This window comes from Rhizobium binae, from assembly GCF_017357225.1.
GTDB classification, from domain to species: Bacteria; Pseudomonadota; Alphaproteobacteria; order Rhizobiales; family Rhizobiaceae; genus Rhizobium; species Rhizobium binae.
Window position 1 is genome coordinate 57672 of record NZ_CP071609.1, and the last position, 115343, is coordinate 173014.

The 115343-nt window shown below is 58.7% G+C and carries 103 protein-coding genes and 8 pseudogenes (1 of these 111 only partly in view); 45 read left to right on the forward strand and 66 right to left on the reverse strand.

Translation table 11 applies throughout. The annotated features are described in order from the left end of the window. Positions 1-1390: the 3' portion of an IS66 family transposase gene (tnpC, locus tag J2J99_RS30905; protein ID WP_168302449.1), read on the forward strand. 209 nt of this gene lie to the left of the window's left edge; only the last 1390 of its 1599 coding nucleotides appear in the window; its start codon lies beyond the left edge, outside the window; it ends in the stop codon at positions 1388-1390. Positions 1391-1770: 380 nt separating this feature from the next. Here tnpC and J2J99_RS30910 read toward each other — a convergent pair whose 3' ends face one another. The 12 genes from J2J99_RS30910 to J2J99_RS30965 form a co-directional block, all read right to left on the reverse strand. Next, entirely contained in the window at positions 1771-2235 is a 465-nt protein-coding gene (locus J2J99_RS30910) for an Lrp/AsnC family transcriptional regulator (protein WP_168300895.1), read from the reverse strand. 202 nt (positions 2236-2437) lie between these two features. Further along, the gene (locus J2J99_RS30915) at positions 2438-3181 is read right to left on the reverse strand and encodes an aspartate/glutamate racemase family protein (protein ID WP_205919134.1); all 744 of its coding nucleotides are present in this window, start codon (positions 3179-3181) and stop codon (positions 2438-2440) included. Between the two features lie 251 nt (positions 3182-3432). Beyond that, positions 3433-4512 carry a tartrate dehydrogenase gene (locus J2J99_RS30920; RefSeq protein WP_168300902.1) on the reverse strand — a complete coding sequence of 360 codons (1080 nt, stop codon included), beginning with the start codon at positions 4510-4512 and terminating at the stop codon, positions 3433-3435. 25 nt (positions 4513-4537) lie between these two features. Beyond that, on the reverse strand, positions 4538-5779 hold the full coding sequence (locus tag J2J99_RS30925; RefSeq protein WP_168300904.1) for an NAD-dependent succinate-semialdehyde dehydrogenase: 1242 nt from the start codon (positions 5777-5779) through the stop codon (positions 4538-4540). A gap of 84 nt (positions 5780-5863) precedes the next feature. Further along, the gene (locus tag J2J99_RS30930) at positions 5864-7237 is read right to left on the reverse strand and encodes an aminotransferase class III-fold pyridoxal phosphate-dependent enzyme (protein ID WP_168300907.1); all 1374 of its coding nucleotides are present in this window, start codon (positions 7235-7237) and stop codon (positions 5864-5866) included. 18 nt (positions 7238-7255) lie between these two features. Continuing rightward, positions 7256-8038 carry a gamma-glutamyl-gamma-aminobutyrate hydrolase family protein gene (locus tag J2J99_RS30935; RefSeq protein WP_168300908.1) on the reverse strand — a complete coding sequence of 261 codons (783 nt, stop codon included), beginning with the start codon at positions 8036-8038 and terminating at the stop codon, positions 7256-7258. A gap of 1 nt (position 8039) precedes the next feature. Further along, positions 8040-9056 carry a D-2-hydroxyacid dehydrogenase gene (locus J2J99_RS30940; protein ID WP_168300910.1) on the reverse strand — a complete coding sequence of 339 codons (1017 nt, stop codon included), beginning with the start codon at positions 9054-9056 and terminating at the stop codon, positions 8040-8042. Continuing rightward, positions 9053-10186, reverse strand: a complete 1134-nt coding sequence (locus J2J99_RS30945) for a M24 family metallopeptidase (protein WP_168300911.1) — start codon at positions 10184-10186, stop codon at positions 9053-9055. Before J2J99_RS30945 ends, J2J99_RS30940 begins: the two co-directional genes overlap by 4 nt. A gap of 34 nt (positions 10187-10220) precedes the next feature. Continuing rightward, the gene (locus J2J99_RS30950; protein ID WP_168300913.1) at positions 10221-11993 is read right to left on the reverse strand and encodes an ABC transporter permease subunit; all 1773 of its coding nucleotides are present in this window, start codon (positions 11991-11993) and stop codon (positions 10221-10223) included. 11 nt (positions 11994-12004) lie between these two features. Continuing rightward, positions 12005-13087, reverse strand: a complete 1083-nt coding sequence (locus J2J99_RS30955) for an ABC transporter substrate-binding protein (protein WP_168300915.1) — start codon at positions 13085-13087, stop codon at positions 12005-12007. Between the two features lie 21 nt (positions 13088-13108). Continuing rightward, positions 13109-14158, reverse strand: coding sequence for an ABC transporter ATP-binding protein (locus J2J99_RS30960; protein ID WP_205919135.1), 1050 nt, complete (start codon positions 14156-14158; stop codon positions 13109-13111). A 127-nt stretch (positions 14159-14285) separates the two neighbouring features. Next, positions 14286-15032 (reverse strand): GntR family transcriptional regulator, encoded by a 747-nt coding sequence (locus J2J99_RS30965; protein WP_168300921.1) that lies wholly within the window; start codon positions 15030-15032, stop codon positions 14286-14288. A 274-nt stretch (positions 15033-15306) separates the two neighbouring features. Here J2J99_RS30965 and J2J99_RS30970 point away from each other — a divergent pair, with 274 nt between their 5' ends. After that, positions 15307-16023, forward strand: coding sequence for a GntR family transcriptional regulator (locus J2J99_RS30970; RefSeq protein ID WP_168300924.1), 717 nt, complete (start codon positions 15307-15309; stop codon positions 16021-16023). A 535-nt stretch (positions 16024-16558) separates the two neighbouring features. Here J2J99_RS30970 and J2J99_RS30975 read toward each other — a convergent pair. The 3 genes and pseudogenes from J2J99_RS30975 to J2J99_RS30985 all read right to left on the reverse strand — a co-directional run. Beyond that, entirely contained in the window at positions 16559-17470 is a 912-nt protein-coding gene (locus J2J99_RS30975) for a nucleotidyltransferase family protein (RefSeq protein WP_168300926.1), read from the reverse strand. Next, positions 17467-18549, reverse strand: a complete 1083-nt coding sequence (locus J2J99_RS30980) for a hypothetical protein (protein WP_168300928.1) — start codon at positions 18547-18549, stop codon at positions 17467-17469. Before J2J99_RS30980 ends, J2J99_RS30975 begins: the two co-directional genes overlap by 4 nt. Positions 18550-18774: 225 nt before the next feature. Next, positions 18775-19470: pseudogene (locus tag J2J99_RS30985) on the reverse strand (flavin reductase family protein); the annotation flags it as partial. Between J2J99_RS30985 and J2J99_RS34345 the strand changes: the two are divergent. Further along, positions 19385-20295, forward strand: a pseudogene (locus J2J99_RS34345) (LysR substrate-binding domain-containing protein). The pseudogenes J2J99_RS30985 and J2J99_RS34345 overlap by 86 nt on opposite strands. A 24-nt stretch (positions 20296-20319) precedes the next feature. Here J2J99_RS34345 and J2J99_RS31000 read toward each other — a convergent pair. Beyond that, positions 20320-21036 carry a GntR family transcriptional regulator gene (locus tag J2J99_RS31000; RefSeq protein WP_168254699.1) on the reverse strand — a complete coding sequence of 239 codons (717 nt, stop codon included), beginning with the start codon at positions 21034-21036 and terminating at the stop codon, positions 20320-20322. A 259-nt stretch (positions 21037-21295) separates the two neighbouring features. On the opposite strand from J2J99_RS31000, the gene J2J99_RS31005 reads away from it, so the two are divergent. From J2J99_RS31005 to J2J99_RS31070, 14 genes are all read left to right on the forward strand, one after another. Further along, positions 21296-22006 carry a GntR family transcriptional regulator gene (locus tag J2J99_RS31005; RefSeq protein WP_168254698.1) on the forward strand — a complete coding sequence of 237 codons (711 nt, stop codon included), beginning with the start codon at positions 21296-21298 and terminating at the stop codon, positions 22004-22006. Further along, complete coding sequence (locus J2J99_RS31010; RefSeq protein ID WP_168254697.1) at positions 22003-22914, forward strand: dihydrodipicolinate synthase family protein; 912 nt, start codon at positions 22003-22005, stop codon at positions 22912-22914. Before J2J99_RS31005 ends, J2J99_RS31010 begins: the two co-directional genes overlap by 4 nt. Continuing rightward, complete coding sequence (locus J2J99_RS31015) at positions 22907-24424, forward strand: aldehyde dehydrogenase (protein WP_168254696.1); 1518 nt, start codon at positions 22907-22909, stop codon at positions 24422-24424. The genes J2J99_RS31010 and J2J99_RS31015 overlap by 8 nt, the downstream gene beginning before the upstream one ends. Next, positions 24421-25767: an NAD(P)/FAD-dependent oxidoreductase gene (locus J2J99_RS31020; protein ID WP_168254695.1), complete on the forward strand. Its 1347-nt coding sequence runs from the start codon at positions 24421-24423 to the stop codon at positions 25765-25767. Before J2J99_RS31015 ends, J2J99_RS31020 begins: the two co-directional genes overlap by 4 nt. A 78-nt stretch (positions 25768-25845) precedes the next feature. Beyond that, entirely contained in the window at positions 25846-26697 is an 852-nt protein-coding gene (locus J2J99_RS31025; RefSeq protein WP_168254694.1) for a glycine betaine ABC transporter substrate-binding protein, read from the forward strand. Positions 26698-26788: 91 nt separating this feature from the next. Next, positions 26789-27880: a quaternary amine ABC transporter ATP-binding protein gene (locus tag J2J99_RS31030; RefSeq protein WP_168254693.1), complete on the forward strand. Its 1092-nt coding sequence runs from the start codon at positions 26789-26791 to the stop codon at positions 27878-27880. 13 nt (positions 27881-27893) lie between these two features. After that, on the forward strand, positions 27894-28739 hold the full coding sequence (locus J2J99_RS31035) for an ABC transporter permease (RefSeq protein ID WP_168254692.1): 846 nt from the start codon (positions 27894-27896) through the stop codon (positions 28737-28739). Beyond that, positions 28739-29593, forward strand: a complete 855-nt coding sequence (locus tag J2J99_RS31040) for an ABC transporter permease (RefSeq protein ID WP_085739312.1) — start codon at positions 28739-28741, stop codon at positions 29591-29593. Before J2J99_RS31035 ends, J2J99_RS31040 begins: the two co-directional genes overlap by 1 nt. 20 nt (positions 29594-29613) lie before the next feature. Next, positions 29614-30612: a 4-hydroxyproline epimerase gene (locus J2J99_RS31045; protein ID WP_168300939.1), complete on the forward strand. Its 999-nt coding sequence runs from the start codon at positions 29614-29616 to the stop codon at positions 30610-30612. A 24-nt stretch (positions 30613-30636) separates the two neighbouring features. Beyond that, positions 30637-31626 (forward strand): GlxA family transcriptional regulator, encoded by a 990-nt coding sequence (locus J2J99_RS31050; RefSeq protein ID WP_168254690.1) that lies wholly within the window; start codon positions 30637-30639, stop codon positions 31624-31626. Between the two features lie 328 nt (positions 31627-31954). Then, positions 31955-32272, forward strand: coding sequence for a hypothetical protein (locus J2J99_RS31055; RefSeq protein WP_168254689.1), 318 nt, complete (start codon positions 31955-31957; stop codon positions 32270-32272). Positions 32273-32621: 349 nt separating this feature from the next. Continuing rightward, complete coding sequence (locus J2J99_RS31060; RefSeq protein ID WP_168300890.1) at positions 32622-32966, forward strand: S8/S53 family peptidase; 345 nt, start codon at positions 32622-32624, stop codon at positions 32964-32966. Next, positions 32960-33619 carry an SDR family NAD(P)-dependent oxidoreductase gene (locus J2J99_RS31065; RefSeq protein WP_168300940.1) on the forward strand — a complete coding sequence of 220 codons (660 nt, stop codon included), beginning with the start codon at positions 32960-32962 and terminating at the stop codon, positions 33617-33619. The genes J2J99_RS31060 and J2J99_RS31065 overlap by 7 nt, the downstream gene beginning before the upstream one ends. A gap of 152 nt (positions 33620-33771) precedes the next feature. Continuing rightward, complete coding sequence (locus J2J99_RS31070; protein ID WP_168254673.1) at positions 33772-34551, forward strand: HpcH/HpaI aldolase family protein; 780 nt, start codon at positions 33772-33774, stop codon at positions 34549-34551. Positions 34552-34976: 425 nt separating this feature from the next. Here the strand turns inward: J2J99_RS31070 and J2J99_RS31075 are convergent, their stop codons facing one another. The 10 genes from J2J99_RS31075 to J2J99_RS31120 form a co-directional block, all read right to left on the reverse strand. Continuing rightward, positions 34977-35864, reverse strand: a complete 888-nt coding sequence (locus tag J2J99_RS31075; protein WP_168300941.1) for a ribokinase — start codon at positions 35862-35864, stop codon at positions 34977-34979. Then, positions 35861-36736: a MurR/RpiR family transcriptional regulator gene (locus J2J99_RS31080; protein ID WP_168254671.1), complete on the reverse strand. Its 876-nt coding sequence runs from the start codon at positions 36734-36736 to the stop codon at positions 35861-35863. Before J2J99_RS31080 ends, J2J99_RS31075 begins: the two co-directional genes overlap by 4 nt. Then, complete coding sequence (locus J2J99_RS31085; RefSeq protein ID WP_168300943.1) at positions 36733-37713, reverse strand: ABC transporter permease; 981 nt, start codon at positions 37711-37713, stop codon at positions 36733-36735. The genes J2J99_RS31080 and J2J99_RS31085 overlap by 4 nt, the downstream gene beginning before the upstream one ends. A 26-nt stretch (positions 37714-37739) precedes the next feature. Then, a complete protein-coding gene (locus tag J2J99_RS31090) occupies positions 37740-39257 on the reverse strand; it encodes a sugar ABC transporter ATP-binding protein (protein ID WP_168300951.1) in 1518 nt (505 codons plus the stop codon). Between the two features lie 64 nt (positions 39258-39321). Continuing rightward, a complete protein-coding gene (locus tag J2J99_RS31095) occupies positions 39322-40386 on the reverse strand; it encodes a sugar ABC transporter substrate-binding protein (RefSeq protein ID WP_168300956.1) in 1065 nt (354 codons plus the stop codon). 56 nt (positions 40387-40442) lie between these two features. After that, on the reverse strand, positions 40443-41423 hold the full coding sequence (locus J2J99_RS31100) for a sugar phosphate isomerase/epimerase family protein (RefSeq protein WP_168301011.1): 981 nt from the start codon (positions 41421-41423) through the stop codon (positions 40443-40445). 140 nt (positions 41424-41563) lie between these two features. Beyond that, complete coding sequence (locus J2J99_RS31105) at positions 41564-42424, reverse strand: carbohydrate ABC transporter permease (protein ID WP_246590488.1); 861 nt, start codon at positions 42422-42424, stop codon at positions 41564-41566. A gap of 80 nt (positions 42425-42504) precedes the next feature. Further along, positions 42505-43623, reverse strand: a complete 1119-nt coding sequence (locus tag J2J99_RS31110) for a carbohydrate ABC transporter permease (protein ID WP_246638661.1) — start codon at positions 43621-43623, stop codon at positions 42505-42507. A 111-nt stretch (positions 43624-43734) separates the two neighbouring features. Beyond that, on the reverse strand, positions 43735-45396 hold the full coding sequence (locus tag J2J99_RS31115; protein ID WP_168300958.1) for an ABC transporter substrate-binding protein: 1662 nt from the start codon (positions 45394-45396) through the stop codon (positions 43735-43737). Positions 45397-45480: 84 nt separating this feature from the next. Next, complete coding sequence (locus J2J99_RS31120; RefSeq protein WP_168300960.1) at positions 45481-46542, reverse strand: ABC transporter ATP-binding protein; 1062 nt, start codon at positions 46540-46542, stop codon at positions 45481-45483. A gap of 359 nt (positions 46543-46901) precedes the next feature. Between J2J99_RS31120 and J2J99_RS31125 the strand changes: the two genes are divergently transcribed. Beyond that, positions 46902-47342 (forward strand): RbsD/FucU family protein, encoded by a 441-nt coding sequence (locus J2J99_RS31125; RefSeq protein WP_168300962.1) that lies wholly within the window; start codon positions 46902-46904, stop codon positions 47340-47342. Positions 47343-47505: 163 nt separating this feature from the next. On the opposite strand, the gene qatD is transcribed toward J2J99_RS31125, so the two are convergent. The 4 genes from qatD to J2J99_RS31145 form a co-directional block, all read right to left on the reverse strand. Further along, positions 47506-48246 (reverse strand): Qat anti-phage system TatD family nuclease QatD, encoded by a 741-nt coding sequence (gene qatD / locus J2J99_RS31130; RefSeq protein WP_168300964.1) that lies wholly within the window; start codon positions 48244-48246, stop codon positions 47506-47508. Beyond that, a complete protein-coding gene (gene qatC, locus J2J99_RS31135) occupies positions 48243-49517 on the reverse strand; it encodes a Qat anti-phage system QueC-like protein QatC (RefSeq protein WP_168300966.1) in 1275 nt (424 codons plus the stop codon). Before qatC ends, qatD begins: the two co-directional genes overlap by 4 nt. Further along, entirely contained in the window at positions 49514-50110 is a 597-nt protein-coding gene (gene qatB / locus J2J99_RS31140; protein WP_246735430.1) for a Qat anti-phage system associated protein QatB, read from the reverse strand. Before qatB ends, qatC begins: the two co-directional genes overlap by 4 nt. A gap of 290 nt (positions 50111-50400) precedes the next feature. After that, positions 50401-52251, reverse strand: a complete 1851-nt coding sequence (locus J2J99_RS31145; protein ID WP_168300973.1) for a KAP family P-loop NTPase fold protein — start codon at positions 52249-52251, stop codon at positions 50401-50403. Positions 52252-52402: 151 nt separating this feature from the next. On the opposite strand from J2J99_RS31145, the gene J2J99_RS31150 reads away from it, so the two are divergent. Further along, complete coding sequence (locus J2J99_RS31150) at positions 52403-54034, forward strand: ATP-dependent nuclease (protein ID WP_168300974.1); 1632 nt, start codon at positions 52403-52405, stop codon at positions 54032-54034. After that, positions 54031-55170: a UvrD-helicase domain-containing protein gene (locus tag J2J99_RS31155; protein ID WP_168300977.1), complete on the forward strand. Its 1140-nt coding sequence runs from the start codon at positions 54031-54033 to the stop codon at positions 55168-55170. The genes J2J99_RS31150 and J2J99_RS31155 overlap by 4 nt, the downstream gene beginning before the upstream one ends. 84 nt (positions 55171-55254) lie before the next feature. On the opposite strand, the gene J2J99_RS31160 is transcribed toward J2J99_RS31155, so the two are convergent. From J2J99_RS31160 to J2J99_RS31205, 9 genes are all read right to left on the reverse strand, one after another. After that, positions 55255-56490: a type II toxin-antitoxin system HipA family toxin gene (locus J2J99_RS31160; RefSeq protein WP_168300979.1), complete on the reverse strand. Its 1236-nt coding sequence runs from the start codon at positions 56488-56490 to the stop codon at positions 55255-55257. Then, complete coding sequence (locus J2J99_RS31165) at positions 56483-57070, reverse strand: helix-turn-helix domain-containing protein (RefSeq protein ID WP_168300981.1); 588 nt, start codon at positions 57068-57070, stop codon at positions 56483-56485. Before J2J99_RS31165 ends, J2J99_RS31160 begins: the two co-directional genes overlap by 8 nt. Before the next feature lie 153 nt (positions 57071-57223). Beyond that, positions 57224-58300: a hypothetical protein gene (locus J2J99_RS34350; protein ID WP_246638657.1), complete on the reverse strand. Its 1077-nt coding sequence runs from the start codon at positions 58298-58300 to the stop codon at positions 57224-57226. Positions 58301-58323: 23 nt separating this feature from the next. Next, the gene (locus tag J2J99_RS31180) at positions 58324-59082 is read right to left on the reverse strand and encodes a DUF5677 domain-containing protein (protein ID WP_246638656.1); all 759 of its coding nucleotides are present in this window, start codon (positions 59080-59082) and stop codon (positions 58324-58326) included. Positions 59083-59307: 225 nt separating this feature from the next. Next, the gene (locus tag J2J99_RS31185; RefSeq protein ID WP_168300985.1) at positions 59308-60297 is read right to left on the reverse strand and encodes a hypothetical protein; all 990 of its coding nucleotides are present in this window, start codon (positions 60295-60297) and stop codon (positions 59308-59310) included. Between the two features lie 15 nt (positions 60298-60312). After that, positions 60313-60807 carry a hypothetical protein gene (locus tag J2J99_RS31190; RefSeq protein ID WP_168300987.1) on the reverse strand — a complete coding sequence of 165 codons (495 nt, stop codon included), beginning with the start codon at positions 60805-60807 and terminating at the stop codon, positions 60313-60315. 22 nt (positions 60808-60829) lie between these two features. Beyond that, complete coding sequence (locus J2J99_RS31195) at positions 60830-61930, reverse strand: helix-turn-helix domain-containing protein (protein WP_105439465.1); 1101 nt, start codon at positions 61928-61930, stop codon at positions 60830-60832. Positions 61931-61942: 12 nt separating this feature from the next. Then, positions 61943-62566: a hypothetical protein gene (locus tag J2J99_RS31200; RefSeq protein ID WP_168300991.1), complete on the reverse strand. Its 624-nt coding sequence runs from the start codon at positions 62564-62566 to the stop codon at positions 61943-61945. An 85-nt stretch (positions 62567-62651) separates the two neighbouring features. Beyond that, positions 62652-63809: an RHE_PE00001 family protein gene (locus J2J99_RS31205; protein WP_168300996.1), complete on the reverse strand. Its 1158-nt coding sequence runs from the start codon at positions 63807-63809 to the stop codon at positions 62652-62654. 14 nt (positions 63810-63823) lie between these two features. Here J2J99_RS31205 and J2J99_RS31210 point away from each other — a divergent pair, with 14 nt between their 5' ends. Both J2J99_RS31210 and J2J99_RS31215 read left to right on the forward strand, forming a co-directional pair. Next, a complete protein-coding gene (locus J2J99_RS31210) occupies positions 63824-65497 on the forward strand; it encodes an IS66 family transposase (RefSeq protein WP_168302465.1) in 1674 nt (557 codons plus the stop codon). Positions 65498-65793: 296 nt separating this feature from the next. Next, a complete protein-coding gene (locus tag J2J99_RS31215) occupies positions 65794-66942 on the forward strand; it encodes a site-specific integrase (protein WP_168302050.1) in 1149 nt (382 codons plus the stop codon). A 694-nt stretch (positions 66943-67636) separates the two neighbouring features. On the opposite strand, the pseudogene J2J99_RS34550 reads toward J2J99_RS31215, so the two are convergent. The 5 genes and pseudogenes from J2J99_RS34550 to repA all read right to left on the reverse strand — a co-directional run bounded on the left by J2J99_RS34550 (position 67637) and on the right by repA (position 72625). Next, a pseudogene (locus J2J99_RS34550) lies at positions 67637-67844 on the reverse strand (cold-shock protein). Positions 67845-67997: 153 nt separating this feature from the next. Beyond that, the gene (locus J2J99_RS31225; RefSeq protein ID WP_138397127.1) at positions 67998-68732 is read right to left on the reverse strand and encodes an NYN domain-containing protein; all 735 of its coding nucleotides are present in this window, start codon (positions 68730-68732) and stop codon (positions 67998-68000) included. Positions 68733-68963: 231 nt separating this feature from the next. Further along, entirely contained in the window at positions 68964-70178 is a 1215-nt protein-coding gene (repC, locus tag J2J99_RS31230; protein ID WP_168302059.1) for a plasmid replication protein RepC, read from the reverse strand. Positions 70179-70367: 189 nt separating this feature from the next. After that, positions 70368-71405 (reverse strand): plasmid partitioning protein RepB, encoded by a 1038-nt coding sequence (gene repB, locus J2J99_RS31235; RefSeq protein ID WP_138397129.1) that lies wholly within the window; start codon positions 71403-71405, stop codon positions 70368-70370. Further along, positions 71402-72625: a plasmid partitioning protein RepA gene (gene repA, locus J2J99_RS31240; RefSeq protein ID WP_065276670.1), complete on the reverse strand. Its 1224-nt coding sequence runs from the start codon at positions 72623-72625 to the stop codon at positions 71402-71404. The genes repB and repA overlap by 4 nt, the downstream gene beginning before the upstream one ends. A 376-nt stretch (positions 72626-73001) precedes the next feature. Here repA and traI point away from each other — a divergent pair, with 376 nt between their 5' ends. From traI to J2J99_RS31305, 13 genes are all read left to right on the forward strand, one after another. Further along, positions 73002-73640, forward strand: a complete 639-nt coding sequence (gene traI / locus J2J99_RS31245) for an acyl-homoserine-lactone synthase (RefSeq protein WP_138397130.1) — start codon at positions 73002-73004, stop codon at positions 73638-73640. Beyond that, positions 73637-74614, forward strand: a complete 978-nt coding sequence (gene trbB, locus J2J99_RS31250; protein WP_138397131.1) for a P-type conjugative transfer ATPase TrbB — start codon at positions 73637-73639, stop codon at positions 74612-74614. The genes traI and trbB overlap by 4 nt, the downstream gene beginning before the upstream one ends. Then, complete coding sequence (locus tag J2J99_RS31255) at positions 74604-74987, forward strand: TrbC/VirB2 family protein (RefSeq protein ID WP_138397132.1); 384 nt, start codon at positions 74604-74606, stop codon at positions 74985-74987. Before trbB ends, J2J99_RS31255 begins: the two co-directional genes overlap by 11 nt. Continuing rightward, on the forward strand, positions 74980-75279 hold the full coding sequence (locus tag J2J99_RS31260) for a conjugal transfer protein TrbD (protein ID WP_138397133.1): 300 nt from the start codon (positions 74980-74982) through the stop codon (positions 75277-75279). Before J2J99_RS31255 ends, J2J99_RS31260 begins: the two co-directional genes overlap by 8 nt. A gap of 10 nt (positions 75280-75289) precedes the next feature. After that, positions 75290-77740: a conjugal transfer protein TrbE gene (locus J2J99_RS31265; protein ID WP_168302051.1), complete on the forward strand. Its 2451-nt coding sequence runs from the start codon at positions 75290-75292 to the stop codon at positions 77738-77740. Then, positions 77718-78515, forward strand: coding sequence for a P-type conjugative transfer protein TrbJ (trbJ, locus tag J2J99_RS31270; RefSeq protein WP_168302060.1), 798 nt, complete (start codon positions 77718-77720; stop codon positions 78513-78515). Before J2J99_RS31265 ends, trbJ begins: the two co-directional genes overlap by 23 nt. Then, on the forward strand, positions 78512-78712 hold the full coding sequence (gene trbK / locus J2J99_RS31275; protein ID WP_168302052.1) for an entry exclusion protein TrbK: 201 nt from the start codon (positions 78512-78514) through the stop codon (positions 78710-78712). The genes trbJ and trbK overlap by 4 nt, the downstream gene beginning before the upstream one ends. Then, positions 78706-79887 (forward strand): P-type conjugative transfer protein TrbL, encoded by a 1182-nt coding sequence (gene trbL, locus J2J99_RS31280; protein ID WP_168302053.1) that lies wholly within the window; start codon positions 78706-78708, stop codon positions 79885-79887. The genes trbK and trbL overlap by 7 nt, the downstream gene beginning before the upstream one ends. 20 nt (positions 79888-79907) lie before the next feature. Next, the gene (locus J2J99_RS31285; protein WP_168302054.1) at positions 79908-80570 is read left to right on the forward strand and encodes a conjugal transfer protein TrbF; all 663 of its coding nucleotides are present in this window, start codon (positions 79908-79910) and stop codon (positions 80568-80570) included. A 16-nt stretch (positions 80571-80586) separates the two neighbouring features. Next, entirely contained in the window at positions 80587-81402 is an 816-nt protein-coding gene (gene trbG, locus J2J99_RS31290; protein WP_138397155.1) for a P-type conjugative transfer protein TrbG, read from the forward strand. A gap of 3 nt (positions 81403-81405) precedes the next feature. Further along, positions 81406-81846, forward strand: a complete 441-nt coding sequence (trbH, locus tag J2J99_RS31295; protein WP_138397156.1) for a conjugal transfer protein TrbH — start codon at positions 81406-81408, stop codon at positions 81844-81846. Between the two features lie 11 nt (positions 81847-81857). After that, complete coding sequence (gene trbI / locus J2J99_RS31300) at positions 81858-83156, forward strand: IncP-type conjugal transfer protein TrbI (protein WP_168302055.1); 1299 nt, start codon at positions 81858-81860, stop codon at positions 83154-83156. Between the two features lie 311 nt (positions 83157-83467). After that, entirely contained in the window at positions 83468-84172 is a 705-nt protein-coding gene (locus J2J99_RS31305; protein WP_138397158.1) for an autoinducer binding domain-containing protein, read from the forward strand. A gap of 3 nt (positions 84173-84175) precedes the next feature. Here J2J99_RS31305 and J2J99_RS31310 read toward each other — a convergent pair whose 3' ends face one another. Beyond that, positions 84176-84466 carry a transcriptional repressor TraM gene (locus J2J99_RS31310; RefSeq protein WP_027668120.1) on the reverse strand — a complete coding sequence of 97 codons (291 nt, stop codon included), beginning with the start codon at positions 84464-84466 and terminating at the stop codon, positions 84176-84178. Between the two features lie 258 nt (positions 84467-84724). Here J2J99_RS31310 and J2J99_RS31315 point away from each other — a divergent pair, with 258 nt between their 5' ends. The 3 genes and pseudogenes from J2J99_RS31315 (at position 84725) to J2J99_RS31325 (ending at position 86695) form a co-directional block, all read left to right on the forward strand. Further along, positions 84725-84973, forward strand: coding sequence for a helix-turn-helix domain-containing protein (locus J2J99_RS31315; RefSeq protein WP_138397159.1), 249 nt, complete (start codon positions 84725-84727; stop codon positions 84971-84973). Positions 84974-85216: 243 nt separating this feature from the next. Beyond that, on the forward strand, positions 85217-85834 hold the full coding sequence (locus J2J99_RS31320) for a type IV toxin-antitoxin system AbiEi family antitoxin domain-containing protein (protein ID WP_138397164.1): 618 nt from the start codon (positions 85217-85219) through the stop codon (positions 85832-85834). Further along, a pseudogene (locus J2J99_RS31325) lies at positions 85827-86695 on the forward strand (nucleotidyl transferase AbiEii/AbiGii toxin family protein). Before J2J99_RS31320 ends, J2J99_RS31325 begins: the two are co-directional and overlap by 8 nt. Positions 86696-86930: 235 nt before the next feature. Here J2J99_RS31325 and J2J99_RS31330 read toward each other — a convergent pair. The 4 genes from J2J99_RS31330 to traA all read right to left on the reverse strand — a co-directional run bounded on the left by J2J99_RS31330 (position 86931) and on the right by traA (position 92607). Further along, complete coding sequence (locus J2J99_RS31330; protein WP_138397161.1) at positions 86931-87548, reverse strand: TraH family protein; 618 nt, start codon at positions 87546-87548, stop codon at positions 86931-86933. A 16-nt stretch (positions 87549-87564) separates the two neighbouring features. Continuing rightward, on the reverse strand, positions 87565-88728 hold the full coding sequence (locus J2J99_RS31335) for a conjugal transfer protein TraB (protein ID WP_168302056.1): 1164 nt from the start codon (positions 88726-88728) through the stop codon (positions 87565-87567). Continuing rightward, a complete protein-coding gene (gene traF / locus J2J99_RS31340) occupies positions 88718-89215 on the reverse strand; it encodes a conjugative transfer signal peptidase TraF (protein WP_245503430.1) in 498 nt (165 codons plus the stop codon). The genes J2J99_RS31335 and traF overlap by 11 nt, the downstream gene beginning before the upstream one ends. 65 nt (positions 89216-89280) lie before the next feature. Then, complete coding sequence (traA, locus tag J2J99_RS31345) at positions 89281-92607, reverse strand: Ti-type conjugative transfer relaxase TraA (RefSeq protein ID WP_168302057.1); 3327 nt, start codon at positions 92605-92607, stop codon at positions 89281-89283. A 255-nt stretch (positions 92608-92862) separates the two neighbouring features. Here traA and traC point away from each other — a divergent pair, with 255 nt between their 5' ends. The 4 genes from traC to J2J99_RS31365 all read left to right on the forward strand — a co-directional run bounded on the left by traC (position 92863) and on the right by J2J99_RS31365 (position 96181). After that, positions 92863-93156, forward strand: a complete 294-nt coding sequence (traC, locus tag J2J99_RS31350) for a conjugal transfer protein TraC (RefSeq protein ID WP_011654562.1) — start codon at positions 92863-92865, stop codon at positions 93154-93156. A gap of 4 nt (positions 93157-93160) precedes the next feature. Next, positions 93161-93376, forward strand: a complete 216-nt coding sequence (gene traD, locus J2J99_RS31355; RefSeq protein ID WP_011654561.1) for a type IV conjugative transfer system coupling protein TraD — start codon at positions 93161-93163, stop codon at positions 93374-93376. Beyond that, entirely contained in the window at positions 93363-95294 is a 1932-nt protein-coding gene (gene traG, locus J2J99_RS31360) for a Ti-type conjugative transfer system protein TraG (protein ID WP_207601007.1), read from the forward strand. Before traD ends, traG begins: the two co-directional genes overlap by 14 nt. 437 nt (positions 95295-95731) lie before the next feature. Next, the gene (locus tag J2J99_RS31365) at positions 95732-96181 is read left to right on the forward strand and encodes a thermonuclease family protein (RefSeq protein ID WP_131714240.1); all 450 of its coding nucleotides are present in this window, start codon (positions 95732-95734) and stop codon (positions 96179-96181) included. 243 nt (positions 96182-96424) lie between these two features. On the opposite strand, the gene J2J99_RS31370 is transcribed toward J2J99_RS31365, so the two are convergent. Further along, on the reverse strand, positions 96425-96739 hold the full coding sequence (locus tag J2J99_RS31370; protein WP_131714241.1) for a hypothetical protein: 315 nt from the start codon (positions 96737-96739) through the stop codon (positions 96425-96427). 781 nt (positions 96740-97520) lie between these two features. Here J2J99_RS31370 and ltrA point away from each other — a divergent pair. Together ltrA and J2J99_RS31380 are read left to right on the forward strand one after the other, a co-directional pair. Further along, complete coding sequence (gene ltrA / locus J2J99_RS31375) at positions 97521-99014, forward strand: group II intron reverse transcriptase/maturase (RefSeq protein WP_138396904.1); 1494 nt, start codon at positions 97521-97523, stop codon at positions 99012-99014. A 391-nt stretch (positions 99015-99405) separates the two neighbouring features. Further along, positions 99406-99672: a WGR domain-containing protein gene (locus J2J99_RS31380; protein ID WP_343229145.1), complete on the forward strand. Its 267-nt coding sequence runs from the start codon at positions 99406-99408 to the stop codon at positions 99670-99672. Positions 99673-99731: 59 nt separating this feature from the next. Here the strand turns inward: J2J99_RS31380 and J2J99_RS31385 are convergent, their stop codons facing one another. From J2J99_RS31385 to J2J99_RS31415, 7 genes and pseudogenes are all read right to left on the reverse strand, one after another. Then, positions 99732-99905 carry a hypothetical protein gene (locus tag J2J99_RS31385; RefSeq protein ID WP_168297143.1) on the reverse strand — a complete coding sequence of 58 codons (174 nt, stop codon included), beginning with the start codon at positions 99903-99905 and terminating at the stop codon, positions 99732-99734. 306 nt (positions 99906-100211) lie between these two features. Beyond that, positions 100212-100376 (reverse strand): hypothetical protein, encoded by a 165-nt coding sequence (locus J2J99_RS31390; protein ID WP_168297144.1) that lies wholly within the window; start codon positions 100374-100376, stop codon positions 100212-100214. A gap of 315 nt (positions 100377-100691) precedes the next feature. Next, a pseudogene (locus J2J99_RS31395) lies at positions 100692-100862 on the reverse strand (DUF736 domain-containing protein); the annotation flags it as partial. Between the two features lie 162 nt (positions 100863-101024). Then, positions 101025-101324 (reverse strand): DUF736 domain-containing protein, encoded by a 300-nt coding sequence (locus tag J2J99_RS31400; protein ID WP_128409065.1) that lies wholly within the window; start codon positions 101322-101324, stop codon positions 101025-101027. A gap of 457 nt (positions 101325-101781) precedes the next feature. After that, a complete protein-coding gene (locus J2J99_RS31405; RefSeq protein ID WP_168297145.1) occupies positions 101782-102807 on the reverse strand; it encodes a tyrosine-type recombinase/integrase in 1026 nt (341 codons plus the stop codon). Then, entirely contained in the window at positions 102804-103724 is a 921-nt protein-coding gene (locus tag J2J99_RS31410; protein ID WP_130827582.1) for a tyrosine-type recombinase/integrase, read from the reverse strand. Before J2J99_RS31410 ends, J2J99_RS31405 begins: the two co-directional genes overlap by 4 nt. Next, on the reverse strand, positions 103718-104926 hold the full coding sequence (locus J2J99_RS31415) for a tyrosine-type recombinase/integrase (protein WP_168297146.1): 1209 nt from the start codon (positions 104924-104926) through the stop codon (positions 103718-103720). Before J2J99_RS31415 ends, J2J99_RS31410 begins: the two co-directional genes overlap by 7 nt. Before the next feature lie 508 nt (positions 104927-105434). Between J2J99_RS31415 and J2J99_RS31420 the strand changes: the two genes are divergently transcribed. After that, positions 105435-105734, forward strand: a complete 300-nt coding sequence (locus J2J99_RS31420; protein ID WP_128409065.1) for a DUF736 domain-containing protein — start codon at positions 105435-105437, stop codon at positions 105732-105734. A gap of 36 nt (positions 105735-105770) precedes the next feature. Here J2J99_RS31420 and J2J99_RS31425 read toward each other — a convergent pair whose 3' ends face one another. The 9 genes and pseudogenes from J2J99_RS31425 to J2J99_RS31465 all read right to left on the reverse strand — a co-directional run bounded on the left by J2J99_RS31425 (position 105771) and on the right by J2J99_RS31465 (position 115338). Next, positions 105771-108137, reverse strand: coding sequence for a TOTE conflict system archaeo-eukaryotic primase domain-containing protein (locus J2J99_RS31425; protein WP_425526074.1), 2367 nt, complete (start codon positions 108135-108137; stop codon positions 105771-105773). A 249-nt stretch (positions 108138-108386) separates the two neighbouring features. Next, positions 108387-108539, reverse strand: a pseudogene (locus J2J99_RS31430) (DUF736 family protein); the annotation flags it as partial. Positions 108540-109168: 629 nt separating this feature from the next. Continuing rightward, positions 109169-110093, reverse strand: a pseudogene (locus tag J2J99_RS31435) (ArdC family protein). Positions 110094-110400: 307 nt separating this feature from the next. Next, positions 110401-110985, reverse strand: coding sequence for a hypothetical protein (locus J2J99_RS31440; protein WP_168297148.1), 585 nt, complete (start codon positions 110983-110985; stop codon positions 110401-110403). Between the two features lie 321 nt (positions 110986-111306). Beyond that, positions 111307-111759 (reverse strand): hypothetical protein, encoded by a 453-nt coding sequence (locus J2J99_RS31445; protein ID WP_246638574.1) that lies wholly within the window; start codon positions 111757-111759, stop codon positions 111307-111309. Then, complete coding sequence (locus J2J99_RS31450) at positions 111756-112112, reverse strand: hypothetical protein (RefSeq protein WP_246638573.1); 357 nt, start codon at positions 112110-112112, stop codon at positions 111756-111758. Before J2J99_RS31450 ends, J2J99_RS31445 begins: the two co-directional genes overlap by 4 nt. Continuing rightward, a pseudogene (locus J2J99_RS31455) lies at positions 112112-112992 on the reverse strand (DUF7007 domain-containing protein). The gene J2J99_RS31450 and the pseudogene J2J99_RS31455 overlap by 1 nt, the downstream one beginning before the upstream one ends. Further along, positions 112989-113459: a hypothetical protein gene (locus tag J2J99_RS31460; protein WP_168297149.1), complete on the reverse strand. Its 471-nt coding sequence runs from the start codon at positions 113457-113459 to the stop codon at positions 112989-112991. The pseudogene J2J99_RS31455 and the gene J2J99_RS31460 overlap by 4 nt, the downstream one beginning before the upstream one ends. Positions 113460-113550: 91 nt before the next feature. Next, entirely contained in the window at positions 113551-115338 is a 1788-nt protein-coding gene (locus J2J99_RS31465) for a ParB N-terminal domain-containing protein (protein WP_168297150.1), read from the reverse strand. Between the last annotated feature and the right edge of the window lie 5 nt (positions 115339-115343).

Here is a 115343-nt window from a genome sequence, read left to right on the forward strand (position 1 = left end):
AAAGCAGAGCAACAAGGCCGACACGGATCTCGATGAACAGGGTGCGTTCGTCTTCGAGGAAATCGAGACTGGGATTGCTGTAATCGAAGCGCTGGTCGCAAAAGGCCGAACCCCAAGCACCACGAAACGTGCATCACGTCCGCGCAAGGGCTTCCCGCCGCATCTGGAGCGTATCCATGTGGTAATCGAGCCGGACGAGCTGCCTGAGCATGCCGGCAAACAGAAGATCCTGATTGGTGAAGATACCTCCGAGCGATTGGATGTTATCCCGCCAAAGTTCCGGGTGATCGTCACCCACCGCCCGAAGTACGCCTTCAAAAACGAGGACGGCGTCATCCAGGCCTTGGCCCCGGCGCACATCGTCGAAAGCGGCATGCCAACGGAAGCGCTGCTCGCCTTTGTCGCGGTCTCCAAATACGGCGATGGTTTGCCGCTCTATCGGCAGGAGGCGATCTTCCTGCGCGACCATGTCGAAGTCGACCGTGGTGCCATGGCGCGATGGATGGGTAAGGTCGGGTTCGAACTTGAGATCCTCGCCGACTACACCTTTGATCGGATCAAAGAAGCCGAGCGAATATTCGCCGACGAGACGACATTGCCGACGCTTGTGCCTGGGTCGGGGTCGGCCAAGACAGCGTATCTATGGGCGTATGCCAGAGATGATCGACCGTTCGGCGGCAGTGGCCCGCCGATGGTTGCCTATCGATTTGAAGACAATAGGTCTGGAGATTGTGTCGCCCGGCATCTCGATGGCTATCGTGGCATCCTGCAGATCGACGGATACGCGGCCTATAACCGCGTTGCCCGTCCCGATCGCGGAAATGACGGCGCTCTGCTGGCGGGATGTTGGGCTCATAGTCGGCGTCGGTTTTACGAGCTACATGCCAACGACGGTTCCAAGGTGGCAACAGCGACGATCGAAAAGATGGGCGCGCTCTGGGCGATCGAGGAAAAGGTGCGTGGACAAAGCCCGGATCGGCGCGTTGCCGCCCGCCAGGAGAGCTCCGCTGAAATCGTTGCCGATCTCTACAAGCTCTGGCGGGACACGCTGCCGCGCATCTCTGGCAAGTCCAAGCTCGCTGAGGCCATCCGCTACGCTCTCAATCGGCGCGAAACCTTCGAACAGTTCCTCCGCGATGGACGCATCGAAATCGACTCCAACATCGTTGAACGGGCGATCAGGCCACAGGCAATTGTTCGAAAAAATAGTCTATTCGCCGGCAATGCTGGCGGAGGTAGGACCTGGGCGACGATTGCAACCCTCATTCAATGCGCCAAGATGAATGACGTCGACCCACTGGCCTGGTTGACACAGACGCTCGAGCGCATCGCAGCCGGATGGCCGGCCAGCGATATTGAGGCTCTAATGCCCTGGAAATTCCAAAAGTAACGGCCTCTGTTCACCGCTTACGATCATGCGGTTCTCCTGAGTTGAAGGTCACCTCCGTGCATTGCCCGCCCGAAGATGGTTCCATCCAGCGGTGGCTTCTATTGGGGTTTTAAAAAATTCGCAACAATTGTTTGACGAAAATTCTCGTGACGCATTCGTTTCGCAAATTGAGCACTCTTCACGCTTCCGCGGATCTTGGAAAAGCTGCTTCGCCAGGGCTCCAACGCCGACCGGAGGCTAGATCTTTATGAACGGAGAGGATGTGACTACGCTCCGGTCTCAAGCGGAAGTGCGTGCCTATCGGAAACGACTACAGATGATTGAACAATCACGTTACATTGAATACCAGACGTGTCTGATGAAAGTCTTCCAGCTCGAACCTAGTCTTGGATACGGAAAGAAAAGCTCGCTTTTACGCGATCCATGACGACCATCGTTTTGAAGCCTTTGATGTCGTGGTTCTCGTAAAAAAATCGGCGGGTAAACAGTTCGTAGTCTTCCATATCCTTCGCCGTGACGATGAGGATGAAGTCTGCGTCACCAGTCACGTAGTAGCCAAGCATGACATCTTTGGTTTTGCGGATTGCGGCTTTGAAGCGGTCAACAATATCCGCGCGCTCCCGTTCGAGCGATACCAGGACGATCATGGTGAGTTTTCGCCCTAATGCCTTGGGCGACACGATGGAGACATCTGCCTCAATCACGCCGGCTCCCCTTAATTTCTTCAATCTGCGCTGACACGCTGTTGGTGAGAGGTTTGCGACCTCTGCGAGTTCTTCGGAAGTCAGGCGGTTGTTGTGTTGAACTGCTTCTAGGAGAGCCAAGTCGGCGCGATCGAGTTCCATGTGAAAAAATCCTGCCACAAAAGCGATTTTGTGCTGTTGATACGTGCCATGCGAGTCCTCCTACATCGCATCAGGTCTTGATCGACCGAGACAACCCATCGGCGCCTAGAACAAGTCACCAATGCGATTGGCAAGCAATGCGAAGTCATGCACAGGCGACCGGTGCCGTTCCCGAACTCACGGCCACGGATACGCTACTTAGTCAGTTCTCATATTGTACGAAAACAGGTGCTTTTTTTGCACCAGACACCCCACTGGGCTTACGAGACCGGGGGCTCATCTCGACCACCATTTTTGCCAAGCTAACATAGTCAGCTACAGGCAGTCCCGTCCCTATCCGCACCGATTCCGCCGCAAGTGGAAAGCCTGCGCATTCGAACACCAAGGCTGCGACAGCAGGCTCTGTCTTGAGGAGAGACGTTGCCGCCGTCATCACGTCATTGATGAGCAACGCTTGCGAGATGACAGGAACTGGCTGAGCGAGCTGGTGCCACGACTCAGAACCTTCGATTCCTGCGATGGCAACGTCTATTTCCGTTGACGACCATCCTGCCGCGCGAAAGTGTTCCTCTTTCAACTTACTGGCGTCATAGGTTATAATTCCGACCCTCCGTCCGGGCGGTAGCGTCTTGGCTACAAGAGGCACCAGCAGAAGGCTCGAAAGTGCCACCGGTATCGACACTGCAGCCGACACCTCGGCCTGGAACAGGGCGCTAAACCCGCAATTTGCGATGATGGCTGCGACGCCTTCACTTTCTAATTGGCGAGCACCCCTAACGTAAGCGTCTTTGACTGAGTGATCCCCATCGACAACGTTTCGTGTCGTTGCTCCAGGCACCGTTAAGCGCTTCACCGGAAAGCGAAATGTTCCAGGCGCTGAAAGGGCCCCCGGGTGTTCCATCGGCTTATTCTCAAGTTCCAATATGCCGAGAGTTTTATTATTCATCTTGATCCTCCGATTTCAAACTTCAGTGGCAAAACAGGCTCGAGGCGGGGCATCAAACACTGCCCTCTACGAACTTGCGGCCTATTCTGCGCTGTGTCGCCTTATTGGTAACGTCTCTCCAATAATCGGCGCTTCAGCAGCTGAGCTACTCGAGACTGCGAGCTAATACCGTATTGCTCGGATCACCATTCTGGGCATTGCAGCTCGGCAAAATTGAGCGCAACCGGCACTAATATCCGACACTCTCTGGTTCATGGTCGCAAATACCCTGATCGCGAAACTTGCATTTGAGCGATGACTGCGTTTGCAACGTCGTTCGTTGTAGCCGAGCCTCCAAGATCGGGCGTTCGCACCTCACCCGCAGCCGTCACCTTTTCCATTGCATCGAGGATTGCCCGAGAGCCTAAGTGCTCCCCCAGATGTTCAAGCATTAGGGCGCTCGACCAAAGTGTAGCCAGAGGATTGGCCTTACCGCGACCTGCCAGATCTGGCGCTGAGCCATGGACCGGTTCGAACATGGAGGGACCCCGGCTTACAGGATTTAAGTTCGCTGAGGCGGCAAAGCCCAAGCCACCCTGGATCGCCGCTCCGATATCGGTGAGAATGTCACCAAACAAATTGGAGGCCACCACCACGTCCAATGTTTCCGGCTGCATGATGAACCGTGCAGCAATAGCATCAACATGATAACGCGTTACTGACACGTCAGGGTAATCAGCAGAAACCGCCTCGGTTATTTCATCCCAGAAGACCATAGAGTGCTTCTGCGCATTTGATTTTGTCACGGAAGCAAGCTTCTTGCGCCGTTGCCTTGCTTGCTCAAAACCAAAACGTAGAATGCGTTCGACGCCGCGACGCGTGAAAATTGACGTCTCAACGGCGACCTCTTCTTGTGTTCCTTGATGAAGGCGGCCGCCAGCACCGCTATATTCGCCCTCCGTGTTCTCTCGAATGCAGAGAATATCGAAGTCGCGCGCCCGCAACGGGCCGGGAACACCAGCCAAGAGGCGATGGGGGCGTACATTTGCGTATAGATCGAACGCCTTCCGGATGGGCAACAACAAGCCATGGAGCGACACAGAATCAGGTACGCTTAAAGGCCATCCCACAGCGCCTAAGAGGATGGCGTCAAACGCTCGCAACTGCTCGATGCCATCTTCCGGCATCATTCTACCATACTTCAGGTAGTAATTGCATGACCAATCGAGTTCTATGCCATTGAGGACGAATCCAAAACGGTCAGCCGCAGCGCTGAGCACACTCCAGGCGGCGTCAATAACCTCCACACCTATACCGTCACCCGGAATGAGAGCAACATTGTATGTCCTCACGATCTCGCCCCCGGATATAATACGATCACGCCGCAATACCGCCAATGCACGTATATTTCACACTCAAATAGTCGTCGATTCCGTACTTTGACCCTTCCTTTCCGAGACCCGACTGCTCTTGCGAGCACCGCATATTAGGCCGTGCGTCGGCTAAAATCGTGGGCGGGAAAAACAAACTGTCCGGATCGCGCCTCGCACCGCCCAACACAATTCGGGCGCCTTTCGTGCAAGCGTCGGCAACAAACTGTTCGACCTTTTCAACGGCGGATCTATCGATAAGCGGGCCTTGGGTGATGCCGCTCTCAAGCCCTGAGCCGACCATCAGGTTGGCTGCTGCAGCCGCAAATCGCTCCAAGAACCGATCGTAAATGCCGGCCTGTACATAGAGCCTGTTTGTGCAAATACAGGTCTGTCCCGAATTCCGAAATTTAGCCGATATCGCACCGTCGACAGCGCGCTCCAGATCAGCGTCGTCAAAAACTATGAAAGGCGCATTCCCACCAAGCTCCAGAGAGACCTTCTTAACGGTGTCGGCAGATTGCCGAAGCAACAGCCTCCCGACCTCAGTCGATCCGGTAAATGTAATCTTGGCGATATCCCGGCTAGCGGTCATCTCGCCGCCGATCTCGCGCGCCGAGCCGGTTAGTATGTTAATCACGCCAGAAGGTACCCCAGCCTGCTCCGCTAGAATCCCATACGCAAGAGCCGAATATGGTGTCTGTGTCGCCGGCTTTGCGACCACGGTACAGCCTGCTGCGAGAGCCGGTCCAATCTTTCGCGCCAACATGGAAGAAGGGAAGTTCCATGGTGTAATTGCCCCAACAACGCCAACTGGCTCTTTGGTTACCGTGATGCGGCGACCCGGCCACGGTGAAGGAATGATGTCCCCATAAATCCGACGTGCCTCCTCGGCGAACCAGAGGATATAGGCGGCGCTCGAACCGACCTCGAGACGGGACTCAGCGAGCGGCTTACCTTGTTCCCGCGTCAACAGTTCCGCTAGCGCATCCTGGTGATCTAGGATGCAGGCAGACAATTTGCGCAGCACCTTGCTTCGGTGATCTGCCGTCGTGCAGCTCCAAGCCTCAAATGCAGTCTTAGCGGCATCGATCGCTAGCCTTGCATCCGACGTACCTGCATTGGCTATGGTCCCAATGGTTTCACCTGTGGCCGGGTCGGTGACGTCAATAGACAGGCCTGACTCCGCGTCGACCCAATTGCCTCCGATAAAGTTCTTTTCGCGCTTTAATTCACGCCAGTTTACCATTATTTTTATCCTTCATAGTCTCGTTCGGCGCGGGGGTTGCCAGAGGACCGATGATTTGCACTTCTCAGGACCGGAAAGGTCATCTCATGCTTCGCGCAAGTCAGTCTGGGCTGCACAAATTGCTCGAGTGAGTCGATCCAGCATCTGATCAATATCGCCCTCTCCGACCACCAATGGTGGCGCCAGGCCAATAATGTTGTCGGAGAATGCGCGGACGATGAGGCCGTTTTCGTAAGCTTTTCTTCGAACCAGCTGGCTGACGTTTAGCCGAGGATCGAATGATTCACGGGTCTCCCGATTTGCAACCAGCTCGATAGCTGCGAGCAGCCCTTTGCCACGAACATCGCCGACCCAAGGATGTTCCCGAAGCGCATCGAGGCCGTTGAGCAGGTGAGCTCCGACCACCTTCGAGTTCTCCGGCAGCCGTTCGCGCTCATAAATTTCAAGGCAGGCGAGAGCAACGGCTGCAGAGACGGGGTGGCCAGTGTAAGTGAAGCCGTGTGCGAAAGGTAGATCGCGCGGCACTTTGTCGACCAGGGCGCGGTAAATCTCGTCATTCATTAACACCGCTCCCATGGGCGAATAGCCTGAGGTCAAACCCTTTGCGATGATCATAAGGTCGGGCTCGACACGCTCCCAATCGCACGCAAAAAGCTGGCCCGTGCGACCAAATCCGGTGATCACCTCGTCAACCACAAATAGGATGTCGAGCTTTGCGCAGGCATCGCGCATGGCAGCTAACCAGCCCTCCGGCGGCACAATGACGCCCCCTGACCCCTGCACCGGCTCGCAAAAAAATGCAGCTACTTTCTCCGACCCGCCGAGGTCAGCGACCTTCGTTTCAAGCGCGGCCACGCTCCCGCTGATGATCTCGGCATCTGTGACTCCATAGGAACTCCGATACCGATAATGAGATGGAATATGGTGCTGGTTCGGGAGAGGAACATCGAAAAAGCGGTGGCAACCAGTAAGACCGGTGAGACCCGCACCGGTCGAACTCACACCATGATAACCCCGCTCAAGCCCAATCACGTGTTTCTTCTCTAGCCGGCCTGTGACGTTGAAGAAATAGCGAATTGTTTTCAACGTTGAGTCGACAGCATCCGAGCCGCCTAACGTGAAGAAGACATGCTGAAGGCTTTCTGGAGAAAGCCGAACAAGTTCTTCCGCGAGCTGCAGTGCCGGCTCGTTAGCAAAACCAAAAAAACTGGAAGCATATGGCAGTTTTGACATTTGCCGCTGTGCTGCTTCGATAACTTCGCTTCGGCCATACCCAATGTTCACGCACCATAGCCCTGCGAAGCCGTCGAGCAACTCGCGGCCGTCACGGTCGGTTACCGTGACTCCCTTACCCGAGACGATCACATTTGGCCCATCGTCTTCGACCTCGGCAAGCTGGGTGAAGGGATGGATGAATTGATTGGTCGCATTCGGACGCGACTTGGCTGGATTGAACATTATATACTTGGTCCTTGATTAAACGGATAACGGCTGAGCAGCGGAACGGCGCCTTTGATATGCGCGCCGCTGCACGGCCTCTCCAAAGGCCTTGAAAAGTGCCTGCGACGGCGGATCCTCCCAAAAGTGCCATTCCGGATGCCATTGAACGGCGACAGCAAACCCGGCGTCCCGAACGCGCACGGCCTCTATCACTCCATCCGGTGCCAGCGCCTCGATCTCCAGGTTTGCTCCCAGTTGATCTATTCCTTGCTCATGTAGTGAATTCACTTCGATGGTGTCTTCCCCAACCAATACCGACAACAATGAGCCGCCGGTCAAGCTCACGGAGTGCGCCTTGCCGTAGCGCATGTCCTTGGTCGCATTTGCAGTAGCTCGATGATCAATCTTGTCGGGCCGCGTGTGCAGCCGGGCACACAAGGTGCCGCCCAAGGCGACATTCAGCTCTTGCAAACCTCTGCAAACACCAAACAGCGGAATGTCCTGTTGGATCGCTAATTTAATGAGGCTAATGGCGGTTTCATCACGTTTGGGATCAAGAAAATCACCTTCGATCTCCTGCGAAGCACCGTAAATCTCTGGTGCAACGTTGGAGAGGCTGCCAGTCAAGAACAGCCCATCAAGGTGCGAGATGATACTCTTCGCATAGTCGGGGCCAAAGGCTGGCAACAAAACGGGGGCAAGGTGTGCGCCGGCTGCCATTGCGACAATGTATTTGTCCTGCACGGCATGCCAATCTTGACCCTCGATTGGCCGAATGCAGGTGGAGATTCCTACGAGAGGAGAGACGCTCTGCAGCATCCTAATACCCCCTCGCCAGGTTCACGACGTTGATGAGATCTTCGCCAGCCAGATATCGCCTGGCGTTCTCGACAAAAATTTCAAGTATACGCCGAGGATACTCCGTTGGATTTCCTGCGATGTGCGATGTGACAATGACGTTCGGCATCGTCCAAAGAGGATTCGTAGGCGGAAGCGGCTCTACCTCAAACACGTCAAGAGCAGCGCCGGCGATCTGACCCTCTCCAATTGCTCTTATGAGAGCCAACTCATCCACAACCGATCCGCGAGAAATATTGATCAGGTAGCCCGAGCGCTTCATTGCGCTCAACTCCTTCGCGCCTACCAGCTTGTAAGTCTCGGTGGTCGCTGGCACCACCAGCACGACAAAGTCGGACCGAGAGAGAAACTCGTCGAATTCTTCTCTAGTATAATATTGATCGACTGGTTCGCCGAGCCGCGCGGATCCGCGCCTCATACCCAAGACAGTCATCCCAGCCGACTTTGCTCTTCTCGCTATCTCCGCACCGATTGCCCCCAAGCCAACAATGCCGATCGTTTTACCTGACAGCGGATCAACAAATTTTGGTTTCCACTGTTGCGCGGCCTGCTGACGCAGCAAGTCCGGAAAGTCCCAGTGCAACATCGTCACTGTGCCCAAGACGTAGTCAGCCATAACCTCGCCGTGCACGCCACGAGCATTGGTGACCAAGGTATTCTGTAGGCGCTCGCGAACCGGCACGAGAAAGTCTACGCCTGAATTCGTCGACTGAATCCATTTGAGCCGTTGTGCATCCTCGAGCGCGTCCACAGGAAACCGCGGGGCCAATATGATTTCGGTATCGCCGATGTGCTGTCTTAGAAAATCGGGATCAGAACCAAAAACCACCTCTGCATCCGGAAGCGCCCGGCGAATGCCTACAACATAATCTTCCGGCTCGGGATGGTAGACAAGTATTTTGGCGACCGACCGCGCGTCTCGCGATCTCGCGAAGCGATGCTCTTGTCTATGCTCCACCGCCGAAGTGAGGTCTTTCATGATACAATAAGCTCCCGAGGATAGTTTGTGAGTTTTTCATACCCAGTGGCAGTAATGGCGATCGTTTCGCTTACGGCAAAACCATCTACGACGAGATAGGTATGAAACGTCATGCCGACTTGGAATGACCACGTTGATTTCGGCGTGACTTCCAAATACTCAGCTCCATTTGGATAGAGCATCAATCCGACCGAGTAGAATGTCTTATTTATATACCGTTCTACTATTCCCGTTGCGGCGACCCCCTCTCGGTAGATCTGATCTGGCACGGTTGCTCCAACGCCGGGAGCTATCTCGGACAATGCCCGATCCTGAATCTTGAATAGCTGATCCGCTAGTCGCTTTTCTGCGGCTGTTGCATGCCCGACTTTAAGCGGGCGCATGAAACGTGCATGATAGTTTTGGACGTGAGGGCACATTTCTAACTGAACTGTATCACCGGCATGCAGGATACGATCCGTGTACATGCAATGAATGGACTTCGCGGCCTCGCCCGACGCGATCGGTCCCGGCTCGGCCCGGTCACTGCCAGCGACCACCATGGCTGCCGCAACGGCAGCGCCTATATCTCTTTCGCGCTCTCCCGCACGGGCCACCTTGCGCGCAGCATCCATTGCCGCTTCAGCCGCGCGTCCTGCGCGCCGTTGGTAGTCTATCTCGGCCGGAGACTTGATGAGGCGTCGTTTCCGAACGAGGTTGCCAGCGTCTATGATCGCCAAAGTCTTCGGCAGCAGACCTGTGAGCCTTTCGTACCGACTTGCGTTCAGTTGCCAAGCGAACTTCTCGATCCCAACCTTGGCCGATTCTCCGACAATTGATTTGATTGCGCCTACAGCGAGAGCGTCGACGTCGTCTCCGTCCGCCCAGCGAAAATTTCTCTCGAACGCGGCGCTTCGTTGAAAATGGTAAGCTTCCAGATCGCGAAAGAATAGAACGGGATCCCCATCGACAGGAATGATGGCAAAATGAAAGCAGTTGTAACCTCTGGGCGAAAGGAAACCGGTCAGGTAGGTGATCGATTCCGGTTCAAAAGCCAGCAGCGCCTCGAGACCCTGAGATCGCATGTCAGACTGCACATTTCGAACTCTAGTGTCGTACTCTGCCTTCGAGAAGTTGAGGTTCGTGCCCATGCTCTTTCCTTTAATCAAAGTGATGCAACCCGTCTCACCCATCGGTGCGTCCAGCCGGGCGAGATCTCAGTGAAGCGAGTTGTGGCGCCACCAAGAGAGCGATTGAGACCATGATCATCAATGTGGAAACGGCAGCGATGGTTGGGTCGACTTCGAAGCGGACTCCATCCCACATTCGCTTCGGAAGGGTGGTTGCCGACGTACCGCTGAGGAATAATGCGAGGACGACATCATCGAAGGAAGCGAGGAAGGCAAAGAAAGCTGCTGTAATAATACCCGGTTTGATCGCTGGCAGAGTAACCTTGAGAAAAGCTGTCATCGGAGTGGCCCCCAGGCTACGAGCCGCCTGCTCCGGTCGGATGTCGATGCTGCGCAATGCGCCTGAAACGACGATTACAACCAACGGCAGAGCCAGCACCACGTGAGCGAGTACCAGTCCAGTGATGGTTCCAACCAACTGGAACCGTGCAAACTGGAAGTAAACGGCCACGGCTGTTATCAGGGTCGGCACGATCGAAGGCGACACCAGAAACCCGGTTGCAAGACGAGCCCCCAGAAAGCGCCCCCGCACGATGCCGATGGCAGCTAGGGTCCCCAACAGCGTGGCTGCAAACATTGTTAGGGTCGCGACCTTGATACTAACCCAGGTAGCCGCGATCCAATCAGGTCGATTGAAATAGTTCTGATACCATTGCAACGAGAACCCACGTGGTGGAAATTCCAGAAACGGCGAGGCGCTCAAGCTAAGGGGGAACAAGATCAAGATGGGGGCTATCAGAAATCCGATAACAGCCCAGCCCAGTACCGGCGTGACGAGGCGGCTGGCGGACGAACTGGAACTGAATGCGGACTGCCAAGCAGCAAGCGCACGCGTTGCAGTGCGCAGTGTCCGGCTCGGTGTCACATGCCCACGACTCGCCCCGTCCTGGCCGGTAATTCCTACGAGCCTCCAATACATGGCAACAAGTATCAGGGTCGCGACCAGCAGGATAACCGCCATTGCCGCCGCAAGTTCCCAGTTGAGGGACTCATTCAGTTGGCGCTCGATAAGCATGACATATGTTACGTCGCCAGCCCCTCCCAGCAATGCCGGCGTGACGAAGAAACCAAGACTTAAGATAAAGACGAGAAGGGATCCCGCCACAATCCCGGACGCGGTAAGAGGAACGAATACCAAGGTGAAAGCTGCTAGTCCGCCAGCACCGGCGCTTCTCGCCGCATCTACGAGTCGCAGATCAACACGTTTCATGGCTGCGTAGAGCGGCAGGATCATATAAGGCAGCATAATATGAACCATGCCGACGTAGACGCCGAACCGATTGTACAAGAGTGTGAGAGGTTCTGAGATCAGCCCGCCATCCGCCAGAAGCTGGTTTACAATCCCGTTGCGGCCTAACACCACAATCCATGCGTATGATCGCACGAGTACACTGGTCCACATAGGTAATACGACTAGGATTGTGAGGACTTGGGTCCAGCGAGGGCCGGACCTGATCATTAGATAGGCAACGGGATAGCCCAGAAGCAGGCAGAATGCTGTGACCTCTGCCGATAAACGGAGAGTGCTTAGAAGCACCTTCCACATATAGCGATCCGTCAGCGCTACCTTGTAGCTGTCCAAGGACCATTCATTGGCGCCGAAACTGGTGGCGAGCAGCCTAAAAATGGGCACCCCATAAACCGCACCCAATAGTAAAAGCGCCGGAAGCATGAGCAGCAGGAAGCCGTGGCGGCGGAGCAGCTCTGAAAAAAAACTCTCGCACTGAACACCCGAGTGTGTTCTGGCTGTCGCAGCTCCTGTACTCATTTGTTATCTCCTCAGCGCTGCAACCAGGCGTTCCACATGTCGATGTTTCGTTCGATATTCGATTTCCCATTGGACTTTTGAGCCCACCATGCAGCGTCGAGCCAAACTTGCTTTTGGAGGTTATCTGGGGCGGTCGCGAGGTCCTTAGCTTGCTCCTCAGTAAGCAGCTTGAAAGCGTCGGGGTTTGAGGGAGAGTATGGGATCAATTTGCTGAGTTCCGCTTGAGGCTCAGGTCGTGATGCGAACTCTATGAACTTGAGAGCGTTCTGGACGTTCTTCGCCCCCTTAGGGATTCCCCAGTAGTCAGCAGCAACGAGACCTTGGTTCCAATCGTAGTCAACTGGCGCTCCCTGCGCCTTCAGCTGCGCAATGCGCCCTTGGGACGCCATACCGAAGTCGGCTTCGCCATCAACAATTGCTTGGGGAGCCATGGCACCCGTCGTTTGCCATTTCACGACATGCGGCTTTATGTTGGAAAGACTACGATAGGAGCGCTCCAGATCGAGCGGATACAGCTGCTGGGGTTGAACTCCATCCGCCAATAGCGCGAACTCGTTCGGGCGTACGACATAGGTACCTGACGGCATAATTCTCGGACCGGGAAATTTTTTGACATCCCAAACCTCAGCCCAACTCCGCGGATGCTTGCCGGTCGGGTATCGCTTCGTATTGAATGCGATGACGTTTGAATAGAACAGCGCCCCAACCCCGTAAGGATGCACTACGCGCCCGTCCACTCTCGCGATAATGTTTTTATCGATGGCGCTATAGTCGATCTTCTCAAGGAGATTGTTCTCCGCCAGTACCAGGAAGTCTGCAGGCGTAAACTCAGCCACATCCCATTCGATGTTGCCGCTCATATTCATCGTGCGCACTTTCGCGAGCGAAGGTCCCGTCGCTTCCACTACCTTTATGCCGGTAGACTTTTCAAATGGCTCAAAGAGCGCTTTTCGCTGGGCATCTTGAAACTGACCGCCAAACGAAGCGATCACCACGGTGCCGGAGCTCTGAGCCCGCGCCCGACCAATGCTTGCGAGAGCTGCACCCACTGCAAGACCTGTCGTGAACGAGCGCCGCGTCAAATTCTGTCCCATAATCTTCCTCCCTGTTTTTTGTTAGTTCCGGCATTCGCCGATCGAGTTCATCGGCACGAAGACCACAGCGTCATCGGGTCTCCAGCCGACTATTGTGGCGTCTCCGACACGCAACCGAGGCTGATGCCGTACGTTCCGGATTCTCGCTACCAAAGTGTCTTGGCGCGAAATTCGGATCACATACTTGATTGAGTCTCCGGCATAGGTGACGTTCTCAATCACGCCATCAAACCGGTTCGCAACATCACCGACTTCTTGCCCCAAGAGAATCCGTTCTGGACGCACTACCAATGCTGCTGCGCTTGCATCATGCCGGTCGCGTTTCTTGCCAATGCATTCGATCCCCCCAGCGGTTACGATCGTGCAAGTCTCCCCAGCTGCGGTGCGGACCGCCCCCACAAGGCAATTTGAGTCACCCACAAAATCCGCAACGAATGGCGTGGCCGGATATTGGTAGAGCTCTTCAGGAGCACCAATCTGCTCAAGTTCACCGTTGCTCATGACCGCGATTCGATCAGATATGGTCAGCGCCTCTTCCTGGTCATGGGTGACCATGATCGTCGTTATCCCAAGCTGCCGTTGAAGTCTTTTCAACTCGGCTTGCATGCTTTCACGCAACTTGCGATCGAGCGCGCCTAAAGGCTCATCAAGCAGAAGAACAGGAGGGTCAAAAACAACCGCGCGCGCGAATGCAACCCGTTGTTGTTGGCCGCCGCTCAGCTGAGACGGTAGCCTTTCGCCAAAGGCGGGCAACTCGACCAGTTCGAGCACACGCCGAACCCGTACGCGGACCTCGTTCTCGGGGACGCCTCTCATCCTCAGGGGGAACGCCACGTTGTCTTCAACCGACATATGCGGGAAAAGCGCTAGATGCTGAAACACAACCCCGATATTGCGACGATTGGGCGGTAGGTGATCTATACGGGTTTCATCAATTAGGATTGCGCCGGAGCTTAGATCAGTAAACCCGGCGATCGCCATCATCATCGTCGTCTTTCCTGAGCCGCTTGGCCCTAACAGCGTCAGGAACTCGCCTGGATTGACTGTTAAAGTGACGTCTTTCAGCGCCACGAAATCACCATAGAATTTGGAGACGACCCTAACCTCGACGCTTTTACCAAGGCCTCGTGGTTCTATGCTTGGACATGAGGAGGTGCCTAACTCTGGCATCGAATATTCGAGAGTGGGAGTTATTTGGCTAGACACAGGAGCCTCCTTTATTAATTTGGGGGCCACTCGCCCGATGGTGCACGATTTCCATTGGGATCGATGCTCTAGCTGGGGCGAATAATGCTTCACGGGCGCGCATGACCGAGATGACGTGCTCCCTTGCCGAACGGAGATGCACCCGGATCACCTCCGCCGCCTCCTGCCCCCGGCCAGTGTCGACCAAGTCGACGATTAGCCTATGCTCGCGATGCGAGGTCGCAGAAGCCTCCTCGCTCTCATTGAGAACTTCCATCCAGACAAAGGTCAGCATCTGGTCCAACAGCCGGTCGAGGGCCTGTTGTATTGCTCTATTGCCGCTCGAACGGGCGAGAACCTGATGAATAGTCAGCCCTAAGCGGACCTCTTCACCTTTGCGTGCCGGATTAGCCTGCAATTTTTCAATTTGCAGCAGGATGTCGCGAAGCTCTTGAATATCGGTCGGCTGGACATTCGCAGCTGCGAGTTGGATCGAACCCACCTCTAAGATCTCTCGGAGGTGATAGAGGTCCGCAACTCGCCGTGAATCCGCATTGACGACGTAGAACCCTCTCTCGCGGTTATCGACGATCCCGATCTCAACTAAGCGGCCCAACGCTTCCCGGACGGGAGTACGACTCACTCCCAGATCGCGGGCCAGAGCCCGATCGACGAGTTTCATTCCTGGTCGTAGTTCGTTGCTGATGATCATCGTCCTAAGTCGATCGAGGATGACGTCGCTCAATTGGCGCTCGCTCATTATTGCATTCCTTTTGGTATTCCATTTTAAATGCCATAATTCTCGCATTTGGTCAAGTTCAGTTTTTATCGGGTCGACCGGGTAATCAACTTTCTAGTTGCTGGACCTCGCGACAGCCCGTCCGTGCGGCTGAATCGGGTGTCCGCGCTATGTCCTCTGGCACCTTTGGAGCTACTCTATCCGCGGCCTTTATACCAATGGAACGATGCCTTGACACACAACGGGATGACTGCTAGCCGGACAGAGGTATTCCAAATGACATTCCGAGAATATAATGAGCGACGCCCAGATCGGAACAGCTGTACTCAACACACTGCGCAATATGATTCTGCGCCACGAACTTCGCCCGGGTGAAAAGCTGGTCGATCGCACGTTAGCTGCCCGGTTGCGAGCCAGTCGCACGCCAGTTCGTGAGGCATTTGGGAGGCTGGAAGAACTAGGTCTGGTTGAGAAACGCGACCGCGGCTACTTCGTTGTAGAAATGAGTTCTTCGCGAGCTTTCGACCTTTACCAGCTTCGAGAGATACTTGAGGTCGCGGCTGTTCATCTGGCCGCTGAAAAAGCCACAGAAACCGAACTCCAGGAATTCCGGGATATCGTCGGACAAGTGAACCATTTCCGAACTTTACCGGGGCGGCGTGCAGACGAGGTTAGGATTGGGATGACCCTTCATGAATCAATCGCTCGTGTCAGCGGAAATAAGGAACTACACCAAGCCGTCGTTCGTATTTTAAGCCAGATGGTTACCTTCATGTGGATCGAGGTCTTGCATGAACCTGAAGGTGCGTCAGCGGGTTCGCAAGATGAGCACGAGCGGATTGTCAAGTACATCGAGATGAAAGACGGATTCAACGCGGCCGAGGTTATGCGTTCGCACATTCGGGCCGGCAGGGAACGCCTTACGACGGTTCTGCGGGCACGAGAGGCTCAATCGAACTTTGTCTTGCCCGTCGGCTATGGCCTGTCCGGACTATCCAAGCAGCAGCGATGATAGAAGGCAGAGGCAAGGGCACCGGCTCATACGTTCGGCACTAAGGCTAAAGTACTCCGCGCGTGGGCTATTCAGGCAAGTGTGGCTTTGCATTTTGGCGACTGCCCTTAGAAACTCTCAGCCAACCACGGCTGCAAGTTGCGACGATCAGCACAGCATAATGGACTGATAAATTCGTGAGCCTGCGTATTCGAGGTGCAAACCGTATGCGAAGAATGTAAACTCGCAGACAATAGTTGCGATGCCATCATGCTTGCGGACCACGCGCGTTAATATCGTCTTTATCGGTTAGCGCATCCGCGACACTGATTCTCCCGTCTTCCACCATCATGTAGTCGTACAACTTCGTGCCTTCCTCGACCGCCAGTCTCGAAGGCCCTTGATGCCAGGATATTCATGATACTCGCATCCTGGTATCGCGAGTCGTAGAAAGGTGCGCTATGGCTTGAGCCACCGCGTCTCGCCGGGCGCTCGGCGGCGTCACAGTGCGCCGCCTGCAACCAGGCTCAAATAACGAGATCCCGCGCTCCGAGCATCACTTAAACGCTATACCAAGCGCGCTTAAAAACTCGAGCATGATGTCATTGACCGCACGCTGGCGCAAAATCCGCGCTTCTCTGATTTCCGTGTCGTCTGCAGCACCTTCAATTTCGAACTGCGCGACGGCAACGTTGCCTTCGCGCAGGTAGCCTTCGTCTGGCTCCGGATCGCAAAATCGGGTGAGCAATAGCGTCAGGGCACGTTCGATGACCTCCCGGTCGTTGCCTTTCAGAGCCTCTTGGAATTTGGCGATTGCACCGATGAGCCTGCCTTCTCCGTGTTCGAGGCAGTAGACGAGATCGTGCGCATCTTTGCGCTCACGACGGTGATCAAAGGCAAATGCCTTGAGACATGTGAATGCCACGATATCGGCGTAGGGGATGGATTCTGTCGAGCGGCCTTTTTCACCCAACAGATCAGCGGTGACTTCCATCCGATCGTGGTGCCCGAACACGAGCGACGCGTGAGGGATATTCACCGCAGAAACATTTCCCTCCGTCGGCAGTTCCTGTAATGCGCCACCCAGCAGCTTCGGATCGTCTGCCAAGAACTCCAGGATGACGAGAATACCGTGCTCGGTCATAGTCTGCCAACGCCAGTTGACCTTATTGCCCTTGTCATTTTGCGCTCGCTCGAAGCCCATTTTTTTGAGGTTCTGCTCGAGCGTCCGGTATGCCTCTGTGTCGGCAAGGATCGACAGATCGACAACGACATCTATATCGCCGGTTCCCGCATGAGGCGGGACGTCAGGCGGCCGCTTGGTGACGATGTAGCGCGGTGCCAGCCCACCGACCAGAAAGACGGAGTCCCGCCAAGGGCCGAGACCGCTGAAGAGCGTAACCAGGACGCGCTCGCAGTCGCGGGTAACATCGGCACTGTATTCAGTCAGTATCTGAGGCTTTGTCATTCGGGTACCGCGAGCTTTGTCAGCCGAAGATGTTCGGCCAGCTCCTTTGAGCGACCGCTGCCGAGCTGCAGGAGGTCGAGATAGGTTTGAAGTGGATCCGTGACCCAGACATGACCGACCCGTTGGCGAAACATAAAGTCGTGGCGTGGATTAGAGTCTATAACTCCCAGATTCCAGCCGTCTTTGACAGCCTTTGCTCCCAGGTTTCGGAGAAGGCTTTCGCCGCCATTATCGATGCGGCAATGGAGCTGGGATATCTTCGAGAGGTGCGGTGCATGGATCTGGCCGGCCATGAGCCCGGAAATTTCGTAGCGAACTCCCATCTCATCGCAGGTGCGGTCAATCTCATGGATCGCCTCATCGATTTTGGTCATCCGCATGTAGTACGAGCGAAGCGGCTTCGGCTTGATCGAAGCGACGTGGGAAGACCACTCGTCAAGCAGCGCGCGGGGATTGGAGAGTATTCTTTCCTTCGATGGACCGGCACCCTTGGAGCTCACCCATTCGCGGCGCTCTAGTTCGATAAGAACCTGAGATGCAGTTGTTGGAGATACGGATGCCCGCTCGGCCAGTTCATGCACACCGAACCACTGGTCCTTAAATGTCCAGACGGCATGGAGGGCCTGTGCGCGACTTCCAACGAACAGATTGTTAAGCGATCGAGCCTGCTGCTTCGAGGCTGGCTTTTCGACGAGAACAAAGAGATTGTCGGCCGAAAGATAGAGGCTCCCGCTACGATCGAAATAACCGATCTTTTCCTCTCGCAGGAGTGCACGCGCACCCCGGGAAATGGTATCGGCCATCAATAGGGGGAGAACTCTAAAATTGCCTGGCGGCATAGCGGCAATGAATTTCTTCAGCTGCCAGATTGCTTCCCTGACATCTCTTGGGAAAGCTGATTTTTTGACCTCGACAACAAGTTTGATAGGCGCATCAGAAAATCGTGCATCTATAAGGAAATCTGCGTGAGAGTTTCCCATCTGCGGCTCAAACCTCGGCTCGGACGTGATTTCCCCGCCTGCCTCCGTGAGGCTGGCCGTCAATTTACCCAACATATCGATAGCGATGAAATCTTCCACGATATTCCCTGTGCAGCAAATATAGCCTCTATGCCGCATATCCGCAAAAATGTCGATATGTACTGCGCAGCAAACAAGCAAACTGCTGTTCTGGCTTGCCTCATGCCGCGCGAGCGCCTTGAAGGGACACGAACTCCAGAACGTCATTTAGCTACTAAAATACAGCCGCGACAGCCACACAAAATGCTTAATTTTCGCGTGGCCAGCTAATATCCAGCTTAAGCCTTATCGCTCAATAACCAGATCGCTGAGTGGTTTCGAACAGCAAGGCAAGAAAAATCCGGCGTTGATTTCGCGTTGGCGGATACCGCCGTTGTGGTTCATGTCGACGGTGCCGCTGACGAGTTTCGATTTGCAGGTGCCGCAGAGGCCGTTCGAGCAGGACGACGGGATTTTCACGCCGGCCTTCTTTGCGCAGGACAGCACGGTCTGATCGGATGTGACGTCAATCGTACGACCCTGCTTGGCAAACTCGACCTTGAAGGGCGCGAGCACTGCCTCGTCCGTCATCGGAAGCGGAGCGTCGTCGATCACGGCGGCGTCAAAACTCTCTTCGATGTAATTTTCGGGTGGCACGCCGAGGTCTGCCGAAATCGTCCGTGCCGCAGCCATGAACGGAGCCAGGCCACAGCACAGGATCACCCGCTCCGTGAGGTCGGGATCAATGAGCTTGAACAGGTCGCGCGAAATCCGGCCGTGAAGGCCAGACCACGAGGTTTCGCCGGTGAGCGTCTCCGGCAGGAAATACAGGAGAAAGCCTTTCAGCTTGGTCGCAAGGCTCGCCAGTTCGTTACGGAACACCAGGTCGCCCGGCGTCCGGCTGGCATGCAAGAAGATGACGTCGACCGGCAGCGCCGTGTCGGCAAGCTCACGCGCCATCGCGCTCGTGGCGCTGGAGGCCCCCATCCGGCATCGCAGCTTTACCGCGGCAGCCAGTGAATTGGGGGTGACGCAGGCTGCGGTCAGTCGCATGATTGCCCTTCTGGAGGATGATTTCGGCCGGCCGCTCTTTCATCGCGGCCACCGGACGATCGAACCGACTCCTGCCTGCCTCATTCTCGGCGCGACGCTAGCAGACAGTCTGTCCAATATTGCCGACAGCGTCGATGCGGTGCGCGCCAGCGTCACCGACGTCGTGACCATCGGCGCAACGATCGCATTCTCGTCGTTCTGGCTGCTTCCGAAGATCGCCGAGTTTCGCCAGCTCAATCCGGACATCAGATTCGCGTGGTCTCACAGGACAGCAAGCTGGACCTGACAAACGGCGGCGTCGATATCGCGATCCGATATGGCGTGCCGCCTTTCAATGACGGGATCGTGCTGGGATCATGCGGGGACCGGATCTATCCTGTCTGCTCGCCGCATTATGCCACGTCCCGTCGCGTCGAGGATTTCCCCCATGGCGGCTATGAACTGATCGAGACCGATGTTCCAAACAGAAGCTGGTATCGATAGGAAGACTGGTTTGCCCGGCGCGGCCGCAAGCCGGACAATCTGCGCTCGATCCTCCGCCTCAGCCATTACACCGAGACTATCTATGCGGCACGGGCCGGCCAGGGCGTTGCGCTCGGATGGGATGTGCATATCAAGACATTTCTGGCTGACGGCAGCCTCGTCAAGGTCGGGGACACGGAGTTCGAGGCGGAGGGCCGCTACAACGTTCTGTTACCGGTCGATGCCAAGCGCTCCGCGATCGCCGATTTTGCAGCCGGATGGCTAACGCAGGCTCTGCAGAAAACGTCCTGAGCCGCCCCGTCCAAAGGCCAAGCGTCAGACCTGTTGCGCATCCTTCTCCTGCGACGAGCCGGGCTCGACCGGAAGATCAGCCTTCATGTCGTTGGGCACGACATAGAGTTCCATGTTTTCGCGCGACAGTTCCCAGTGCTTGAAGACCAGGTCGACGACGGCGTGTTCGTCATGGGCTTTGATCGCGTCGATGAAGCCGTCATGGTGCTCGACAGCCAGTTGAAGGCGCTGCCGCATGTCATCATTGCGCGGATGGAAAAAGGTGTGGCCGATTCGGGCGTGATCGATAAGCAGCCGCCCGAGGCTGGGCTGCAGATAAACGTTGCCCGACATCTCACCCATGATCTCGTGAAACCTGTTGTTCTCCAAGACCATTTCAAGCGTATCGAGATTCTCACTGGCGGTTCGAAATTTCTCCTGCGTATCGCGTAGTTCCGACAACTGCCTAGGCTTGAAGTTTTGCACCGCCAGCCGGCCGATTGCTGCATAAATCATTGGCGCTATAAGAAAAAAATGGCGCAGAGTTGAATGATTCAGCGGGATAACGCGCGCGCTTCTGTTTTCCCGCATGTCAATGTAGCCTTCTCCTGCGAGGCGCCGAAGCGTGTCCCGTACGGGCGTGCGAGACAGGCCATACTTCTCGCTGAGGCTGACCTCATCCACATCCTCGTCGGGGTCGAGTTCCATCGTGAGGATCTGACGCTTGAGATCATCGTAGAGAGTGCTCTTGCCGCTCTTCATTCAATTCATTCCCCAGGCAGAAGTGTCCGATCTGCGATTGGCTTAAGGCCGACCGTCGCCGTTGGCAATCTCGATATTCAGTCGGGGCTCGCGTGACAGTGCTCTTAATTTTATCACTTTGCACAACTGTATATTTTCGGTGTAACTATTGTGTACTTTCAAAATACAATTTTGTTGACTCATCTAAAATCTCATGCAAGCTTGTCCTCATAAGCCGACAGCGCGATGCGCGGGCCAGGTCACACATCGGGGATTTGAGATGAAGGGCGGCAAGAGCGAACTCTACGACGATCTCAAGCGCCGGATCCTGACGATGGAACTCGATCCGGACGAAGACCTGGATGAAGTGTCGCTGAGTGAAAAATACGGCCTGTCACGGACCCCGGTGCGGGAGGTCTTCCGTCGCCTGGAAGGCGAAGGCTACGTGGATATCCGCACCAACCGCGGCGCTCGGGTCATCCCGATGAACCACTCGACGCTGCGCCACTTCTTCCTGGTCGCCCCGATGATCTACGCGGCGATCGGACGCCTCGCGGTTCGGAATTTCAAGGTGAAGCAGCTGTCCGAGTTGCAGACAACCCAGGAACAGTTTCGGGCCGCGAGCATCTCGCACGATGCGCTTTCGATGACCCTCGCCAACAACCGGTTTCACGAGATCATCGGCGAGATGTCGGGCAACGAGTACCTGCAACCGAGCCTCGGCAGGCTGCTGATCGATCATGCGCGCATCGGCCACACATTCTTCCGCCCCCGCAACGCGGACATGCAAGAGCGGCTTCGAAAATCAGTCGGTCATCATGACGGGTTCATCGCGGCGATCGCCGCCCGTGACGAAGACGCTGTCGTCGACCTCGTGTTCGAACACTGGGAACTGTCGCGCGAGAACATGGAAATGTTCATCGCACCCCAAGCACTCAAGGCGGACGCACTGGTCGTAACGCCGACGCAATCCACGGAGAAGTCATCATGAAATTCGAAGGCATCTACACCCCGGCGATCACGCCGCTCGGGCCTGACAGGCAGATCGACCGTAAGGGGTTTGCGGCAGTGCTGGAATCGCTGATCGAAGCCAAGGTTCATGGCATCATCGTCGGCGGATCGACGGGCGAATATTACGCTCAGAGCGCCCAGGAACGCTTCGAGCTTGCCGCTTACGCCAAGGATGTCATCGGGACACGCCTCGCCCTTGTCATCGGCACCGGTGCAACGCGGACCGAAGACTCCGTTGAATATGCCAAGGCTGCGAAGGAAATCGGCGCTGACGCGATCCTGGTCTCGTCGCCGCCCTATGCGCTGCCGACGGAAAAGGAGAATGCGATCCATGCCCTGACGATCGACCGCGCCGCCAACCTGCCGATCATGCTCTACAATTATCCGGCCCGCATGGGCATCACCATGCGCGAGGACTATTTCTCCCGCGTGGGCCGGTCCAAAAACGTCGTGGCAATCAAGGAAAGCTCCGGCGAAATGGCCAACGTCCATCTCCTGGCGCGCAAGTTTCCGCATATCCGCCTTTCCTGTGGCTGGGACGACCAGGCCCTGGAATTCTTTGCCTGGGGTGCCAAAAGCTGGGTCTGCGCCGGCTCCAACTTCCTGCCGCGCGAACATGTCGCCCTCTACGAAGCCTGCGTCCTTGAAAAGAATTTCGACAAGGGCCGCGCGATCATGACGGCGATGCTGCCGCTGATGGACTTCCTCGAATGTGGAAAATTCGTCCAGTCGATCAAGCATGGATGCGAGATCATCGGCCTGAAGACAGGGTCCGTGCGCGCGCCACTGCGCCCGCTCAATTCCGAAGAAAAAAGAACCCTTGAAACCGTTGTCGCGACTTTAAAGCGCACGGTTGCCCAAATCACGTCGGGAGCCAACAATGCATGAACCCTTGAACGCGGCCGAATACAAGGCAATCGCCGCCAACCTTCATTTGCCGACCAACGCCTTTATCGATGGCGCCTTCCGCCCGGCGAAATCCGGCAAGACATTCACGACGACGAACCCTGCGACCGGCGAGACGCTAGCCGAGATCGCGGCCTGTGACGCTGTTGATGTCGATGATGCGGTTGCAAATGCGAAAACGGCGTTCGACGACGGTCGCTGGCGTTTGTTGCCTCCCGGCGACCGGAAGGCGGCCCTCCTCAAACTCGCCAAGCTCCTGGAGGAAAACCGCCACGAGCTCGCCGTTATGGAAAGCATCGACAGTGGCAAGCCGGTGCGCGAATGCCAGACAGTCGATGTGGCGGACACGATCCACACGATCCGCTTCCATGCCGAACTCATCGACAAGCTTTACGACAACACCAACCCGGTCGGGCCGAATGCCCTTGCCATGGTGGTGCGCGAACCGATCGGCGTCGTCGGCTGCGTGCTGCCCTGGAACTTCCCGCTCTTGATGCTCGCCTGGAAGATCGGACCTGCGCTTGCATCGGGATGCTCCGTCATCGTCAAGCCCGCGCAGGAAACCACACTTACCACCCTTCGTGTTGCAGAACTGGCTCTCGAGGCCGGCATCCCCGCGGGCGTCTTCAATGTCGTCACCGGCAGCGGCAAGGACGTCGGTGAGCCGATCGGCCTGCACATGGATATCGATATGGTCGCCTTTACCGGATCGACGCCGACCGGACGTCGCTTCCTGCGTTACTCGGCGGATTCAAACCTCAAGAAGGTCGTGCTCGAATGCGGCGGCAAGAACCCGGCCGTCGTCCTCGATGATGCCGAAGACCTCGACCTCGTTGCCGAGCAGGTCGTCAACGGTGCTTTCTGGAACATGGGCGAGAATTGCTCGGCGACGTCTCGCCTGATCGTCGACAGCAAGATCAAGGATGAGTTGCTCGAACGTATCGGCGCCTATCTGCGCGAATGGAAAACCGGCGATCCGCTGGATCCAGAAAATCGCATCGGCGCTCTGGTCAGCAAGTCGCACTTCGACAAGGTCAAATCCTTCCTCGACGACGTGAAGAAGGAGAAGCTATCGCTCACCCATGGCGGCGAGACCCTGAAGGGCATCTTCATCGAACCTACCGTCGTCGATGGCGTCACCCCTGCGAGCCGCCTTTTCCAGGAGGAGATCTTCGGGCCGATCCTGTCGGTAACCACGTTCGAAACGTTGGCGGAAGCCGTGAAGCTGGCCAACGACACCAATTATGGCCTCACCGCTTCGGTTTATACCGGCAGTCTGCGCAAGGCGATCAAGCTGTCGCGCGAAATCCGGGCAGGCCTGGTCACCGTCAACTGCTTCGGCGAAGGTGACGCCTCGACGCCCTTCGGCGGCTACAAGGAATCGGGTTTTGGCGGCCGCGACAAGTCGATCTTCGCCCACGACAACTACTGTGAACTGAAGACGATCTGGATCGATATCTCCGAGCGCTCCGTGGACGAGACGATCCGATGATCACCAAGTCCGTCAAGCGCTTGCCTTTTGAAAACGGCGTCTCGGGCTGGGAGGCGATCAGCAAGCGACCGTTTCCAGTCCGGAGCCTGGAAGGCAACGTGACCGCGGACTGGTTGGTGATCGGCGCGGGCTTCGCGGGATTGTCCGCGGCCCGCCGCCTGAAAGAGCGTCGTCCACAGGACAAGGTCGTCATCCTTGAGGCTAGTGAATTGGGGAAAGGCACTTCGGGACGAAACTCGGGCTTCATGATCGACGTCCCGCACAACCTCTCGTCCAGTGAATATTCAAGCGGCAGCGTCGATGCCACACAGATGGAGATGGCGCAGAACCGCTCCGCGATCGCCTTTGCAGCGCAAGCGGCCGATGAATACGAAATGCCCCGCGAGACCTTCGATCCCTCGGGCAAGATCAATGCTGCCGCAACCGCGCGCGGCATGAAGCTGAACATGGCGTTCGGGCAATCGCTGAAGGGTGCGGGCGAGAAGCATGTGTTTCTCGACGCCCGTGAAATGCGCGACATCACCGGGTCGGACTATTATCTGAGCGGGCTCTACACGCCCGGCGCGGTCCTCATCCAGCCGGCCGACTATATCCGCAGCTTCGCCGCCGGGCTGTCGGAAAGCGTCGATGTGTACGAGCGCTCGCCCGTGACCGGGTTGAAGCGCGAGGGCGGAACCTGGACTGCCATTTCGTTGCGCGGAACGGTCACGGCCCCCAGGGTCATCGTCGCCGTCAACGGCCATATCGAGGATTTCGGTCACTTCGGCGGCAGGCTGATGCACATCTTCGCCTACGCCTCGATGACCGCACCCTTCGATGCCGATGGCGTGGGCAAGGAAAAATCAGGTCGCGACAAGTGGGCTCTTCTTCCCGCCGACGCGATGGGCGCCACTGTGCGCAAGCTTACCACTGGCGGGCAGTCGCGGATCGTGATCCGGACGAAATATACCTACGACACAACGGTAAGCGTCAGCGAACGGCGTATGGCGAAGATGGCGAGCGAGCATCGCCGCTCCTTCGACGCCCGGTTTCCGGGCCTTGCCGAAGTGCCGTTCGAATACAGCTGGGCCGGCCGCCTTTGCCTGAGCCGCAACCATGTCCCGGCCTTTGGCGAGATCGACGAGGGGCTCTATTCGGCCTGCTGCGAAAATGGCCTCGGTACGGTCAAAAGCACCCTTGCGGGCATGATGGCTGCCGACCTCGCCACCGGTACGACCTCCCGAGAACTAGAAGAATACATGGATCACGCGCAGCCCTCCCGGCTGCCGCCGGAGCCGTTCGCCTGGCTCGGCATCAATTCCGTGATCCGTTTGCAGGAATTGCGTGCAGGCCGCGAGGGATGATCCCTCGCCGCGCAATGTGAAGACTGAGCCCAGCGCGAGGCTTCAACGATAATGGGAACGCAAAGTTAGGAGCGACAAATGAAGACTCTGTGGAAGGCATTCTGCGCAGCGGCAATGGTCGGAATGACCGTCATGTCGGCGCATGCTGAAGAAAAGACCATCACCATCGGCACGATGTCCTGGGAAGACCTGACGCCGATTACCGGCATCACCAAGAAGGTGCTTGAAGATTCCGGCTACACCGTGAAGGTCGTGCCGTTCTCCGAATGGGGCATCGCCTATGCTGCTCTGAGCAAGGGCGACGTCCAGATCCTGGCCTCGCAGACGGACTATGTCGCGCAGGATTACTGGGACAAGAATAAGAAGCGCCTCGAAAAGATTTCGCCGGTCTCGCACGGCCTGTTCCAGGGCGTCGCGGTTCCGAAATACGTCACCATCGATTCCATGGACCAGTTGAACGACAACGCCGACAAGCTCGGCGGCAAGATCGTCGGTATCGAGCCGGGCTCGGGCCTGATGAGGGACACGGCCAATTCCGTGAAGGCTTATGATCTCAAGCTGCAGCTCGTCGAAGGCAGTACGGCCGCGATGACCGCCGCGCTGAAGTCCGCCACCGATCGCAAGGAATGGATTGCCGTGACGATCTGGGAGCCGTCCTGGATGATGCAGAAATACGACGTCAAGTTCCTTCAGGACCCCAAAGGCGTCTTCCCTCCACCGCAGAGCTACTACTGGATCGGGCAAAAGGGCTTTTCCGCGGAGAACCCGCACGCCCGTGAAGTGATTGCCAGCGTTTATGTTCCGCTTGCCGACATCACCGCGATCAACAGCGCCGTCAACGACGGCAAGACGATGGACGAGGCGATCAAGGACTGGACCGACAGCCATGCCGACCTCCTGAAGCGCTGGGAAAACATCGCCACCGAATAAAGCCGAATGCCGGGCCTCCACATGTTTGGCGGCCCGGCTCCACATTCCACGAATGAGAATGCCGGTATCAAACCGGCTCGCGGGGAACGCTATGACCATGTCAATGAATGATGCCGGCGATATCCTGATCGACTGCCAGTCGGTCTGGAAGATATTCGGAGCCAAGGCCAAGGCGGCCGTCGAGGCGGTAAAGACAGACGGCTTGTCCAAGAAACAGATCCTGACGGACTACGACTGCGTCGTCGGCGTCTCGGACGCCAACCTTCAGGTTAGGCGCGGCGAGATCTTCTGTATCATGGGACTGTCGGGCAGCGGCAAGTCCACGCTCATCCGGCTGCTCAACAGACTGATCGAACCGAGCCTTGGCAAGATCCTCGTCAAGGGCAAGGACATCTCCGCCCTGAATGCCGCCGAACTCCGCGACATTCGTGCCCGCAACATCGGGATGGTTTTCCAGAGCGTCGCCCTGCTTCCGCACCGCACCGTTCTGGAGAATGCCGCCTTCGGACTTGAGGTTCGCGGCGTCGGCAAGGAAGAACGATACAAGACAGCCCGCGCGGCGCTGGACAAGGTTGGCCTGTCCGACTGGACGACACGATACCCTTCCGAATTGTCCGGCGGCATGCAGCAGCGCGTCGGCCTTGCCCGCGCCATCGCCGCCGATCCCGAGATCATCCTGATGGACGAACCATTCAGCGCGCTCGATCCGCTGATCCGCCGCCAGCTTCAGGACGAATTCCGGCAACTGACCAAGTCGCTTGGAAAGTCGGCCGTGTTCATCACCCACGATCTTGAGGAAGCCATCCGGATCGGTGACCGCATCGCCATCATGAAGGACGGGGTCATCGTCCAGGTCGGTAATGCCGAGGAGATCGTGACCAAGCCTGCGGACGACTACGTCGCCGAGTTCGTTGCCGGGATTTCCAGGATTCATCTGGTCAAGGCGCACTCCGTCATGATGCCGGTTGCCGAATACACGCGCAGCCACCCGAATGTCGATGTTGGCTCGCTGCTCCGCACCACGCCCGAAGCGGATATCGGCGCCCTGATCGAACTGACCATGCAATCGAGCCGCGATGCCGTCGCTGTTGTCGAGGGTGGCAAGGTGGTCGGCATCGTTACGATACGTGGCCTGCTCTGTGGTGTCGCCGGCAGTCCCGCCACCGTGCCCGCTGCGGCATAGATCGGAGATGGTCATGGACACGTCCCTCATCACTGACAGCTTCGACGAGAAGATCGACGATGCGCTGAACTGGATCAGCGACAATGCCTCGTGGCTATTCGACAGCATCCGCGCCGTTCTGGAGGGCACCTATGACGGCGTCCTCTGGCTCGTGCAGCTTCCACCATTCTATGTGATCGCCCTTGTCGCGGCGGCGCTGGGATGGCGGCTGATCAACGTGCCGGCCGGGCTTTTGGTAGGCGTCGCCCTGCTCGGATGCGCGGTGATGGGACTGTGGGCCGAGACCATGAGCACGCTGGCCCTGGTGATCACGGCCACGTTCATGGCGCTGCTCATCGGTATCCCTCTTGGCGTCGTGGCCGGCTTCGTCAAATCTTTCGACAGGTTCGTCGAACCGATCCTCGATCTCATCCAGACCCTTCCGCCCTACATCTACCTTCTGCCGGCGATCGCTTTGATGGGATACGGACCGGCCACGGCTCTTCTGGCGACCGTCATCGTTGCCATGCCTCCGGCAATCCGCCTGACATCGCTCGGCATCCGCCGAACCCCGCGCGAGTTCATCGAGCTCGGGCAGGCAAGTGGCCTGACGCCGTGGCAGATGTTCGTCAAGATCAGGCTGCCCTTCGCAATCCCGAGCGTCATGGCAGGGATCAACCAGAGCCTGATGATGGCGTTTGGGATGGTGGTGATCGCAGGCATCGTCGGTTCCGGCGGGCTTGGCGAAACCATCTACAGCGCGGTGAGAACGCTCGATATCGCCACCTCGATCAACGCCGCCATCGCCATCGTCATCCTCACCATGGTGATCGACCGACTGACCCAGAGTGCGGCGCGCCGCGCCAATGGAGGCAAGTGATGGACCTGGACCTTGTTCGTTTCTCCCCCGGCGCTTACCTCGCCCCGGTCATCGACTGGCTGAACGCCAATTTCCATCCCTTTTTCGACATGGTGACGAAAGTGATCGAGGCCGTTCTGGGCGGCCTTGAATCGAGCCTGCTTTACCTGCCCTTCTACGCGGTCATCCTCATTGCCGTGGTTTTCGCTGCCGTCGTCGTTAATGTTCGCGTCGCGGTAACCAGCGCGATCGCGCTGACCTTCTGCTTTCTGGCGGGCCTGTGGGAGGCATCGATGCAGACGCTCGCTCTGGTGACGGTGTCGGTGTGTATCTCGGTGTTGATTGCGTTTCCGCTCGGCATCCTGGCATCCCGTTACCGCAAGTTCGAGGCGGCCATCCGTCCCGTGCTCGACATCATGCAGACGGTCCCGCCTTGGGTTTATCTCATCCCTGCCGTGATGATCTTCAGCCTCGGCCGCGTGCCTGCCATCATCGCCACGATCGTCTACGGCGTGCCACCGATGCTGCGATTGACGACGCTGGCCTTCAGTCAGGTTCCGAAGGACCTGCTGGAACTCGGGCAGGCCACAGGCGCCTCGCCCCGCGCCATCCTGTTCAAGATCGAAATCCCCGCGGCGACGCCAACACTGCTGGTGGGGCTGAACCAGTGCATTCTTCTATCGCTCGCCATCGTCGTTCTTGCGGGTCTCGTCGGAGCGGGTGGTCTTGGTGCCGAGGTGACGCGCGGCCTGACACGAATGGAAATGGGGCTTGGCCTTCGTGCGGGCCTTGCCATCGTCGCGGTCGCAATCTTCCTCGACCGGCTGTCGCGTGGTGCCCTTCAGCGCAAAGCACCGGCTACGGCCGGAAACTGACATATTCGAAAGGTCTTATCATGCGGCGCAGCTTCTTCTGCATTGACAGCCACACCTGCGGCAATCCGGTCCGTCTCGTTGCCGCGGGCGGCCCGCTTCTTCCGCATCTTCCGATCACTGAGCGCCGGGAACTGTTTGTCCGCGATCATGACTGGGTGCGACAGGCTCTGATGTTTGAACCGCGAGGCCATGACATCATGTCCGGCGCGATCATCTATCCGGCCTATCGCGAGGATTGCGACTTCGCGGTCATCTTCATCGAAGTCAGCGGATGCCTGCCCATGTGTGGCGCCGGCACGATCGGTCTCGTGACCGCCGGCATCGAGGAAGGCCTGATCACGCCGCGGGTAGAAGGCAGGCTTTCCATCGAGACCCCGGCGGGCCGTGTCGATATCCAGTATGAGAAGCCCGGCGAATTCGTGGAATCGGTGCGGATGTTCAACGTGCCGAGCTATCTCCACGCCGCAGACATTGCCGTCGATGTCGCAGGCATCGGGCGCCTGATCGTCGATATCGCCTATGGTGGGAATTACTACGCCGTGGTGGAGCCGCAGGCCGCGTGGTCGGGACTGGGCGGCATGTCCGCCAGCGATATCGTCGATCTCAGCGTCAAACTGCGCGACGCATTGGCCAAGATCTGCGATCCGGAACATCCGGATGACCCAAGGATCAGGGGCGTGCATCACGCTCTGTGGTGCGACACGCCGACCAGCGACAAAGCCGACGGGCGTGGCGCTGTCTTCTACGGCGACAAGGCCATCGACCGGTCTCCTGGGGGTACCGGCACCTCGGCACGCATGGCCCAGCTTCACGGCAAAGGTCGCTTGCCTGCCGGCGAGACCTTCCGCCAGGAAAGCCTGATTGGTACGGTCTTTGAAGGGCGCATTGAGGCAGAGGTCGACGTCGGTCCGTTCCACGGCATCAAGCCGAGTGTCGGCGGCTGGGCACGGATCATCGGCCACAATACGATCTTTGTAGACGATCGAGATCCTTTGGCGCACGGTTTCCAGATCAGATAAAGGCCAAAGCGCGGTGGAGTTGAGATGAAATCGTTGGAGCCAAACGCGCCTGTCGACCGGCTGAAGATCGGTTTCGTGCTCGCGAAATCGTTCACGCTCTCTGCCTTCGCCCTCTTCGTCGACACGCTCCGCCTGGCGAGCGACGAATTCGACAGGTCAGGCCGGGTACTGGCCGACTGGGAGGTGCTCGGCAGCACGCGGCATCTGACAACGTCCAGTTGCGGCGTCAAGCTCGCGCCGACATCGGACTTCGTTGATCCCAGCCAGTTCCAGTACATTGTCGTGGTCGGCGGTCTGCTCAACAACGGTCCATCCGTCGACCAGGAAACGGTCGACTTCCTGAAGAAGGCATCGACAAAAAAGGTCAAGCTGATCGGTGTGTGCACCGGCTCCTTCATCCTTGCCGAAATCGGCCTGATGAAGGAGCACCGGACCTGCGTCAGTTGGCTGCACTACAACACGTTTCGCGAGCGCTTCCCCGACCACCAGGTTCGGTCCGATCGGATTTTCAACCTCGACCGGACAAGGGGCTCCTGCGCCGGCGGCAGCAGCGCCGCCGACATGGCGGCATTGATCGTCCGTCGTCACATCAGCAAGGAAGCCGAGCGCAATGCGCTCGAGGTTCTCCACATTGAAAAGGCGCGAACCGCGCTTGCCATCCAGACCCGCAAGCCGCTCTCCATCGAGTGCAAGGATCCAAGGATTAGGGCCGTGCTGATCATGATGGAGCAGCATATCGAGGGTCGATTGCCGATCGAGGAACTCGCCGCATCGGTCGGGCTCTCCAGACGACAGCTCGAGCGCCTGTTTATGGGGGAAACCAAAAGCTCCCCCGCCCTCGTCTACCGACGGGTGCGGATGGAACGCGCCAAGCAACTGCTCATCAAGACTAAAGCCTCCTTGATCGAAGTAGCGCTCGAAGTCGGCTTTGAAAACGCCTCCCACTTCTCCCGCGCCTTCTCCCAGACATTTGGAAAAAGCCCAACGAGGATGCGCGCTACCGAGTTGAGCTAGCGGGCACTTTGACAATTTGGTGAGATACGTTCCCCAGATTACGATTCATTGATCGCCTTGCAGGGATGCGAAACCGGCGTCCCGTCGCCACATTCGGCTAAGCGCTGAGGAAGATTTGGATACCAGCGACGCAAACAGCACGGTCCTATAACGTCGCAAGGTCGCGCGGCCACATCGCGTTGGCATTCGCTCGGAAGCGACTGAACTACGAGATTTCAATCAACGTGTACAGGACCGGCGATGGAAATAGGTGTTCGCGTCCGGCTGGTTTGGTGTTGTGCAGCTATCTGAAGCTGGCTATTCAGGCAGGCGCGATGGGGAAGCTTTGATGACCACAAATCTCGAGAGGCAGTTCGACACGGCAATGATGTCGATCTACCAGCGGGCCAAGACCGAGGCCAGATACAATGCCAACGTTTTTCTGGGTATGCTGAATGATCGCGGGGGGCTTGCAACGGCGCGCTATCTCATAAATGCCACGTCACCTTCCGAGGGATACACGAACCTTTGGGAGCGCAACAGGCTCGATCTCACCGTGGAGGCACTGGTGCTCGACAACAGCAAGTGGCGTTCGCTCTTTACGGAGAATGAGCTTGCCAAAGCCAGGGCCCGGCTTGTCGCTTATAACTACCAGTTTCCGCATTGAATGCTGAGGCCGTCTCCCTGGCATTGTCACCGCCGCTCAACGATGCACATCCGCAGAATGGGTCGGGATACCGGTTGCCGGGCAAGCTGAAAAGCGCCTGATTGCAGGTCCCGCTTCGACTAGGCCGGGAGATACACGACCTGTCCCTCGGACCGACCGCAACGAGCGTCTTGTCATCGAGGAAAACCAATCCCGGGACCTCGCCCGGAAGCGTCGCGGTGGTTTCGATCTGCTGCACGGCCTGCCCGTCGCGGGTGTCCAGAAGGGCGATGGTGCTTTCATCGGCACCAATCGCAAGAAGCGGGCTTGAAGGCGCAATGGCACAGGCCCTGAGATCCGAATATCTCAGATGCTCTTCCAGATTCCAGATTACTCGGGACCACAGGGCATCGCGGTCGAAGATGTAGCGCCTGATGACGTCGTCTTGCGCAACGGCGAGCAGTGCTGCCCGGGTCCCAGCCGCGGTTTGGGGTCATTGCTGGAGGGGTTCCAGTGGGCGCTTTCGAGCGGTGCAAACGTGATCTCGACGTCGCTCGGCTTCGATTTCCCGAGCTATTGCGAGTGGCTGGTGGAAAAAGGGTACGCACCAGAAGCAGCGACCTCTCAAGCGCTCGAAACCTTCATTCCATCCGATCGGGCCGGGAACATCACCGGGCAATCGTTGGGTGTCGATCGTGGAGAGGTACCGTGGTGAACTCGCTGGCAGGTAAAAGAGCGCTCATCACGGGCGCGGCAAGTGGGATCGGCCTTGATTTGACGACGCACGGCGACGCTTTCGAAATCCTGCCCTGCGATCTAAGCGTTGAGGAGAGGGTGGCCGCCGCGATGCGGCAAGCCGCCGCCGCCAGATTGGCCGGTCTCGATATCCTTGTCAACAATGCGGGCGTCATGGAGGAGGCTCCGCTGGGCGCGATCTCCGCCGCGCAGGTCGACAGAATGTTTGCGGTCAACGTAAGGGGCGCGATCTTCACGACGCGAGAGGCCCTTCCCCATCTGCCTGACGGCGGAAGAATCTTTAACGTCGTGTCGGAACTGGCCTATATCGGCCGCACCAATGCATCGGTATATTGCGCTACGAAGGCTGCACGTCTGGCGCTTACCCGCTCATGGGCGCGCGAACTTGCGCCGCGCATCCTCGTCAACGCTGTTGCGCCTGGTCCGACCGACACGCCGTTGCTTGGTTTCGAAACCATGGACGATCGTATGCGAGAGATGGAAACAGCAAACCCCCTTGGGCGCATCGGTCGACCGGAGGAGGTCGCAGCCGCGATAGTGTTCCTAACGGGGCCAAGTGCGTCGCTGTTCGTGGGTCAGTGCATTGGCCCGAACGGCGCTGTCATGTTCTGATGCATCGCCAGCGATTGCGCGCGGCGCACAATCTTCGGCTCGGTCTGTCATCTGGTGGTGCGTTTCTAGCGATGGAAGTGAGGTTTGAAGCATTACACGTCAACAGCGCGTTCTCGCGTTTGGGCGGTAATCTCGATCAAACGGAGGAAACCATGGACGAAAGCGGATTGCAAAATTTCCTCAAGAGATTGAGGTCCGGCAAAGCCAACTATATGGGCTGGTCGGGATTGAGTGACCCGATGCTCGTGGGCTACATCGCGCGCGCGGGATACGACGCTGTACTGCTTGATCAACAGCATGGGTTCCACGATACGGCGTCGTGCATCTCGTGTATTTCGGAAGCCGCGCTGACTGGTACCCCCATAATCGTCCGTGTGAGCGTGAATGATTTCGCGCAGGCGGCACGAATGCTGGATTGCGGCGCGGCGGGCGTCGTCGCTCCGATGATCAATTCGGCAGCCGACGCGAGGCGGTTCGTATCGCACGTCAAATATCCTCCACTTGGACAACGTAGCTTTGGACCTGGCCGGGCTATGCAATTGTCTAGTGCAACCGATGACCAAGTATTCGTTCAGTCTGCCAACGGGAATACGTTGGCGATCGCCATGTGCGAGACACGCGAGGCTCTCGATGTCCTCGATGAAATCCTGAATGTTCCCGGCCTCGACGGCGTTCTGGTCGGTCCTGCTGACCTCTCGCTCGCCTTGTGCAGCGGCATCATGGATCCAAACGGAAGCGCAGTGCGGAACGCCACTCTCGATGTTGCCCGCCGCTCCCGCGCGAAGGGAAAGATCGCATGTGCGTTCGCGGGAACCGTTGAACGCTCGCGCGAGCTCGTGCGCGACGGCTTTCAGCTTGTGTCTGTGGAGTACGACGAAAAAGTAATCGCCGACGCGTTCGCGAAAGTCCTGAATGAAGCCAAGCAGGTCTGACTTCGAACCTCTGCCGGGCGCATTGGAATCGGATGAAAACACGATGTCCGTAGAGCGCCACATGCCTGCATCCGCGCCGTTCAGGTGAAAAATCTCGATCCGCTTACTCAAAGGCCATCGCGGTCGCCGTCGCCTGCGCGCCAGGCCGGCCGTCTCGGAAGAACAGGTACGCGTTGGTTTTCACCGCTGAAGCTTACCCCCTTCTATTCGACCCACGCGGGCGGAAAACGGGGAGGGCTGGAAGTCGACCGCGGCTACCGATAATAGGGACTTGATCTGTCTTGGTTCGTGCATGTCGTCCTGCCAGACTCGACCGATGCTATGTGATGGGTCTCTCAAATGTTAGGAGAATGAGACGCCAGAACTATTATTCTGGAAGGCGGCGTAGTCAGTTAGCGCTGAAAGCGCCCCCTATTTCAAGTCTCTCACACACGATCTTTTTCAGGGGTGCTGACCAGCTTCGCGGCGGCGATATTCGCTTTTCGAAGAGCAGAGTTCATCGTTTTCCCAGATGCAATTTCTGCAGCCAACACGCCAATGAACTCGTCACCAGCGCCATGGGTGCTCTCAACAACGATCTTCACGGCCTCAATAAGGATTTCATGGCCTTGGCGGTCTGCAAAAGCGACACCGTCACCACCTGCGGTCACCACGACCTCGGGAAAGACATTCACAAGCTTCCTTGCAGCTTCCAGAGCGCCATCGAGTGTTTCTACGACTGGAACCCCTGACAGCATTTCCGCTTCTATTGCGTTGACGACGAGGATATCGATGAGCGGCTGAAGATCGAACGATAGCGGACGCGCCGGCGCGGCATTGATCAGCACACGGCCGCCGCCTCTTTTTACAGCCCGTGCCGCCGCGACGTTGGCGGCGTCGGGAATTTCGCTCTGCAAAACAAGCAGCGTCGTCCTGTCCAAAAGAACCTGGGCCGCGGCAACATCGCCGTCGCCAAGCGTGAGATTGCTTCCGGAAACGATAACCGCGCCATAGTCTCCCTCCGCGTCGAAGATCGCGACACTCATTCCGGTGGATTGCGATCCATCGCGCCGAACGAAAGTGTGATCAACATTTTTGCGAGCGAGATTGGTGATAAGAAACCGCCCAAAGTCGTCGTCGGCAACCGCCCCTATCATCGCCGTCGCGACACCGGTTCGAGCCGACGAAACAGCCTGGTTGCCGCCCTTACCGCCGCTTTTCGGGTGCCATGATGATCCCGTCACTGTTTCACCCTTGCGCGGCCGCGCCGGTCCCATCACGGCGATGTCGTAGTGGAGGCTGCCAAAGACGGTAACGAGGGGTGCAGTTGTCATGGGAGTCGATCTTTTCGTTTGGACGTGACGGCGGACATGGTCCGCTCGAGATTGCGTTCGGCAGCTTTGTAGTCACGCTGGGCAACGGCAACGAACACAGCGTCAAGGATGTTGAGCTGCGCGATCCGCGCGGCGGCATTCTCGCCCATCAGAGGAGAACCCTGCGCGGTGGAACAAAGCACCACGTCGGCCGCCTGTGCCAACGCGGACGAGTTGTAGTTGGTGATAGCAATCGTGCGAGCGCCGTTTCGCCGGGCAAGCTGGATCGCCTCGATCACTGCCGTGGTGTTGCCCGAATGGGAAAAGCCGATCGCAATGTCTCCGTCGACCAGCAGCGACGCCGACATCAGCATCATGTGCAAATCATCGAAGACGCTGGCCCGCACGCCGATCCGCAGAAATTTGTGCGACACATCGCGTGCAATCTGCGCGGAGCCGCCCACACCATAGAAATCGCGCTGTTTGGCACGATGGATCAGATCCGCCGCCCTGTCGAACGCCTCCATGTCGAGTATCGACAATGTTTCTTCCAGGGCATTGATCGAGGTGCGAAAAACCTTTTGCACGATCTCCTGCGACGTATCGTCGACGGACAATTCTTGATGCATTTCGGCCGTGGGCTGGCGGTTATACTGGCTGACCGCCGCACGGAAATCCCGATATCCGGCAAAACCGAGTTTCTTGGTGATCTTCACCACCATGGCTTCCGAAACACCCGCATCGTCGGCAATCTGCTTCAGCGATGTGTCGTCGCCGAAGTCGCGCAACGCAAAAACCGTATCGACCACCTTTGCTTCAAGCGGCGTCAGCAAGGGCATCATCATGCGGATGCGAGGGCCGACGGCTTTCGTGTCGAAGTTTTCAGTATTCATTCTCGTCCCCTCGTGGCGCGATCGATCATCATCGCAACGAGGATTATAAGGCCGGTTGCCAGCAGTTGATAGAAGGCCTGGACGTTCATCAACGTGAGGCCGTTGCGCATAGTTCCGAGAATGATGGCGCCCAGGATCGTTCCCAGAATGCTGCCCTTGCCGCCCATCAGCGAGGCTCCGCCGATGGCCGCAGCAGCAATCGCGTCGAGCTCCCAGAGGTTGCCGAGGATCGGTTCGGCAGCGCCTAAGCGCCCGATCAGAATCAGGGACGCAAGAGCTGCAAGCCCACCGGAGATCACGTAAGCCGTGATCTTGGTGCGCGCGATCGGGACACCGGCGACGTAGGCCGCTTCCTCATTGCCGCCGACGGCCAGGAGATATTCGCCGATCGGGGTTTTCTTGAGCAAGACCCAGGCGGCTAGCGCCACGACGGCAACGATCAGAACGGGCATCGGAATACCGAACAGGTTTCCATTAAAGAGCGATCGAAAACCCGCCGGGATGCCGAGAACAGGATTGCCGCCGGTATAGATCAGCGCGAGCGCGCGATACGTGCTCAACGTTCCGAGGGTCACGATGAAGGGCTGCAAACCGACATAGGCAACCAGAATTCCGTTTATGAAACCGCAGGCCATGCCGATCCCGAGGCCCGCCAGGATCGCAAGCGGAACCGGGGTTCCGGAAAGAAGCAGAGTCGCCGTGATGACCGCCGATATCGCAGCAGTCGGGCCGACAGACAGATCGATGCCGCCCGATATGATCACCAATGTCATGCCAAGCGCCAGACAGGCGTTGATGCTCGATTGCTGCAGGATATTGACGAGATTGCGTTCCGACAGGAAGCCAGGGACCAATGTCGAAAACACGGCCATGATAACGACGAGGCCGATCAGCGTGCCGGCGTCTCGCAAAGAAAACGAGAAGCGCGCGAATACGGGCGAAAGTTTCGTGTCGGCGGCGGCCGGTGAATTGCTCATAACGTGTTCCTTTATGTCGCCCACGCCTAGGCGGCCGGAGCTGGCGTGCGGCCAGTATTCGCACCGGGAATGGCATGCGCCACGATGGCGCTTTCTGTGAGGTCAGCACGCGCGATCTCCGCAGCAATCTGCCCGTCGCGCATGACAAGGACACGATCGGAAAGCCGGATAACTTCCGGCAGTTCGGAAGAGACCACCACGATGGAATGCCCATCGGCGGCCAGCGCCTCGATCAGGTGATAGATTTCCGCCTTGGCGCCGACGTCGATGCCGCGGGTCGGCTCGTCGAACAGGAGAATCTGCGATTTGCTTGCCAGCCAGCGCGCGATGATCGCTTTCTGCTGATTGCCACCGCTGAAGAGCCGGATCGGTCTGTCCAACTGGAAAGGCCGGAGATTGACGCGGCGCAGCAGGTCCTGAGCCGTGTTGCGCAACTTGCCGCCCTGAATGATGCCGGCTTTGGAGAAGCTCTCCAGCGAGGCAAGTGCCATGTTGATGGTGACCGAGCGGACGGGAATGATCCCCTCCCGCTTGCGCTCTTCAGGAACGAGGCCGATGCCGGCGGAAATGGCATCGCGGGGATTGCGCAGGTTCACGGTTTTGCCGTCTATATCGATCGTGCCTGCCGTCAATCTGTCCGCACCCGCCAGAAGGCGCAGGAGTTCCGTCCGACCGGATCCGACAAGCCCTGCAATGCCGAGAACTTCACCGCGGTGAAGTTTGAACGACGCGTCCCTGATTTTCGTCAGCGACGAGAGCCCGCGCGCCTCGAGTTTCACCGTCGCGGTCGCGTGTGAGACATGCTGCTCCTGCATCAGCTCACGGCCGACCATCATCGTGATGACATCTTGGTGGGAAGCCGTCTGGACATCCACCGCACCGATAAGCTTGCCGTCGCGCATGACACTGGCGCGCTGGCAGATGCGGAAGACTTCGTCCATCTTGTGCGAGACATAGATAATCGACACGCCACTTGCCGATAATTTTGTTATGACCTCAGCCAGCCGTTCGAACTCACTCGGTGTCAGACTGGATGTCGGTTCATCCATGGCGATGATCCTGGCGCGGTCGAGCAATGCCCGGGCAATCTCGACAATCTGGCGCTGTGCCACCTTGAGCGAAGAGATTGGCGCCGCGGGATCGATGCCGGGTTCGATCATCGACAATGCTTCGGCAGCCCGCCGCTCCTGCTCTCCTCTCGAGACGAACAGCCCGCCAACGGTCGTCAGCGGATGCCCGACGAACATGTTCTGCGCTACACTCAGATGCGGGACTTGCTGCAGTTCCTGGTGGATCATGGCGATGCCGGCACCACGCGCCTCCATCGGCTTGCGAAAGGAGACATTTTCGCCGTCGACAAACATGGACCCGGAGGTTGGACGAAAGACGCCGGAAAGGATGCGCAGCAGCGTCGACTTTCCCGCGCCGTTTTCACCGAGAAGCCCATGGATTTCGCCGGGCGCGACGTCGAAGGAGACGTCGGACAATGCGTTCACGCCCGGGAAGCTCTTGGATATCGCTTCGAATCTCAGTCTCGGTGTCATTGCGTCACCCTCCCATCGGCAAGAGATGCCGGCCAGAGCGGCCGGCATCTTCGTCAGTTGGCGATCAATTCGCCGCGGCGGCGTCTTCCATCAGCACGGCACGGACATCGACGCCTTCGCCCTGGTATCGAGCGACATTGTCCTTGGTGATAAGCGCCTGCGGCGTGGCGACGACGCGGGGCAGTTTCTGGCCGGCGACAAGGCGCAAGGCGGCTTCAAGCGCCACTTCACCGGTCAGTACCGGGAAGCTGTCGACGGTGCCCGTCAATTCGCCGGCCTTGATCGACGTATAGGCATCGGAAATGCCGTCCGTGCCGAACACGGCAACCTTGTCCTGAAGGCCGGCCGCCTTGACCGCCTCGACGATACCCAGTGCCATCCCGTCGTTATTGGCATAGAACCCGATCAGGTCGGGATGCTGCTGCAGGATGTTGGTGGCGGCGTCATAGGATGTCTGGCGATCCCAGTTGCCCGGAACGCTGGCGACGACTTCGAACTTGCCGCTTTCGCTGATCGTCGCCTTGAAGCCGTCGGTACGCTGGACGGCGGCGTAGACACCGGCCTGGCCTTCGACGATCGCAACCTTGCCGCCATCCGGCCGGTTCTCGACAAACCATTTCGCCACGCGCACGCCATTGTCGCGCTGGACGTTGCCGACATAGTGCTCCGCCTGCGGAATGACCGCATCATTGACGTTGACGACCGGAATGCCCGCGGCCTTCGCCTGTTCGATGACCGGCTGAAGATTGGCGTCGGTCTGCGGCGAGACCAAAAGAACATTGTATCCCTGGGTAATCAGGCCCTCGGCGATTGTCAGCTGGCCGAGTTGGTCGCCTTCGCTCTGTGCTGCCTGATAGACCACCGGCACGCCGGCCTTGTCGCCGAATTTGGTGTAGCCTTCACCCAGCGAGCGCCAGTATTCGTTGGTCAGCGTCTTGGAAACTGCACCGGCCTTGGTACCTTCCGGCAGCTTGGGAAACGCGCCGAGCTTGGCTTCGAGCTGCGACCAGTCCATGCGATCCTTTTCGGTGTCGGAGTTGAGTGGCGCAAGTTCCTGCGCGACGGCGGCGCTGAACAGGAAACTGGCAACCAGACCTGCGGCAACGGTCGTCTTCAAAAATGTCTTCATCGGTTCCTCCCGAGTGTGAAATTCACACGCCGTCCGGCGTGCTGCGGTGATGGAGTTCAAGCCCCCGCGCCAAGCATCGCTTCTTGAATGATGGACTGGGCGGAAACGGCATCCTGACGGTCAATCGCGCCAGACAGGCGATTGTCCTGCTCAAGGCGGTCCACGACATCAAGCATGCGCTTGACAGTCTGGATGTTCACCTCGCATTCGTGGACCGGATCGAGTCCGGTCATATCCGGGAATGTGTCGAAGTAGATCGCGCCGTCATAACCGTCCTTGCGGATCTGGCGCAGCAGTTCGATCGTCTGTTGTGTGTGAACGGCGCCGACCATCAGGCCATCGTCACGCTTGGCATAGCCGTCGTTCAGGTGAACGCCGAGAATACGGCTGTAGCGCGCTATCAGCGCCGCCGCGAAGGCCGGCTGCTCATCGGCATAGAGCACATGAGCGAAGTCCAACGTCACACCAAGATTGGGGAGGCCGACTTCCTTGATGGCCAGCAGCGTTGTGGCGCAGTCAGGCATCAGGCTATAGGAGCGCGGCTCGTTCGGCTTGTACTCGATGCTGATCTGGCAATCGGGATCATGCTCGCAAACTTCACGAATTCCAGAAATTTCGTGTTGCCACAAGGTTGCATAGTCGGCCTGGAACGCGTAATCGAATCCATCCTGCCCGAGCCAGATGGTCATCAGATTGCTGCCGGCCTCACGGGTGGCGTCGATGCCCTTCTTCGTCAGGTCGATGGCTTCACGGCGAACCGCTGCATCAGGGTTGGTGAAGGCGCCAATCTTGAAAGCGGGATTAGTGTAGTAACGCATCGCAAAGCCGTTGATCGCAAGGCCCATGTCCCCGATCTGCCGCGCCAATTCGCGCGGGTCTTCGGAGACGTGATCGGGATAATTGAGATCGAGATCCGTCAATCCATCGACCTTTGCAGCACGGGCGACCATCTGCTTGACACTTGGCTTCCCGGAAAGATCAGGCCATTCGGCCTGCGGCCGGGAGGCAAAGGAGTTGAGGCGGGTGGCGAATTTCAATGGGGTCACTGGACTGGGCTCACATCGTTTGGCGTTGCAGTTTACTTCACATAATAATACAATATTGTAAAGTTATGAAATGTTGTGCGGCGCACCATTTCGCGGATCGGGCTCGCCTTCTGTCGGCTACGGGCGCCACGCTATTTCACGGCGCCCGCCGTCAGGCCCTTAACGATGTAGCGCTCGAGGAATATGCCGATGAGCACGAGCGGCAGAATGGCGGCACTGGCGATCGCTGCCATGGACCACCAGTTGATACCCTGCGATCCGGTCTGGCTTGCGACCATCACCGGCAGCGTCTTGGCATCGGTGCTGGTCAGAAGAGCTGCGAAGAAATACTCGTTCCAGCAGAGAATAACGGACAGGATGAATGCCGCGACCATGCCGGGCAGTGCGATGGGCAGCACGATCCGCAGGAACGCGCCCCAGATCGAGCAGCCATCGACAAGCGCCGCCTGCTCCAGCTCCAGAGGGATCGTGTCGAACTGGTCGCGCATGATCCAGATGACGATCGGCAGGACCATCAGCGTGTAGACCAGGATGAGGCCGACAAGCGAGTCCAGCAGCATCAGTTGCTTGTAGAGAACCAGGAATGGCATCGCGAGCACGACCGGTGGCAGGATGAGCTGTGACAGGAAGAAGAAGGAGATGTCCTTGTTGCGCATCCAGAGAAATTTGTAGGAGAACCGGCTGAGGCCGTAGGCCGCGAGCGATCCGAGGACGACAGCGAGAAGCGAGGCGCCCGCCGACGCGACGATGCTGTTGAAGAACCGGCGGATGAACTCGTCACGGACGGTCGATTGCGCAAAGATCGTGTCGGGCGACAGGCCAAGCGAACGCCAGCCTTTCCAGTCCGGCGTAAAATCCACGAAGGGAATGAGGTGGCCCTGGGTCACGTTCACGGCGGTCTTGAATGACGTCGTCACCGTCCAGTAGATCGGAAACAGGGAAACGAAGGCCCAAAAGACCAGGGCGGCGTAGATCAGCATGCTACGGGTCATGAAGCTGGGCAGCGCGAAGCTGCGACGTGCGGGCGCTTTTGGACGTATTGCCCCATGTGCTGTCGACATCGTGTCAGCCCTCAGTTTGTTCTTTGCATCCATCGGCTTGCCCCTTTCAGGATAAGCGCGACGAAAATGATGATGATGACGAGATAGACTTCGGCGAGCATGGTGCCGTAGCCGACATTGGAACGGTCCCGGTATTCCCGAAAGATGAAACTCGAAACCGTGTCCGTCGCGCCGCCCGGGCCGCCTGCCGTCACATTAATGACGATATCGGCGAGTTTCAGCTCGAATATGATGCGCAGGATCAAGGCGGTCATGCTCACCGGCAGCATCAGGGGGAAGGTGATCTCCTTGAACGATTGCCAACCGGTGGCGCCATCGACCCGTGCCGCCTCCTTGATTTCTGCAGGCAATGCCTGCAGGCCGGCCAGCAGCAGAACCATCATGAAGGGAATGGAGACCCACGCATCCATGGCCATGATCGACAATCGCGCCAGCCAGGGGGTGGAGAAGAAGGCGGGATTGTCCCAGCCCAGATAGCGCGCCAGCGTCGCCGCGGGACCGAAACGGTACTCCATCAGCGACTTGCCGATCATCCAGCTGACGGCGACCGGACTCAGCATCAACGGCAACAGAAAAGCGACACGGAAGAACTTGCGTGCCTTGATCTCTGCGTTGAGCAGAAGAGCCAGGCTGAAGGCGATCGCATATTGAACGAGAACCGCCAGAACATAGTAGACCATGTTCAAAAGCGCATTCCAGAAATAGGCATCCGCCAGAAGCGTGCGCAGATTGTCGAGACCGTTGAAGCGTCGTCCCTCGACCGCACTGAGGTTCCAATCGGTAAACGCGATGTAGAGGCCGAAAATGGTCGGAAAGATCACCATGGCGACGGTAAAAAGAACGGCCGGGAGGACGAAGGCCGCGCGCTCGCCCGCCTCACCGCGGATCATCACCTGGGATACGCCGAAGACCACCGCCCAGATAAGATAGACGTAGAGCAGAGGGCGCCAGCTCTCAAAGCCCAACGCGGTGACGCCCATGGCATCGAACGACTGAAGCGCCAGGACCACTAGGAAGGTGATGGTCGCGATCGCCAGCAGAGCCTTGCCGAGCAGGACATGCTTTCCGGCGGGAGCAGCACGGCGCGCTGCGAACGGTTCGTTTGTAACCAGCGTCATTGAGTGAGACATGGCAGCAGACCCTCACGGCCGAAGTTTGAAAATCGTCTCTGCGGTTCCGGCGACACGGGAGAATCATGCCGCCGGACCCCGCGGGGAGCCATGAGGCGATTGACCTCAGGCTCAGACGCCGAGCGATGCATTGTAGAGGGCTATCTGCTTGTCGCGGCCCAGCTGATCGGTGATCTTCTCCCAGGCAACGGCAATCGCATCCGCCCCCTCCTGGGCTGTCATCTGGCCGGCGAACACCTTGGCCAACTCGTCTTCCGCGACGCTGTAATACTGGAAGATGCCGGGGATGCGCGGCTCGATGGCAGCATTGGGGTGGTTGTACGAGTTCGACTGCGAGGCGAGGTAGTTCGAGATGAAGGCCTCGTCGTAGCCAGCCTCGACCCATTCCTTGGTGTCGAACTGGCTCTTGCGATAGCACTGGAAGCCGGACGGATATGCCGCCATCCACAGAGCCAGGTCCTTACCGCCGAGATGGGCCGCCGCGCTCCAGGCTGCCTTCTTCTTTTTTTCGTCGCTGTCGACCCGGGCCATGACGTAGACACCCCATCCGAGGTAGGCCATATTCGGTGCGTGATTCGGACCGCTCGGCAGCTCGTCCCAGTGACCGGTCTTCGAATTGTAGACGTCATCCGAACCAGGCAGGATATCGAAGGCGACAGTGTCGCCGATCACCGACGTGTCGCTGGTGCGCGCGCCCGAGCCGACATCGCCCCACCAGGAAACCATGGATCCGGTACCAGCCAGGAACTGCTGGAAGGCGGTGGTGCCAGGGTCAGCATTGAGCTGATCGCCAGACTCCGACGGCAACGCGTCGATCACGTCCTGAATGGCCCGGACCCAGGCCGGGTTGTTGATCCGCGGCTTCATCGTATCAACGTCGAAGAGCCAGGCCTTGTCGTCCGGATGCTTGGCATAGGCGGTGGCGCGGCTGCCGAGGAAGTAGAAGCCGAACCCACCCCAGGCTTTCGGCGCATCGAGGTAGCCGATCGCTTCCATGCCGCCAATGGTCTTGCCCTTGAGGAATTTGGTGACTTCCTGAACCTTCTGCCAAGTCTTGGGCACGCCCCACTCGCCCTTATGCCCCTCGTCCTTCCAGGCCTTTGCCAGATTGGCATCGGTAAAGTAGTCGGCGCGGTAGTTGAAGTTGTGGCAATCGCCATCGACCGAGATGCGATACGTCTTGCCGTTCCAGGTTCCGACCGGCGCCTTGAGATAGTCGACATAGTCGTCCATGTCGATCTGGGCCTTGACCCAGTCCGGCATCTCGGATGCGAGCCCCTTGCCGCAGACATCGCCTTCGAAAGGCGCCCCCATCTCGAGGATGTCGAAATCCACTGTTCCGGTGGCGATGGCCTGCTGGAGACGCGGATTATAGTCTGCCTGCGCCAGGTCGATCCAAGAGATTTTCGCACCGGTATAATCTTCCCAGGATTTCAGGAAGCCGCGGAAGATCACATTGTGAAGATTCTGGTTGTTGAGCCCCATGAAAGACAGTTCGACGCCAGCGAATTCACCCTGCTTCACGCTGCTCTTGGTCGCGCCGAGGCACAGTTCCCCGACCTTTTGCCAATCCGCATCAGTCGGCGACCCCTTGCCGATGCCGGGAATCTGCAGGATCTTGCTGCGCAAGGACGCGTCCTGCGCGCTGGCGCTGCCGACAGCACCGAGAATGGTGCCGGCGGCGGCAAGAGCCCCCAGACTAGCGCCGGTCTTCAAAATGGCGCGGCGGCTCAGGCCGATCGCCATCATTCTCTCGAAATCACTGACTTTCATAATTCACTCCTCCCGTTGAACAAATCACCACACGTGATGGGTATCGGCCGAGCCCCTGCGTCGCAGGGCATCGGCGAAGCGCTTTCAATCGAGCCGCAATCCGGTTTTCAGATCGAAAAGATTCGCGGATGCCGGGTTTGGCGTCATTGCCATCGGCTGGCCGGATCGGTCCTCCACCCGGTCGCGAAAGACCCCGATAACCTTCTGGTTGCCGATCTGGGCAAAGACCTGCGTCTCCGATCCCGTCGTTTCCACGACAGTGACGTTGGCCGTCACTTCGCCGCCAAGCGCGAAATGCTCCGGCCGGATGCCGTAGAAGGCGGGCCGGCCATCGGAGCCTTCCGGTGCGCGAACAAGCGGCAGGCGGACGCCGTCGTCGGTTTCGAAAAGGGGTGCCCCGGACGTCCGGATGTGGCCTTTCAGCAGGTTCATCGACGGCGAGCCTATGAAATCGGCAACGAAAGTATTGGCCGGCTTGTCATAAAGTTCGAGCGGTGAACCGATCTGCTCGACGCGTCCGTCCCGCAGCACCACGATGCGATCCGCCATCGTCATCGCCTCGACCTGGTCATGGGTGACATAGATCATCGTGGTCGCAAGCCGCCGCTGCAATTCCTTGATCTCCGCGCGCATCTGCACCCGCAGTTTCGCATCCAGATTGGAAAGCGGTTCGTCGAACAGAAAAACCTTTGGATCGCGCACGATCGCCCGTCCCATGGCGACACGTTGTCTCTGCCCCCCGGAGAGTTGACGCGGATAGCGTGCGAGATAGGGAACCAGATCAAGAATCTCGGCCGCTTTTCTCACACGGCCGTCGATATCCGCCTTGGCCTCTCCGCGCATTTTCAGTGCGAAGCCCATGTTCTCGGCGACGGTCTTGTGGGGATAGAGAGCGTAGCTCTGGAACACCATCGCAATGTCGCGATCTTTTGGCGGCAGATCGTTCACTACCTGGCCGTCGATGCGGATATCGCCGAATGTGATCGGCTCCAGCCCCGCGACCATGCGCAGAAGTGTGGATTTGCCGCAGCCCGAAGGACCAACCAGAACCACGAACTCGCCATCGGGTATTTCCACCGAAACCCCATGGACTACGGTCAGGCTTCCGTAGGCTTTGCCGACGTTGACGATATCCATGGATGCCAATGCGAATTCCTCCCTATACGTCGCGCTCCCCACGACGCTTGATCGTCCCTCCAGAAGGCGGCGGCGGGGCGTCCCATCCAGCAACACCCCGCCGGCCGGTCCGCCCTGGGAGGGACATCATTCGGCTAGAAACTTCACATAATGACTCCATAGTGTAAAGTAGTTTATCCCCGCATCCAAAATATTTTTATGCTGCCTCTCATTCTCCGAGTTTTGCTCCTGTTTGTTCCTGTAATAGCCGGTGATTCCCCCTAAATGCCGAATGACGACCCCCTGCTCGACGTTAAAGCATGATTTGCAAACATCACGACGTACGTATACTCTGTGAAGAAAACCACTGCGGCCAAGGGAGGCACCAGGTGCTAAAAGGAATCGATCTGGTCATCAACGCTGAACTGATCCATGCGTTGATGCTGATGGGGCACGGGGACCAGCTGGTCTTGTGCGATATCAACCATCCCGCCCAGACCATCGCCCGGCACACCACCTACGGCCGCCTCATTGACCTCTCCGGCTGTGGTCTTGAGCGTGCAGCGGAAGCGATCCTAAAGCTGTTTCCGCTCGACACATTCGTCGACGCCCCCGTGAAACGGATGCAGGTTGTGGGCGACCCGGAAAAGCAGATGCCAATCTTTTCCGCGATGCAGACGGTTGTCGATCGCGCGGAAGTGCGGCCGATCAGGATGGACGCATTGGAACGCTTCGCATTCTACGAGGCGGCACAAAACTCGTTCGCAATTGTCAGAACCTCAGATCCTGGTCCGTACGGATGCTTTATTTTCAGCAAAGGTGTCATTTAGTCGAACTGACCGCCTTGAACCAATTCGAACTACCGACCGGCACGAAATTTTGTAAGGTACTGAAACACATCCATTTCCTGGTAATTCGAATGACCCATGGTTTTGACGCAACGCAGATTTTAGGATGATGCTCTCGACAAGCGATCGCGCCCCTTATGTGCGCTTAGTTTTCGGCTCGACCATAGCCCAATTGTCGTAAGTTCTCCGCCACCCGCCCTTCGACCGCAAGCGCATCTTCCGACCACAGTTCTGCGATCGCGTCCAATACGCGGTCGAGCTCCCATGGTAGAACAGACCTGCCCTCGATTTGTGTGAATGGTCCGTCAGATTCGGTTAACAGGCGATCACGGGGGATCATTTTGACGATATCCCGGCCCTTCTGACCATAGATCATCCCTGGTCCCACGCTGAACCAACAGCCCATGGAGACGGCGCGATCCAACTCTCGCTTTGTCCCCGAAAACCAATGAAGGATTGGTGTTCCTGCGCCTTTGTGCGCTTCGAGTGCATCCAATACCTGCGTGGCCGCCCGCCGACTATGAATAGTCATTACACGACCGCCCGCCTGGTCGCATAGATCTAAAATGCGATGAAACACCCGCTTTTGCGTTTCCCAATGGGGTCGCAACTCGGGTGAGCCGTCTAACCCGATCTCCCCTACGTATGTGGCTGATGGCAGGAGTCTTTCAAATAAGGGAAGTTCGCCATGGCGTTCATGTGCAATCTGCGGATGCAGCCCAAGCGCCGTTCTGATCCGCTTTGCCTTATGTGAAAGAGCGAGCGTGCCTTCCCAAGCCGAGGGCGTGTTAGTGACAGAGAGAACATAGATATTCCGGTTCACGCAGGACTGCGTGATCGCAACAGGATCCGGGTACAGATCAAGATGGCAATGGAAGTCAATCACTTAACACCATATAGTCGATGCAGCTCACCAAGTTCGTTTAACCCTCGATATAGCATGCCGCGGACACCGTTACGATCACCAATATCCGGAGGCGACAAGGTGTCGCCAAGCCACCGATCGAGGCCGTCAGCTTTCACCGAAGCCAACGCTATGGCAACGGAACGAACATCATCGAACGACGCGTGGTCTTCATCATCCTTTCCCAAAGGCTCGTAGACGTAGTCCGTCGTATCGCGCTTCGTGTCCCATGCGACGAATGCTGCCCGTCTCACTTGACAGGGAACGCAGCGACCGCAGTGCCGGTAATTGAACCGCTGAAAGCGCCCACAGCTGGTCGAATGCGCGGCCTCGGTCTGAAGGAAAATCTGGTCCTTGCATTCGATAAGCATTTCGCCCTTCGTTTTTTGGGCATAGGGATTTTCGATCTTCACGTTGAGGCTTGCGGCATCGAGGATCTTCTGGAACCGCGTTAGGAAGACAGGGTGCGCCGTGCGTGTGCTCAGGCTTCCAAGCCGGGAACCGGTGAGCGGCGGATTGATCGCAATGAACCCATTTTCGCAAACGTAGAGCGGAGCTGTGTTGCCTTTTGCGTATTTCTCCAGCGATGTAGCTACCACCACGCCAAAGGTCAAAAAGATCAGAGAGCGCGCTCGCTGTGACGTTTCCTGCGCGGTGGGGGAAGTCGCAACGTGATTGAGCTGCAGGTGCTTCGTCAGACCAATTTCCTGTGCGAAATCCCGTTGCTTCAGACCGTCCCCTCGAACGTTCTGGCTGACTGCCACCGGCTTCAATCCATCACGAGTCAGATCGATAGCGCCAACGAGACTGTCCAGTCCGCCGGATAACAAGACGACGCAGTCTTCTTTCAGTACCGAAATCTTCCTTGGCGGAGCGGGTAAAACGCCGCCGTCATGAAACCGAAGCTTCCAGCGGTCCGTTGTCAGGAACGCGAGCGCCTGCCGAAATTCGTCGGACATCGTATTCCAGAAAGCTGGGTCGGAAACGGCGACGTCGAGTTCAATCTCTCTAGTCCAGCCATCGGCGCTGTCATCTCGCAGTACCGAAAGGTCGGCGGTGATGATTGAAAGTGCGATCGAAAGCAGATCCCATGCCCGTCGATGGGGGTTCAGTCCCTTTCGCCGAAGCTCTGCCTTGACGGCTTCACCCGCACTTGCCTCCGAGGGGATGCGTGGCTGACCATACAGGACAACACGCAGATCGCCTTCTTCCAATGGAAGCTCGAACGATCCAGGTCCACAAACGAGCCTCATTCTGCGTATCCCTCGAAAACCTGAAAGGTATCCCGTAGTGCATCTCTAACCACCGCGGCGATACGGTTCGAGTTTACGCTCTTGCCCGCCGCTCTGAGTTTGCGAAAGGAAGCAGCTACGGTCTGTTTGATGTAGTCACGCACCTGTTTTAGGCGACTAAGAGCCATTGTGGCGGTGGGCGCTTTCTCGATGATTGTTTTTCCGACATCGAGTTCGAACCGACGAGCAACATCCATTGCGGTGAAACGCTCGATGGCGAATTCACGCTGTTCCGGTGTCAGGGCAGCCAAATCGGCATCAGGGTACTTCACCAAGAGATCCGAAAGCGAGTCCTTGATGGCGGTTCGTTCGGCCTCGGCGTCCTGAGTGCCATCGACGGGTCGAACCGCTTCGACGACAGCATCCATCACCTCGTTCGCGGTGCGGCCCGCAAGAAGCGCCGGATCCAGCGCACTGCCTGCGGGGTGTTGCCCCATAGTTTCGAGGATACCGCCGAGTGCACTGGCGGTGGCAACGGTTCCACCAAATCTGCTGGTCGTCGTCCTCGATCCGCCGTAGCCGTTACGCACGTAGTTACCCAAGCTGCGGCGCATATCACTTAAGTTTCCGGCCTTCGCAAATTCTCCAAGGCTTCGGCGGGTACCAGCGAACCGGTGACCGGGCGCGAGAGGGGCCGCTGGTGGCGGCACGTTAGGCGCAACGGGTTCGTTGGGAGCGGCATCTACCGGCTCCTGCTCTGGCGGATTTAGATCTGGAGCGGGGTCTAGCGGCGCGTCCGGTGGTTGGTCACCCGAAGGCGGATCTTCCGCCGGTGGCGCGGGGGTCCACGCGGGCACCATGGGGACGCCTCCCTTGGGTCCGTTACTCGATTGAGATGTCCCCATTATTGTTCGGCCTTCTCAATCGCTCTTTTGACCACCAGCGGCACACCCGTGCGCTTCCATTTCTCGAAAACGCCGTCCGCCCAAGGCTGGTCTCCGATTTTCGGAACGATCCCCGGGGTAATCTGCGCCGGTGGACGATCGTTCAAAAATGCCGCCAATCGTAGTCCTTGCTGAGGATCGGCTTTCGCAACCGCTAGGCAGGCTTCCAGGATAGCTGGAACTCCCCATTCTTGTTCTTGATGAGCACGGTCCAGGAGACGATCCATAATGATCGAGGTTTCTACGCGCGACACGCGTGCCAATTTGTCGACCAAGGCCGCAGCCATCTCAGGGTGGGTGAGCATTGCGGTCAATATTTCGGCCGCTTCGGTGGTTAATCTGTCACCGGGCGTTATGAGCGGCGCGTGCTCGCGGCTGACATACAAAGCGCCCAACAACTTCGCATCGTGTAGCGGCGGAGGCAAAGCCAGCCATTCCCTCGAGAAAGGAGCATCCCAGGGCGCGGCAAGGCTTAGGTCTTTTCCTTCTGTGGCCGCTTCTTCCCAATCCTTCAGGAATCTGGGTTTGCCGTCATCGTCTTGGCTAACGGCCTTCAATAGTTCGGCGTAAGCCAACGGGCTACCGAGACGTTCGAACAGGAGAAGCTTGGCGAGGACCGCCTCATCCACGCCGACGCCCTGAGCATTGGAGATCGCCATGCGGATAGAAAGTGCATTCAGGAAACGCTTGATCAGTCGGGGATTACCGACGATGCCCGAGGCAGTCGTCATGATAGGCGCAAGCCTTTCAGCCGTATCAAAACGTCCGATAAGATCTGCCGGTATGTTCTCGTGGAGTCCCGTTACATATGCCTTATCGACGCGCGCGCCCTGCCACGTCTTTCGCAACTGATCGATTATTCCAACCCGCAGCTTTTCCTTTACGTCGTCCTTCAAGTCGCTGTTTTCGATGTAGAGCAACATCATGTACGCGCGGACTTCCTGCGTTCCCAAGGGAGGAACGCGGATAGGCACCTGGATCAATTTGTCGAAGTAGCTCGTTACAAGTAGATCGTCGGGAACGCCTTCGAAATGCTTGCGGACGGCGTGTTTGATCATGTCGTTGTCGGCCGCGATGACGAATGCCGTATTTTTCAGAAACAGGAACAGCCGTATGGCCTCAAGGGTCGAGATCGTCGTCTCGGGGAGGCAACGGTCAAGGTCGTCGATCAACACGACAAGAGTTACCCCAAGCTCCTCAAGGGTCTCCTCGAAATTATCCCTGAGGGCTTGGATTTCCTTAGGAGGTGAGGTTTCCTCTGTCGGATTGAGAAGCCCGGAGGCAGCACTTGCCACCTCACCCGCTTTCGATTTGGCGTCTTCGATTAGTTTTTGGTCGACGGAACCACCTAGAAACCGCTGCCCCAGCCCCCACACTTCGCCGATGAGCCCAGTTGGAGGCAGTCCCATCGACACCGCTATCGCCGAGCCGGCAGCGAGCTTCATTGCACGCAGCCAGTTCACGCGTTTGATGAGCGCCTTGGCCTTGTCTACTCCTCTTTCGCGCGCTCTTGCTTCCTGCTCTAGCTTCGTCGCGATGACGTCCATCAATGCGGCGCGAGCGTCGTCATAACCTTGGTAAAGCCAAGCATTGAATTCGACGAAGACGAAGTCCTTCTCGCCTTCTTTCCTCTCTCGGTTAGCGAGGGATGCTTGGGTCAGTTTTATCATGGAGGATTTTCCAATGCCCCATGATCCCGAGACACCGATTGAAATTGGGCGCCCCCGCGCCTGGACGATGATTTCCGCTACGGTGTCGGCCACTCCCGAAAAATTAAGGAAGTCTCTTTCAGTCTCATTATCTGCCCACATTCAAGGCCTCCCACGTCGCGCCTATCGATAGTAAAACCATCGCACCGAAACGTTGCGCCGATGATTCGCGTTACCCTAAATTTGCAACGTATTGTTCGCGCCAAAGCTGTGTCAATTTGGAATTCTTGCGTCGCTGGAAATAGGGAAGTCGATGTATATCGAGAAAGTCAAAATCAAGAACTTCAAATGTTTCGAAAGCTGGTTCGAGGTCGATTTCAATCAGGGCGTCAATATCATTGTTGGTAACAACGAAGCCGGAAAGTCCACACTGCTTGAAGCTATCCATCTATGCCTGACGGGCATGCTGAATGGGAAATACCTGCGCACCGAACTATCTCCCTATCTTTTCAACCGGAAGGTCGAGCGGGCGTATCTTGACAGCATCGCCGCGAAAAAACCTATCGATCCGCCGGAGATCCAGATCGAGCTGTTTTTCGGCGGGGATAGCGATGCGTTGGAAGATCTTCGCGGAAACGGGAATTCCGAGGAAAGCGACAAGGCTCGCGGCCTTCTCTTCTCGATCGAGTTTGACAAGAAATATGACGGTGCCTATGCCGAGCTGCTAAAAAGCGGGGAGATCAACTCGTTACCCTTGGAATTCTATCAGGTGCAATGGTCGGAATTCTCCCGCCAACCGGCCATGGCCCGCACCGTTCCTATAAAGTCGGCCCTCATCGATTCTACGAGCACACGTGTGCAGAGCGGTTCGGATATGTACATCTCCCGCATCGTCAAGGAGTTTCTAGACGACAAGGAACGTGTTGCGATATCCCAGGCCCATCGCAAGCTGAAAGACGCCTTTAAGGCAGATGGCAATGTCGGCGCCATCAATGAAAAGTTGGCGGAAGCGGCGAAGATTAGCCGAAAAAAGGTCAGCATTTCGGTCGATATGTCCTCCCACAATGCCTGGGAAAACAGCCTTATGACGTATATTGAGGATGTGCCTTTCCACTATATCGGCAAGGGCGAGCAGTGCATCGTCAAGACGCGTCTCGCGCTGAGCAGCAAGAAGAATCGCGAAGCGACCGTACTGCTGATCGAGGAGCCGGAAAACCACCTGTCGCACTCGAAGCTCAACCAGCTCATCAGCGATATCAGCACCGACAAGAGCGGCAAACAAGTCATCATGACCACGCATAGTAGCTTCGTCGCGAACAAGCTCGGACTGGACCATCTGATACTGTTGCGGGAAGCGAAGGTCACTCGGATCAAGGATCTGGACGCGAGCGACTTCTTCCATAAGTTGCCTGGTTACGACACCCTGCGTCTTGTGCTGTCGCAGAAGTCGATCCTTGTGGAGGGCGATGCGGATGAACTGGTCGTCCAACGGGCCTACATGGATGCCAACGGGGGAAAACTGCCGATCGACGACGAGATTGATGTCATTTCGGTCGGGCTTTCGTTCCTGCGTTTTCTTGAGCTGGCGGTGGCGCTGAAGATCCCCGTCGTGGTAGCGACCGACAATGACGGGGATGTTGCTGCCCTAAAAGAGAAGTACGCCAAATACCAGGACATCGATCATATCAGAATCTGCTACGACCCTGAGGTGGACAAGGGCGATCTCGTCCTTGGCAAGAAGTCCTTTAACTACAACACTCTTGAGCCGAAACTGGTCAAAGCGAATAACGTTGAGACTTTCAACAAGCTATTCGGCAAAGTCCGTGGTCTTGATGACCTTCATCGTTACATGAAGAATAACAAGACCGAGTGTGCGCTAGCAATTTTCTCGGCAAAAACGAAAATCAATTATCCGAAATATATCCTGGATGCGATCGCCAAATGATGGGCCCGAATAAGCTCGTTATTGCTGCAGCAGGCTCGGGGAAGACCACCTACCTCGTCAGGCAGGCGCTTACGATTGAACAGGAGCGGGTCCTGATCACCACCTATACGGAATCGAACGAAGAAGAGATCCGGCGCAAATTTTTCGAAATCCATGGCTCAGTTCCGGGCAACGTGCATATCCAGACCTGGTTTAGCCTGCTAATCGAGCACGGCATCAAGCCCTTTCAAGGCAAGCTGTTCGATTGGGAAGTTGCCGGCATGCTTCTGGTTTCGCAGAGATCCGGTTTTCGCGGTCGTGACCGGCAAGACCGCCCCGTGTATTGGGGTGAAGAAGATTTCCGGCGCTGCTACTTCGACCGTCGAAATCGCGTCTATTCGGACAAATTGGCGAGGCTGGTGATGCGATGCAACGAGGCAGCAGACGGCGCCGTCATCGAGCGGCTTTCCCGTATTTATCCGTTTATTTTCGTGGATGAAGTCCAGGATCTTGCAGGCTACGACCTCAACATTTTGACCGCTCTCTTCAAGAGCCCTTCTAACGTCGTCATGGTAGGTGATCCCCGGCAGGTCACCTACGTCACTCATCTGGAGGCTCGTCTTAAAAAGTATAGGGATGGGGGGATTGCCGACTTCATTCGGGCGGAACTTCCCCGAAAAGTCACGTGCGATATTGATGTGACCAGCCTCATGGCATCGCATCGCAATAGCACCGCGATCTGCGAACTATCGTCGAAGCTCTATCCAAAATTGACGGCAGCGACTGCATGTAAATGCGCCGACTGTAGGCAGCCGGTCCCTGATGATGCGGGTCTCTACATCGTCCGACGTAACGATCTGCCACGCTATCTCAAGACCGGACGACCGGTACAGCTGCGATGGAGTTCCGCCGTTAAGGTTGCATCTGCAGCACTGCCGTCGCTTACGTTCGGACGCTCCAAGGGGCTCGGTTTTGACCGCGTCATTATCTATCCGACGAAAGAAATGATGGACTGGCTGAAGGGCGCCCAATCGGCGTTGAAAGCCGAAACCCGTGCAAAACTCTATGTTGGCCTAACCCGCGCAAGGCATACGGTAGCGGTGGTCCATGACCTTGCCGATGGTGAAGTCGTTCCAGGATTCACATTGTTCCAGTAGCGAAAATTTCCGAAAATGCACCCTTCATAGATCTATTATTTCATCCTTGGCGGTGGGGCATCATCTTCCGATGATGCCATTTTTCTACGTGGCTTCGTTGAATTCCCGATACAGCTCGATTGTGGGCAGATGTGCATCGATAGTCTCGCGCACCTTCGCGGCCATCGGCAGGTTGTTTTTCTCGTTTTTCCACACATCCATAAACCGTTCGACCGTCTCGCGTGCTGTGTCGAGGACCAGCTTTTCGGACAGCGCCGACTTGGCTGCCAGATGTGCAAGCTCATCCTTGGATAGCTCCGCCATTCTTTTCGTGCGTGAAAAGTTAAGCGCCGCCGTATCCTCTCCCTCGATATAGGGGATGGTCGATAGCAAATCGTAAGCCGGCGAGAGCGCAGGAGTGCGGCGATCGGGGTAGATCAGAGACCAATTTTTCAGATGCATGTCACCATTGCCGATCAGTGTGCTGAAGACCAACCGGCGGATGAACTCCGCCACGTCGGCCGTGCTCGTCTCGATGCCGAGGACGCGGGCGATCATCCGGTAATTGCCCTTGCTGTACTTGTCATCCGGCTTCACGCCGAACACTTGCGCAAAATCCTCGATGTGTACCGGGCCCTCCGGTGTACGGTCGAAACGTCTAATAGCGAGCGCTTGCCCATGCAGTTCGCCCACGCCCTGTGGCAAGCCGCTAACTGCATCCAGCTCGACCAACTGGATCTCCGGCACGTCCATGCCCATCATGCCGGCGATGGTCATCATTGAGAATTCGTTTTCTGGCACGCCGCTATACTGCTGGGAGGGCAGCTTTACGATCCATGATCCACCTGTACCCTCGGCCGGAATAGTCAGGCCACCTCCCTTCGTGGTGTTCTTGAAGGCCGAGAATTTCAGCTGCACCCCGGCCAGCGAAAAGCGCAACGCATTCGGTCGCGCTTCGACAGAAGCCTGCTCATCATCAGGCGGCAGGTCATCGCCGTCGGAGGGGTGTACCGTTACCGCACCAGGCAGGTCGCGGCCGAGCATCCAGAGCAGGAAAAACTCCCGCGTCTGTTTTACGCCGGCGCGCTCGGCGAGGTATTTGCGCAACGGGCCTTCCGGCAACAGGTTCGAAAAGAACGGCGGGACCACCATGTTATACGGACGGAACTTCGTAACCAGTGCGCCGAACGGGTCCTTGAATGACAGGCTGAGTGTGGGCCGCTTCTCGTCTTCGATATAGGCCTCGTTGAATGCGAAGATCGAGCGGCCATCCTGCAGGTTCGTCAGGGTGGCGACTGGTTCGCCGTTTAGCTTGACATCTAGCACCGTGACTTTAGGCATCGTCGTCCTCATCCAGTGCGTAGGCCGAGCGCGGGACCGCGTCATCGCGGTCGCGATGCACTGCGGCGTTGCGCAGCTGTCTTATCTCGCGCGCGATTGCACCCATTTCTTGCCGTGACATCTTATCGGCCCGGGAAGTCTCCAGGCGCTCGGCTGCGCGCTTGAGCATGTCCAGCTCGTCAGGGGTCAAAGGCAAATGCCGAAGGAGGGCCAGGCTATCCTTGAATATGTCCGCGTCGGCCCTTGTTCCAGCCCCATCGCCGAACTGCGCCAACCATCGCTCGAGACGAGCCACAAGTTTGCGCTGGTCGGATGTAAGGACGTCATTTGACGTCGAGCTGCTATCGAGGATATTGCGGATCGCCGGCATCAGCTTCTTTGGCGCAAGTACGATCTCGAGGTCGAGTGCACGCGCCACATCCACCAGGCTGCCTAGTCCGGGCTCCATCGTGCCCCGTTCGATCTGGGAAATATGGCTTTGCGTCAGGCCCGAACGTGCGCTCAGCTCACGCTGGCTTACTTTCTGCCCTTCCCTGGCAGCGCGTAATTGCTGCGTTATATGCTCTGTCTTGTATGCCACGATCATTATCCTGCATCACATGATACCGTCTATACAAGATAATATATAGAAAACTCCGCAGAGGAGTGCAACATTGATATACAGAACCGCATCGCTCAGATGGTTTATATATAATCATATATCGGCGCAACGATGCAGGCTCATAATACGGATCTAGCCTCTGTAACCACCCATCAGGATGCGCAACAGATCGGCCTGTGCAGACCCTGCCGGCATCGTATCCGCTGTGAAAGGGACATTGATATAGGCCTGCCCGTCAGGTTGCGGCTGGCAATGCACGCCGAATTCCTCGAAAAGCTGGAACCCGACCGCACCAACATCGATCAGTGCATCATAGCTCGGCCAGCCCCAACGCGTATCCCATAGGCCGCGCAGCTGCTCCACCAGCCGGCCGATGGCCCTGACAAAAGCCTGATCCTCGGTCGGCAATTCGGGCGCTACCTCGCAGAGGGTGTCGTATTCGTTCATCCCGTCCAGATGGCCGAACAGGTAGGATGCGATCCGCAAGGGCTCAAGGATGACGATACCGACTTCCTCAAAGACCCGCACCACATTACCATGCAGGCGATAGGACCGGATGGCATCGCGCGCCCTGCTACGGCAATCCTTCAGCCGGACGGCCAAATTGTCGCGGAAACGGGCTTCCTCGTTGACCGCGAACCCCGCCGACAAACGGCAGACTGCATATTCACCCCAGCAGGCTTCGGCGAAATGCTGCTCGTGATCGCAGATGAAATATCCGGTCGGCGGACGAAAATGGATGCCAGGGAATTGGTCCTCGCGAAAGGCGTTTTCTTCGACATGCGCGCATTCATGGGCGATGATGGCAATGGCCGTACGGAAATCCTCTTCGTCGCGATCGGCCTCCTCGAGCACAATCGGGCATACCGGACCCGCCGACAAAACGATATGCGTCTTAACGGCGTCGCCACGCATGACCACGATACTCTTTCCGACGCCGGCCAAGTCCTCGTCATTGGTACGGCTCAACGGCGCCAGCCCTTCGACGCCGCGATCGAGGTCACGCAGCGCCTCGTCGTAATCGACCGCTACGGTCACACCGTCGAGCGCGCTGATATCGATATATTCCCCGACCTCGCGCAGAATGTGGAACATCTGCTGCCCGAGGCATTCGGCGCCGTACTGGTTGGTGATGCCCCGTACCGTCACCTGGATCTGCGGAAGCGTGGAGGCAGGCACCTCTTGTCGCGGCGTGTCGCTCGTATCCATATTAGCCCCTCACTCCGCTCGCCTCATGCGGTTTCACCCAGCTGCGCCTGCCCGCCAGCGGCAAGCACCTTATAGCGGGCATGCAGGTCATAGAATGCTTCGTCGCCCACCATGGTGGGTATCATGCGCACAAGGCTGAAGACGCACAGCAAAACGGCGAGGCCGAGTATGTTCAGCGTCTCCTGCAGCTCGTCTTCCTCCAGCAGAGGATCGAGGCTGAACAATGCGGTCCCGTCCGCCAGGAACGAACGATGCCGTAATAGCGAGCTGTAGGTGACATGTGCCGTGTCGGCGGAGATCTCACGATACATGTGCGCCATGCGCGGGAACTGGCTGTCCTTGCTCAGGTCACTCGGCTTTAACTGCGCGCCCTTCTTGTCATTCAGGAATTCCTGCAGCAGCTTACGCGACCCGGCATCAAGGTCCGTCTGCATGTCCTTAAACGCCTTGGCTCTCGACCATTTACTCTTGGCTTCGTCATCCTTGAGCGCCTGCAGATAATCAGGCTTGCGGCGCGCCGCATCCATATGGATCGCGCATTCGACGACCTTGCGGCAGGTACTGCGCACATCGAGCACCTTATCATGCTCAGCGAGCAACAATGCCGTGTCGAACAATGTCAGGGCACGGGCGAACAGCGCGAATTTCACGAACAGCAGTTCGGGCTCTTCGCTTTCCGGCGCATCGAAGCTGTCCACGTCCGCGAGCTTCGACGCAGCCATGCGGAAATCCCTCATCCATCGCAGCCATGCTTCATTTATCTGGGGCTGATCATCATTCATGCGATTCTTCCTGGTTGCCACCGGTACGTGCGGAGTCAAATAGCTATCCCGGAGGATAATCCCACCGCCAAATGGTTCAGCGGAATGCGATGCGACTATGCGATAATCAGGAAGTCGGAAGCCGTCAGCACCAAACCTTTGTCAGAGAGGCGAACTGGACCGCAGCAGCCTTTCCGTACTGTCAGCCTCATACTGGAGAGCACCCGTGTCTTTATGTGGCCATTCCTACATCGTGGCGGACGTGAACGGAATGCGGAAGCCGCAATTACCGTGCCCGTCCCATTGGAAGAAGAAGCCACCCTCGCCCAGCACATCGATGATGATCTCGCCGATCGGTGCGAATTCGCTTCGATCTTCCCATTGCCCGTACCTGGACCACAGTTCTCTTAGCGCGGTGCGCAGCCTTTCGAAAAACGGGGCGAACCAATGCCCTTCCAGCGCCCCGCGGACCGCAGGCACATCGTCTATCGTCAAGCCGTGACCGTCCATATGGCCGAGCAGATAGCTGCCGCTCGTCATCAGGTTCTGGTAATACCGCACGACCTCGGAGAGTATTCGGTCATGGTCGTGATCGGTGCGATAGCGCGGGATACATTCGTTTGCCCGGTTCATCGTCTCGTCGAGATGGGTGATGAATGCATTGGTGTAATCCTGCAGAGGATCTCGGCCGAACGGGGCTGCGATACGGCACGCCGCATACTCATCCCAGCAGGCGTTTTCGGCCTGCCCTTCGCAGGCATCTGCGGCATCATCGTAGATTTTTTTTAGCAGCGTATCGGGGAACGCCTTGTCAGTCGTCATGGTGAGTTCGACATGTGCGCAGTCATGAGCGAGCAGATGCAGGGAATGGGCGTAATGCTCATCTTCCTCGTCCTGCAGTGAATAGATATAGGCAGCGTTCAGTACCAAATGCGATTTGAGAATACCGTCTCGAATGACGCTCGGCGCCATCGCAACGCCTTCGACCAGCTCGGAACTGGGCGTTAGGCGGTGGTCCGTTTCATATCCTCTATCGAGTGCGAGAAGCGCTTCCTTGTAATCGACGGCGATAGTGATGCCGTCCAGCCGCTCGAGATTGATGTAACGGCTCAACTCCCGCACATAATTGCCGACGCAATAGGCGAGCTTCTCTCCTGCTTTTTCTTCCATGCCTTGGACTGAAATACAAATGCTGGGCACGGTGATCGGTCGCTCTTCCTCGATGATCTCAGTCATGCTTCCTCACGCTGCCTACAAGTGCGTCTTGGCCCAGACCAGCGCGGTCAACGCCCCTGCCCTTGCCTCTTCCACGGATGCGAATTCCTTGTTGCCGCTGCGGGTCGCACCGTTCTTGCGGTTCGTTACCACCACGCCAAAGCCTGCATTTTTGGGGAATACCGTCAGATTATACCCTTCGGTGTTGATGTAATCATTGCCCTTGGCCGACCGTTTCCACGAGCGCTCGGCCCATGTCTTACGGCGTTTGGCGAGGCTCCTTAATCCCCTCTCCCGTTCTTTCGGACGGGCATAGTCCTCTTCCATATGTTCGGCACAGACGCAGCCAACGGCCAATGATTCCGTGGTCTGGCCGTGCTCCATATAATGGACGTAGCGGATGTTGACGCTTTTGCACATTTCGCAAAGCTGGGAAGGCTCACCCAAATCCTCGATCCCGACACATGACCATCCCTTTTTGGGCACCCCAGCTTCGGACCATTTGCCATGACTCGTATGATCCCTGGTCATCGCGTCCACTCAATCTTGACCTCTATTTCACGATACTGAGCTTTGAGCGTCGGACTTCACTACCCTCATTGTCGGTACCGTGCTGGGGCAGAATACAAAATAAAAGTCGTTCGACCTCAGTCATTGGAAGCGATAGCTCATCGGCAACGTCCACGAGACTTTTCCGCTCCGCCCAAAGCTGGGATAAAACCTTCCCCCATAGCACAGACGTTTCCCTGGGGATGCCATCAGGTTCGCTCGTGCGATAACCGCGTTTCCCAAGCTCGATACATATGGAACGGTATTGCCATTCGGAGAGCATGGGTCTGGTAAGATGTGCCAGTCGGTATGCCAGCGCCATTGCCGAGACGCGCCACCTTTTCTTCGCCCGTAAAATGAGATCAGCCGTTATAAGACGGGGCATTCTGACCCTAACGTCTTCCTCCGGCATTAGAAAGGCGGAAGCGAAGCGGTTTGCCTCCACCTCGGCCGTGCGTGTATCTTCGTCCGCACCTGAGGTTTGGCCATGCCTGTGCAGGACCAAATGGCCCAGTTCGTGAGCCGCATCAAAAATACTACGCTCCGCCGATTTGAACGAATTCAGAAACACATACGCTTTGTCATTTTGCCAGAACGAGAATGCATCGACATTTGCCGTGGTTTCTTCTAGCCCCAGGACGCGGATGCCTTTGGCCTCCATCAGTTTCATCATGTTTGCGATGGGTTGGTAGCTGAGGCCCCAGTGCTGGCGGAGAGCATCGGCGGCAGCTTCAGGTGTCAATTCCGGGTCGAAATGCGGCAAATCCAACGCCGGTAGATTGTATCGATTTTCAAGCCACTCATAAACTTCGACCCCGTTATCGCCTGCCGAGAGGGCAGCGTTTCGTTCTTTCGCGGTCATGCTCGACAGGCTTCGAAAGCTGACGATTTCTGCTGAAAGGAGTGCCGGGTCTTCCTTGAAGAAAAACTGCACGGGATAACCGAGAACCTCTGCGAGTTTCTCAAGTGTTCCAGAATCAGCCTGGTTCTGACCGGTTTCAAGCCGCGTGATTGTGACCGGCGATACGCCGGCCTTTTCTGCCAGTTCCTTCGCTGTCAGCTTCTGCCGTTTTCTGGCGAGGCTGAGTCTCTTTCCATTGAACATGATTGTTCGGCTTTATTTTCGACTGACGACGATATCCAGATCCGGATCGTTGGTCGGTTCATTGATGCCAAAATCGACCGTGTCCAGATCGCCACCCTCAATCAAAAATACGCGATCGATACAGCGAAGGAATTGGCCATTCTTCACCACAGGTAAGCTGAGTTCCATTGCGCCAAACTGATCGACCATCAGGTAATATGTTTTGTGGTCTCCATGAAACTTGACCACGCTGATAGGGAGGTCGATACCGGCAGCTTCAAACATATCGCCACAAGCCACGCGTTCGGAGCCAGCGCCTTTTCGAGACCGCGCTTTAGGATCCGCTTTGCGGCAGGCTTGATTGACATTTGCAAAGAGAACTCGAAGCTTGAGGACATCATTGCGGATGCCTTCCACACCTTCCTCGCTAAAGATCTCCCAATTTCCACCGAGGTTTTCGGCTCGAAGGCCCTTCACTCCGTCCATATACGCGAACATGCCGGCGGCATTGGTGGGATGCAATGGTGAGGCAGTAGCAGCAGCAGCAAGTGCGTGATGACCTGCCGCGATCAATTTCTCACGCTCAAGTTCCAGACGAGCAAGGTAAAGGTCGCCAATCTCAGGATCAGTGATTGTCTCTGGGCTGATATTTTCCATGCCGCCTACTCATGTTAATTTTCTCAACCTCATTTGTGGAGGAAAAAATTAACATGGTCAAGCTAGAAGAATGAACTCGGCTAATTCACAGGACGCCCCACGCCCGAAACCTCCCCCTCCCCGTCATCTCGCGGAGCCCGAGCTCGCCGACAATCCGCCGCGCCGCCTGCGGCGTCACCCCGAGCGTCTTGGTGACCGTCCCGGCATGAACGAGCGGCGTCGCCATGACGAGATCGACAAGCTCCGGCAGTTTTGAAGACGTTCGTCTCCCCTGCAGCTTCCGCGCCATCATTTTTCGCGCGAGCGCCAGCCGGTCGTGCTCCTTCAGCCCGATCTCGGCGGCAGCGATCAGACCGTCGGCAATGGCCAGCAGCCGGACTTCTCGGCTGCGATGCCGGCGCCGGTCGACCGGGATGGTTTTCAGGCCGAGGTTGATAGCGGTGAGATGCGCGCCGGAGGTGATGCCGGCCTGGCGCAGGATCGAGGCAGCAAGGTGCCGGCCGAGCCAGGGCGCGTGTTGCAGCACGTCGAGCGTATTCCAGGTATCGAGGGCGACGATAGCCTGCAGCACCGGCGGCAGATTCTCGGCCTGGCGCAGCACGGTTTGCCATTCCTCCAGCCGTGCGTCCTCGTCCCAGTCGAGGTCATAGGCGAGCGGGTCGCGATCCCGGGACCGACCTTTCGGTGCGACCGCCTCCTTCAGCACGGCGTCCGAGCGCGCCAGCACCGCATCGATGGCAGCCAGCTCGGCGTCGAGGACGCTGGCGTCGTCGCTGTCCTCCCTCTCCCCTTCCCCGGCCGCATCGGCCTGTGCCACGGCGTCTTCGCTCTCGGCCGCGCCATCTCCAAGAGATGCTACAGGCCACGCCTGCCCGGCAACGACGTTGTGGCGGCGCAGGCTGCGGAGGCCGTCGGGGCTGAGCGCCCAGCCGGACGGCTGTGCGGCAATGCGCCGGCGGGTGCGCATGACATCGCGGGCAATGGTCAGTTCGTGCGTCGGCGTGCGGATGTCGTGGCTGGCATCGTGCAGGACGAGGTCCTCGAGATGCACGAGTTCGCCGTCGATCCACAGCGAGGCGCAGGCATCGGCGAAATGGGATCGTTCGATCCATCCGCTCCCGACCTCCGAACGAGAAATCCGCTCGTCGAGACGGGCAAGCGCGGTTCCTGCCGCGGAAATGGGCTTGAGCAGTACCTGGAGCAAATCCGGTGGCAGGAGGGATTCCTGTTTCCTGCAAATCATGAGATTCTTCTTTCATGACGAAACGCCGCCTGCCCATGGCCGAGCATGCCGACACGCTGTCGCTGAAGGCGCTGCGCGAGCTCGTGACGGGTTTGGTGGAGCGGGCTGATCGAGCAGATGCCCGGATTGAGAAGCTCGAAGCTGAGAACCAAAGGCTTCGGGATGAGAACGACCAGCTCAGGCTCGAGAACACCCGGCTGAAGATCGACAACCAGCTTTTGCGTGACGAGATTGCTCGCCTGAAAAACCTGCCGCCGCGCCCGCCCTTCAGACCGTCGGGGATGGAAAAGGCAACGGGTGGCAAGACGCTCACCGGCAAGAATCCGGCGCCCAGGCCGCGAGGGCCGAAGAACGATACGAAGCGGGTCACGCGTGAAGAGGTGCTGGCTGTCAATGTACCGCCTGGATCGCGCTTCAAGGGCTACAAGGACTGTTTCGTCCGGGATCTGGTGTTGCGGGTCGAGGTGGTTCGTTACCGTCGGGAATGCTGGGTGACGCCGGAGGGAGACACCATCATCGCGCCGCTGCCTGTGGGGATACGAGGCGGGTTTGGGCTCAATCTGCGGCGATTTTGTCTGATGCTGCATGCGCATGGGCAGGTCACGACGCAGCGAATGACGACGTTGCTCAACGACGTCGGTGTCGAAATCTCCAAACGCCAGGTGGTTCGTTTGCTGACAGAACGGCTGGACGGCTTTCATGCGGAGGATGCAGCCGTCCTCCACGCCGGCCTGGTCTCGGCGCCCTATGTGACGGTCGACGACACCGGTGCCCGTCACGCCAACCGCAATTTTTATACGACGCATATCGGTGGCGAGCATTTCACCGCCTTTCGCACGACGTCCTCGAAGTCGCGACTGAACTTCCTGGCGCTGCTGCGCGGCAACTATCAGGACTATGTCCTTAACGATGCCGCCTTCACTTTTCTCGAAGACCGACAGGTCGACCCTGCCCTTCTGGCACGGTTGAGCACCCACGAACCGCAGCGGTTTGCCAATCAGGTTCCGTTCCTCGCCTATCTGGCTGAGAAGGGTATCGACATCTTTGACCGGGACATTATCCGCCCGTTTGCCGAGGCCGGTATCTGGGGCTCCATTCGCCATCATGGGCTGGTCGGTAATGCGGTGATCGTCTCCGACGATGCCGGGCAGTTTCGGGTCGGTACCCACGCGCTGTGTTGGGTCCATGCGGAACGGCTTCTGCACAAGCTGATGCCGGCGACGCCGCGCCAGGGAAAACATGTCGAGACCCTGCGCGAGCTGATCTGGCTCTTCTACAAGCAGCTGAAAAACTACCAGCGAAGTCCAGGACGGCGTGCAGCCCGCGGTCTTCAGGTTCGGTTCGATCGGATATTCTCCATCCGCACCGGATATCGCGACCTCGATCAACTGCTGTTGCGGCTGAAGCGCCGCAAGGCCGAGCTGTTGCGGGTTTTGGAGCGGCCTGAGACGCCGCTGAATACGAACGCCTCGGAACGGGATCTGCGCGGGTTCGTCATCAAGCGAAAGATCTCGGGTGGCACGGTCAGCCGCAATGGCCGACAAGCGCGCGACAGCATGCTCGGGCTGATGAAGACCTGCCAAAAGCTTGGTCTGTCGTTCTGGCACTATCTTGGCGATCGGCTGGGCATGGGTGATGACGACCATCCTGTTCCGCCCCTCCCTTCCATGGTTGCGGCACGCGCCTGACGCCTCATCCTTGCCCATTGGGCTGGCACTGCCACCAGATTTGCTCCACTTACCTTGAGCAGACTTTGGAAGGGCAATTTCGCGAGATCGTAAGACATTGAAATCATGGTAAATGATTTCCTATAGGAACTCTATCTCAAAGTTAGGTTTCCTCACTGGGTATACTTGAGTGCTGGACTGTCTACCATCGATAAGTATCGGTTATCGATGGTAGTTGATCTGCGGCCGCAAATCAGAAAGAATCGGGGCAAATCACGGTCCGAGCGACCGCCGAAACCCGCGATTTTGGAGCGATCGTGGCCAAAGCCAAAAAGTTACTCACCGCCGTCGAGCGACGCGCCGAAGAACTCGACACCATTGCCGCCGTCCTGCCGATCGAGCGCCGCGATGAACTCGCCGAGCTGCTGACCGACCAGGATGTCGAGACGCTGCGCCATCTCGTCAACCAGGGCATGGGCGACAACACGCTGCGGGCGCTCACCTCTGATCTGACCTATCTCGAAGCCTGGGGATTGGCCGCCACCGGAAAATCGCTGCCCTGGCCGGCGCCCGAGGCGCTGCTGCTGAAATTCGTCGCCCATCACCTGTGGGATCCCCAGCGACGCGAGACGGATGCCGATCACGGCATGCCGGCCGCCGTCGACGAAAACCTTCGGAGCCAGGGGTTTCTCAAATCCATCGGACCCCATGCGCCATCGACGGTGCGCCGTCGGCTGGCGAACTGGTCGACGCTGACGAAATGGCGCGGTTTTGACGGCGCCTTCGCCTCCCCTTCTGTGAAATCCGCAATCCGTCTCGCCGTGCGCGCCGTCCCCCGGACGCGGGGTCGCAAGAGCGCCAAGGCGGTCACGGGTGACGTGCTGGCCAAACTGCTCGCGACCTGCGCGACCGACAGCCTGCGCGATCTGCGCGACCAGGCGATCCTGATGGTCGCCTTTGCCTCAGGTGGCCGTCGGCGCAGCGAGATTGCCGGACTGCGACGCGAACAGCTGACCACCGAGCCGCCGATTGCGGTCGAGAATGGCCCTCCCCTCCCCTCTCTCGCCATCCATCTCGGTCGCACCAAAACCGCCTCCGGCGAGCAGGACGATGTCGTCTATCTGACGGGCCGGCCGGTCGAGGCGCTGAATGCTTGGATGGCGGCGGCGAAGATCGACAGCGGAAGCGTGTTTCGGGGGATTGGGCGATGGGGCACTGTTTCGAAGCGGGCGATCGATCCGCAATCGGTCAATGCGATCCTCAAGCAGCGAGCGGAGATGGCCGGGTTGGATAGGGGGGAGTTTTCCGCTCATGGGCTGCGGTCAGGCTATCTGACCGAAGCGGCAAATCGCGGAATCCCGCTTCCTGAGGCGATGGAGCAATCGCGACATCGATCCGTTCAGCAGGCTGCAGGCTACTACAACAACGTTACAAGGCGGAGCGGGCGCGCTGCACGAATGCTGTGAAAACAGTCGGCCCAAAGAGGATGCTGAGGCTCGCCGATGTAGAGTAAGACGAGGGCGTTGCCGTTAATCAGCCGCCCGCGGAGCTCCTCCCTCGCAAAACTCCAGAAACCGCGACGCCGGATCAGCGGTCTCCTCGAGCTCGACTAGAAGCAAATACGTGCAGCCCCTGTACCTTCACACCGCTTGGTGTCGGTCACGTTAGTCGTCCCTCAGCGGGCGCAGATGGAGCATCACGAGGGAACCTAGTACTCGCGAAACGGGGATGCTGCTGATGTCTCTAAGCTTCTGGTCTGCATCCTCTCAGCCGCATCGAAATTAAATGCGTCGATGGCGTCCTTGGGGCCGGCCGGCCGGCTCTAAGAACAGGTCCGTCAAGACAATTGGGGCGATCTCGTGAGGCCTTGATCGATAAGGATGGCAAAAAACGTAATGAAGGATGTGGCGGTCGTCCTGCTTGCGCGCAAAGATGGCCCAGCACGGGATGAGGGGCGCAGGGCTCCGATAGTGACTGACAGCCTGCTGTCCGTCGGACCCAAGCGGCTCGGGAGGTGGTGAACCGCTTGAACACTCTGAGGGTAATACTGCAATGCAGAACATTGAAGTCCCGCGCTTGCACCGCGCACATATCTCGGCCTGCAAAAAAAGGATAGTCTTGGCGAACCCGGCCTATCCGACCATTCACATGCAGTCAGACTCAGGCCTGCAGGTTGTCCGCAGACATCTTGCCGGACTTGCGATCCTTTACCAGCTCATAGGTAATTTTCTGGCCGTCGTTGCCGGCCGCGCATGCCGGCCCGCTCCACTGCGGAAATATGGACGAACACATCGGCGCTGCCGTCGTCCGGCTCGATGAACCCGAAGCCCTTCGTTGCGTTGAACCACTTTACCGTACCGGTCGCCATGACGTCTTCCTTTGATCAATCGCATTGCCGAAGCGTGCTCGGCTGACACTTTTTTTGCGGGCTGCACTGATAGACGCTTCTTGCCGCGGGGAAAGCCCATACTCACCGTCGAGGTGTCCCGGTACTCCTCGCTCTATCGCCGCGACGATGGTGCTACTTGTTACCTCGTTGTTTCACCCGGATGCTGATCGGACCGCCCTCGGCCTGGCGAATCTCGAACTGGTTCGTCTTGCGGATAAGATCGCTGAGTTTTCGGAAGCCGAATGTACGCGGGTCGAAATCCGGCGCCAGGTTCAACAACTGCTTGCCGACGGTGCCCAGGTTGACCCAGCCGTCATCGCTATCCTCCTGGGACAGTACCTTCTTGATCAGCGGCACGGCCGATGTTGCCGGCTGCAGCGGCTTGTCGGTGGAAGCAGTATTCTGCTCGTCCTTGATCGTGCCAGGAAGCAAATTTTCGGTATAGACGAACCGCCGGCAGGCCTGGCGAAAACTTTCCGGTGTCTTCTGCTCGCCGAAGCCGAATACATCGACACCCTGTTCACGGATCCGGGCGGCAAGCCGCGTGAAATCGCTGTCCGAGGACACCAGGCAAAAGCCGTCGAACCGACCGCTGTGCAGCAAATCCATTGCATCGATGACCAAAGTGATATCGGAAGCATTCTTTCCCGTTGTATACGCGAATTGCTGCTGCGGGATAATCGCGTGCTTTGCGAGTACGTCCGCCCAACCCTTGGAGCGCGTGCCGGAAAAATCACCGTAGATGCGACGCACGCTCGCCTCCCCGATTTTGGCTACCTCTTCGAACAGCCCGTCGGCGATTTTAGCGGATGTATTGTCCGCATCAATCAGAACAGCCAGGCGCGGAGATCGAGTTTCAGACGGCATTGCTCTTCCTCATTTTTAAAACGGTCTCGAAGGCCAGCAGAGCCTGGCTCGGACCAGGCAAGCAACTTCATTTAACTCGCCCATCGGACCGAGCGAAAACCTGCCTCGTCGGATGATGTCAGTAGCCGCCAGCCGAGTTGATCTACCCTTCCCCGCTCCAGCATCCGCCGATCGCAAAACCCTGACAGCTGTCAGGGTTTTGACCAGCCGACCACAAGCATAGGCAACCAACTATCCCGTCCTGCGATTGCTATCGCCATCGACCCGAAGCAGCGCCATAAGCGCCGGGCCAAGTGAAAATTCGCCCCGTGCCGCCTTCCGTGTCAGGTCTCGCAGATATCCGCCAGGCGAGTTGATGTGCCCTGCCCGCTCAAGGATGCAGGCGATCGCCGTGGCCGCACTTTCCGGCCCCATCACCTCGCAGGCCTCCTGATAGGCTGACGGGCTGACGCCCAGCATCGACCGGACGACCACCGCTGCACCCATCATCTCGCGCCAACTTCCGATCGTACCGCCCGGGCCATATATCGCGATCTCGGGGCAAGCCCGCATCACCATGCCAAGTGGGAAATTCCGGACGGGCTCCCGCTTCGGCCGATCATCGTCCACCGGCTTTGCGCCCTGCTCGTTTTCAGAGCTAGGTTCAAATTCAGTGATGGATTCGGCGTTTGAATTCTGTATGTGACGCCCATTTTGGTCACCATTGGTGCTATTATTTTCGTCTTTTTGCTGCATTTCCAGGATGTTGACAGCCTCCTGCAGCAAGAGCTCCATCTCGTCCAGGATTGAATTCACATCACTGAGGGTCGGAGAGCGCGGAATCCTGCCTACGAGACCGATGTACATCGCTTCGATGCTTTCCCAGTTGCCTGACGCACCTTCCTCGATCGCGGCAGAAATGAGCTTTCGAACGTCACGCCGGCATATCGTCAAATTTTCCTTCGCCCGACGGAGGGCGAAACGATCTGCAACGACCTGTTGTGCCATCATGGCAAGCTCATCTGTTCGCATGAGCAACGGTGACAGATCAAAGCCGAATGCGCTATCGATCGCACCCGCCTTGTCCTTCCGGGCGTAGCGCTTTCCATTCGCGCTGTCCTTCCGCACGATCAGTCCTGCCTCAACGAGAAGGGCCAGATGTCTGCGAAGGGTAGCGCCGGCGATACCGTGCGCCCGAAGCGTCAATTGTGTGTTGGACGGAAAAACGATGAGCTGCGCATCCTGGCGCAATTCGGTGTCTGGATGAAAGCTCAGGAGCGCGTCAAGGACGGCCAGGCTGCGATCCTGCAGGCCAAGCAGCTCCCTTGCTTCGGATGCGTCCCGAAAGACTTTCCATTTGTCTGCTGTCTTGCCCGGCTTGATCTTACTCGTCTCGATCTGCCGCTTCACCAGGGCAAGCGTCGCCGGCCGCCGCCCAAAGGGCGTCGTCACACTTCCAATCTGCATTTTCTTCACCTTCAAAAAGGCAAAAGAAACCTGCTCACCAAATTACGGTGCCAAAGACTCTTGACTGGGATTCGGGGAAATGCGATTCTCTAGTTGTCACACATTGAGAGAGGCTTCCACGACGGCAACGTTTGGGGGGCCTTTTTCTTTTGCAGTTCGTCCTTTTTTATCTCCAAACCCTGACAGCTGTCAGGGTTTCTCGTCTTCTCGCAGGCGGACAAAGCGCTCCGTTAGCGCTGGGAGCTCCGCTTCAACAAACTTCAAAAAGTCGACCCCGAGTGAACCCTCAGCCGAAATTCGAACCTCTTTCGAGGATATCAACAGGGCGCCAAGCTTCGTTCCGCTCTTGTCTGTAATCGGGCTTGGCTCTCTCCGACCAGCCGATACTGGCTTGATGGCGTTCAATGCACGCTGAAACCTTTGATCGGACGTCTCAACCGCATCGCCCCTCCTAACCAGTGCTGCCCTCAGGGCATCGAGCGCTCCCGTGTCGCCCGCAACCGCCTTGGCAAGGTCGAGCCAACGTGGCCGCCCGATCTTCGGCGCTCGCCCAATGGCCTCGATGATATCCGCGGGAACGATCCTGTAGACATTCCGCATCCGAGCCAGTTCTGCGTCCTCGATCGAAAGCGCAGCGTAGATGTGCCGAGGCTTGATCCCCGCATCATCCATTCGGGAGGCAAACAGCGCGCGCTCGATCCAGGTGAGGTCTTGGCGACCCGCGTTTTCGATGCCTTGTGCAAGAACTAGGTCGAGGTCGGAAATCTCGACTTCGAGAGCGCGAACAGGCCTGTCAAGCTGCATGGCAGCGAGCCAGCGTCGATGACCGTAAACGATCTGATAGCGACCTGGGGACGAAGGGTGTTTGCGAACCTGGACGGGAACCTTTTGCCCCTCAGTCTCGATCGACCGTTTGAACGCCTCGAAGCTCGTTGCGTCATCGTCCGGCAGTCTGTCCGGATAGGGGGATGGGTCGATGAGCGACGGATCCAACTCGCGAACCGAACCACCGCCTGACTCCACGATAGCCTTCAAGCGATCTCGCTCTGTTCGAATGTCGTCGATTGCTCGGTGTGCAGCACCGATCACACCTGCTCCGACACGATTTCCGGGAACCGGGGCAGCGGCCTGCGACGGCTGCTGTTGATCCGCAGCCTGATCGCTTTCCAGCTCTGCGGAAAGCAACCCGAAGCTGGCGACAATCGACTTGCGAGGGGATTTGCTCATGTCCGCCCCCAGCTCTCATTGACGAGGCGAACAATCGCCTCGTTCACAGCATCTACCGCCTCGCGGGCACGCTTGTGAGTATCGCGTCCGATCTGTCCTAATTCGAGCTCGTATACCGAGCGTTTCGCCAAGCCGGCTGCTTCAACGGCGGTGCTTTCAATGGCGGTCGGCAATAATACATCGGAGCCGAACAGGTGCCGAAGCATCGCAACGACTTGCGACTGCGGCGCGTCATTGGGGTCGTGTCGTGTAACCAGATACCGGATGAAGTCCTGGTCCAACTGAGCGCCGCTCTCGTTCAGAACACTAATCAGATCACCCATCATGAGAAGGAACTGGCTCATTGACGCGACGTCCAGCATGGCTGGGTGGACCGTAATGATCATGCTAGTCGCGGCGTATATCGCGCTCAAGGTCAGAAAGCCGAGGGACGGCGGAGTGTCGAGAATCACAATGTCGTAGTCCGCCTCGACTTCCAAAAGGGCGAGTTTCAGCCGCTCAAAGAAGATTGCGCCGGAGCTGGACTTGTTCGCCAAGATCCGTGGCGTTTCGTGCTCATACTCCATGACTTCAAGATTGCCAGGAATGAGGTCGATGCCATCGAAATATGTCCTGCGAATTATATGGCGGATGGGACGACGCTCGGCGTCATCGTAACGCAAAGCGGCATAGATCGTTTCATTCGACCCGACATCAACTTCTGGCTGAGCACCGAACAAAGCGGACAAGGATGCTTGCGGGTCCAGGTCGAGTGCGAGGACGCGATACCCATGAAGGGCGAGATAGTGGGCAAGGTGGACACAGGTTGTCGTCTTCGCGCTGCCGCCCTTGAAGTTGGCTATCGCAAGAACCTGGAGGTGCTCCCCGGCACGACGACGAGGAAGGAATCGCAAGGCGTCTGCAGGTTTCTGCATCGCGAACAATTCACGCAGTTCATTGATCTGGTCCAGTGTGTAGACGCGATGGTTATTTTCCAGCCTACTGGGAATCGGCCCACGTCCTTCGGTGGACATGAGCTTCAGGGTGGAATCGGGTATAGACGTCAGCTTCGACACTTCGTTGGTCAGAAAGGGACGCAGGGTCTTTTCCGATTTTGGCGGATACATACGAGTTCTGAGCTGCTGCAATTGCCCGGACAGAAGCCCGGCATGGCGCATGATTTTGCTGCCGGCATCTTCCTTCGAGCCAACACTTGCTTCTACTCGGTTTGCTATCGCCATCTGTCCCTCTTGGCGGCTTTTCGCCGGTTTACCGGCCATTGCCCGCTAAAAATAGAACACGATTCTCCGAACTGGTCCAGAGGTTTAGGGTTAACAAAAGGTTAACGACCGGGGACAATCTGCATAAGGCTGTTCGGATTTTTGCTTTTCCGCTCCGGGAGTTAGCCTCAAATGCCCGGCTCCCTGATCCCGGAATGTTCTCCTGTGAATCCTACAAATCCAAACAGTGTAGCAGCAAGTGGATTAGGCGGCTCTGTAGCGCCGCACCCCTTATGAGCCGCGACTCACCTCGCTACGTGCATGTTGGATCTTACAACTGCCCTCCGATTCCAAACTGTGCTGATTTCCCGCCGACCAACAACGACGGAGAAAGATCATGCGGGCTCTCGCGCTCTCAACACCCCGGACGATCCAAGAGGCGCATCTCCTACACATCCACTATCAGCTTCGTGCTCGGGTCTTTTCCGATCGCCTGGGTTGGGAAGTCGATGTAACGGCGGGGTGCGAGTCCGATCGTTTCGACGCGCTTCGGCCGACCTATATTCTCGCCATCGCAGAGACCGGCGAATTGGCGGGGTGCGCAAGGCTTCTTCCTGCGCTCGGACCGACAATGGTGGCCGACGTTTTCCCGTCGCTGCTCCCCGACGGCCAACTCAAGGGGCATGCCGCGATGATCGAGAGTTCTCGCTTCTGTGTCGACACGGCTCTCGCGGAGGGGAGGGGCGCCGGCTCGGTCCATGAAGCGACGCTGACCATGTTCGCTGGCATCATCGAATGGTGCGTGGCAAATGGGTACACTGAGATTGTTACTGTGACCGATCTTCGGTTTGAGCGCATCCTCGCCCGCGTGGGGTGGCAGCTGCATCGTTTAGGCGAACCCAAGAAGATCGGCGTGACGACGGCCGTAGCGGGCACGCTGGCCGCCGACGCAGACATGTTCCTCAGGCTTCGCCCCTCCAACTACCGTTCTGAACTCGCCCCCTGTCAGCCAGGCAGCGTAAGGAGAAATCCGTGAACCAGCTTCGCTCTCACCCTCGGCTCGTCCGCAAACTTCAGGAGGCGCTCGGCGACCAGCTTTGTGTTGCCCTGGACGACGCGAACGTCGTCGAGATCATGCTTAATCCGGACGGAAAGTTGTTCATCGAACGGCTCGGTCACGGCGTTACGCCCGCCGGCCAGATGTCGTCGGCTGCAGCGGAGATGGTGATCGGTACAGTGGCGCACGCGCTTCAGTCAGAGGTCGACACGGAGCAGCCAATCATCTCCGGCGAGCTGCCAATCGGTGGCCACCGCTTCGAGGGTCTATTGCCCCCCGTCGTCGCCAAGCCTGCCTTCACGATTCGACGCCGGGCATCACGCCTCATTCCGCTCGAAGACTATGTTCGGACCGGCGTGATGACAGAATACCAGGCCGCCACGATCCGCAGTGCCATTTCCGCGAAGCTGAACATCATCATTTCCGGCGGAACGGGCTCGGGCAAAACGACGCTTGCGAACGCAGTGATCTACGAGATCGTCAACTCTGCGCCAGAGGATCGCATCGTCATCCTTGAGGATACCGCGGAAATCCAATGCGCGGCCGAAAACGCGGTTCTCCTCCATACCAGCGATACGATCGACATGGCCCGGCTCTTGAAGAGCACCATGCGCTTACGCCCCGACAGGATCGTCGTGGGCGAAGTCCGCGACGGCGCGGCCCTTACATTGCTCAAGGCCTGGAACACCGGTCACCCTGGCGGCGTGGCGACCATTCACTCGAACACCGCCATGTCGGCGCTACGCCGTCTTGAGCAGCTCACGGCCGAGGCAAGTCAGCAGCCGATGCACGAGGTCATCGGAGAGGCCGTCGACCTGGTCATCTCGATCGAGCGGACGCCGCGCGGCCGGCTTGTTCGCGACATCATCCAAGTCGAGCGATTCATCAACGGACAGTACGAGATCGAATCCGATCAACTCACCGACGAACAGGAGGCGCGCCATGTCGCGTAAGCATACCCTCATCGCCGCCGCGCTCGTGGCGGCGCCAATCGTTCTTGCCTCTGTCGCGCCGGCGCTCGCCAGTTCCGGCGGCAGCCTCCCATGGGAAGGGCCACTGCAGCAGATTCAGGAATCGATAACCGGCCCGGTCGCGGGTGCGATCGCGCTTGCAGCCGTGGCCATTGCCGGCGGCATGCTCATCTTCGGCGGCGAGCTCAACGATTTCGCACGGCGCCTTGTTTACGTCGTTCTCGTCGCCGGCATCCTGCTCGGCGCCACCAACATCGTCGGCCTGTTCGGTGCGACCGGCGCTTCGATCGGGCTACCCGACGAGCAGGTCACGTCAATTGGTTCGAACGGGGGAGGGGAGGGAGATGATGGCTGAGTCCGTGTCCGGCTTGCGACGCAATCGCATCCATCGTGCCCTCTCGCGCCCAAACCTTCTAATGGGCGCGGACCGCGAATTGATGCTGATCACCGGCCTTGCGGCCGTCATTCTCATCTTCGTGGTTCTCACGGTCTATTCGGCGCTCTTCGGCGTCGCCGTCTGGATCGTCATCGTCGGGGCGCTCAGGATGATGGCGAAGGCCGATCCGCACATGCGGCAGGTCTATATCAGGCACATTTCCTACAAGCCCTATTACAAGGCGACCACTTCGCCGTGGCGACGGTATTGAGGAGGCGGCCATGGTAGCTCTCAAACGCTTCCGGGTGACCGGCCCATCCTTTGCCGATCTCGTTCCCTATGCCGGCCTTGTGGACAATGGTGTCCTCCTCTTAAAGGACGGAAGTCTGATGGCCGGCTGGTACTTCGCGGGACCGGACTCCGAAAGCGCGACGGACCTCGAGCGCAACGAGTTGTCGAGGCAGATCAATGCCGTTCTGTCGCGGCTCGGAAGCGGGTGGATGATCCAGGTCGAGGCCATCCGCATTCCGACGGTCGACTATCCCACAGAAGACCGTTGCCATTTCCCGGACCCGGTGACCCGCGCGATCGATGCCGAGCGTCGGGCGCATTTCGCGCGCGAGCAGGGGCATTTCGAGAGCAAGCATGCGCTGATCCTGACCTACCGGCCACTTGAGTCCAAGAAGACTGCACTCAGCAAATACATCTACTCGGATGAGGAAAGCCGGAAGAAGTCCTACGCGGACACGGTGCTCTTCGTGTTCAAGAACGCGGTGCGTGAGCTTGAGCAGTATTTTGCCAACACACTTTCGATCCGGCGAATGGAAACCCGCGAAACACTTGAGAGGGGAGGGGAGCGAATTGCCCGGTATGACGAGTTGCTCCAGTTCGCCCGGTTCTGCACCACCGGCGAAAGCCATCCAATCCGGCTTCCCGACGTTCCCATGTATCTCGACTGGATCGCCACCGCGGAGCTTGAGCACGGACTGACGCCAAAGGTCGAAAGCCGTTTCCTCGGCGTCGTTGCGATCGACGGTCTGCCGGCCGAAAGCTGGCCGGGTATTCTGAACAGCCTTGATCTTATGCCGCTGACCTATCGGTGGTCGTCACGTTTCATCTTTCTCGATGCCGAGGAAGCTCGACAGAAGCTCGAACGCACGCGGAAGAAATGGCAGCAGAAGGTCCGACCGTTCTTCGACCAGATATTCCAGACACAAAGTCGATCCGTCGACCAGGACGCGATGACTATGGTGGCCGAGACCGAGGATGCCATCGCGCAGGCCTCGTCGCAGCTGGTTGCCTATGGCTATTACACACCGGTCGTCGTGTTGTTCGACAGCGATCGCGAGGCACTGCAGGAGAAGGCCGAAGCGATCCGGCGGGTGATCCAGGCGGAAGGATTTGGGGCGCGCATCGAAACGCTGAACGCCACCGACGCCTATCTCGGTAGCTTACCGGGCAACTGGTATTGCAACATCCGTGAGCCGCTGATCAACACCAGCAATCTTGCTGACTTGATTCCGCTGAACTCGGTCTGGTCCGGAAATCCTGTTGCGCCATGCCCTTTTTATCCGCAGAATTCGTCGCCCTTGATGCAGGTTGCGAGCGGATCGACAGCGTTCCGTCTGAACCTGCATGTCGATGATGTCGGCCACACGCTGATCTTCGGCCCAACCGGCTCAGGCAAGTCGACGCTTCTGGCCCTGATCGCTGCACAGTTTCGCCGGTACGAACATGCGCAGATCTTCGCCTTTGACAAAGGCAGTTCACTTCTTCCCCTGACGCTTGCCGCCGGCGGTGATCACTATGAGATCGGCGGCGACAATGCGGAAGAGGGGAGGGCCTTGGCCTTCTGCCCACTCTCTGATCTCAAAAGTGATGCCGACCGGGCCTGGGCGACCGAGTGGATCGAGATGCTGGTCGGTCTGCAGGGCGTCACAATCACCCCCGATCATCGCAACGCCATCTCTCGGCAAATCGGACTGATGGCGAGCGCATCCGGTCGCTCACTCTCGGATTTCGTCAGCGGCGTGCAGCTGCGTGAGATCAAGGACGCGCTGCATCACTACACCGTCGATGGGCCAATGGGCCAACTCCTCGATGCGGAGGAGGACGGCCTGACACTCGGGGCCTTCCAGACCTTCGAGATCGAGCAGCTGATGAACATGGGCGAGCGCAATCTCGTGCCAGTGCTAACCTACCTGTTCCGGCGGATTGAGAAGCGTTTGGATGGGTCGCCAAGCCTGATCGTCCTCGACGAGGCGTGGCTGATGCTTGGCCACCCAGTTTTCCGCAGCAAGATCAGGGAGTGGCTCAAGGTGTTGCGCAAGGCGAATTGCGCTGTCGTTCTCGCAACCCAGTCGATCTCGGACGCCGAGCGATCGGGGATTATCGACGTGCTGAAAGAGTCCTGCCCCACCAAGATTTGCCTTCCGAATGGTGCCGCTCGAGAGCCGGGGACGCGGGAATTTTATGAGCGTATCGGTTTCAACGAGCGCCAGATTGAGATCGTCTCGAACGCAGTCCCCAAACGCGAATACTACGTCGCCACGTCGGAAGGCCGGCGCCTCTTCGACATGTCGCTGGGGCCGGTTGCGCTGAGCTTTGTAGGCGCTTCCGGGAAGGAAGACCTGAAGCGCATTCGCGCATTGAAATCCGCACATGGCCACGACTGGCCGATCCATTGGCTTGAAACGAGAGGAGTTTACGATGCCGCATCGCTATTCAAATAAATGGATCGCCTGCCTGGCGGCCACCGCCATCACGATCGTAAGCTCAGGTTCGGTGCAAGCCGGTACGGCCACCGGCGCTGCGACGGAATGGACGCAGCTCGCCAACAATGCGCAACTTGTGGACCTCATGAAAAGCTCCGGCATCCAAGTCGACAATCAGCTGACGCAAATCAGCCAGCTTGCGGAGCAGATCCAGAACCAGCTTAAGATCTACGAGAACATGCTGCAAAACACCGCGCAACTTCCTGATCATATCTGGGGGCAGGTCGAAGGCGATCTCAACCAGCTGCGCAGTATCGTCGACCAGGGTCAGAGTATCTCATTTTCCATGGGCAACGCTGACGACGTTCTTCAGCAGCGCTTTCAGAGCTACGCCGATCTCAAAACCAACCTGCCTGATAACGCGACGTTCTCCTCGACCTACCAATCCTGGTCGGACACCAACCGTGACACGATCGCCAGCTCGCTGAAGGCTGCGAGCCTCACGGCCGACCAGTTCGATAGCGAGGAAGATACGATGTCCTCGTTGCGGTCGATGTCCGAAACAGCTGACGGGCAGATGAAGGCTCTGCAGGTCGGCCACGAGATCGCCGCTCAGCAGGTTGCCCAAATGCAGAAGCTTCGCGGTCTCGTCTCGCAACAGATGACGATGATGGGAACCTGGCTTCAGACGGAGCAGACCGACAGGGACCTGGCACAGGCCCGGCGGGAGAAATTCTTCAACGCCGAGGTCAAGAGCGTTCCGGAAGGTCAAAAAATGGAGCCGCGCTGGTGAGCCGCTCCGTCCTAACTGTCTTGGTGCTTGCTGTCGCCGCGGCATCCGCTGCGGCCACAGTGCTGATCGTCAATTCCAGCGACGGCGGAAAACCTGCGCTTACCGAGGAGCAGCGCTCAGCCCGGGAGAAGTTCTTCGGCTCGAATAAGGAGCTGCCGCCGATCAAGGATGGTCAGGAGATGCGCCCGAGATGGTGAAGCCCGCTGTCACACGTTCACTCCTGATAACTGGTCTGTTCTTCCTCGCCTATGCCGTACCCGCATTCGCGCAGGAGGGACAGGTCCTCACGGAACTGGAAAACCAGGTCTCTGCCGCCGCGAAAGGATGGGAGACCACCATCACGGATGCGGCGAAGTCCCTATTCTGGATTCTCGCAACGATCGAGATCGGCATTGCAGCCGTCTGGCTGGCGATCCAGTCAGCCTCCCTGGACAGCTGGTTCGCTGAACTGGTGCGGCGGATCATGTTCGTCGGGTTCTTCGCATTCGTTCTGACCCAAGGTCCGACCTTTGCGCGAGCAGTGGTCGACAGCCTTTTCCGGATTGGCGCCGGCGGTGGTTCAGCTTCGCCTGCTGAGGTGTTCGATGCTGGCATCCGCGTCGCCTCCCAAATGTCACAACAAGCACAGTTCGGGGTGTTCGAAGACAATGCACTCGCGATTGCCGCCGTTCTCGCCATGGGCATCGTTGTCATCTCCTTCTCGCTGGTTGCAGCTATTTTCGTGTCGGTCATGGTCGAAATGTATGTCGGCCTGCTCGCCGGCATGATCATGCTCGGGCTGGGTGGTTCCTCCTTCACGAAGGACTTTGCCATTCGATACCTGGTGTATGCCTTTGGCGTCGGCATGAAGCTCATGGCATTGGTGATGATCGCCAAGATCGGATCGAACGTCCTGCTTGGTCTTGCCCAGGCGCCTACTGCCTCGTCGGATCAGTTCGTCACGACCCTGGCGATCGCCGGTATTTCCGTCGTGGTCTTCATCATCGCCATGTACGTCCCGAACATCATCCAGGGCGTCGTCCAGGGCGCATCGGTTTCCGGAGGAATGGAAGCGATCCGCCACGGCGGGCAAGCGGCGTCTTTTGCCGCCGGTGCTGGCTTCCTCGCCGCCGGCGCTGCCGGCGCGGGGTTTGCGGCGGCTCAAGCCGCACGAGCTGGCGGTTCATCCGTTGCAGGTGCTGCTCTTCGCGGAGTGGGCGCGAGCTTCTCTTCCGGCGCGCAAGCAGCCGGTTCAGCCGCGAAGGAAAAGGCAATCGGCTCTCCGGGCGCTTATGCCGGGTCCATTCTCGGACTTGCCAATGCCAAGCTCGATGAGCATCGCGGCGGTCATAGCACACCGAAGCCTCCTCCCGAACGCAACGACAAACCGTAATCGAGACAAGGGAAGAATAAATGGCAGCGAACCGCGCCCCGGAAAACCCGTATCTTGCCGCCCGCCAGGAATGGAGCGAACGCTATGGCTCTTATGTGAAGGCCGCAGCCGCATGGCGCATTGTTGGTGTCCTCGGTCTGGTCATGGCCGTTATCGGCTTCAGCTACGCGATGTATCTGAGCACACAAGTGAGGCTCGTACCTTACATCGTTGAGGTCGACAAGCTCGGAACCGCAGTCACGGCAGGTTTCCCCGAGCAGATCGAGTATGCCGATGTCCGCGTGGTGCGCGCCACACTCGGCAACTTCGTCACAAGCTTTCGCTCGATCACGCCGGATGCGGTGGTGCAGAAGCAATATATCGACCGCACCTACGCCCTTCTTCGCACGTCCGATCCATCGACGGAGAAGGTCAACGCCTGGTTCCGAGGCAATTCTCCGTTCGAGAAGGCGAAGGCTTCGACAGTTGCCATCGAGGTCAACAACATCGTCGCGCTTTCGAACCAGACCTATCAAATCGACTGGACGGAATATGACCGGGACCGCAAGGGCAAGGAAACCGGCACGAGGCGGTTTCGCGGAATCGCGACTGTGACGCTCACCACGCCACAGGATGAGGCGACGATCCGCCTCAATCCGATCGGCCTTTATGTTCGGGATTTCGATTGGACGGCACAGCTTTAAGGGCAGGGGATTCTCAATGCACAGAACACGACTACTGTTAGCAGCCGCCGGCTGCATGGCCGGGCTCGTCCTTGCGGCGGGCGCACATGCGCAGAGCATGACGAGCAACGAAGTAAAAGGAACGAATCTTTCCAGGAAATGGCGCGGCACACCGGGGCTGGTCACGACAGGTCCGGACGGAAAGGTCATCTTTCTGTTCGGCGAGACCCAGCCGTCCATCATCTGCTCTCCACTACAGGTCTGCGACATCGAACTTCAGGGTGGCGAGATCGTGCGAGACGTGCTTGTCGGCGATACGGTGCGGTGGAAGGTAGAGCCGGCAACGTCGGGTGCGACAGGCGGACAGGCGATCCACCTCATCGTCAAGCCATCGGAGCCAGGCCTTCTCACCTCGATGGTCGTGACCACGTCACGGCGCACCTATCATATCCAACTCAAGTCTCATCCAAGCCAGTACATGGCGCGCGTCGGGTTCGAGTATCCGGAAGATGTTTCCACCAAACTCGCCGACATCAATTCCCGTCTCGAAACGGGCGGCATTCCAGGCACTGCGCCGGACAAGCTGAACTTCTCCTACACGGTGAGCGGGAGCGCGCCCTGGAGGCCGAAGCGGGTCTATTCTGACGGGGTGAAGACCTACATCCAGTTTCCGAAGTCGATCTCCGGTCAGGATGCACCAGTGCTCTTCGTCGTCTCTGGCGGTCAAAATCGCATCGTCAATTACCGGATGAAGAACGACATGATGACCGTCGACTATGCGATCGACAAGGCGATCCTCGTTTCGGGTGTCGGTTGGCGGCAGCAGAAGATCACCATCCGGCGGGGAGGCTGAACCATGCACCAGCTAGTCGCATTTCTCGCCGCGGCCGCCTTGCTTTCCGGTTGCCAGACGCCAGACGACGCGCTGACCACCAGCTCCACGCCGGTGGCCGTCACCGGACCCGCCGCGAGCGCAATCGCCGGCGACATGGCAAGCCGCTTGGCTGAACAGATCGGCCCGGCTGGCGGTGCCGCCACGATTAAAATGGAGACGGACACATCGGAGTTCGCATCCGCCCTCAAGGCGGCGCTGAAGGGGTGGGGCTACAAGGTCGTTACGGACGGCAAAGTCGCCAAAGACATCAGGCCGGTAGAGCTTGCTTATGCAATCGACGGTTTCGACGAACAGGTGCTAGCACAGGTATCGACGCCTTCCATCGCTCTTGGCCGCGCTTACACGCCGACAGCAGCCGGCGCGACGCCGGCCAGCCCCCTTTCGATCATGCAGCGCAACTGACGGAGATTAACATGGTCCAATCGCTCCAGCTTGGCACGTCGAGCCAAGCCGACGATCAGCAGGGCATGCGGCGGCTCAACCGCCTGCCGATCATCGTCGCCATCATCGTCATCGTGCTGTTCGTCGGCGTGGTCGTGATTGGTCTGTCGCTGCGCGGGCTTTCTTTCAATCGTGGCGATATCGAGGGTGCTTCCAACAGCCCTGCGGCCAGTTTCGGTGACCAGCTAAAAAGGGGTGTCACGGATGGCATTATCGGTGAGCCAGAAAAACAGGAGGTGTTTCAACCGACACCTGTCGTGGTGGAGAATAAGGAAAAGCAGGAACCGGTCGTCGAACGCCAATCAATGGAACGACAAGACCGCCGACAACGGCTCGAATCTGAAGAAGAGTGGAAGGCTCGCCTGAAGCGAGAGCAGGATGAACAATATATCCGCGAGGCCCAGCGCCAACGCATGGCGCGTCTACAGGCTCGTGCCATGGCGCTCGATTCGCCGCTGAAGGTAGACGTCTCCGACGTTGAGAAGGCTGCAAGCTCCACCAACGACACCGGCCGCCAGCCGACAAATATCGCAGCAAACAGTGCCTCAGACCTTTATGCTGCCGCCATGAAATCCGGCCTGATAGGACAGGACGTCGATCAGAACGGGCAGACATCGAAAGAGGACTTTTTCAATCAGGACATCAAAGATCTCGGCTACCTGCCGAACCAGGTGGTGCCACAGATGTCACCCAATGAATTGAAGCGCGGTTCGGTCATCCCGGCGACATTGATCACCGGCCTCAATTCCGACCTGCCGGGGCGCATTGCCGCTCAGGTCAGCCAGAATGTCTACGATAGCGCAACCGGCTATCGCCTTCTCGTCCCGCAGGGCGCAAAGCTGTTCGGTCGCTACGATTCCAAGGTCTCATTCGGCCAGGAACGTGTTCTCGTCGTCTGGACTGACCTCATTTTCCCGAACGGGTCTACCCTGCAGATCGGTGGCATGGCGGGCACCGACGCCGAAGGATATGGCGGCTTCCAAGATAAGGTCGACCGCCATCTTTGGAGGACCTTCGGTTCCGCAGCCTTGGTCGCAGTCATCGGGACGGGGATCGATATGTCGATGCCCGAGAGTTCGACGCTCGCGACGCAGGTTACCGCCTCGGATGCAGCACGACGGAATTTTGCCGAGTCATTCGGCCGGGTAGCGGAAGAGACGATCTCGAAGAATCTAAACGTTCAGCCGACAATTCGCATCCGGCCGGGCTACAAGTTCAACGTCCTGGTCGATCAGGATATTGTTTTTCCGTCTGTCTATAGCGGCCGCTAACCAGGTAAAGGATCCTCAGATTTTCGCGACATCACTGAACGTCGCAAGGTCATTCCGCGTGGCGACGCAGGTGTGACTAAAATTCTCTACAAAAATCATCGTCTTTAGATCAGAAAGAGTTGAATACTCGGCAGAGGTGAATAGACCTAAGCGAGGCAACGAACGTGGATCTGCTTCGCGTAGAAGCAACTGCCGTATCGTCCAATGTCCCATGTGGCTCCGGCTAGCCGAACGGTGGCAACCGGTACCTCGCGGCGTCAGAACGGCGCGACGAGTGGGAGGCTTGCACCGTCGCAAAAGGAGAAAAGTTAGTGGACGGTGACCTTCGCTCTCTCATCGATATGACAGAAGCCGCGCATGATGAACGTATGATCAAAAGTGCTCTGAAGACCTTTGCGCACGCATGTGGCTACGACCGTTTTGCTTATCTGCAAACTGAGGGGTTGGAAATCCGCACATTCAACTCCTATCCGGAGGAATGGCAGGGCGTTTATCTCGAAAACCAGTACTCCCGCATCGACCCGGTCGTTACGGAAGCCAAGCGTCGCATGGAAATGTTTTCCTGGACGGCCGACGATTGGCCCGCTCGTGGAACCTCCGAACTCAGGCGTTTTCGGGACCAGGCGATCGATTACGGCATTCGGAGTGGGGTGACTATACCCGTCGAAGGAAGTTTCGGGTCGACGATGATGCTGACGTTTGCATCCTCAGCGCAGACGGCTGACGTTAAAAAGCTGCAGGATGCGCAAAAAGCGATCCAGGCAGTACTGGCGATCCACTACCGCCTGAAAATCATAGCTGCGACGACGATTGTCGCTCCGAAACGGTTACTTTCACCAAGAGAAGCAACGTGCCTAATGTGGGCGGCAAAGGGCAAGAGCGCTCCGGAAACCGCAATGTTGACAGGGATCAATCCGAGGACAGTGCAGCACTACCTCGATAAAGCGCGCGAAAAGCTCGAAGCAGCAACCGTTCCGCAACTTGTCGCGATCGCCAAAGATCACGGTCTGGTATGAGCGTCAGGCTTCGCCATCTGGGGCAACTTTAGGGACGTAGCCAAGCGCATCAATGATTTCCGACAACAACTCCTGCTGGGCTTCGGATTTTTTCTGACGTGCGACATACTCATCCTGCAGGCTTTTGAGTACGGCGGCGGAGACCGACGGATCGGCGCTCGCGCGAGTCCATTCCTCATAGACAGCCTCATCGGCGGCAATAAGATGGCGGTGCTCACGGATCGCAGCAACTGCCAGCACCTCTAGTTCTGACTCTTGCATCAAACTGTGGCGAGATGAGCCCACATCGTTCATCCGCTTCTCCCTAACTTCATTCTGCTGCCCGAACCTAAGGCTGCGGCCTTATTATATCGGTTGAGCGCCATCACAATATCCGCTGAGCATCATCTGGGTCCTGTGCAATTCATCTCGCGCCTCTCCATACCGACGTCGAAGAGTGCAGGGACTTGAACGACACTGTCTTGCTTATTTGCTCAAAAGGATTCGACCCCCGCTTGTGCTGTAGAGAATACTCCGTGGTAGGAAACTCATCAAGCCGCTGTTCTCCGGATCATGGAGATTCGAGAGGTATTTGCGCGTAATTTGCGAGCTGCACGGCAGGCTAAAGGCTTGTCCCAGGAGGAACTCGCCCATCGCGCGGACATCGATCGCACCTACGTCAGTTCGCTTGAGCGTAGCGTCTACAATGCAAGCATCGATGTCGTTGACCGTTTGGCGACAGTCTTGGGCATCGAAGCCTGTGAGTTACTGAAACGGCCCCCGGAGGAGTCACAGATGCCAACCGCCGAGCTTGACGACTAAGAGAAGTTGTCCTGCCGACTGACGGGTTCATGCCCGGCCGGCAATGCTTCCACGTCAATTGGCTAGGTCCGTCGGCAAGGCTACATCTTTACTCTTGACGACCACTGGATTTGTCAGCTCTCGAGCCAATCGAGGCAACTATTCGTGGTGAAGAATTCACAAGGCGATGATGGCTTTCTCGGCTTTAGGGATTGTGATACAAATCCTAGGATAATAGATCCAATTCTCCGAGCTTTTATATCAATGCCCAGTCCCGTCACGCAACGCCAAATTGCCCGCACCGTGCTAACTGAGCGCGGAATAGCACGTTTGGTGGAACTGCGGAACGCAGGTGTGACGGCTGCCACCATGAGCCGAATGGAACGAGATGGTGAAGTGCTCCGGCTTGCCCGCGGTCTTTATCAACTTCCTGATGCGCAGCTCGACGTCAACCACAGCCTGGCGGAGGTTGCCAAACGCGCACCCAAAGGCGTTATCTGCCTCGTTTCGGCACTGGCGTTCCACGGCCTGACAGATCAGCTCCCAGGACAAATCTGGCTTGCCATAGGCCGTAAGGACTGGGCTCCGAAACTGGACGGCCCCGCTATGCGCATCGTGCGTTTCACAGACGGCCTTCTCAACGAAAGCGTCGAACCCCATGTCATTGAAGGCGTTCCCGTGAGGGTCTTTGGAATTGCCAAGACAATTGCCGATTGCTTTCGCTATCGCAACAAGATCGGCCTTTCGGTAGCGATAGAAGGGCTGCAGGAGGCGCTGCGGCAACGAAGGGCTACTCCTGGCGAAATCGCCAACCAGGCCGAACGCGGTGGCGTCGGATCGGTGATCCGGCCGTATCTCGAGGCGCTGACCGCCAATGGCTAAAGAAATCAGAAACGTCGGCGCCTCGGTGCGCGCCCGCCTGTTGCAACTCGCCAAGGCAAGCGGGCAAAGCTTCGATCTGGTCCTGACGCGTTTTGCTCTTGAACGGTTATTGTTCCGGCTTAGCCAGTCGCCCCACGCCGGTCGCTTCGTTCTAAAAGGGGCGATGTTGATGATGAGTTGGTTCGACAATCCGCACCGAGGCACGCGCGACCTCGATCTTTTGGGTTTCGGTGATCCGAGTCCGGACCCGATGCTTGAGACATTTCGGGAAATTCTGGCGCAAGAGGCCGACGATGGCGTTACGTTCGACGCTGATACGCTGCATGTGGATCGTATTCGCGAGGCATTGGATTATGGTGGGCTCAGGCTGCGGGTGATCGCTTCGATCAGCGGAGCCCGGATTAACCTGACGATCGACATCGGTTTTGGCGATGCGCTTGAGCCTGGGGTGGAGGTTTTGGATTATCCTTCCATGCTCGATTTTCCGATGCCGCGGCTTCGGGCCTATGCGCGAGAAACGGTCATTGCCGAGAAGTTCCAGGCAATGGTGATGCTGGGGCGAGTAAACAGCCGCATGAAGGATTTCTACGACATCTGGATCCTCAGCAGTCTTTCGACTTCGGCGATGATCGGCTGGCGTGCGCAATAGCCGCTACCTTTGATCGCCGCGAGACATCGATCCCCATTGACCTCCCCGACGCCCTAACGGACGCCTTTGCCAAGGACCAGCAAAAGCAGCGGCAATGGCGAGCTTTCGTTGAAGGCGTTGCACACAATCCTGGCGATCTGACAGACGTCATCGCGGAGATTGCCACATTCCTGATGCCGCACGCGGTTGCGGCTGCGAGGCTGGACGAATGAGCGGTTTGGTCGCAACCACGCGAGTTCATGGCTCAGCGAACAGAAATCAGATCCTGTCGGGTTTTTTATCGGGCAACTCCATAGCTGGAACCCGTCAGTATGCGGTTTCTTACTGGCTCGCCGCCATTACAACCACGGACCAGGCATCTGGAAGCACAGTAATTTCATGCTTTGGAGCCGCGCTAAATTCTGGCTTGGCCGGAACATGCCTCGCCAATGCGAGGTGAACTCAACGCTATTGCTGACCACCGATGCGGGAAAGATCGATCCGTATCCCCGCATGCCTAACATCCTGCATCGTCTCTGGCTGTACGTCTTTCGGCGTCGCTTCCTCGCCATGCACTAACTCGGCGGGACGCGTCTGATCGCTTTGCTGCGGCGCTTCGATGGGTATGCCAGGATCCTCCGCCTGAAACACGCTCACGCCCTCGAACTCGCCGGTTTTCCATGCGTAGACTGCATCATCAAAAATCTGCGGGAAGACATCTTTGCTCGTGGGGTTGCCATACCATTTCGCAACGATCCTCAGAACCTTGGCGAACATCGCCGTGCCTTTGCGGAGGTTCTGGCAAGGATCGACGAAATCAGGCTTCAAATCAGCGGGCTCCTTGACTCCAACCCCAGCAGGTAACTGAGTCAGACCGACTCGGACGACCGCCTGACCAGCGTATTGGCGCATGATCGCCATCGCCTCCTCAGTCGATGTGGCTTTCGGAACGAGTATTAACCGGCCGCCCGATTTGACAGTGACGGCGAGGGGATCATCCGAGCCCGCGGCCGTCACGAATTGCTCGATGATCGCGGGCTTGAGAGAAGGGTCTGCACATTCGTTTATCAGGGCTGCGTCGATCATGGTGTCTCCTGGGCACTCAAGTGTTGAAGGCAATAACAAGCGGCTTGGCGAAGAGCTTTGCCCAAGCCGTGGCAGTAGTCCGCTGGATGGCGACGATCGACGTCCCATCGGTCCACCAACCGTTCCCGACGGCAATGATGAAGCCCGGATCGTGCAGCATTGACTGAAGCACCGGCCAAACGATCAGTTGCTCGTAGCAGATCAATGGCGCCGCGCGGCCGGCACCGATCGGGACGACCGGGTTCGCAAAAAAATCCGCCCTGGCACCGCCACTCTCCCCGACCAAGAAACGCCACGGCTGCCACATCGAGCCGGGAACCGGCATGCGTTCGCGATAGAGGATACGGGCGCCCTTCCTGTCGATCGCGACGACGACATTGTCGTAGCCCCTGGGGTCGATCATCGCGGCGCCGGTGATGACTGTGACATCACCATCGCTGAAAGCGCCTGTCCAAAACCGCTCCACGGTCGATGTCCAGTAGCCAAGTGCACTTTCCGGCAGCACCACATATCGGGCACCATCGCTGACCGCATTCCGCACCGTTGCGATCAGGTCACGCTGGCGGTGAAGATCGACGTCCCGACCGAGCGAAGCGCCCAATTCGAGGTCGACACCGCGCCAGCCATTGGGTAGATGCGGCTCGGTCCACGATGCGGCGGACCACAGCCAAAGGCCTGCGAAGGCGATGGCGACAGCTGGCCAAATGCGGGCTGCGAGGCCCGCGAGGCCGGCTGTCATGAAGCCAAGGCCCCACCATCCCCATCCCGGGAACAGAACACCCGCCGCCGTGACAGGATGCGCCCAGCCTGTGATGCCGAATGGTGGGATGGCCATGATGACGGCCGCAAGGAGATAGCGAGAAGGACGAACGCGCGTGTTCTTTGTCCAGAGGACAGCATGCACCACCACAAAGCTCAAAGAGGCGCACAGCCAGAGCAACAAGCCCGGCCAGATATCCGACGAATAGAAGGCGGCCACGCCTTGCGGCAAACCACGTGACGCGGCCAGGAAATATCCGACGGAGGCAAGTGCCGCCACTAATCTCGTTTGCGCGAGCGACCAGAGAATTGGAAATCCCAGCGCGACGGGTAGAAGCAACACATGGCCGCTCCAGCCCACGACGCCGATCGCGATCGAAGCGAATATCAGCAGCGCCGGCCGAAGGTAATCACGGGACATAGGTGAACACCTCCTGCGCCAGCCCGAAAATGCCGGAGATCGGCACTGGGCCAAAATATCGAGAGTCGTAGGAGCCGGGGAATGAGGAATGCAGGAAGACATATCCTTGCGGGACGATGCCGCTCGGAAAGGGCGTCAACGGCCGGCCTTTTCCATCTCGTAGTGTGAGACTGGAAGAGACAACCACCCGCCCATCCACGCTCACGCTGGCGCCGATTTCGGCATTTTGTCCTGCTACGGCGATCACCGTCTTGATCAACGGTGCGACGCCGCCCGGGCAGAAACCAGAACGGAAATAGCCACGCGCTCGTGCCTCCCGCATTTCCGCGGTTGCCGGTGGGCAGATGAACACCAGATCATTGACAGCAACGGGGCGATGGAGCGGAACGATACGCCATACGCCGAGTGGCTCGCTCGGCGTCAGATTGATGCGGTACCCGCCGGCGAGGCCGGTGCCGATCGCCAGTATGACGACCAATGCGGCCATAAAAATGATTCCAGCCGCTCGTCGTTGTTGTGCGGTCATCGCCCGCCGCGTTCCAGCTCCCGCGGTCATTTCAGCGAGAAGCCTTGGCTCTTCGTCTGACGCAGTGTCTCGGCCTGCTTCAGCGCTTCGGTCGTACGCTCATGAGAGCTAAGTTGCTGGACCGTGCGCATGGAATTCCACGCGGACTGGACCTCGGCCTTCTGGCCAGCCGTCATGCCCGATGTGACGGTCTCGAAGGTCTTGCCGCTCGTGTCTTTCGCAGCCAGAGGCAGGAAGGTCCGTTCCCCGAAACGTTCGGAAACCGCCTTCGCGAAACCTTCGAGTTCGGCCTTCACCATTCTGTCGGCCAGAGCATATTCGAGGCCAGCCGGAAGATCGTTGCGATCGATCCCGTCGCGCACGCGTTCGAGCGTTTGCTTGGCCGCTGGAGAGAGTGCCGGGATGTCGACGGATACCTTGAGGCGGACCGCGCGCTCCTCCGTCTCATGTTTGAATTCGGCCTCGGCCCGCTCACGAAGGTAGCGTTCAAGATTTCGGGCGAGCGCCGGTACATTGGCGAGCGCTTTTTCCCGGTCCTGCTTGTCGCCACGGCTGGCGAGAAGACCGGTGTTGCCCTTGAGCGCGCCAAAGCTCTCTGGCTCGCCGGCAATCCTTGCCAGGGTGGACTGCGCGACCGACTGGTCCTTCAACATCGTATCGACATTGATCGCCTTGAAGGCAGCTTCCGGCTTCGCGTAGACGAGCTGGAAGCGGGTCGAGACGTCCTCCCATTGCTTCTTGAGCCCGGGATCGGCGGCGAGCTTGTCCTCGACAGCCCGCTCAAGCGATTTCGGGAAGGTGGTGATGCCTGATACCATGGGCTTGTCCTCCTTGATGGCGTTCGGGATCGATTGGTTGTTGCTACCGCGAACCAGTCCACGCGCAGCGCCGATGGCGGCTAGACGGGCACCGAGATCGGCGAGCTTTCGTTTCTGCCGGACGGTCCATTCGAGCCGATCGCGAGCGATCGTGCGGGCGACATTCATGACGTGCAGGCCTCGCGCCTCGGCAAAGCGCAAGGCTTGGCCGTACGAAGAGCTCTTCTCGTAATCGAGCGTCGTCTCCTTGGCGTTCCGGCGCGACAGGATCGGGATAAGGCCACCGGATTTCGCGAAGGAGCGTCGGCCGTAATAGACGGCGAGATCCTCGCGATGGCGTGTCATGGCGACATAGGTGAGATGGCGATCTAACGAGAGGGAAGCAAGCACCTTCACCCGGTCAACGGTCGCGCCCTGGCTCTTGTGTATCGTCGTCGCATAGCCGTGGTCGAGATTGTTGTAGAAACGTTGCTCGACCGTGACCTGCCGGCGGTGCTCACCTTCACCAACCTCGGCAACGATACGATTCCTGGATGCCTCGACGACCTTGCCAAGCATGCCGTTCTTGACGCCAAGGCTGCCCTCGTTCTTGAGGAACACGATCTGGTCGCTGGTGGCGAACATGCGGGTCCCTTGCTCGGTCTTGAAGGCAAACCCGTTCGCGACGACGCCACGCTCGACCAGCTTGGCGCGGGCCATATCGTTCAACATCCGGACGTCGCGGCGAAGGTGCGCGAGGATCAGGCTGGTCTTCGATGGATCGTAGCCGTGGTTCCAATCGGCAATGAGACTTTCGACCGCCTGCGCCTTGAGGTCCAACCCCCTGACGTGCCCATGTCCGCGATAGGCATCGACCGCTTTGCCGACATTGCCGCGCGCCAGATCGAGCGAGGCGTCGCGCATCCATTGCTGGCGCTGACGATAGATCGTCTCGAGTTCGGCATAGCCGATGCGATCGGCAATGGCGCGGAAGGCGGCTCCCGCCTCGATCGGCTGAAGCTGTTCGGGGTCGCCGACCAGAACCAGTTTCGCACCGGCCTTGGTGACGGCTTCGACGAACAGAGCCATCTGCCGTGACGACACCATGCCGGCCTCGTCGAGTACGAAAACAGTCTTGTCGTCGAGCTGGTTGCGACCCTGGTTCCAGCGAAGCTCCCACGACGACAGCGTGCGGGAAACGATGCCAGCTTCCTTCTCCAAACCTTCAGCGGCTTTGCCAGCCAACGCTCCGCCGACCACACGATAGCCGGCCGTTTCCCACGCCTCGCGCGCAGCCTTCATCATCGTCGTCTTGCCGGCGCCGGCGCGGCCGATGACAGCGGCAATCCGCGTGGCCCCGGCGACATGCTCGATCGCCGTTCGCTGCTCGTCCGACAGACGGGAATGGCGCGCAAAGGTCGCCTCCAGAACCGCCTCGCGCACACCATGAGAGGCGCGACCGGAGAGCCAGATCGCGCGATTGGCCATCTCGGCTTCAAGGCGGATCATCTCGCGCGTGGTGTACTTCGCGGATGTCCGACTACCTGTCGCAAAGTTGATTCGCTCGCGTTCGAGCCTGAGCGCTTCTGGACTTTGCAGAATGCGGACCATCAGACTTTGGAACAGAACGACATCGTCGATATAGCGATACAAGACCTTCGCAACATCGCGTTCGTCGAAGACGCTCTTCTCCCGCGTGATCAGGTCGAGCACGATCTCCAGACGACGCTGGATGCGCCGCGCGTTCTCGCTGCGGCGCGCCTCCTGAAGCTCAAGGCGCTCAAGTTTGGGAGTCGAGGTCTCCGACTTGTGGTCGGATTGCTTGGCCTTGCGCTCGATGGCTTTGGCGCCGACACCGAGGTGAATGGTTGGCTCGAGGTCGATACCCTGCTTTTCGAAGGAACGGCCATCAATGCGGATATCGAGGCCGGCAAGCGCCAGATGTTTGTTCTGGCAGGCAAACCAACCGTCGCGAAACGCGTTGAAATCCTCAGTGCTGCCGGCCCATAGCTGATAGACGATCTTGCCGGCGTCATTGCGGATCGGCTTGCCGTCCGGGGCGAGAACCGCTACCTTCTTCGAGCCGAACCCGTCTTCGGCCAGCGGCCGCAATGTCGTCATCAGATGCACATGCGGATTGCCCGGCGCATCGTGATAGACCCAGTCGGCGACCATACCCTTCGACGTGATGTGGCGCTCCACGAAATCCCGCACGAGAGCGATGTTCTGCGCGGCCGTCAGCTCGAGCGGCAAGGCTATGGTAACGTCCTTTGCAAGCTGCGCGTCGGACCGCTTCTCGAATGCCTCCACCTTGTTCCAGAACGCCTCGGATGCGCCGGCGACCGAACGATCGGCAATCATCGAACGTAGCCATTCGGGCGAGTCTGTCGGAATGACGAACTCCTCGTGCAGGAGGCCTTGCTTGCGGGTGTAGTCGATCGTCCGGGCTTCCCGTTCAAACTCCATCTTGGCGCAATGCCGGTAGGCTGCCGATAGGACGGCGCTGCGGCCGGAGGCACGGGCGACGACGCTGACGGAGAAGTGAGGGACGGCCACGGCGGAGTTCTCTCCCGGTTGCGAACGAAATCAAAGAGTTCGTTGGGAGCAGCGGCCCCACCAGGCTCTCTCAGCAACACGTCGCGCCAGCGACGTATAATTGCGCCCTTGGAAGCCGCTCCTTCGGAACGGCCGGGATCATTCCCGAAAGCATCGCCCTTGGCGATTGTAGGATTCACAGTAGTGCGTTCCGCACTCCGGTCCGAAAAACTGGGTTCGAAAGACAAGCTTTCGCACCCAGGGAGACAGACGGACATGAAGAAGCCATCCGCGAAACTTCGCGACGAAATCGCCAAGCTGCAGGAACAGCTCAAGATCGCCGAGACCCGGGAAGCGGAACGCATCGGACGGATCGCGCTCAAGGCGGGCCTTGGCGAGATCGAGATCGACGAGGCGGAGCTTCAGGCAGCGTTTGAGCAACTGACCAAGCGATTTCGCGGAGGGCAGGGCGCTACGGCCGGAAAAGAAAGGGGAGGGGCAGCCGTCGTCTCGCAGCAAACCGCGCCGGTCACGTCTGGCGCGGGCGCGGGCAGCGCTGGCGAGGCTTGAACGCATGGCGAGGACGATGACATCCGACGCCCGCAAGAAGGACACGCGAGAAAAGATCGAGCTCGGCGGACTGATCGTCAAGGCCGGTCTGCGCTACGAGAAGCGAGCACTGTTGCTGGGCGCGCTGGTCGATGCAGCGCGCCGCATCAAGAGTGACGATACCGAGCGGTCCAGGCTCACGGCAATCGGCGTGGAGGCCTTCGGCAATGACGATCAATAGGATTGCGCTCGTCGTCATGCCAGGGACGTTGATGATCCTGGTCGTCATCGGGATGACAGGGGTAGAGCAGTGGCTTTCCGGTTTTGGCAAGACCGAGGCCGCGCGACTGGCATGGGGGCGGGCGGGCATCGCATTGCCCTATGTGGCCAGTGCGGCGATCGGAATTCTGTTGCTGTTTTCGAGCGCCGGTTCGATCAATATCAAGCAGGCAGGTTGGGGCGTCGTCGCGGGATGCAGTGGGACGATCTTGATCGCAGCCATTCGCGAAACAATGCGCCTTTCCGCTTTCATGACAGTACCCGCCGACAAGACGGTCTGGGCCTTTCTCGATCCGGCGACGTCGATCGGCGCGAGTGCGGCGCTCTTATGTGCCGGCTTCGCGCTTCGCGTGGCGCTCATCGGCAATGCGGCATTCGCAAGGGCCGAGCCAAAACGCATTCAGGGCAAGCGGGCGCTCCATGGCGAAGCGGATTGGATGAAACTGACGGAGGCAGCAAAGCTGTTTCCCGATGCCGGTGGTATCGTCATCGGCGAGCGCTATCGGGTCGACAAGGACAGTGTCGGGAGCCAAGCGTTTCGCGCCGACAGCGCTGAGACGTGGGGCGCCGGCGGCAAGTCGCCGTTGCTGTGCTTCGATGGCTCGTTCGGCTCGTCGCACGGGATCGTCTTTGCCGGTTCCGGTGGCTTCAAGACGACGTCGGTGACGATCCCGACGGCACTGAAATGGGGCGGCACGCTGATCGTGCTCGATCCTTCGAACGAGGTCGCACCGATGGTCTCCGTGCATCGCGGCGGAGCCGGAAGGGATGTATTCGTCCTCGATCCAAGGAAGCCTGACATCGGTTTTAACGTGCTGGACTGGGTCGGTCGTTTCGGCGGGACGAAGGAAGAGGATATTGCCTCGGTCGCCTCCTGGATCATGAGCGACGGCGGAGGCGTGCGTGGTGTCCGTGACGACTTCTTTCGCGCATCGGCGCTGCAACTGCTGACGGCGCTGATCGCCGATGTCTGCCTGTCCGGCCGCACGGACGAGCACGACCAGACGCTTCGGCAGGTGCGCATGAACCTCTCGGAGCCGGAGCCGACATTGCGCAAACGGCTGCAAGACATCTACGACAATTCGGGCTCGGATTTTGTGAAGGAAAACGTCGCAGCCTTCGTCAACATGACGCCGGAAACTTTCTCCGGCGTCTACGCCAACGCGGTCAAGGAAACACACTGGCTTTCCTATCCGAACTACGCGGCGCTAGTATCGGGAAAGAAGTTCGCGACCAACGACATCGCGGCCGGCAATACGGACGTCTTCATCAACATAGACCTCAAGACCTTGGAGACCCATTCCGGTCTTGCGCGCGTCATCATCGGCTCGTTTCTGAATGCGATCTACAATCGCGACGGACAGATCAAGGGGCGCGCCCTGTTTCTCCTCGATGAGGTCGCGCGCCTCGGCTACATGCGGATCATAGAGACGGCACGCGATGCCGGTCGCAAATACGGCATCACGCTGACGATGATCTATCAGTCGATCGGCCAGATGCGCGAAACCTATGGCGGTCGCGACGCGGCAAGCAAGTGGTTCGAGAGTGCCAGCTGGATTTCGTTTGCCGCGATCAACGATCCAGAGACCGCCGATTACATCTCCCGACGCTGCGGCATGACCACGGTCGAGATTGACCAGGTGAGCCGCAGTTTCCAGGCAAAGGGATCATCACGAACACGCTCGAAGCAGCTCGCTGCCAGACCACTCATTCAGCCCCATGAAGTTCTGCGCATACGCGCCGACGAACAGATCGTCTTCACCGCAGGAAACGCGCCGCTCCGATGCGGACGAGCCATCTGGTTCCGGCGCGACGACATGAAGGCATGCGTCGGCACGAACAGGTTTCACATGATCGGGGATACGCCAAAGCCTGCATGATCCAAGCCGGCGCGCGGTGCAACCGAGCAAGGCTGATCCAGGAAAAAGAAGAGTATCGGAGAAATCAGCATAGCGACGCCCGACGGGCGAGATTTCGGGAATTCTCGTTGCGTGACGGGAGGAAAACAGGGCAGCCGCAGGAGCCTCAACATAGTGGCCCGAAGGGGAGGCGGGATCGACTGCCCCCGCCCGTCGCGCACCATTTTGCCGGCCACACCGCAGCCCGGAGCCAAGCTCCTCCGTAAACGCAGATGAAACCGGGTCCGACATAGGTTGAGACGAAACGAGGGGATCGGAAAGTGGCGAAATCAAATGTGGTTCCGTTTAGAAAGCCGCCGAAGGCCGGAGGCGGTCGCGACCGGCAGCGCGCGGGTGGAGGACTGCTGAGATCTGGGCGGAACAGATGGCGTAAACGCTCGACGGCAGTTCTATGCACCGTGATCATTGCTGTTGGGGGTTGGCTTGCCTATGGCGGCGCCGACGTTCTCCCCGATCTCGCCACTTTGGCCAAGAAACCGATGACGGATTCATTGTCGACCGCATTTTCGATGTGCGACGGAAGCCATCGAGCGAACTGCGTCGTCGACGGCGACACATTCTGGTTCAACGGCGAGAAAATCCGCATCGCCGACATCGATACGCCTGAACTCAGCCCGCCCCGGTGCGAGGCGGAACGGATAAAGGGTGAGGCGGCAAAATCCCGCCTGCTGACGCTGCTCAACGCTGGAAAATTCTCGCTAGCGGCCGGGTTCCGTGACGAAGACAAATATGGACGCAAACTGCGAACCGTATTTCGTGCAGGCAATTCGCTGGGCAATGCCTTGATCAAGGAAGGGCTTGCCCGATCATGGGATGGTGCCCGACACGGCTGGTGCCAGGGCGGGTGACAGCCATCATCACCTTCCCTGCACGGGAGAGGGATAGGGGTTTGGGGAAAGGGAGGAGGGAACCGTCTCCCTTTCTCCCTGGGAGGAAGTTTGAAGGAGGGGCATTGCCCTTCCTTCATGGGGTGAGATCGAGAGGGGCGGCAGAGCCCCCCTTTCATAGCCGCTCCGCTCGGTCGATCCGGCTGGAGGGGCTCATGTGAATAGGCAAAGACCAGAGGCGACAAGCCGCCTCTGGTCTCGACCTCAGTCGCTCGGATCGAAAGGCTCTTTGTCCTCAAGGCCGGTGTGCCATCGTTTGTCGGACCACCGCGACGGGAGGTAGATCTCATCACCGCCGAAGTGCGCAATGATGATCTCGCTGGCCTCGTGGAACAAACCGAAATCGACCTTGTTGTCGACTGCCCAAAGCAGCGCTGCAGACAGAAACTCCCGCGAGATATCGGCGGGAAGATGCACTTCCGCATCGAAATTTCGGCGCAGCCGTTCAAGCCAATCCGGCTGTTGATCCGGCCGCTTCTGATCTTCTTCCACCACACGAGCGAATTGATGCTTTGTCATCAGAGTCTCCTTTTCGTTTTCTGACGAAAGGTGTCGGCACCGTAGTCCGTGAGGGGTCAGGGACCGCGGAACGCGGCCGCCCTGCGGCGAGCGGAGGAACCGATTTTCTCTGTGCCGCTTGCGGCGTTGGGAAAATTGGGGGGGCCGCGATGTCCTTGACGCCGGAGTGCGACCTGAAAGTCGCATGAATCTCTGTTTCGAGAGGAGAACACGTGATGTGAACTTTACGAAACCGACCGTTCCATCGGTCGTTCCCTACCCGAACATGCGAAGTTGGCAACGACTCCGTGTGGAGCTTCGGGGACAACGTAACCACCGGGTGACCGGTCCACCGAACCGTGAGGCGAAGTGGAAACTGCCAGCACAAAGGCGGTGAGGTGCAAGGGATGAGCAATGACGACCAACACAAGTGAACTTCCGATAAACGCCGTAACAAGGAACAAGCCAAATGTGCTGATAGGCTTGAACCAAAAGGTGTGCAGCAAGGTGTGGTCCTTTCCGGTTGGACCTCCATGGACGGAAAGCTGCCGGCGAAAAGGAAGGGTCCGACTGGCTCTGAGATTCATGCGGAACAGGGTAAGCCCATAGCGCTGCCGGTAACGGCAGGCGAACCGTAAGGAACGCTGTTGGTGTTGTGGGTAAAGGAAGGCGGAGAAAGCGAAGGCCCGGCTGTAATGGTCGGGATACGGGCTGCAACATCGCCCGACACGAAAGTGGGCAGACTTCCGCTCGGTCATTCATGGCGAGAGAACATGACTAATTGCTGGACGAGGAAAAGCAGATGACGGCAATCGGTGCGAAAGCAGCGAATGCTGGTGCGTCCTCGCACGGAGGGCAGATTTGGGATCAGACAGACTGGTCGCAGATTGAAGCAACCGTGAAGCGACTTCAAGTGCGTATCGCCAAGGCCACTCGCGAATGCCGATGGGGCAAGGTAAAAGCCTTGCAACGTCTGCTGACCCGCTCGCACAGCGGCAAGATGCTGGCTGTGAAGCGGGTGACGGAGAATCGCGGGAAGAAAACGCCGGGAGTGGACGGAGAAATCTGGACAACCCCGGTGGCCAGATGGAAGGGAGTAATGTCGCTGCGGCATCACGGCTACCGTACCATGCCGTTGCGACGCGTTTATATTCCCAAGAGTAACGGCAAGAAGCGCCCGCTCGGGATACCCCGTATGCTGTGCCGCGCAATGCAAGCCTTATGGAAGCTTGCGCTGGAACCAGTGACGGAGACCTTGGCGGACCCGAATTCCTATGGATTTCGGCCCAAACGCTCGACAGCCGACGCCATTGAGCAGTGCTTCATCACGTTGGCAAGACGGAAGTCCGCCACGTGGGTTCTAGAGGGCGATATCAAAAGCTGTTTCGATGAAATCAGCCATGATTACATCCTCGAGCATATGCCTATGGACAAGGCGATCCTGCGGAAGTGGCTTCAAGCCGGATATGTTGAAGAGGGAACTCTGTTCGAGACGCGGGCGGGAACCCCGCAAGGGGGCGTGATTTCGCCCACAATCGCTAACAGAGTGTTGGATGGGCTTGAGGCCGCAGTCGATGCAAGCGTGGGATCGTCGAAATCCACGTACCGAAAAGCCAAGCCCCACGTCATCCGTTATGCCGACGACTTTATCGTAACCAGTGCATCGAAAGAGGTGCTGGAACACAAGGTCTTGCCGGCGATCAGGAAATACCTGGCTGTTCGTGGACTGGAACTCTCGGACGAGAAAAGCAGAATCACGAACATTGCGGATGGTTTCGATTTTCTGGGCCAGAATGTGCGAAAGTACAACGGCAAACTTCTCATCACGCCGTCCAAACACAGCGTCAAGGCGCTGCTGGATAAGGTCCGGAGAATCATCAAAGGCAACGCCGCCATCGCGCAGGAAGGATTGATACAAATGCTGAACCCGATCATTCGGGGATGGGCGATGTATCACCGCCATGTCGTGGCGAAGGCGACCTTCTCTTCGATAGACTTCTACATCTGGCGCATGCTCTGGAGATGGGCGTGCCGACGACACCCTAACAAAGGAGCACGGTGGATCAGGAGAAGGTATTTCAGGGTCAACGGTAGCCAGTCATGGGATTTCAGCACGGAGGACGCCAAGTATGGGCTTGTCCGTGCAGCGGCTGTCCCAATCAAGAGACATGCCAAAATTCCGGCGCTGGCTAACCCGTTCGATCCCACATGGGATGACTACCTCGCCCGCCGTCAGGACGCGAAACATACCGCCGGGGAGCCCGGTGTCACAACGTGGCGCTGGAGAATGGCTTGAGCCGGGTGCGGAGTGATCCGCACGCCCGGTTCTTAGGGGGCGGCGGGGCAGCAATGCCCCGCTGCTACCCGACACGGCGGGTGCAAAATGGGGTGTCAGAGAGAGATAGAACCGCGTCCGGAAGGGACGCGACCGCTTGCCATCTCCGATGGCCGTAGGACCTTCCGGCTGTCTCCGGACAACGATTTTTGACAGGGGCATGCTTCCTGCTGCGAGAGGATCGTGACCCGGCTGGGCGGAGACCGCGTGCGGGCTCCGGTCGCAGCGCGACTAGAGCCGTGCGCCGTCAGCGCCTCGCCCGAGCCCACTCTTCACGGAAATGAATCGGTCGCAATTGTTCGATTCACATATGTCGTTGGACGTGTCGCTAGCCTGTGACGATGATGTCAACATGATCAAGCAACCCTTTCAGATCTATATCGAACGAACTGACGCGGCGAAGAACATGGCCCGCTTCTACGCCCTGCAGATTTCCGTATCGCTATTCGGGGAAACCTGCCTGACGAGACGATGGGGAAGGATTGGAACGTCGGGGCAGATGATGATGCACCACTTCGGGCGGGAGGAAGAGGCCGTCAGACTGTTCCTCGATCTGACACGGCAGAAGAGGGCCCGTGGCTATCGCCCGAGAGCCGTCACGCAGCGGCCGCTCCGCTGATCCAAGACGGCACCTCCCGCGGAACGAACGAAAGAGGCCGCCGAAGCGGCCGTGGTGCGTCACCTGCGCCGGTTCCAGTCGGTCTCGAACGAAACCTCGATCTCGACGAAGAACGGGATCTTGATTGCGAGCTTCAGCCCGAGCTTTCCCTTGCGGAAGAAATGACAGATTACCTTGCAGAGAGTACGGAGCCGGCGGCCTGTGGCTGCGAGGAACTTTGCGAGTTGTTGCATGGCATGTTCTCCTTTCGAATTGCTGATATCGCGGGGATCGAAAGCAGACCTCGGAGGAACGCCGCACCGGAACGGTCGAAGCGCCAGCGCAGAACCTGGAGCCGCCTGAATTTTGCTTGGGCGAGGAGCCGCTTGCGGCGGGGAAAATTCTGGTGGCGCAAGGTTGCGGCGTGGTGAAGGGACTGCAACATCCCTGGCGTAGATGTTAGCCGTATCGAAAGGAGAGATGCGACCGTGCGGTTCGGCCTGAGTGGGAAGCGTCGGAAGCGGTCACGGTGGCCGCCGAAGAAAGGGAGAGTAGCCGCCTCAGAAGGGCGGCTCGGCCTCGATTGCGCCGGCCTGCTCGGCCAGTTGCACGGCGAGCTCCGCCCGGGCAAGTTCGAGCTCGCCCTCGATCTGGCGGCGCTCGGCGGCGTCGCAGGTGTTCTTCAGCTCGGCACGCAGTTCCTCGATGTGCTGTTCGATTTTCATGGTCTCATCTCCTTGAGTTCGTGAAAGACGAGCTCGCGGGGCGGGACGGGGTGGTGGGGTCAGGGATCGCGAACGCGACCGCCAGCGGCGGCGTGTGGGGAGCCGATTTCGTGTTGGCGCCACAGGCGTCGATGCGAAATTGGGGGAACCGCTCGTCCTTGAGGCCGCCATCCCGCCCCGGCACCATCTGGCGATCTGAGCGGCTATTTCCGTTTCTGTATGGCACCGGAAAAGCCGAAACCGGGCTCGACGCCCGGTACCGGCTTCTCATTTTGGCGGAAGAGGCCCCGCCCGGCTGGCGGCGCCTCGAGGACCTCAGTCCCGGTTCGGGCGGGACCAGATCAGCTGGAAGCCGTCTTCGCCTTCGACTTCCGTCAGCGTCGCGTAGATCGGAGCCGGGAAGCTCGGGTCGTCGAGCTTGACCGAGAGGTAGTCGCGGTCGCTCTCGTTGGAGCGCTTCTGCCAGGCGGCGCCCAGTTCGACATTATGCGGTCCACCGCATAATGTCGATTATGCCGAGCACGTGCTTATGCGGAGTTCTTTTCACTGAAGGCTGGATTCCCCGGCGGTTGCGATGGATTTTGCTCCGCATAATCCCGAGGGAGTGGAAGGCGGCGCCCCGCTTTGAGCGGAGCGCCGTTGAGCTGGTCAGCGGGACCATATGAGCTTGTGCTCGCCCTTGTCGCCCTGGACGAGGGAGGCGTAGACGGGCGCCGTGAAGGACGGATCGTCGAGCTTGAGCGAGAGGTATTCGGCGCCCGTTTCGCGGGCGGTGCGGCTCCAGCCGGCTCCGAACTCGACACCCGTTGCTGTGACGCGGAAGTCAGGAGCGCGATCGTTGTCGCGGTCGCAGGGTTTGATGGATGCCTTGACGTTGAGGGTGAGGGTCTTGATGGTACCGGTGTAGGCGCCGGTTTCGTCGCGGGTGAAGGTGCCAATCTGGGCCATTGTCTTGATCTCCTGAGGTTGTTCGAAGCCGCCCGATGCGGCCTCGATGGCGGTCGAGAGGCGACGGATTGGTCGGGACGCATCTGCAGGACCGCAGCGTGAGCGAAGGACGGCGGCAGCCGAGCTTGTTGGCTCGCGAGGAATGGCCGCTTGCGGTCAGGGGAAGAAGGTCGGCGGAGCCGTTGCAGGCCATGGCCGGTCCGGCGCCAGACCAGCCCAAAAGAGAGGTCGTATCGGGGGCTTTGCAGCAGTGTCGTCAGAAAGCGACATAGGCGATCGGTGCCTCCCATCAGCATGAACAACGTGCCGCCCGGTGCCCAGCGCTCCCTCCCGCGGCTCCGGATACCATCTTACAAGGTCCCACAAGACACGTTGCATGCGCCCGACGAGGTACAGTGACCATGTCGAGCGCAACGTCAGATGGAGCGGAATCGCCCGTCTTGACGAGGAACTCCACTCAGCTGCGGATCCGCTTCGAATGCGTGGGTTCTTCCAAGCCCGAGAGCAAGGATGCGATCAGGGCATCCGGCGCCTTGAACCTGCCGCGTCTCAGTTCAGGAGGAACGACCGCCTCGACCGCTTCCAATTTTTCGGTTGGGTCCATGCGGAGATAAACTTCCGTTGTGCGAATGTCGGCGTGGCCGAGCCACAAGGCAACCTTGCGAATGTCATGCGTCGCCTGCAGCATGACCACTGCGCAACTGTGCCGAAGCTGATGCGGAGAGACACTTCGGTTGCGCAGAGATGGACAAGTTTCAGCTGCCTTGTCGACATGCTTGTCCAACACATACTCGAAGCCAGCACGGGTCATTGGCTCGCCGCGGGCGTTGACGAACAATTCCGGCACGCGGACATCGCCTCTTATGCTCAGCCAGGCACGGACATCTCGTGCCGTGTCCTTCCAGAGCGGCAGGCAGCGCTCCTTCCTGCCCTTGCCGCGAACCATCACGCTCGCGACCTGTCGAAGCGACAGATTTTCGGTGAGGACGCCGATCAGTTCGGAGACGCGTAAGCCTGCGCCAAAGCAAAGGTGCATCATTGCCCTGTCGCGAACGCCCGACCGCAACGAAAGGTCGGGAGCGTCGAGGATTGCGCGGACCTCTTCCATTGTCAGGTAAGGGATGAGTTTCTGGTCATGGCGCTTGGGCGGGATTGCATGGACACGGCCAATCTGCTCAAGCGCTGAGGGAACCTTGTGCTCGACGTAGCGCATGAATGTCTTGATCGCAGCGAGACGTACATTGCGCGTCGCCGCGCCATTACCTCGATCCTGTTCGATGTGGTTCAGGAAGGCCACGATCATTGGCGCATCAAGGTCTTCTATTGCAAGCAAGGATGGACGGGAGCCCAGCCGCTTTGCGGCGAAGTCGAACAGCAGCTTGAAGCAGTAGGCATAGGTCTCGCAGCTCTGCGGACTGTAGCCTCGCTGGCCCGGCATGTAGTCGCGCAGGAATCCGGTGATCAGTGGGGCGAGCTTCGTCATGCGGCGCTCTCCCCAACCAGCATTTCCGAAGCGGCGGCAATATCCGTCATCATTTCCGGCGTTGCCTCAAGATACCAGTAGGTGTTTCGGATATCGGCATGGCCCAGATAGGTCGACAAAGCGACGAAGTGTCGAGCGACAACGCCGCGCTCGGCTCCGCACTGTTCCAGCACCCGGGTTGCAAAGGTGTGACGAAGATCATGTATGCGAGGCTGTTGCCGGCGTTCTGGAGCAACCCCTGCCCGTCGGAGAATGCAGCGGAATGTATAGTTCACGGTGGTCGAGAACATCTCCCGATGTTGGACTGATGGAAAGAGCCAGTCACACACGCCGGCGTGTTGGCGGCGGGCTTCAAGATAGGTTTCAAGCGCCTGGACAACCGTCACATGCAGCGGCACGAGCCGGCTCTTCCGGAACTTGGTCTCACGGATGTGCAGGACGCCCCCATCTCGGATATCGTCGAGCTTGAGCGCCAACGCTTCCGATACGCGGAGTCCCGTGGCTGCAATCAACCCGAACAGCATGACATAGAGCTGGCGCCGCAACGGATTTGGTCTCTGATGCCGAAGCTTGCCGGCCATTTCGAGAATGCGCGTGATCTCGTCAGCGGTGTAGATGTAGGGGACCGGTCGCTTTTCCGAGATTCGCTTAACGTCAGCGCGTGGAATTTCGTGCCGCGAATCCTCGGCGTGCACGAATCGGGCAAACAGGATCAGGTCCGTCAGGCGTCGCGCCCGAGCGCCAGGTGTCCGGGCGACGATGGCCAGCCATGATAGAACCGACGAGACGCGAATGTGGGTTTCCCCCCGATCCGCAGCGAAGCATGCAAAGGCGCGAAGGTGTCGTCCGGCCTTCACGAGCTTGTAGCCGAGCGCGTGACGAAGGGAGATGTAGCGATCAACGTCATCGTTCAGCATGGCAACCTCCCGCCCCATGGCTGAGCAATCTCCGACAGGAGGTCGATATCCACCTTGGCATAAAGCGCCGTAACGGATGGCGAGCGATGCCGTAGAACGGCGCCGACGCCACCGAGACTCGCGCCATTCCGCAACATCGCTGACGCCGCCGAGTGCCGGAGAACATGGGCGCCGCGATGAACACTTTTGATCTTGGCCCTGTCGAGCGCGCGCCGCACGATACACTTCACCGTGATACGGCTTATCGGCCGGATCGGGGCGGTGTCCGTCAGGAATACACGAGCCGTCGCACTGCGAGGGCGTGCCCGCTCGATATAGGCAAGCATGGCGTCGCCAATCTCCTGGGTTAGCGGCAAGTGCTCCTCGCGCCGGGCTTTGCCGACAAGCGTTATCAGGCTGTTCTTCCAGTCCACGTCGTCGAAGTTGAGATTGGCGACTTCACCCGCTCTCAACCCCAGTCGGACAAGCAGAAGGAGGATGGCCCGGTCGCGTAACCGGCCTTCGCCATCGCACTCGGCAAGGAGGCGTTCGATATCAGCTTGCGCCAGGAAACGCGGTGTTGTCGCCAACTGCCAACTGGCGAAGCGCGGAACCGCATGTTCCCGCCCGACTGGGCATTGTCCAATGGCCACAAGATACCTGAGGTAGGCGCGCGTTGCGACAGTGACACCTTGAGCTCGGCCGCGGCCATGCGGTTTGGCGCGCTCTAGGACGAAGTCACGGATCGCGGCTGCCGTATAGGCTTCCGGAGCCGTGCCGAGCAATGCCAGAAGGTCGATCAGGACCGGCTGATAGGTATCGAGCGTGGAATCCTTGATGCCGCGCTGTTCCTTCATCCAGCGTCTGAATGCGGCAAGCGTCGGCCAGGTATCCTCCAACGAAGAGGGCTGCTCTTGGGGCAGAATGTCCTTCTCGCGCAGATAAGAGATGAAGAGCCTAGCCGCACCCTGCGGAGCGCGGGCAGTTTTCCCGCCCTGGAACACCGAGGCCGATACACTCAAGCCCGCGGCAAGTGTGTCGACGTCGTAGCCAGCGGCGTGTACCCAGTCGCCCCACAGCGCCAGCAGGCGTATCACCTCAACGGTTGTCGCAGGCGAATAGCTCCGCTGAGCGAGCCAGCTCCTGAACCCGTCGACATGTGGCTGTAGCCACATGATCCGGACATCGACGCTGCGGCGATGCCTACGCTTTCGTTTTGTCATTCTGGTACCCTCGATGGTTGGTCGTATCGGAGAAGTCCGACGTGTCGAGCAAATCGAAGGAATCAAATTCATTCCAGCGGCAAGCGAGCAGCAGCTTATCCGTCTTCATCACGCCCCGAGTAGAGCCTCACGGGGCCAGCGCTCATTGCTGTACCTCACGTTGAAGCAGTGACGGCGGGAGGGAGCGCTGGGCACCGGGCGGCACGTTGTTCATGCTGATGGGAGGCACCGATCGCCTATGTCGCTCTCTGACGACACTGCTGCAAAGCCCCCGATACGACCTCTCTTTTGGGCTGGTCTGGCGCCGGACCGGCCATGGCCTGCAACGGCTCCGCCGACCTTCTTCCCCTGACCGCAAGCGGCCATTCCTCGCGAGCCAACAAGCTCGGCTGCCGCCGTCCTTCGCTCACGCTGCGGTCCTGCAGATGCGTCCCGACCAATCCGTCGCCTCTCGACCGCCATCGAGGCCGCATCGGGCGGCTTCGAACAACCTCAGGAGATCAAGACAATGGCCCAGATTGGCACCTTCACCCGCGACGAAACCGGCGCCTACACCGGTACCATCAAGACCCTCACCCTCAACGTCAAGGCATCCATCAAACCCTGCGACCGCGACAACGATCGCGCTCCTGACTTCCGCGTCACAGCAACGGGTGTCGAGTTCGGAGCCGGCTGGAGCCGCACCGCCCGCGAAACGGGCGCCGAATACCTCTCGCTCAAGCTCGACGATCCGTCCTTCACGGCGCCCGTCTACGCCTCCCTCGTCCAGGGCGACAAGGGCGAGCACAAGCTCATATGGTCCCGCTGACCAGCTCATCGGCGCTCCGCTCAAAGCGGGGCGCCCTCATTCAATCACATAGCCCAGCGCGCGATAACCCACTCGTCGCTTTGCGGCCATCCGGGCCAGCACCGGAACGGTGCTGTCGACATAATCGACGACCAAGACGTCCCGCTTGCCATCATGCTGACGATGCAGACGTCCGACATACTGGGCCAAAGTGCCTTTCCAGGCGATCGGCATGGTTAGGAACAACGTGTCGAGCCGTGGGTCATCGAAGCCTTCCCCGATATAGCGTCCTATCGCAAGTATCAGGCGCTCATCATCGTCTGCGACATTCAACGCCGTGTTGGCTTGCTTGCGATCCTTCGCCGACATGCCACCGCGCAGCACCACCAGATTTTTCACGAACGGTGAGAACTTCTGCTGGAGATAATCGAGGTGATCCTTCCGCTCCGTCAGCAGGATGGGCGAACGTCTGGCCTCAAGGGATTTCAGCACGTCATCGAATATCAGATCGTTTCTGCCTTCGTCCTGCGCAAGGGCTGCATAGATCGCTGGCATTGACGGGCGCTCGGCCGAGGCGAGCGACGCTGGCAACTCAAACTTCGTCGAACGGTCGCGGACACGGTGGCGAATACCACGCTCGGCAGCTTGAACTCTTGCATCGACCCGATGGCGAACGGGGCCGCATTGCATGAAGATGATGGGATGATGTCCGTCTTTTCGTGCGACCGTCGCTGATGGGCCGACGACATATCGCGCCTTGGATCTACGAGCGACAAGCTCAAAGCTTGCAGCGGACAGATGGTGGCATTCGTCGACAATCAGATGACCGTAGTTGCCGACGATGTCATCGACCTCGCCATTGCGAACCAGGCTTTGGATCAGCGCAACATCGATGATCCCTGTCGGCTTCCTTTTCCCGCCACCGATGATGCCGATCTGCTTTGGGTCGATGCTCAGGAAGGAACTCAGACGCTCTACCCATTGGGTGAGAAGCTCCCTTCGGTGAACAAGAACCAGCGTATTGCGGCTTCGATGTGCTGTGAGTGCGGCTGCGACAACCGTCTTGCCGAAGGCGGTCGTGGCGGCGAGCACGCCGTTATCGTTGGCGACAAGAGCATCAAAGGCCCGCAATTGTGGCTGGCGAAGCACCCCTTGGAAGGAGACGCCGGTGGGTAGAACCTCTCCATCTTCGCGCAGATCCTCCAAAATGGCGGTCGCGCCATGGCTCCTGATCAGCTCTACAGTTTCGTCGAAGCAGCCTCGTGGCAGCGCTACATGGCGTGGGTGAAGCTCGGCACAGGAAATGATCCGAGGCTTGCCAAATATCGGCAATCGCATTGCTTGCGCGCGATAGAATTCCGGGTTCTGGAATGCTGCCAGGCGCACGAACTGCGCAATCAGCGCGGAAGGAAGCTCGGTTCTATCGATGTAAACCTGGTCGGCGATTACAACCTTGATGCTTTGGGGGATCGCAGTCTCAATTCGCCGCGGCTCGCTACGGCGTGACGGCAACATCTTCCACGGTTCATCGGCATGTTCGTCATCGACCGGCATCCGGACGCCCAAGACCCGTCCCGCCAATTCGGCTTCATAGGCAATCCTGAAGACTTCTTCCGCCGATAACCTGGGCAAAGACGACAGGTACGCCCACTGGTCATCGTAAGGTCGTAAGTCGCCATCGACAAAAATGCTGTTGCCATTTTCACGGGCTTTCCTTTGCAGGGGAAGCGCGATCAGATTGCCGAAGCCGCCAAGTGGCATCGTGTCCTGATTGGGAAAGAAACGGTCATAAGACGTGAAGCCGATCTCAGGGCGGCTCTCCATCGTCTCTGTTATCAGCGCGGCAGCCAGTTGACGGGCGATCCTGGCCGGAATGGGCTCGGCGAAGAATATCCAGACATGGCCTCCGTTTCCCGACCTCGAGCGTTCGAGGGCTGCGGCAATACCTTTTGCACGACACGTTGCCAGCAAAGCTCTGGAATCATCCGCCCAGCTTTCCTTGTCGAAGTCAGCAGCAAGGAACCAGCATGTTTCGTCTTGCAGCAGTGGATATACGCCGGCAACAAAGTCGCTTGAGCGAACATCGCCGCCACGGAGGTGCTTTTCGATGATATCTTCGGAATATGCGATGAAAGCCTGATGCGGGCAGTCCCCGCATTTCACCTTCGGCTTGCCGCAGATTCCTTTCGCCCACTCATTAGAACAGGCCGGTGAATAGCCGGAGCGTCCGTCCTTCTTGTTGTTCCAGCGAACCGGGAAGACGTCGGGACGGCCGGCAAACAGCTGCCGGAACAACCCCACTTTTTCCATCGACGGCGAGCTGTTGGTCACAGGAGCGTCGGCGAAGACCGGCTTCTCTGCGCGGGCCTTGCTATCGGAAATCAGCTGCTGCTCAAACGCCTTCAGCTCACGTTCAAGCACCATCCGCTCGTCATTCAGATCGGCTAACCGCCGTCGAATGCGAGCAATGTTCTCCCAAGCATCATTCTTTTCCGCCAACTTCGCAGCTTTCGCCTAAATGACCGTGGGTATCAGCATAGGCCAAAGGCGTCCCTATTTTAAGACGCACTATCCATCACAGCCTCCGGGATTATGCAAAGCAGAATCCGCCGAAATCAACGGCAAATCCGGCCTTCAGCGACCGACACTCTGCATAAGCACGTTCTCAGCATAATCAACGGCTCCCGCTGCGTAGATTCGGAAGTGCGGGCCCTTGTCGGAGGGGTTTTCGACGCGAATGATGCGAGCCTTGACGTTGAGGTTGAGTGTCTTGATGGTGCCGTTGAAGCCGTTTTCGGTGGAGGTGAAGGTGCCGATAGTTGCCATTGCCATAGTCCTTTTGCTGTTTCGGGCCGCGCCCATCGCGGCCTCGATGGCAGTCGCAAAGACCGGGGACGATCGGACCGCACCCATGGGCCGGAATGCAATGGAGGGCGGCCGGGAGCAGCTTTGTTGCTTCGCGAGGAATGGCGGCAAAGCCGACAGGGGAAGAAAGTTGCGACGGCCGTTGCGGGAAAACGACCGAGGCGAAGCCGGTCTCCGGTCAGACATGCCTCATCGAGCCCGCGAAAGGGAGCGCCGGTGACAGGGGCAAAGGAGGTTGGCAATGGCGACGGCGCGCGATCGCTCCCATTACCAAAACGGACGCGCGGTCAGCCCACGCTCAAGTCCGTCACGTTGCTGACCTGATGCGTCGTTTCCCGGCACTGAGCCCGGTTGCCTCCGCGGTCGCGTCGGATATCGTTGCACCGCGATTCGCCTGGGGGATTCATGCGCAAACAGACAAAGCCGTTCATCGTTGAGATCAAACCGTCACGCAAGCCGAACACGGAAGACGTCGATCTGGGGGAAGGTAGACCTGAGGACCGGCACCAACCGGGCCGCCACGCCTGAACGGGAAGGTGAACCAGCCGCCCTCGATGAGAGCGGCCGGCCCTGATTGATACGAGCGGCTCTCAAGCGGCCTCTCGTGCCCGACCGTCCGCCGGCTGAAGCTCGTGCAGATAGTTGACTGCGCGCTGTGCATGCGCGGCCGCGGCGAAGATGAACCGCTTCTCGTTCTTGAGAATTTCGAGCCAGGATGCAAGGTAACTGGCGTGATCGGGCCTCGGTTCGAGCTCCGGGACGATGCCGAGATCGGCGGCCAAAAAGCAACCGCCGAGATCGGCGATCAGCTCTTCGTGCGCTCTCGAAGCGCGATCCTTGTGATAGCGGGAAAGATCACGATCGAGGCGCTTTTCCGAGCCTGACCAATGGGTTAGCTCATGTCCGAGGGTCGCAGTAACTCGGCGCGTCGCGGAAACTTTCGAACGGCGGCATTTGTACGATATCGAGACCCGGATTGAAATAGGCTTGGTTGCCGCCGTGGCGGATGACCGCGCCGGTATTGGCAAAGAAGGTGTCTGCATGGGCGATCCGCTCCACCGGATCGGTCGCTGGCGCCGGATCGAGGTAGTATTGCTCGGGAAGCCCGTCGATCTGGTCCGCGGAGAATACGGTATACGCCTTGAGGAACGGAATTCCGCGTTCCACTTCCTCACCATGGGCGTCGGTTTCCGTGCGCGTGAAGCGACTGGCATAGACGACGGTTGCGCCAGTCTCGCCCTTGCGGACATGCCCGCCAAGCTCGATGCTCTGCTTGAAGGTCATCCAGATCGGCGAGACGAAGCCTCGCGAGACCGCTTCCGACCAGAGAAGCAGGGTGTTGATTCCCTGATAGGGGAGACCATTGTGGCGCAACGGCCGCGTGATGCGACCTCCCGTGTTCGCCGCATTCCATGGCTTGACCCACGGGCGGACGCCCTTTTCCAGATCCGCGACAATGCGGTCGGTGATTTTCGCGTAGATGTCGACGCGGGTCTTGTTCTCTTTGCTGCTCATGTCCTGACCTCCATCTGGAGCCGCGCCCATCGCGGCCGTGACGCGGGGTCTGGAGCCGGGGCGACGGCCAAGCGAGCGCACCGAAGGCCGGAACGTCAGTGGAGGACGGCAAAGCCGTTGCGGCTCGCTTGCGGCCCCGGCAAGACCGACAACCGCGGCGGCCGCAATGGGCGCCGTTTTGCCTCTTCTTCTTTTCCTTGCTTTCTCGCACCCAGGCGTTCGGCGCCGACATGGAAAAAGGGCGCCCGGGAGAGGCGACCTCTGTCGTGAGAAACTGGCGAGGCCGAAGCCTCGCCGGACTATGCTCTCAGTCGAATGCCGACATCTGCGCGACGGCTGCCTTGCGATCGAGGGATTGACCGGGATTGTCGACCGGACGGTCGAAGGGCTTCCAGGTTTCGCCGACGATCTCTTTGTAGGCAGCCACGGCGCCTTCGGCGGCCATGCGGAGCGCGTGGGCCTGCACACCCATGTCGGCGGCGAATTCGCGCTTGCGCTGCGCGGCACTGTCGTAACCGACGGGACCGTCGAGATCTTCGTCACGGGCATCATTGGCGGCCTTGGCGGTGGCATCGCGCGCCTCGGTGACGGCCTTGCTGTAGAACTGGCCGGCGCCGTGGGCGGAGCCGACGAAGGCGCCGACGATCCGCTGCAGGTGGATCTGCATCGCCCGTTCGCCAAGACCTTCACTGAGTGCATCCGCCGTCTCGGAAATCAGGCGCTCATGGAGATCGCGGATCCCGTCGCTGTCGACGATTGCGGTCCCAAAACTCTCGGCGATCTTCAGCGCCTGGGCGCTGTCGGGGCAGGTGAGCCGGACCATTTCGAGGGTGGCGCCCTTGCGCAGTTGCACGACGCGAGCGGATTGGCGAGGAGTTGCGGGCTTGGCCATTTTTCTTCCTTTCAACATCCGAAGCGGTTCCGGCCCGTGCCGGCTTGCCCTTCGGTGCGGTCGACCCGAACCGGCGGAAGACGGGCGCTTCAGGGTCCGGGCCTGACCGGACAAGCGGAGCCGATCTGCGGGCAAGCAGGGCATAGCCCTCGCGTAGTCCCGCGGATCTGCTTTGCGAAGGACGGCGGGATCCGGCCGCCCCGCGGCGCGATAGCGGCCTTGAAGCGAACGGCCGCCGGTTCAGACCGCAGCACAACCGAAGGGGAAGCCAGCACGGCTCCGGTCAACCAGACTGTTGAGAGGAAATGGCCGCGAGCATCGCTACTTCTTGTCGTGCCCGCCGTTCGACCGACGCTTTGCTTGTGGGCCCCCGTCCGGCGATCCAGCCCTGGGCAGGCGATAGGATTGCAGCCAGGAGGGTCCGTGAGAGTTGCGCAGGCGACGGAGCGTGCCGGCATCGTCATGCGGCGCCTCCCCCATCCAGACGCGATTGAGGATGTTTTTCCAGCGCCGGCCGTGCTCTGCCGCATAAGCCTGTAGAGCCTGCTCTTCCTCCGCACTAAGCGGCGGCAGTTTTGCCGGTTTGGCCCGCGGCGCGTTGCTCGGCCTCGCCGACACCGCCTCCCGTTCGGCGATCAGCCTGTTGAGCTCCGCCACGCCCGCCTTCAGGCATTCGACCCCACCGAGATGATGAAACCTGATCCAGAATGCGGTGCGCTCCTCCGGCGAGCTGCCGATGCCGGCCCTGCGTTCGAGTTCGCCGATCGTGCTCATGTCCGTTCACCTCCTGGTGCGGCGCCAAGGCTCGCCTGATCCGCGGATGGACCCCGCCGCGCCAGGAGAGCGGCGATTGCCGCATCCTGCCGGGCAAGTTTGCGGGTGAGCGCATCGACCTCGGGCTGACGCTCGGCGGTGAGCGCCGCGAGATTAGCGCGATAGCGCTCAAGGAAAGCGCCCGGTTGCGGCGCCTTTCCACGGTGGAACCCCGCCTGACGCCGGCCGATGAGCGGAATGAGCGCAGTCATTTTCCGCGTGATCTGCCGGTCGATCAGGTCGAGTTGGTGCTGCGTCTGCCGGCGGGCTGCTTCCATGCGCACGAGCTGCGCGGCGTATATCGCGGAAGACATCACACCGTCCTCCCGCGCCAGCCGACGAAGCTTGAGGGACCGGCATAGGCGGCATGTGTCGCTTCATCGATGACGAAGCCGAAGCGACCGACGGCGTAGTCGGCGCTCGGTACCAGAAACCGCCGCTCGGTTACCTTGTCGCCGCGCTGGCACCAAGGGTCGCGATCACCTCGGTCATATCAACGTGGTGGTCGGAACGGATCGCCGAAATCACCACCCAGTCGCAGGCATGGGCCCGCGCAAAGGCGCGGGCGTCCTTCTCGCGGGATTGGCCGGGCTCAAGCGAGCGGCCGAACATCGTTTCCCACGCGTCCGGCCAGCTGTCGCGGACTGTTTGGTCCGCGATCCGCAGTTCGTAACGCGTAAAGAGGTCCGGGAAGGCGAGGGCAACGATCGCCCAGGCGGCGTCTTCTTCATAGAACCCATCGTGAGCTCTGAGCAGTGGATGGATTGCAGCGTTGCGCTCGGAGGAGAGCCTGAAACCGCCATGACCTGCCGTGGTGTGCGAGACGACCCCCTCTGCATAAATGGTGGCGCCCTGTGATGGTCCCCATGGAGTGTTGCAGTTCAAGCGCACTGTCTGGCGGCTGAGTGCCTGGAGGTCGTGGCGATGTTCTGCCTGCTCGGCCATGCGCGCGCGGAAAGCCGCTTCGTCCTCGATAGAGCCATGGTACGAATAGAAGTCGTCGCGTCTGAACTCGGCAAACGGCCGCGACACGCGCCAGGCGCTGGCAAGCAGATGCCCGCCTCGGGATGGAAGCATGGCGAAGACCAGGTCGCCGACGCGCGCAACGGCCGTGCCGTCGGCGCCATGGCCGAATTCGACCCCCGAGATGTCGTCGGCGGAGGATTCGCAGGGCTGGGAGAGGGGCATGTTCATGGGGCAGTCCTCCCTTGGTCGGCGGCCGCTTCGTCGGCTCCGACCTCCTCGAGCACAGCGCTCGGATAGCGATGAGCCTTGAGCCAGATCTCGGCTGCTTGGCGATTTTCCGCGAGATGGAGCAGCTCGCGCGCGTCGCCGGGGCGGTCGAAGATGCGGACGGATCCAGCCGCAGGACGCGCGATGACCTTGAAGGTGAGATCGGAATCGAGCCCGAAGGTCCGGCGGATGGTGACGAGGATGGTGGTTCTGCCGACAATGTCGCCCTCATGAAGGGTGAAGGAGCCGGGCGCGGTATAATTGCCGAGCTTGCGCGGCCCTTCCTTGCGGATCAAACGGCCCTGGCTGTTGCGGGTCTCCCAGGCGGCGAGCTTATTGCGGAAGCGTTCTGGAGGGCGGGGTGTGCCGTCCGACCAGGAGACGAGCGAGCCGATCGGGGCGAGATCGAAGATGAGTGACGCAGACATTCGGACCTCCGTTGGTTCTGCGGTGCGCGAAAACGAAAGCGCCGCCGGGTGTGCCGGCGGCGTTGTTCATTCGGAATGAGAAGGGTGGCGGCTACTCCGCTGCGATGCCGTAGGCTGAATGCTCCTCGGCAAAGTCGTCGGAGACGTCTTCCTGGAGATCGTTCTCACGGGCATGCTGCTCGTCAGGGCCATGTTCATTGGAGGCATTTGCGTCTTCGGTGTCATTCGCGCCGATCGGCGCATCGCCGGCACTTCCAGCGTTCCCATCAGCGCTAGCGTCACCCGAGACCGCATCATCGGCCTGCCGCATCAGATCGGCGATCTCCTGCGGGTCGGGCGCGAACAGTGCGGAGTGATGGACGAAGCTCGCATCGGCCTTGAAATGCTCGACGAGGGCCGAGCGCGTCTCACGCACCCGTGGCCGCGGCTGGATACCGACCTCCCTGGCCGCCGCTTCGAGTGCCTGACGCGACAGGCAGGCGAGGAAGTCTTCGGCGCCCATGTTCGGCAGGAAGTCATTCGCGCCGACCGCTTCGCCGGCAATGCGCGAAACGACACCGCTGTTCGACATGCCGCGACGGCAGGACAGCACGTCAATCAGCGTGGCGCGGGTAGCGACCCGTACCGTCTCCATGTCGAAGGAAAAGCGGCCATCATCGGTGAACAGGCGCGCCGCATGCCGCTTGAAGCGCTTCGGCCCGAACACATGATCATTGGCGCCGGAGTCAACGCGGACGTTCTGGCCGGCGAAGGCAAGAACGAGCAGCGCCATCAGCATGTCATCCTCGACCGGCGCACGGGCCAGCGCCTCGTGCAGCGCGTCGGTGCGGAAGTCGCCGATCATGTCATGGCCCTTCTGAGTGACCTCAGGCCGCGGCTTGGAGCCGGTTGTATCCTCCTCGATCTCGGAAGAACCAGGGGCGACCGAGCCGGTCTTTCCAGCAGCAGGCTTTGGGTCCGGCATACGGTAATGCACGGTCTGAACCTTGCCCTCGCGATCGATATACATGCCGGTGTGATCACCCTTGCCGGGCTTGCCGTAGACGCGTTCGGCCTTCTTCGGCAGTTCCGGCTGGCCCCAGTTGTTGACCTCGACGACCGCGCCCTTCTTCGGCAGATTGTTTGTCATCCATTCCTGCTGCGCGCCGAGAAAGGCTTCGACATTGGTGGTGTAGCGATTGTCCTGATCGGCTGGACCAAACAGGTCGTCGGCCCATTCGATCCCATAGGCCTCGCGAAGACCCTCGCTGAAGCTCGCATCGCGGGCATACATGCGGGTTTTCGACAGGCCGTTGGCGATCTGCCACCAGGCGGCCGTATCGCCCTTCTTCGGCTTATGCGCCTTCCAGACTTCCTTCTGCTCCTCGAGCGATGCGGCGGCGATCGTCCTGAGCTGCTGCTCGTTCGGCATGTCGCCCCTTGCCATCTGGTCGAGCATGGCGGGAAACACATTGGCGAGAAGACGAAGCTTGCGGATCTGGCGGACGGGCAGCGCAAGCGCGACGGCGATCGCTTCTTCGGTCCAGCCGAGTGCCACGAGACGCTCGATGCCGCGCCACTGGTCGACGGGGTTGAGAGGTTCAAACGCGACATTGGCGATCATCGAGCGCATCGCGCCATTGTCGTTTGCGGCGTCGGTCACGAGAACCTCGATCTCCTCAAGGCCTGCGGCAATCGCCTGGCGCACACGGCGGTGGCCGGCCTGGATGACGAAGCCGTTGCCGCCGTCGGTCTCGGGCGAGACGACAGGGGGCTGGATGATGCCGACAGATTTGACCGTCGCCAGCAACAACGCGTCGGCCTGCGGGGAAGATTTCGAGCGGCGGGCGCCATCGGGATTGTCCTTCAGCGCGCGGGGATCGAGTTTCAGGATATGCATGGGAA

What these genes read in the sequence shown, in the direction of transcription:
- J2J99_RS31000 (WP_168254699.1), bottom strand. Translation starts at nt 21,036, where the DNA reads ATGAAGAGCGGCAAGAGCACTCTCTACGATGATCTCAAGCGTCAGATC.
- J2J99_RS31315 (WP_138397159.1), top strand. Translation starts at nt 84,725, where the DNA reads ATGGAGATTCGAGAGGTATTTGCGCGTAATTTGCGAGCTGCACGGCAG.
- J2J99_RS31185 (WP_168300985.1), bottom strand. Translation starts at nt 60,297, where the DNA reads ATGACTGAGATCATCGAGGAAGAGCGACCGATCACCGTGCCCAGCATT.
- J2J99_RS31085 (WP_168300943.1), bottom strand. Translation starts at nt 37,713, where the DNA reads ATGAGCAATTCACCGGCCGCCGCCGACACGAAACTTTCGCCCGTATTC.
- J2J99_RS31460 (WP_168297149.1), bottom strand. Translation starts at nt 113,459, where the DNA reads ATGTCTGCGTCACTCATCTTCGATCTCGCCCCGATCGGCTCGCTCGTC.
- J2J99_RS31390 (WP_168297144.1), bottom strand. Translation starts at nt 100,376, where the DNA reads ATGAAAATCGAACAGCACATCGAGGAACTGCGTGCCGAGCTGAAGAAC.
- trbJ (WP_168302060.1), top strand. Translation starts at nt 77,718, where the DNA reads ATGCCGCATCGCTATTCAAATAAATGGATCGCCTGCCTGGCGGCCACC.
- J2J99_RS31195 (WP_105439465.1), bottom strand. Translation starts at nt 61,930, where the DNA reads ATGTTCAATGGAAAGAGACTCAGCCTCGCCAGAAAACGGCAGAAGCTG.
- traD (WP_011654561.1), top strand. Translation starts at nt 93,161, where the DNA reads ATGGCGAGGACGATGACATCCGACGCCCGCAAGAAGGACACGCGAGAA.
- ltrA (WP_138396904.1), top strand. Translation starts at nt 97,521, where the DNA reads ATGACGGCAATCGGTGCGAAAGCAGCGAATGCTGGTGCGTCCTCGCAC.
- repA (WP_065276670.1), bottom strand. Translation starts at nt 72,625, where the DNA reads ATGGCGATAGCAAACCGAGTAGAAGCAAGTGTTGGCTCGAAGGAAGAT.
- J2J99_RS31010 (WP_168254697.1), top strand. Translation starts at nt 22,003, where the DNA reads ATGAAATTCGAAGGCATCTACACCCCGGCGATCACGCCGCTCGGGCCT.
- repC (WP_168302059.1), bottom strand. Translation starts at nt 70,178, where the DNA reads ATGCAGATTGGAAGTGTGACGACGCCCTTTGGGCGGCGGCCGGCGACG.
- J2J99_RS31310 (WP_027668120.1), bottom strand. Translation starts at nt 84,466, where the DNA reads ATGAACGATGTGGGCTCATCTCGCCACAGTTTGATGCAAGAGTCAGAA.
- J2J99_RS31330 (WP_138397161.1), bottom strand. Translation starts at nt 87,548, where the DNA reads ATGATCGACGCAGCCCTGATAAACGAATGTGCAGACCCTTCTCTCAAG.
- J2J99_RS30930 (WP_168300907.1), bottom strand. Translation starts at nt 7,237, where the DNA reads ATGTTCAATCCAGCCAAGTCGCGTCCGAATGCGACCAATCAATTCATC.
- J2J99_RS30940 (WP_168300910.1), bottom strand. Translation starts at nt 9,056, where the DNA reads ATGAAAGACCTCACTTCGGCGGTGGAGCATAGACAAGAGCATCGCTTC.
- J2J99_RS31425 (WP_425526074.1), bottom strand. Translation starts at nt 108,137, where the DNA reads ATGGTGCTTGAACGTGAGCTGAAGGCGTTTGAGCAGCAGCTGATTTCC.
- J2J99_RS31105 (WP_246590488.1), bottom strand. Translation starts at nt 42,424, where the DNA reads ATGACCCGTAGCATGCTGATCTACGCCGCCCTGGTCTTTTGGGCCTTC.
- traI (WP_138397130.1), top strand. Translation starts at nt 73,002, where the DNA reads ATGCGGGCTCTCGCGCTCTCAACACCCCGGACGATCCAAGAGGCGCAT.
- J2J99_RS30935 (WP_168300908.1), bottom strand. Translation starts at nt 8,038, where the DNA reads ATGCTGCAGAGCGTCTCTCCTCTCGTAGGAATCTCCACCTGCATTCGG.
- J2J99_RS31015 (WP_168254696.1), top strand. Translation starts at nt 22,907, where the DNA reads ATGCATGAACCCTTGAACGCGGCCGAATACAAGGCAATCGCCGCCAAC.
- J2J99_RS31440 (WP_168297148.1), bottom strand. Translation starts at nt 110,985, where the DNA reads ATGGCCAAGCCCGCAACTCCTCGCCAATCCGCTCGCGTCGTGCAACTG.
- J2J99_RS34350 (WP_246638657.1), bottom strand. Translation starts at nt 58,300, where the DNA reads ATGGATACGAGCGACACGCCGCGACAAGAGGTGCCTGCCTCCACGCTT.
- J2J99_RS31055 (WP_168254689.1), top strand. Translation starts at nt 31,955, where the DNA reads ATGACCACAAATCTCGAGAGGCAGTTCGACACGGCAATGATGTCGATC.
- J2J99_RS30965 (WP_168300921.1), bottom strand. Translation starts at nt 15,032, where the DNA reads ATGAGCGAGCGCCAATTGAGCGACGTCATCCTCGATCGACTTAGGACG.
- J2J99_RS31025 (WP_168254694.1), top strand. Translation starts at nt 25,846, where the DNA reads ATGAAGACTCTGTGGAAGGCATTCTGCGCAGCGGCAATGGTCGGAATG.
- J2J99_RS31030 (WP_168254693.1), top strand. Translation starts at nt 26,789, where the DNA reads ATGACCATGTCAATGAATGATGCCGGCGATATCCTGATCGACTGCCAG.
- J2J99_RS30970 (WP_168300924.1), top strand. Translation starts at nt 15,307, where the DNA reads ATGAGCGACGCCCAGATCGGAACAGCTGTACTCAACACACTGCGCAAT.
- J2J99_RS31035 (WP_168254692.1), top strand. Translation starts at nt 27,894, where the DNA reads ATGGACACGTCCCTCATCACTGACAGCTTCGACGAGAAGATCGACGAT.
- J2J99_RS31335 (WP_168302056.1), bottom strand. Translation starts at nt 88,728, where the DNA reads ATGTCCCGTGATTACCTTCGGCCGGCGCTGCTGATATTCGCTTCGATC.
- J2J99_RS31155 (WP_168300977.1), top strand. Translation starts at nt 54,031, where the DNA reads ATGATGGGCCCGAATAAGCTCGTTATTGCTGCAGCAGGCTCGGGGAAG.
- J2J99_RS31370 (WP_131714241.1), bottom strand. Translation starts at nt 96,739, where the DNA reads ATGACAAAGCATCAATTCGCTCGTGTGGTGGAAGAAGATCAGAAGCGG.
- J2J99_RS31020 (WP_168254695.1), top strand. Translation starts at nt 24,421, where the DNA reads ATGATCACCAAGTCCGTCAAGCGCTTGCCTTTTGAAAACGGCGTCTCG.
- J2J99_RS30925 (WP_168300904.1), bottom strand. Translation starts at nt 5,779, where the DNA reads ATGGTAAACTGGCGTGAATTAAAGCGCGAAAAGAACTTTATCGGAGGC.
- J2J99_RS31260 (WP_138397133.1), top strand. Translation starts at nt 74,980, where the DNA reads ATGGCTGAGTCCGTGTCCGGCTTGCGACGCAATCGCATCCATCGTGCC.
- J2J99_RS31285 (WP_168302054.1), top strand. Translation starts at nt 79,908, where the DNA reads ATGGCAGCGAACCGCGCCCCGGAAAACCCGTATCTTGCCGCCCGCCAG.
- J2J99_RS31075 (WP_168300941.1), bottom strand. Translation starts at nt 35,864, where the DNA reads ATGACAACTGCACCCCTCGTTACCGTCTTTGGCAGCCTCCACTACGAC.
- J2J99_RS31150 (WP_168300974.1), top strand. Translation starts at nt 52,403, where the DNA reads ATGTATATCGAGAAAGTCAAAATCAAGAACTTCAAATGTTTCGAAAGC.
- J2J99_RS30975 (WP_168300926.1), bottom strand. Translation starts at nt 17,470, where the DNA reads ATGACAAAGCCTCAGATACTGACTGAATACAGTGCCGATGTTACCCGC.
- qatC (WP_168300966.1), bottom strand. Translation starts at nt 49,517, where the DNA reads ATGAGGCTCGTTTGTGGACCTGGATCGTTCGAGCTTCCATTGGAAGAA.
- trbH (WP_138397156.1), top strand. Translation starts at nt 81,406, where the DNA reads ATGCACCAGCTAGTCGCATTTCTCGCCGCGGCCGCCTTGCTTTCCGGT.
- J2J99_RS31005 (WP_168254698.1), top strand. Translation starts at nt 21,296, where the DNA reads ATGAAGGGCGGCAAGAGCGAACTCTACGACGATCTCAAGCGCCGGATC.
- J2J99_RS31070 (WP_168254673.1), top strand. Translation starts at nt 33,772, where the DNA reads ATGGACGAAAGCGGATTGCAAAATTTCCTCAAGAGATTGAGGTCCGGC.
- J2J99_RS31445 (WP_246638574.1), bottom strand. Translation starts at nt 111,759, where the DNA reads ATGAGCACGATCGGCGAACTCGAACGCAGGGCCGGCATCGGCAGCTCG.
- J2J99_RS31090 (WP_168300951.1), bottom strand. Translation starts at nt 39,257, where the DNA reads ATGACACCGAGACTGAGATTCGAAGCGATATCCAAGAGCTTCCCGGGC.
- J2J99_RS31160 (WP_168300979.1), bottom strand. Translation starts at nt 56,490, where the DNA reads ATGCCTAAAGTCACGGTGCTAGATGTCAAGCTAAACGGCGAACCAGTC.
- J2J99_RS30915 (WP_205919134.1), bottom strand. Translation starts at nt 3,181, where the DNA reads ATGAATAATAAAACTCTCGGCATATTGGAACTTGAGAATAAGCCGATG.
- J2J99_RS31405 (WP_168297145.1), bottom strand. Translation starts at nt 102,807, where the DNA reads ATGACGAAGCTCGCCCCACTGATCACCGGATTCCTGCGCGACTACATG.
- J2J99_RS31190 (WP_168300987.1), bottom strand. Translation starts at nt 60,807, where the DNA reads ATGACCAGGGATCATACGAGTCATGGCAAATGGTCCGAAGCTGGGGTG.
- J2J99_RS31080 (WP_168254671.1), bottom strand. Translation starts at nt 36,736, where the DNA reads ATGAATACTGAAAACTTCGACACGAAAGCCGTCGGCCCTCGCATCCGC.
- J2J99_RS31450 (WP_246638573.1), bottom strand. Translation starts at nt 112,112, where the DNA reads ATGTCTTCCGCGATATACGCCGCGCAGCTCGTGCGCATGGAAGCAGCC.
- J2J99_RS30955 (WP_168300915.1), bottom strand. Translation starts at nt 13,087, where the DNA reads ATGGGACAGAATTTGACGCGGCGCTCGTTCACGACAGGTCTTGCAGTG.
- J2J99_RS31145 (WP_168300973.1), bottom strand. Translation starts at nt 52,251, where the DNA reads ATGTGGGCAGATAATGAGACTGAAAGAGACTTCCTTAATTTTTCGGGA.
- J2J99_RS31410 (WP_130827582.1), bottom strand. Translation starts at nt 103,724, where the DNA reads ATGCTGAACGATGACGTTGATCGCTACATCTCCCTTCGTCACGCGCTC.
- J2J99_RS31265 (WP_168302051.1), top strand. Translation starts at nt 75,290, where the DNA reads ATGGTAGCTCTCAAACGCTTCCGGGTGACCGGCCCATCCTTTGCCGAT.
- J2J99_RS31110 (WP_246638661.1), bottom strand. Translation starts at nt 43,623, where the DNA reads ATGTCTCACTCAATGACGCTGGTTACAAACGAACCGTTCGCAGCGCGC.
- J2J99_RS30945 (WP_168300911.1), bottom strand. Translation starts at nt 10,186, where the DNA reads ATGGGCACGAACCTCAACTTCTCGAAGGCAGAGTACGACACTAGAGTT.
- J2J99_RS30910 (WP_168300895.1), bottom strand. Translation starts at nt 2,235, where the DNA reads ATGGAACTCGATCGCGCCGACTTGGCTCTCCTAGAAGCAGTTCAACAC.
- J2J99_RS31385 (WP_168297143.1), bottom strand. Translation starts at nt 99,905, where the DNA reads ATGCAACAACTCGCAAAGTTCCTCGCAGCCACAGGCCGCCGGCTCCGT.
- J2J99_RS31465 (WP_168297150.1), bottom strand. Translation starts at nt 115,338, where the DNA reads ATGCATATCCTGAAACTCGATCCCCGCGCGCTGAAGGACAATCCCGAT.
- qatB (WP_246735430.1), bottom strand. Translation starts at nt 50,110, where the DNA reads ATGCGCCGCAGCTTGGGTAACTACGTGCGTAACGGCTACGGCGGATCG.
- J2J99_RS31320 (WP_138397164.1), top strand. Translation starts at nt 85,217, where the DNA reads ATGCCCAGTCCCGTCACGCAACGCCAAATTGCCCGCACCGTGCTAACT.
- trbI (WP_168302055.1), top strand. Translation starts at nt 81,858, where the DNA reads ATGGTCCAATCGCTCCAGCTTGGCACGTCGAGCCAAGCCGACGATCAG.
- J2J99_RS31415 (WP_168297146.1), bottom strand. Translation starts at nt 104,926, where the DNA reads ATGACAAAACGAAAGCGTAGGCATCGCCGCAGCGTCGATGTCCGGATC.
- J2J99_RS31060 (WP_168300890.1), top strand. Translation starts at nt 32,622, where the DNA reads ATGCTCTTCCAGATTCCAGATTACTCGGGACCACAGGGCATCGCGGTC.
- J2J99_RS31045 (WP_168300939.1), top strand. Translation starts at nt 29,614, where the DNA reads ATGCGGCGCAGCTTCTTCTGCATTGACAGCCACACCTGCGGCAATCCG.
- J2J99_RS31095 (WP_168300956.1), bottom strand. Translation starts at nt 40,386, where the DNA reads ATGAAGACATTTTTGAAGACGACCGTTGCCGCAGGTCTGGTTGCCAGT.
- J2J99_RS31255 (WP_138397132.1), top strand. Translation starts at nt 74,604, where the DNA reads ATGTCGCGTAAGCATACCCTCATCGCCGCCGCGCTCGTGGCGGCGCCA.
- J2J99_RS31400 (WP_128409065.1), bottom strand. Translation starts at nt 101,324, where the DNA reads ATGGCCCAGATTGGCACCTTCACCCGCGACGAAACCGGCGCCTACACC.
- J2J99_RS31200 (WP_168300991.1), bottom strand. Translation starts at nt 62,566, where the DNA reads ATGGAAAATATCAGCCCAGAGACAATCACTGATCCTGAGATTGGCGAC.
- J2J99_RS31040 (WP_085739312.1), top strand. Translation starts at nt 28,739, where the DNA reads ATGGACCTGGACCTTGTTCGTTTCTCCCCCGGCGCTTACCTCGCCCCG.
- trbG (WP_138397155.1), top strand. Translation starts at nt 80,587, where the DNA reads ATGCACAGAACACGACTACTGTTAGCAGCCGCCGGCTGCATGGCCGGG.
- J2J99_RS31210 (WP_168302465.1), top strand. Translation starts at nt 63,824, where the DNA reads ATGACGAAACGCCGCCTGCCCATGGCCGAGCATGCCGACACGCTGTCG.
- J2J99_RS30950 (WP_168300913.1), bottom strand. Translation starts at nt 11,993, where the DNA reads ATGAGTACAGGAGCTGCGACAGCCAGAACACACTCGGGTGTTCAGTGC.
- repB (WP_138397129.1), bottom strand. Translation starts at nt 71,405, where the DNA reads ATGAGCAAATCCCCTCGCAAGTCGATTGTCGCCAGCTTCGGGTTGCTT.
- J2J99_RS31115 (WP_168300958.1), bottom strand. Translation starts at nt 45,396, where the DNA reads ATGAAAGTCAGTGATTTCGAGAGAATGATGGCGATCGGCCTGAGCCGC.
- J2J99_RS31420 (WP_128409065.1), top strand. Translation starts at nt 105,435, where the DNA reads ATGGCCCAGATTGGCACCTTCACCCGCGACGAAACCGGCGCCTACACC.
- traC (WP_011654562.1), top strand. Translation starts at nt 92,863, where the DNA reads ATGAAGAAGCCATCCGCGAAACTTCGCGACGAAATCGCCAAGCTGCAG.
- J2J99_RS31225 (WP_138397127.1), bottom strand. Translation starts at nt 68,732, where the DNA reads ATGCCGTCTGAAACTCGATCTCCGCGCCTGGCTGTTCTGATTGATGCG.
- trbL (WP_168302053.1), top strand. Translation starts at nt 78,706, where the DNA reads ATGGTGAAGCCCGCTGTCACACGTTCACTCCTGATAACTGGTCTGTTC.
- traG (WP_207601007.1), top strand. Translation starts at nt 93,363, where the DNA reads ATGACGATCAATAGGATTGCGCTCGTCGTCATGCCAGGGACGTTGATG.
- J2J99_RS31050 (WP_168254690.1), top strand. Translation starts at nt 30,637, where the DNA reads ATGAAATCGTTGGAGCCAAACGCGCCTGTCGACCGGCTGAAGATCGGT.
- traF (WP_245503430.1), bottom strand. Translation starts at nt 89,215, where the DNA reads ATGGCCGCATTGGTCGTCATACTGGCGATCGGCACCGGCCTCGCCGGC.
- J2J99_RS31205 (WP_168300996.1), bottom strand. Translation starts at nt 63,809, where the DNA reads ATGATTTGCAGGAAACAGGAATCCCTCCTGCCACCGGATTTGCTCCAG.
- J2J99_RS31180 (WP_246638656.1), bottom strand. Translation starts at nt 59,082, where the DNA reads ATGAATGATGATCAGCCCCAGATAAATGAAGCATGGCTGCGATGGATG.
- J2J99_RS31380 (WP_343229145.1), top strand. Translation starts at nt 99,406, where the DNA reads ATGATCAAGCAACCCTTTCAGATCTATATCGAACGAACTGACGCGGCG.